Genomic DNA, 115,343 nt, shown 5'->3' with positions numbered 1-115,343 from the left:
GCCGCCCACTCCTCACCCATGAACAGCATCGGGGTGAACGGAGACAGCAGGACCAGCGCCGCCCTGATCGCCAGCTGTCCGCCGTCGAGGTAGGCGCTCGGGCGGTCGCCGATCGCCCGATTGCCGATCTGATCGTGGTTGCAGGTATAGGCGAGGAGGGCCGACGCGGGCAGCCGGTCGGTCGGGATCGGCCGTCCGTGACGGCGTTTCCGGAACGACGAATAGGTGCCGTCGTGGAAGAACCCGCCGGTGAGAACCTTCTTCAGGCAGCCGTAGCTTCCGAAGTCGCGGTAGTAACCCTGCCGTTCGCCCGACACCAGCGTGTGGATCGCGTGGTGGATGTCGTCGTCCCACTGCGCGGCGAGTCCGAGTCCGTTGACGCTGCGCGGGGAGATCATGCGGGGATCGTTGAGGTCGCTCTCGGCGATCAGCGACAGCGGCCGTCCGAGTTCGACGGCGAGATCGTCGGTCGCGGCGGCGAGTTCTTCCAGGATGTGCACGGCGCGGTGGTCGGCCAGCGCGTGCACCGCGTCGAGGCGCAGGGCGTCGACATGGAACTCGGTGAACCACCGCAGGGCCGTACCGGCGATGAACGCACGGACCTCGTCGGAGTCCGGATCGGACAGGTTGACCGACGATCCCCAGGATGTGACGCCCGCGGAGAGGTAGGGCCCGAAGTCGGGTAGGTAGTTGCCGGACGGACCCAGATGGTTGTAGACGACGTCGAGGACGACACCGAGTCCCCGGGCGTGACAGGCGTCGACGAACCGGGCCAGCGCTGCCGGTCCGCCGTAGGTCTCCTGCACCGCGTACCAGCCGACGCCGTCGTAGCCCCAGTTGTGAACCCCGTTGAACGCGTTGACCGGCATCAGCTCGACGAAGTCGACCCCCAGGTCGACGAGATGGTCGAGCCGGCCGATGGCGGAGTCGAGCGTGCCCTCCGGGGTGAAGGTGCCGAGATGGAGCTCATAGACCACCGCTCCCCGGATGTCGCGACCGGTCCAGTCGGCGTCGGTCCATCCGGCGTCGTCGACGGTGAACAATGCCGACAGTTCGTGCACCCCGTCCGGCAGGCGCACGGCCCGCGGATCAGGACGCACCGGTCCGCCGTCGATCGAGAATCCGTAGCGCAGTTCTCCGACGGGTTCGGTTCCCGGTGTGGTGTCCACCTGCCACCACCCGCCCGCGCCTGCCGTCATGGTGATCCGGTCCGCGGCCGGGTCCTGCGCGGACGACCCGATCACCAGCTCTACGACCTGCGCGTTCGGTGCCCAGACCCGGAGTTCGCCCAGTGATCGCGGTGGTCGGAAGGGCTCCACATTGGAACGAAGTGGTAGGTTTTGTTCCCGCTGGTCGTCCGACCAAGTTATTGTGCTCTGGGCAACAGCGGCAGCGGTCGGGGGATTCGTCACATCATGCAAGGTATGTCGGACCTCGGACAGGTGCAGTCGGGCGCTAGTGTGAGGCCGGACACATTCGGAAGAGGAGAATGGGGTATGTTACCCGCGGCGCTCATGCCCACGGGGGGCACGCGGAGGGGTTCTGCGGAAACGAGGACGCGCGTCGGCCACGACGCGCGCGATCGCGACCTGACGGCCGGTGAACGGGTAAGCCGAGACGCAAGGGCAGGGATTGAGCACTAACGCAGTCACCTCGGACGACGAGGAGGTGGGTCGCAAGAGACCGGGGGCGGTTCGGTCGTGGTACAACGGCCACATCGTGGCGTCGTTCGACACCTTCGGACGCCAGCTCGGCATGTTCGTCGAGGTGTTCCGGACCCTGTTCGTCGACCTATTCAAGCGGCGGTTCCCGTTCGGCGAGTTCGTCCGGCAGTGCGCCTTCATGGCCAGTACCTCGGTCTTCCCGACGCTCCTGGTCGCGATCCCGATCGGCGTCATCGTGTCGATCCAGGTGTCCAACATCGCCGGTCAGGTCGGTGCCACGTCGTTCTCCGGCGCGGCAACGGGTCTCGGTGTGATCCGGCAGGGCGCCCCGCTGGTGACGTCGCTGCTCCTGGCGGGCGCGGTCGGCTCGGCCATCGCCGCCGACCTGGGCTCGCGCACGATCCGCGACGAGATCGACGCGATGCGCGTCATGGGCGTCAACCCGATCGAGCGCCTCATCTCCCCGCGACTCCTCGCGACGATGGTCGTCAGCTTCCTGCTCTGCGGGTTCGTCTGCTTCGTCGGGTTCATCACCGGCTACGTCTTCAACGTCTACTTCCAGGGCGGCACACCGGGTAGCTACACCGGCACCTTCGCGTCCTTCGCCACCACCGCCGACCTCATGTTCGCGTTGGCCAAAGCCGTCATATTCGGCGCGATCGTGGCCATCGTCGCCTGCGATCGCGGCCTCTCGACGAAGGGCGGGTCCGCGGGTGTGGCCAACTCGGTGAACGCCGCTGTCGTCAACTCGGTCCTGCTGCTGTTCACGGTGAACGTGATCCTCACGCAGCTGTTCGCGATCCTGTTCCCGTCGAGGGTGGTGTGAGATGACCGCGTCTCGGTATGTACCTCCGGCCCTGCGGCCGCTCGAGGCCGCCAAGGCGGTGTACCGCGGTCCGCGCGATGCGCTCGCCGCGATGGGCCATCTGATCACCTTCCTGGTCCGCTCGATCGCCGCGGTGCCGCTGGCGTTTCGTCACTACAGCAAAGAGGTGTGGCGCCTCCTCGCCGACGTGGCCTGGGGCAACGGCGCCATCGTCGTCGGTGGCGGCACCGTGGGTGTCATGGTGATCCTCGGCATCATGGGCGGCGCGACCGTGGGTATCGAGGGCTACACCGCCCTCAATCTGCTCGGCATGTCCCCGGTGACCGGCGGGCTGTCCGCCTTCGCGACGACCCGCGAGATCGCACCGCTGCTCGCCGCGACCGCGTTCACCGCCCAGTCGGGTTGCCGGTTCACCGCACAGTTGGGCTCGATGCGCATCGCCGAGGAGATCGACGCCCTCGAGGCGATCGCGATCCGGCCGCTGCCGTATCTCGTCACCACGCGGATGTGTGCGGCCGTCCTGGCGATCATCCCGCTCTACTCGGTGTCGCTGGCCGCCAACTACCTCGCCTGCCAATTCATGTTCATGCTGCAGAGCGGTCAGGGCGAGGGCACCTATCTCTACTACTTCAACCAGTTCCTCGTCTCGTGGGACATGTTGTTCTCGTTCTTCAAGGTGATCGTCTTCGTCCTACTGACGACGTTCATCCAGTGCTACTACGGCTACTTCGCCTCAGGTGGTCCCGAAGGAGTGGGAGTTGCTGCCGGACATGCCATCCGACTCGCGATCATCGTCATCGTGTTCGCGAACCTGGTCATGACACTCGTGTTCTGGGGCACGTCGCCCGGGATCAAGATCTCGGGATGAGGGGGAGACCGTGAACATCGCGACCGACGGGCGCAATCCCTCGCTGCTGCAATACGTGCTGCGCGGAGTCGCCTTCCTGCTCGTCCTGCTGGTGATCTTCGTGCTGCTGTTCATGCGGTATCAGGGCACGTTCAGCAAGACGGTGGCCGTGACCGCCGACCTCGTCGATGTCGGCGACGGGCTGTCCACCGGTGCCGACGTCCGCTACAACGGGCTGATCGTCGGCACGGTCAAGTCGATCAGCGTCGAGGACTCCGCACAGGCCGACGCGTCCCGGTTGATCAAGAACGTCGCCATCGACATCGAGCCGGCGCAGGCCGAGGGCATTCCCGCCTCGGTGACCGCGCGCACGGTTCCGTCGAACCTTTTCGGCGTCAACTCCGTCGAGCTGGTGCCGCCCGCCGAGTTGGGAGCCGACCGGCTGTCCGCCGGCGACGTGATCCCGGCCGACGACTCGCTCGAGACGATCAAGCTGCAGGACGCCCAGAACGAGCTGAAGCAGATCCTCGACGCGGTGCCGCCGGAGGAACTGGCGCAGGTGCTCGGCGTCATCGCCGACGCGTTCAAGGGCGGCGGCTCGGTGTTCGGGTCGTTCGTCCCCGTGCTGCGGAACTACTTCGACTCGATCAACGCCCAGTTCCCGCCGGGCGCGCCCCCGGGCTTCGACAACTTCGACGCCGCGCTCACCGGCCTCGCGCAATCGGCGCCGCAACTGCTCGACACCTTGGGCCGCAGCGTGATCCCGGCGATCACCATCGCGGAGAAGCAGCGTGACCTGACCGCGGTGCTGACGGCGAGTCAGGGCCTGCTCGACCAGACCCAGTTGCTGTTCGCGCGCAATGGCAACAGCGGTCAGCGTCTGGTGACCGATCTGAACCGGATGCTTGGAGCGCTCGTCCTCGAGCCGAACTCGTTGCCGCAGGGCGTGATCGCGCTGAACAACCTGGCCGCCCGGGTGCTGACGGTGTTCACCGGCACCAACGGCCATGTGCAGCTCAACATCGGTGTCAGCTTCGGCGCCTTCCAGCGCTACACCCGGCAGAACTGCCCGGTGTACGACGGCGGTCCGTACGGCACCCTGCGCGGCCCGGGCTGCGTGGGGCCCGGCACCGGCACGGGACCGACGATGTCTGGTCCGCTGGCGATCTATCCCTCCGACGGGATGCGCCGGAACAAGCCGGTCGGCAACGTCACCACCGATGCCGACAACAAGACGCTCGGCACCGTCCTGCGCCGTACCCCGTCGGCAGCGGACACGATCATGCTGGGACCGCTGGTCCAGACGCTCGAGGTGCGCAACGCCGCCGAGGCGGGCCGGGGCGGCGAAGGTCAAGGAGGAGGACGATGAGCGCGGCTTCGGAATCGATCCGCAAACCGCTGATCGGTTTCACCATCTTCGGGATCGCCGCGTTGCTGGTCACCTACGTGATCTTCTCGACGTTGGAGCGCTCGGTGCCGGGGACCACCAACAGCTACACGACCTACTTCGGTGATGCCTCGGGTCTCGCCACGGGCGACGACGTCCGCATGGCCGGTGTCCGCGTCGGTCGTGTGGACCAGATCGAACTCGCCGACGGCCGTGCCCGGGTCACCTTCGAGGTGCAGGACAACCAGCAGGTCTACACCAACACGCGGGGGGCGATCCGCTACCAGAACCTCATCGGGCAGCGATATCTGAACCTGACGCTGGTCCCGGACCGGGAGAGTCGGCCCCTCGATCCGGGGTCGACGCTCGAGCTCCCCTCCGAGGACTCCTTCGACGTCACCACATTGCTCGCCGGGTTCCAGCCGGTCTTCGAGACCCTCACCCCGGAACAGGTCAACGCCCTGTCCGAGGGCTTGATCCAGGCGTTCCAGGGCAATTCGGTGTCCTTGAGCTACACGGTCGCCGAGGTCGGCCGCCTCGCGGAGGACACGGCCAACCGGGACGTCGTGCTCGGCGCGATCATCAACAACCTGAGCGCGGTCATGCGCGACCTGTCGCGCCAGGGCGGCCAGCTGGGCACCGTCATCGAGTCGATGTCGGCGCTGATCGCCAACCTCAACTCGAACTCGGCGGCGTTCGGCAGTGCGGTGACCGACATCGGGCGCACCGCAAGCGGATTCGCCGACGTGCTGAGTGAGAGCCGACAGAGTCTGGCCGAGGCCGCCACGGACGGCCGGATCGCGACCAACACGCTGATCAGCAATGGCGCCAAACTCGATCGGATGGCGGTCGACGCGCCGATCTTCCTCGGTCATTTCCCGCTCGTGCTCGGTGAGGGCGCTTACTTGAACATCTATGCATGTGATCTCGACGTCGCGATCGGCGACGTCCTGCTACCGCCCGGGATCTTCAACAAGATCGGCGGCACGAATCACTCGGTGGTGTGCCGATGAGCTGGTTCCGCAGGAGTTTCCGTGACAACCGGCGCGTGTGGTTCGGCGTGATCGGCGCCGTGGTCATCGTCGCCCTGTTGCTCGGCGTGACCGCTCTCGCGACCGCGCATCTGGGCAAGAAGACCCTCACCGGCGACTTCGCCCAGGCCGGCGGTATCCGGCCGGGGGACAAGGTCCGCGTCGCCGGTATCGACGTCGGTGAGGTCACCGACACCGAACTCGCCGGACAGCACGTGGCCATCACCATGAAGGTCGACAGCGACGTCCGGGTGACGTCCAACGGTTCTGCCGAGATCAAGATGTCGACGTTGCTGGGTCAGCGCTACATCGATGTGTCGCTGGGGGATTCGCCGGAGGATGCACCCGACGGACACATCGCGAAGACCGCCGTGCCCTACGATCTCCAGCGCACCATCGAGGCGGGCGCGCCGATCCTGACCGGGATCGACGACCGGACGCTCTCCGAGAGCATCCGCACCCTCAACCGGCAACTCGCCGGCGTGCCGGCGATCACCGAGCCGACCTTCGAGGCGCTCACCCAGATGTCGAAGGTCATCACCAATCGCAAGGACCAGATCAACCAATTGATCGCCGACACCAAGACGATCACCAACATCGTCAACGACAATCAGGCCCAGCTCGCCGTGATCGTGGGTCAGGGACGCGACCTGACCCAGAAGATCGTCGCGCGTGAAGAGCTGGTCACCCGGATGCTCGACGGCATCGCCGAACTCACCGAGCAGGCGACCGCGGTGGCCGGCGAGAACGCCAACCAGTTCGCGCCCATCATGGCGAACCTGAACACGATCACCCAGGGCCTGGAGAAAAACCGCAACAACCTCCGCAAGTTGCTGGAGATCCTCCCGGTCACCGCGCGCCTGACCAACAACGTCATCGGCGACGGGCCCTACGCGAACGGCTATCTGCCGTGGGGCATCTTCCCCGACAACTGGCTGTGCCTGGCCCGGGTGGTGGACGGATGCTGAGCGCGGAAACGATGAGCCCGGACACGACGGCAGGTACGACGATGCACGCCCACGGACTCCGCCGCCCGATCCTGCTGGTCGGGGTCGCGCTGCTCGGCATCCTCGGGCTCTCCGGCTGTTCGATGATCCCGGGGAGCTGGAAGGCGGCGATCGGCCAGGCCATCGAGGTGACCGCCTACTTCGACAACGTCGCCGGGCTCTACGTGAGCAACGACGTCGCGGTCCTCGGCATGCCGGTCGGTCAGGTCACCGCGGTGGAACCGCAGGGCGAGCGCGTCAAGGTGACCATGACGATCGACAGCGACGTCCCCGTCCCGGCCGACGCCACGGCGGCGATCGTCAACACCTCGATCGTCACCACCCGCCACGTCGAGCTGTCACCCGCCTACGACGGCGGGCCGAAGCTCGAGGACGGGTCGGTCCTGAAGGAGACGAAGGCCCCGGTGTCGGTCGGCGAACTGTTCGACGCCATCGACGGTCTGGTGGTGGCACTCAAGGGTGAGGGAGAAGGACCCGGCCCGCTCGCGGAGATGATCGACATCACCTCCGGCATCGCCACCGGCAACGGCGAGGAGATCCGGGCGGCGCTCGACGAACTCGGCGGGGCGTCCGATGTGGTGGCGGGCAACAGCGATGCCCTCGTCGACATCCTCGAGACCATCGAGGGTCTGACCACCACCCTGGTGCAGAACTATCCGAAGATGACGGCGTTCTCCGAGTCGGTCAACCAGGTGTCGCAGCTGCTGGGAGACCAGGCGCCCGGTCTGCTCGCCACCCTGGCCAACCTGAATCAGACGCTGCAGAACACCACCGTGTTCCTGCAGAACAACACCAACACCATGTCGGTGTCGTTCGACCGGCTCGCCGCGCTGACCGCCAATCTCGGGGACTACTCGCGGCAGGTCGTCGAGACGGTCGACGTCGGCCCGCTGCTCTTCCAGAACCTGAGCAACTCGATCTCGGCCGAACAGGGAGCGTGGCGAACGCAGGTGCTGCTCGACAAGACGCTCCTCGACAACGAACTCCTCGCCGAGTTCTGTGAGGCGATCAACCTGCAGAAGGACGGTTGCCGAACGGGCAAGCTCAAGGACTTCGGTCCCGACCTCGGTATCTACTCGGCGATGCTGGAGCTGACGAAATGAGAACGGCGACAATGGATTCGCTGAACCGTTCGGACGGTCCCGGGTGCCCTGTGCGATCCCCCGGCCGGGTCCGCCGAGGCGGGGTCATGGCGGTGCTGCTCGCGGCGCTCATGGGGCTCACCGGTTGCGGACTCCTCCCGAGTCTCACGGTGGAGCAGATCCCGCTGCCCGCACCGGGCGGCATCGGTGACTCGATCACGATCACCGCGAACTTCGCCAACGCGCTCAACCTGCCGGCGAAGGCGAAGGTGAAGCTGAACGGAACCGATGTCGGACAGGTCACCGACCTCGTCGCCAAGGACTACACCGCCGTGGTGACCATGCAGGTCAGCAAGAAGACCAAGCTCCCGGTCGGGACCGGCGCCGAACTCCGCCAGGCCACACCGCTGGGCGACGTCTTCGTCGCCCTGCTGCCGCCGATCGAGGCGCGCGACGGTCTGATGGTGGACGGGGACACGCTCACCGGTCCGACGTCGGCCGCGGCGACGGTCGAGGATCTGCTGATCAGCATGAGCGGGGTCGTGGACAGCGGTTCGCTGAACTCGTTGACGATCATCCTCACCGAGCTGAGCAGCGCGGTCGCGACGAACCCGTCGGATCTCAACGGCGCGATCCGGGGCCTGACCACCGGTATCCGGAAGCTGAACCAGAGTTCGGCGGCGGTCGATCGGTCGCTGGCCGCCACGCGGGTGCTCAGCGGACAGCTCGCCGACGGGCGTGCGCAGATCATGGCGTCGATCAACAAACTGGGTCCGGCGCTCGAGTCGCTGAACGGGCAGATCGCCACGATCCTGACCACGCTGGACAAGACCCAGCAGGTCACAACGGCCACCAACGACTTCCTCGACAGCGATCAAGACAACCTGGTCGAGATGCTGGGCCATCTGTCGACGGTGCTGGCCGGCCTCCGGCAGGCTGCCGGCCCACTCGGATCGCTGGCCGACAACCTGCACGAGCTCACACCGAAGTGGGTCAAGTCCACACCGGGTAGCGCGGCGGCGGTGTCGTCGAAGGTCTACTGGCTCAGCCCGGGTGTCGGCTTCGACTCGGCGAGCAGACTGCCCGAGATCCAGGACGTGGACGAGGGTTCGGCGGCGTTGCAGCAGACACTGACCCGTCTGCTGGCGCGGATCACGGGGACGAGGGGGTGTTGCGGATGAGCGGCATATTCGGTGTCCTACGCCGGAATTCGGTACTCGTGGGCAACATCGCCCTGGTACTGGTCATGGTCGTCGGACTCAGCTATCTCGCCCTGGGCATCCTGCGGTGGCAACCGTTCGCCGACAAGTACAAGCTCACCATCCAGTTCCCGATCTCCGGCGGTCTGCAGGAGACGTCTGGGGTCACGCTGCGCGGCGCGCGCATCGGCGACGTCGACACCGTTCGGGTGCAACCGGATTCGGTGGAGGTCGTCGTCACGGTCGAGGACCGGTACAAGATCAACCGCGACACCACTGTTGCGGCACTGGGTCTGTCGGCTGCGGGCGAGCAGTACGTCGACTTCCAGCCGGACACCTCCGATGGCCCCTACCTGGAGGACGGGGACGTCATCCGGGCCGACCAGACCGAGGTCACCGTGCCGTTCTCGCAGTTGCTCGAGTCCTCGCTGGAACTGATCAACCAGATCGATCCGGCGAAACTCCGTTCCGCCGTGGACAATCTGAAGATCGCCCTCTACGACGAGGACGGCATGAACGACCTGTCCGTCATCTTCGACTCCGGTGGCACGATCTTCGCGAAGCTGTACACCGCGCTGCCGGAGACCACCAAGTTCATCCAGAACGCGGGGACCATCTTCAAGACGACGGCGCAGATCCAGCCCGACCTCGGCACGACGGTGGCGGGGTTGAGTTCGCTGGTCAACTCGGCGGCTGCCTCCGACAGGGAACTCCGCGAGCTCCTCGACCGGGGTCCCTCACAGTTCACGAGCCTGGCCGGGTCGATCAACCAGTTGACGGATCCGATCACCGATGTGACGAAGCAATTCGTCGACATCGCCGAGCAGGGTGCGTTGCGTGCACCGGCGCTTGCGACGCTGTTCCCCGCGATCCGCGATGCCAGTGTCAAGAGCCTCACCATGTTCCACGACGGTGCGTGGTGGGCCTTCGGGTCGGTGTACCCGCGTCCGAGCTGCAACTACCCGGTGACGCCGCGGCGGCCGACGCAGATCCTCGAGCTGACCATCCCGACCAATCTGTACTGTGTGACCGAGGATCCGCGTCAGCAGATCCGTGGCTCGGCCAATGCGCCGCGGCCACCGGGCGACGACACCGCGGGACCGCCGCCGGGTTACGACCCGAACGCCCGTACCGTTCCGCTCGACAAGTGATGGGCCGCTCGACGACTGACGGCCACTCGACGACGACAGACAAGTTGTGTGACCTGTAGATGACTGACCGGAATGACCCAGATCGTACTGATACCGACGTGAATCCGACGGACGAGAAGGCCGACAGCACGTCGCCCGAGAGCGGGGCTGTCGCAGCCGATCACATCGATGGGGCGACGAGCGCGGAGGACACGAATGACGCCGGGACCGCGGCGACGCCGCGGGGGAAGTCGGCTCGACGGAGCGGAACCGGCACGGCGGCGAGCACGTCCAAGACCGACGGTGCCGACGCCTCCGGTGCCGCGGGTGACCCGTCGCCGGCAGCATCATCGAAGGCGGGTTCGGATCGCCGCGAGATCTCGTTCACGGTCACCGGCGGCGGGATCAAGAAGGTTCTCGCCGCCATCGTCGCGGTTGCTCTCATCGCGCTGGTGGCGTTCTTCGGCTGGCGCGCCTACGACCTCCAGCAGGAGGCCGACGCCTTCGCCGATTCCAAGGCGGCTTCGGCCGACTTCGTCACGAAGCTCGTGACGACGCTCAACGCCGACAACGCGGGCAACTCGAAGGAACTGCTGGGTCCGCTGTCGACGGGGGAGTTGCGCAACCGCCTCGAGCAGGAACGGGCCGACACCGAGGCCAATGTGGAGTCCCTCAACATCGAGGTGTCCTCGACGATCAGTGTGGTCGCCGTCGAGACCGTCGATGCCGACACCGCCAAGACCGTGGTGATGGCGGAGGTGACCGGCCGCAGCGTCAAGTTGCCCAGCGGCGGTACCAGCCTGATGGTCTTCCGCTTGGACCTCAGCAAGGAAGACGGCAAGTGGCTGGTGTCCGAGGTCGACGGTCCGCCGGGGAGCCCCAGCGGTCAGATCGATCCGTCGCAGTCGCTGCCCGGCGCCGCAGGTGCGCCGGCACCCCAGCCGTCGCCGGCACCGCAGCCCGCGCCGGGCGGCTGATCCGGGCCGACACACTCACCGGCAATGGACGAGCGCGCCACCGATTCGGGGGCGCGCTCGTCTATCAGTGGTGGGTGGGCGTCACGTTCGGACGAGTATCGCCACGGGGTGTTCGGCACGGGCCGAGGCGAGGTCGACCGATCCCTCGTACACCGACCCTGTTCGGTCGTCGCGCCACCGGAACCCCGGGGGCAGGGCGATCGACGTCGCGGCCGCGGCATCGTGGTCGAGGCTGTGGGTGAACCGGGCGGTCACCACGACGACCGAGGGGGCCTCGCCGGTGCCGCGCACGAACGCCACGGTGTGGTCGGCGGCCGGACCGTCGGCGGTCAGTCGCTGATAGGTGCCCGCAACGCCGAACGCATCGGGATGCGCGGTTCGGACACGGAGAGCCTCCTGGACGAGTCGGGTCTTCGGGTGCTCGGTCGACCGGCCGAAGTCGACCGGTCGTCGATTGTCGGGATCGACGAGGGAGTCCTCCCACCACTCGGTGCCCTGATAGATGTCGGGGACCCCGGGCCCGAGGATCGCGATCGCCTTGCGCGCCAGCGCTTCCTGCTCCCACGCCGGTCCGATGCGGTCGACGAGTTCGGCGACCGAGGATGCGACGTCCCCGCTGGTGACCTGGCCGATCCAGGTCTCGACCGCGGTCTCGAACTCCTCGTTCACCTCGGTCCACGTGGTGCGTAATCCGGCCTCGCGAGTCGCCTTCCGGGCGTACTCGATCAACCGGCCCCGCAACTCGTCGGTGACCGGCGCGCCGGTGGGCCAGACCCCGACGATGTTCTGCAGCAGGAAGTAGCCGGTCAGGTCATCCGGCACGTCGGTCTCGCGCCAGACCTTCTCGACGAGCTGGGACCAGCGGTCGGGGATCTGGGCGAGCACCGCGATCCGCGCGCGCACGTCCTCACCGCGTTTGGTGTCATGCGTCGACGTGGCCGTCATGGCCAGCGGCCATTGTGCCGCGCGCTCGGTGTTGTGGTGATGGAAGTCGGCCAGCGACAGCACCGGATTCGCGGGATCGCCACCCACCTCCTGGGAGGAGACGAGCCGGGCCGTCCGGTAGAACAAACTGTCCTCGACGCTCTTCGCGGTCACCGCCCCGCAGGTCTGCGCCAGCCTCGATGTCGCCTCGCCGGGCACCGCCGTCTCCCGCACGATGAGGTCGAGCGCGGTACGCAGTTCGGGCTTCGCCTCGGCGATCTCGGCGGCGACGGCGAGCAGGCGTGGACGCAACGACGGGTAGTCCGCCCGGTAGACCCCGAGCGCGGCGATCAGTTCGGCGCAGGCGGTGGCGATCACGTCCGGATCCGAGGCCGGTGATCCCTCGACGCGCGCGGTGACGGCGCGTACGAGACGTCTGAGCTCCGCAGGGAACGACTCCCGCACGGTGCGGAGTTTGCGATCGTGCTCGGCGGCCTCCACCCACCGCGCGTCACCGCTCTCGCCGGTGATCCGTTCGTGTAGCTCGGTGAGCTGGGCGACGCCGGCCGGCGCCACGAACACGGCATCGATCACGCGCATGTGGTCGTACCCGGTGGTGCCCTCGACCGGCAGGGTCGGTTCGAGGGGCTCGTCCGGCGCCAGGATCTTCTCGATGTACAGGAGACGATCGTCCCCGACGTCCGCGCGCAGCCGGCGCAGATAGTCCTGGGGGTCCCACAGACCGTCCGGATGATCCACGCGCACACCATCGATGAGGTCGGCGTCGAGTAGCTCACGCAGCCACTGGTGCGTCGCGTCGTAGACCTCCGGGTCCTCCTGGCGCAGACCGGCGAGTTCGTTGACCGTGAAGAAGCGCCGGTAGCCGATGAGGCCGCTGTCCCACGGCACGAGCCGATAGTGCTGGCGGGAGTGGACCTCTTGCGGTGTGCCGCCGGCGCCAGGAGCGGAGCGAGCGGGCCGAGTGTCCCCGGCGCCGGGAGCGGAGCGAGCGGGCCGAGTGTCCCCGGCGCCGGGAGCGGAGCGAGCGGGCCGAGTGTCCCCGGCGCCGGGAGCGGAGCGAGCGGGCCGAGTGTCTCCCGCGGTGCCGGGGGCGATCGGGAACGCGTGATCGTAGTACCGCAGATTCCCGTGCTCGTCGATCTCGAGTGGGCTCAGGTCCCCATCGGCGGCGACGATCGGCAGGGCCAGCTTCCCGTCGGCACCGTTGTCGTCGCTGAAGTCGGCGTCGAAATAGTGTGCGTAGTCCGATGCGGGCCCGTGGCGGAGCAGGTCGGCGAACCACGGGTTGGCGAGCGCATCGGCGACTCCGGTGTGGTTCGGGACGATGTCGATGATCAGACCCAGACCGCGTTCGGCGGCGGCGGAACGCAGTGTCCGCAACCCGTCGATCCCACCCAGCACGGCGGAGACCGCCGGCGGCGGCAACCAGTCGTAGCCGTGCGTCGACCCGGCCGACGCCGTGCCGATCGGGGAGAGGTAGACGTGGCTGATCCCCAACTCGGCGAGGTGGTCGAGATGTGCTGCGGCATCGGCGAATCCGAAGTCGCCGTGTAGTTGGAGCCGGTACGTTGCGCGCGGGGTCGGACGATTGCCCATAGGAGTCACGAGGTCTTTCGCAGGACCAGGACGGAGCGGGCGCCGACGGTCACCGACTCGCCGGCGGAGGCCGTCAGTTCGGTCTCACCGACGGGATGCGTCGTGTCCAGTTCGCCGACCCACTCGTTGCCGTACCACGTCGGCGGGAGCGTGAAGTCCAGGTCCTCGTAGTGGGCGTTGAAGCAGATGAAGAAGGAGTCGTCGACGACCAGCTCGCCGCGTTCGTCCTTTTCGCCCAGTCCGTTTCCGTTGAGGAACACGGCAAGGCTCTTGCCGAACCCACTGTCCCAGTCCTCGGAGGTCATCTCCTGGCCGGCCGGCGTGAGCCAGGCGATGTCGAGTGCCTGGTCGCCCCACCTGATCGGCTTCCCGCCGAAGAACTTTCGGCGCCGGAACACCGGATGCCGGGTGCGCAGCGCGATGGCCTTGCGGGTGAACTCCAGCAGGTCGGCGTTCTCCTCGGCGAGAGTCCAGTCCATCCAGGACAACTCGGAGTCCTGGCAGTAGACGTTGTTGTTGCCCTGTTGGGTACGCCCGATCTCGTCGCCGTGCGCCAGCATCGGCGTCCCCTGCGACAGGAACAGCGTCGCCAGGATGTTCCGCTGCTGCCGCGCGCGGAGGGCGTTGATCTCGGGATCGTCGGTGGGTCCCTCGACTCCGCAGTTCCACGACCGGTTGTGGCTCTCGCCGTCCCGGTTGTCCTCACCGTTGGCCATGTTGTGCTTCTCGTTGTAGGACACCAGGTCCCGCAGCGTGAAACCGTCGTGCGCGATGACGAAGTTGATGCTCGCGAGCGGCCGTCGGCCGGTCGCCTCGTACAGATCCGACGATCCGGTGAGCCGGGAGGCGAACTCGCCCAGGGTGGACGGCTCGCCGCGCCAGTAGTCGCGGACGGTGTCGCGGTACTTGCCGTTCCATTCGGTCCAGAGCGGCGGGAAGTTGCCCACTTGGTAACCACCCTCGCCGATGTCCCAGGGCTCGGCGATCAGTTTCACCTGACTGACCACCGGGTCCTGCTGCACCAGATCGAAGAACGCGGACAGCCGATCGACGTCGTGCAGTTCGCGGGCCAGCGTGGACGCGAGGTCGAAACGGAAGCCGTCCACGTGCATCTCGAGGATCCAGTACCGCAGCGAATCCATGATGAGCTGCAGCGTGTGCGGATGACGACCGTTGAGGCTGTTGCCGGTTCCGGTGTAGTCCATGTACATCTCGGGATCGCCGTCGACGAGCCGGTAGTAGGCGGCGTTGTCGATGCCCCGGAACGACACGGTGGGTCCGAGGTGGTTGCCCTCGGCGGTGTGGTTGTAGACGACGTCGAGGATGACCTCGATGCCGGCGTTGTGGAACTCACGCACCATCGCCTTGAACTCGGTCACCGCGCTGGCCGGCTGGTCGGGGTTCGACGAGTACTCGATGTGCGGTGCCAGGAATCCGAAGGTGTTGTAGCCCCAGTAGTTTCGGAGACCCTGATCGCGCAGGACGAAGTCCTGCATGAACTGGTGCACGGGCATCAGTTCGATGGCGGTGATGCCCAACTCCTTGAGGTGGTCGATGATCACCGGATGGCACAGCCCCGCGTACGTGCCGCGCAGGTACTCGGGGATGTCGGGATGGGTCGCGGTCATGCCCTTGACGTGCGCCTCGTAGATGACCGTCTGGTGGTACGGACGATTGGGCGACCGGTCGTTCTGCCAGTCGAAGTAGGGGTTGATCACCACCGAGACCATGGTGTGCCCGAGTGAGTCCAACTGCGGCATCGGATTGACCGGCTCGGGATCGGGGATGTCCTCGTGCTCCGCGGGCGCGGCATCGCCGTCGGACTCGCCTGCCTCATCGGCGGGATCGGCCGCATCGCCCGCCTCGGCGGTCGGCTCGTCGGCATCGTCGACCGCGCCCTCGTCGACCGCGCCCTCGTCGGTCCCGCCACCGCCGGTCCCGGTGTCGGCGGCCCCGGTCTCGGGGGTTGCGGGTGCGTCGTCGTCGACCGCCGATTCGTCGGTGTCCTCGGGCGGCGTCGGGAGCGGGTAGGAGAACAGCGATGCGTCGCCGTCGAAGTCGCCGTGGAAGGCCTTGCCGTACGGATCGAGCAGGAGTTTGCTCGGGTCGCAACGCAATCCCCGCGACGGGTCGTACGGGCCGTAGACGCGGAAGCCGTAGAACTGGCCGGGACCGACGTTGGGCAGATAGCAGTGCCAGCAGTAACCGTCGACCTCTTCGAGCCGGATCCGACGCTCGTGGCCCTCGCGGTCGATCAGGCACAGCTCGACGGCTTCGGCCACCTCGGAGAACAGCGAGAAATTCGTTCCCACACCGTCATAGGTGGCGCCGAGGGGGTATGGAGTACCCGGCCACACCGGGATCGGGGCCGGTTCCGGTTGGACCAGCGCCTCGGCCTGGATCGGGTCGGACGGCATCGGTACGGGGTCGGCGATGGTCTTGCCGCCGCTCGGAGGTGCTGCCGTCGTCGAGGTGGTGTCGGACTCCGGTGCGCGGGGCTCCGAGGGGGAGCCGGGATCGGCAGTGGAATCTGAATCGGGAGTGGAGTCGGGATCACCCGGCTGTTCACCGGGGGCCGGCGGTCCGGTCTTACCCGCCTTCGACGACGTCATGGGTCGACCCTAGTCGCGTTGCCGCGGACGGTCATCTCAGGACGCGGCCGGTCGGGTCAGATGTGGGCTGCCCCACCCGCCGCTTCCCGAGGAAGCCCGCGACTTCCGCCGACCGTCACGGCACCGCGGGACCAGCCCACGGCAGTTGCGCCTCCATCTGGCGCCCCAGCTCGTCGGTGAGGCTGCGGACATAGGTCGCACTCAGGTGGTGCGGGTCTTTGTAGACGGTGATGTTGCCGACGATCGCCGGGCACCGCTCGGCATCGCAGATCCCGTCGGACATGTCGAGGGGGTGGAAGTCGGGTCGCGTGGCGGCCAGCTCCGCCGCCGGGTCCTCGGGTGAGAGGACAGCACTGCGGCGCGACCCGCAGCTCTCGGCGTCGCCGCCGTCGGCGAGGCAGATCGGGGTGTCGATGGTGCCCTTCGCGTTCTTCGGCCACGGGGTGTCCCGCATGCCCAACACCGGCACCCCGGCGTCGAGGAAACGGTCGAAGATCGGCACGTAATCCGGTGGCACCCAGTCGCCGGGTTCGTAGTCCCGCGGTCGCGTCGAATTCGTCAGCACCGCGTCCGGCTTGTCCGCGATGACGCGGTCGATGACGCGCTGTCCCCAGTCGTAGCACTCCGGGTAGGGCACGCCGCGCTGTTTGGGTACCCGGTTCGTCGACAGCGGGCACCCCATCTTGAGGTAGGTCTTCACCTTGAAACCGTTGCGCTTGCCGAGGGTGTCCAGCGCCGAGATCCACATCTCGGCATGCGATCCGCCGGCGAGCGCGATGGTGCGCGTCGCGGTCGGATCGCCGTAGGTGCCGACGTGGATCTCGTTGTCGGTGAAGTCGCTCATGTACCCGTCGGTGGAGGTCTCGGGGAAGTCCTTGATGACCTCCAGCGCCGACGGTTGTGGGTCGAGGGCGGGCACCGGCCAGCCGTCGAGCAGTGCTCGGGCCCCCGGGTACGACCTCGGGTCGAGGTTCTTGGTGTCGACGACGATGTTCGCGACGTGCCGCTCCCACACGGTGATGCCGACGCCGGTGACGAGCGTCGCCACCACGAGGATCGAGGTGACGACCGACGTGTACGACAGCCACCGCGACCGTCCGTCGCGGCGGCCGCGGCTCAGCGCCGAACGATCGCCGCCGCGCAGCGGGTCCTCGATGTAGCGCTTGGTGAGCCACGCGAGCCCGACCGACGCCGCGAGGATGAGCACGCCCTCGACGAAGTTGGCATGGTTCTTGTCGCGCCAGGTCAGGTAGAAGATCAGCAGCGGCCAGTGCCACAGGTACAGCGAATACGCGATCGTCCCGAGCCAGACCGGCCACCTGCTCGCGAGCCAGCGGTTCGTGACGGGCATCTCGGTGGCCGCGGCATGGGACCCCCGAGGTGGCTTCTGCAACGCCGTCGCGCCCGCCCAGATGATCAGCAGTGTCGCGCCGACCGGCACCAGCGCCATCGGACCGGGGTAGGCGTTGACACCCTCGATCCAGAACCCGCAGCTGACGATCAGCGCGAGCGCGAAGACGGTCGCGATGTTGCGCAGCCAGTTCGGGATTCGCAGGGACGGCAACCAGATCGCGAGCAGGCCGCCGGCCAGCGGTTCCCACAGACGGGAGATCGTGTCGTAGTAGTTGTACGGCTGGTTGATCGCCAGGCCGCGGTGCGCCCAGTAGAACGAGGCGAGCGCGACGACCAACACCGCGCCGCCGACGAGGAACCTGATGACCCGCGGGTCGGCGAACGGCCGGGCGACGCGGGCACCGACCTTGAGCAACGCCGCGAACGCGAGGGCGACGAGCAGGGTCAGGACGAAGAACTGGCCCTGCACCGACATCGACCAGATGTGCTGCAGGGGGCTGTTCGCCGAACTCGCGGCGAGGTAGTCCTGGGAGTTCTGCGCGAGATACCAGTTCTGGTAGTACAGCGCGCTCGCGATGACCTCGCGGCCGACATTGGCCCACCGGGTCTGCGGGAGGATCAGCAGGGTCAGCACCGTGACCGCGATCAGGACGGTGAGCAGCGCCGGCAGCAGCCGTTTGAGGAGACGTTTGAGCCGTGGCCACGGGTTGAGCGTGTCGCGGAAGGAGACGTGCGGAGCCTGGCTCGTGATCGCGTGCCGCAGCAGCGACCCGACGAAGAAATATCCCGAGAGGGTGAGGAAGACGTCGACGCCGCCGGAGACCTTGCCGAACCACACGTGGAAGCAGGCGACGAGGGCGATGGCGATACCGCGCAGGCCGTCGAGGTCGGTGCGGTATGCGGGCGTCGTCGGCGTCGAGGGGGACGACTCCGGCGCCACTACTCGCGTCGTCGATGCCACAGGGCGTGTTCTTTCCGGTGGGGGACAGATCGGTCTCGGGGCCGGGATGACCGGCTAGCAATGTACTCGCCGAAGCTGTGAAACACCGATTCGGACGACCGCGACACTCGCGCACCGGTCTGCGGGGCCGCGCGGGGTTCACCGCGAGCGGCGCGTCCGGGCTCCGTCGAGGATGATGGCCAGCCCGTCGCGGAACTCGCCCGCGAAGTCGCGACCCGACGGCCCGGTGACACCCAGACGCTCCATCTGCGCGCGCGTCTGTTCCTCGATGGTGAGCCCGATGACCAGCTGACACAGTGCGGTGCTGACCGCCTCGGCGTCGCGGACGGACAAACCGCCGGCCGTGCCGGCGGCGATGATGTCGGCGGTGATGGCCTTCGACGACAGGCCGCTGGCCCAGCTCGACGACACGACCTCGGCACTGTCGGGAACTCCGAGGAGCGCGCTGCGCATGTCGGTCGCGAGCAGATCGAGGCGCTCGTCCCAGGCCAGCGAGGTGTCGGGGATGGCGACCGCGCCGAGGATGTCGTCGGCGAGTGCGGCCAGCAAGGTCTGCTTGTTGGGAAAGTGCCAGTACAGCGCGTTGGGACGGACGCCGAGTTCGGTGGCGAGGCGTCGCATCGACAGGTCGGCCAGGCTGTGCTCGCCCAGGATGTCGCGGGCGGCGCGCAGAACGTCGGTGCGACTGTTGCTCACCCGCGTCAGCGTAATGACCCGGCAGTGGGCATCGAACCCCGGGCCTGTACAGCGTTCAGGATTCCCTGTACGGTGTTCAGGGCCCTGGACGGTGTTCAGGACTGCCTAACGACAGGCCGGGAGGTGCCTCATGGATCACGACGCGATCAGTCGCATCGATGCCGACCACATCTGGCACCCCTACGGTGCGCTGCCGGCGGCCACCCGGCCGTTGGTCGTGGCCTCGGCCTCGGGTGTCCGCTTCGAACTCGCGGACGGCCGATCGGTGGTCGACGGGATGAGCTCCTGGTGGGCGGCGATCCACGGTTATGGACACCCCCGACTCGACGCCGCCGCGGCGGCTCAGCTCGGTCGGATGTCGCACGTCATGTTCGGCGGTCTGACCCACGAACCGGCCGCCCGGCTGGCGCAGCTCCTCGTCGAGATCACCCCGGCCGGCCTGGAGAAGGTGTTCTTCTGCGACTCGGGGTCGGTGTCGGTCGAGGTGGCGGTCAAGATGGCGCTGCAGTATTGGCGCAGCCGCGGTCGGTCCGGCCGCACGCGTCTGCTCACCTGGCGTGGCGGCTACCACGGCGACACCTTCACCCCGATGAGCGTCTGCGATCCCGACGGCGGCATGCACGCGATGTGGAAGGGTGTCCTCGCACAACAGATCTTCGTCGACGCCCCGCCGGCCGAGTTCCGGACCGAGTACGTCGCCGAGTTCGAGCGCACCGTGCGCGCGCATCGCGACGAGCTCGCCGCGGTCATCGTCGAACCCGTGGTCCAGGGCGCGGGCGGCATGCGATTCCACGACGCGGCATATCTGCGTGCGCTCCGGGAGATCTGTGACCGCCACGACGTCCTGCTGATTTTCGACGAGATCGCGACCGGATTCGGCCGTACCGGAACGTTGTTCGCGGCCGACGCCGCCCCGGGGGCCGAGGCGGCGCCGGGCGCCGGCGTCGCGCCCGACATCATGTGTGTCGGCAAGGCGCTCACCGGTGGCTACCTCACGCTCGCCGCGACCCTGTGCACGTCCGAGATCGCTCAGGTGATCAGTGCGGGGGAGGCGGGCGGACTCGCGCACGGCCCGACCTTCATGGCCAACCCGCTGGCCTGCGCGGTGGCCGTCGCAGCGATCGAACTGCTGCTGGAAACGCCCTGGGCCGAGCGGGTCTCGGCGATCGAGCGAGGGCTCCGCGACGGACTCGAACCGCTGCGTGATCGCCACGGCGTCGTCGATGTGCGGGTCCTCGGCGCTATCGGCGTCGTCGAACTCGATCGCCCGGTCGACATGGTGGCGGCCACCGACGCGGCCGTCGAGGCCGGGGCATGGCTGCGGCCGTTCCGCAATCTCGTCTACACGATGCCGCCGTTCATCTGCACACCCGAGGACATCGGGGTGATCGTGCGCGGAGTGTCCGCTGCCGTGCATGCCACGGTCGGCGATCGCGAGCCGGCAGTGGTGCGGTCATGACTTCGATTCAGGTGCAGCCGGATTCGAGGGTCGACGGCGATGCGCGGGTCAGCGGCGGGGGAGAGATCGGTCTGGCGTGGCTGGCCGGCGCCGCCCGTGCGCGCGCCGAGGCCGGCCTGCATCGCAGCCCACACGTCCGCAGGGCGGCCGGAGACGAGATCAACCTCGGTTCCAACGACTACCTCGGGTTGTCGACCCACCCCGCAGTGATCGCGGGTGCGCGGGCCGCCGCGGAACGGTGGGGAGGTGGCTCGACGGCGTCGCGCCTCGTCGTCGGCACCACCCAGGCACACGTCGATCTCGAGCACGATCTCGCCGACTTCCTCGGATTCGATGCGGCACTGGTCTTCTCGTCCGGTTACCTGGCGAATGTCGGTGCGATCACCGCGCTGGCGACACGCGGCGACCTGATCGTCAGCGACACCGGCACCCATGCGTCGCTGATCGACGGCTGCCGGTTGTCGCGTGCCCGGGTGGTGGTCGTCGACCGCGGCGATCACGAGGCGGTCCGGCGGGCCCTCGCCGAACGTACCGAGGCCCGGGCGCTCGTCGTCACCGATTCGGTGTACAGCATCGACGGTCAACCGGCGCCGGTCGCGGATCTGTATGCCGCGGCACGCGCGCACGGGGCCGTCCTGCTCGTGGACGAGGCCCACGCTCTCGGGGTACGTGGTCCGGGTGGTCGCGGACTCGTCGCCGAACAGGGACTTTCGGGTGCTCCCGATCTCGTCGTCACGACCGTGCTGTCGAAATCGCTCGGCGCGCAGGGCGGTGTGGTCCTCGGGTCGGAGCTGCTGCGCTCGCACCTCGTCGACTGCGCCCGCACCTTCATCTTCGACACCGGCCTGAACCCGGCCGCGGTCGGCGCCGCGCATGCCGCCCTGACGATCCTGCGGGCGCAACCCGGGTTGCCGGACCGACTGCGCGACAACGCCCGTCGCCTGGCGCTCGCGTGTGGCGTCGAAGAGCCCGCCGCGGCGGTCATCGCGATCGTCGTCGGGGATCCGCAACGCGCGGTGGCAGCTGCTGCCGCGTGCCGGGACCGTGGCGTCCTCGTCGGGTGTTTCCGTCCGCCCTCGGTCCCGGTCGGGACGTCGAGGCTGCGGATCACGGTGCGCGCCGACCTCGATGCCGCTGCCCTCGACCACGTGGCCGCCGTCGTCGACGCCGCGCTCCGCGAAGTCGGTGCGCGGTGACCGCCGCACGCCGCGGCAGGGTCCTCGCCGTCACCGGGACCTCGACCGACGTCGGGAAGACCGTCGTGACCGCCGCACTCGCCGCTGCCTGCCTGCCCCACGAGGTGGCCGACCCTCTGCTCCCTGAGGTGGCCGACCCCCTGCTCCCTGAGGTGCGAGGAGCGTTAGCGTCTGCCCACCCTCTGCTCCCTGAGGTGCGAGGAGCGCAAGCGTCTGCCCACCCTCTGCTCCCTGAGGTGCGAGGAGCGCAAGCGTCTGCCCATCCTCTGCTCCCTGAGGTGCGAGGAGCGATAGCGACGAGCCACGAAGGGCGCGTCGCCGTATGCAAACCCGTCCAGACCGGCGTCGGTCCCGACGAACCCGGCGACCTCGCCGAGGTGCAACGCCTGGTTGGCGACGTCACCGCGGTCGAGCTCTTCCGCTACCCGGAACCCCTCGCGCCCGACACCGCCGCGCGCCGTGCCGGGATGCGATTGGCCGATCCGGCGGTGATCGTCCGCGCTGTGGACGATCTGGCCGCGTCACACGACCTGACCCTCGTCGAGGGTGCCGGCGGAGTGCTGGTGCGGCTGGGGGAGTCGGCCACGATCCTCGACATCGCCGCGGCGACCCTCGTTCCCGACACCGTCGACGGTGTGGTGGTCGTGGTGGCGCCGGGGCTGGGCGCGCTCAATCACGCCGAGCTCACCGTGAACGCGGTGCGGGCGCGCGGTCTGCGTCCCGCCGGACTCGTGATCGGTTGGTGGCCGGACGATCCCGACCTCGCGATGCGGTGCAACCGCACCGACCTGCCGCGGGTGACCGGCGTGCCGGTCGTCGGGGTCCTGCCCGCCGGCGCCGCGCACCTCGAACCCGACGAGTTCCGCCGCCACGCAGCGTCGTGGTTCGACGACGAGTGGCTCGCGACCCTTTCTCCCAGCCATCCGGAACAGCTCGTCCGGACGCCGTAACACGTTCCCGCAGCGGAACAATCATCCAAGGAGTATCACCAGTGACCCAGGCAACAGTCGACGCCGCCACCTCGGCACCGGCGTCGGACGACATCCTCGCCATCGCCCGTGACCAGGTGCTCGACCGCGGCGAGCCGCTCGATCAGGAGCAGGTTCTCCGGGTTCTGCGGTTGCCCGACGACCGGCTGACCGAACTGCTCCAGCTCGCCCACGATGTGCGGATGCGCTGGTGCGGGCCCGAGGTCGAGGTCGAGGGCATCATCTCGCTGAAGACCGGCGGGTGCCCGGAAGACTGCCACTTCTGTTCCCAGTCCGGACTTTTCGCCTCGCCGGTGCGCAGTGCATGGATCGACATCCCCTCCCTGGTCGAGGCGGCCAAGCAGACCGCGAAGACCGGTGCGACCGAGTTCTGCATCGTCGCGGCGGTCCGCGGTCCCGACAAGCGGCTGCTCAGTCAGGTCGCGGCGGGAATCGAGGCCATCCGCAACGAGGTCGACATCCAGATCGCGTGCAGCCTGGGCATGCTCACCCAGGATCAGGTCGACCAGCTCCGCGACATGGGCGTGCACCGTTACAACCACAATCTCGAGACCGCGCGCAGCCACTTCCCGAACGTGGTGACGACCCACACGTGGGAGGAGCGCTGGGACACCCTGCGCATGGTCCGGGAGGCGGGCATGGAGGTCTGCTGCGGCGGCATCCTCGGTATGGGCGAGTCCCTGGAGCAACGGGCCGAGTTCGCCGCCGAACTGGCGACGCTCGAGCCCGACGAGGTGCCGCTGAACTTCCTGAACCCGCGCCCCGGCACCCCGTTCGGCGATCTCGACGTGCTGCCGGCCGCGGAGGCCCTCAAGTCGGTGGCTGCCTTCCGTCTGGCGCTGCCGCGCACCATCCTGCGCTTCGCCGGCGGTCGTGAGATCACACTCGGCGACCTGGGGGCCAAGCAGGGCATCCTCGGCGGCATCAACGCCGTCATCGTCGGCAACTACCTGACGACCCTCGGCCGGCCCGCCGAGGACGATCTCGATCTCCTCAGTGATCTGTCCATGCCGATCAAGTCGTTGAACGACACGATCTGACGGGTTCGTCGCAGTGATGGGTAGCGTGTTCTCATGATCGACACCGTCCCGGGTCCTCTCGCCGAGCCGTGCCGGTTCGGTGTGTTCACCGGACTCGAACTGGAACTGCAGGCTCCCGACGCCGTGCCGCCGGCTGCCCGGTTGGGTCTCGAACCCCCTCGCTTCTGTGGCCAGTGCGGGCGCCGGATGGTGGTCCAGGTGCGGCCCGACGGATGGGATGCCCGCTGCTCGAGGCACGGGACGGTCGACTCGTCGGAGCTGGGTCGCCGGTGAAACCGCCGGTCCGCACGGTCTCGCGACTGGCCGCGGTCACCGTCGGCGTGGCCCTCATCGGCGTCGTCGCCGGGGCGGTCTGGGCGCTCCTCACCCCGCCGACCACCGGCGTCGTGTTCGAGGGTCTCCGTCGCGAGGACATCCCCGCCGACTTCGCCGGCGTGGGCGCCTTCGCCCTGACGATGTTCGCCTACGGCGCGGTCACGGCCATCGTCGTGTGGTTTGCGGCCCGGACGTGGCGCGGGGTCGCCGGATTCGTGTGGCCCGCCCTCGCGACGGTGGCAGGTTCGGCGCTTGCGGCGTCGGTCGGGATGTGGGTCGCGGGCCTGCGGTTCGACGACGATCCGACCGCACTGCCGGTCGACGCCGTCTACCGGGTCGCGCCGGAGCTGTGGCTCGACGGCGCGACGCGGTCCGGCTCGAGCGAGCCGTGGACGCTGCTCATCTGTGCCCCGTTCGCGTTCGCCGTGGTGTACCTCGTCTGCGTGTTGTCCTCGCGGACAGCCGATCTGGGCGTCGGAGATCTCGAGTCCGACGAGCCGCCGGCGGACGTGTTCACATCGGTGGGCGCAGCGTCGCGAACTCATCCGTGACGCGTAGCTCCTTCTCCGCGAAGGCGTAGAGCGCCGGCGGGCGACCCCCGTTACGGCCGGTCTTGCCGACGGTCCCGGTGGCGACCACCACCGCGCGCCGGCTCAGGATGCGGAGCAGGTTGGTCGTGTCCACGGGATAACCCAGTGCGGCGCAGTAGATCTCCGACAATGCCGACATCGGGAACCGGGCGGGGGCCAGCGCGAACGCGATGTTGGTGTAGGAGAGTTTGGCCGCAAGTCGATGCCGGGCGGCCTCGACGATCCCGGCGTGATCGAAGGCCAGGGGCGGTAATCCGTCGACGGCGAACCAGCCCGCGGCGTGGGGGGGTGTCGCGTCGGCGTCGGAGGGCACGAGGCCCATGTAGGTCGACGCGATGGTGCGGACCGTGGGCACCCGGTGCGGGTCGGAGAAGACCGACAGTTGTTCCAGGTGCGCGATCTCACGGACGTCGAGCGCGTCCGCGACGAGCCGGCGTGCGCTCGCCGACAACGTCTCCTCGGCGCCGACCCCGCCGCCGGGAAGTGTCCACACGCCGTCGGCGGACCGCGACAGCAGGACACACAGCGACGGGTCGTCGGTGTCCGGCGTGTTCCGGGTCTGGGGTACGCGGATCTGGAAGACGACGCTCAGGACTTCCACCCGGAGGGTCGCACCGTCGGCGATGGGTGGCTCGGACCCGGCGGATGGCATGCGCCCGATTGTAGGGTGCGCCCTGCTGCTGACCCCCGCTGGTTGAGTTGGAGCCCCCGGCTGGCGCCCCTGCTGGTTGAGTCGACGCCTCCCTGCTAATTGAGCCAGTGCCCCACCTGCTAATTGAGCCGGTGCCCCCCGCTGGTTGTGCTGGTGACCCCCGGCTGGTTGTGCTGGTGACCCCCGGCTGGTTGTGCTGGTGACCCCCGGCTGGTTGTGCTGGTGACCCCCGGCTGGTTGTGCTGGTGACCCCCGGCTGGTTGTGCTGGTGACCCCCGGCTGGTTGTGCTGGTGACCCCCGCTGGAGGAGTCGGCGACCCCCTGCTGGTTGAGCCGGCTCCGAGCGAAGCCGCCGGGCCGAGCAAGCGACGAAGGAGCGCGTCGAGGTCGAGGCGCCGTGTCGAAGCCACCTGGTGACCTCGACTACCCGCCCCCGTGCGAGGTGAGGACCAGCGCCTCGCCATCGGTGACGGCGATCGTGTGTTCGCTGTGCGCGCCGCGGGAGCCGTCGAACGACCGGATGGTCCACCCGTCGGCGTCGAACTTGATGCGCTCGGAACCGAGCGTGAACCACGGTTCGAGCGCGAGGGTCAGGCCGGGGCGTAGTTTCATGCCGCGTCCGGCCCGGCCCACGTTGGCGACGTGGGGATCCTCGTGCATGGTGCGGCCGAGTCCGTGTCCGCCGAACTCGGTGTTGACCCGATACCCGTGTGCGGCGGCGACCGCTCCGATCGCGGCCGAGATGTCGCCGAGCCGACCGCCCGGACGAGCGGCGTCGATGGCTGCGGCCAGTGCTTCTTCCGTGGCCGCGACGAGGCGCTGATCGTCGGGCTGTGGGGTGCCGACGATGACGCTGCGCGCGGAGTCGGCCACCCAGCCGTCGATGGCGACGGCGATGTCCATCGAGAGCAGGTCTCCGTCGGCGAGGACGTAATCGTGCGGGAGTCCGTGCAGGACAGCGTCGTTCACCGACAGGCAGATCACATTGCGGAACGGGCCGCGGCCAAAGGACGGCGAGTAGTCCCAGTAGCAGGACTGAGCACCGCGGTCGTTGACGAGCTTCCGCGCGCGTTCCTCGAGCTCGAGGAGGTTGACCCCGACGTCGGCGCGTCCGGCGAGGTCGTCGAGGAGATCTGCGATGAACGCCCCCGTCACTCCCATGGCGGCCACCTCGGCAGGCGACTTCAGTTCGACCATTCCCGTCCTCTCGTGGTCATTGCGTTCTTTCGGATCGCTGGTCGGTATACAAATACCACCGCGTCTCGGTATTTGTATACCGGACCCGCTAGGATCGCCACATGGTGCGTAACCCCCTGACCCCGGAACAGATCGCGGCCGGCCGCCGGCTCGGCGCCCGTCTCCGCGAGTTGCGCGGCGACCGTCCGCTGGGCGATGTGGCGTCGGGCGCGGGTATCTCGCCGGAGACCCTGCGCAAGATCGAGACCGGACGCATGCCGACGCCCGCTTTCGCCACGATCGCGGCGCTTGCTCGCGCGCTGGGTACCTCACTCGACGATCTGGCGCTCGTGCTCGACGCCGAGGTGGCACGAGTCGGGTGACCGCGAACCGATCGGATCTCACCTATCCCGAGGTCGGCGCGACGGCCGGGACGCTCCCGCCCGGTTACCACCATCTGCGCCGGTCACGGGTCATCGGCTCGGGATCTGCCTGCTTCGCCACGGCCGGCCGGCGAATCATGAACTGGGACATGCATCGTCATGCCGGCTTCGGTGTCGACGAATCGACCCCCGCGGCCACTGTCGGCACCGACGTCGACCTGCGCGCCGGTCTCGGCCCCCTCGCGATCACCGCACGGTGCCGGGTCGTCGAGGTGATCGACGCCCCGCGCGAGCGCGGCTTCGCGTACGGCACGCTGCCCGGCCATCCCGAGATCGGCGAAGAGCGCTTCTGGGTGGAATGGCTCGACGACGGCACCGTGATCGGGCATGTCGTCGCGTTCTCGCGTCCGGGGCGTTGGTTCACGCGTCTGGGCGGGCCGATCGGGCGGGTTGCGCAGTCGCGATTCACCGAGCGCTACCTCGACGCTCTGATGTGTGGCTGAACTCGTCGTCCGCCTGGATCGCGGGCCGAGAACGCCGGCGACGAGGTCATGGGAATGCCGTGAGTGTGGCGAATGTTACGATGCATAGCGTTTTCGACCATGAGTCGAAAACCTGCCTCGGACACACGGCCCGTGATCTGGGGAACCAGCGTCCCGGGGACGGAACTCGTCGCCGGGTAGCCAGAGGAGTGGCACATGAGCATCACCAGTGATCGCCTCACGTCGATGACCGCGCCCGCAGTCGAGGACTCGGCGCTCGTCGATGCGACGTGGTACGACGCGCCGGGCGGTTACACCGGCGTGGAGCCGACGCAGGAGTGGGCGGACGAGGTCCGCCGCCTCGCCAAGGCGCGCAACGCGACGCTGCTCGCGCACAACTACCAGCTCCCAGCCATCCAGGATGTTGCCGACCATGTCGGCGACTCTCTTGCCCTCTCGCGGATCGCCGCCGAGGTCGACTCCGACGAGATCATCTTCTGCGGCGTCCACTTCATGGCCGAGACCGCCAAGATCCTGAGCCCCGAGAAGCGGGTCCTGATCCCCGACGAGCGCGCCGGATGCTCGCTCGCCGACTCGATCACCGCGGACGAACTCCGGGCCTGGAAGGCCGAGTTCCCCGATGCGCTGGTGGTGTCCTACGTGAACACCACCGCCGAGGTGAAGGGCCTCACCGACATCTGCTGCACGTCGTCGAACGCGGTCGACGTGGTCGCGTCGATCGATCCCGACCGCGACGTCCTGTTCCTGCCGGACCAGTTCCTCGGCGCGCACGTCAAGCGCGAGACCGGCCGCGACAACATCCACATCTGGGCGGGCGAATGCCACGTGCACGCCGGCATCAACGGTGACGAGTTGACCGCGCAGGCGAACTCGCACCCGGACGCCGACCTGTTCATCCACCCCGAATGCGGTTGCGCGACCTCGGCGCTGTATCTGGCCGGCGAGGGTTTCGTTCCCGAGGAGAAGGTGAAGATCCTGTCGACGGGCGGCATGCTCGACGCCGCGCGCGAGACCGGCGCGAAGCAGGTGCTCGTCGCCACCGAGGTCGGGATGCTGCACCAGTTGCGCAAGGCCGCACCGGGCGTCGACTTCCAGGCGGTCAACGACCGGGCATCGTGCCCCTACATGAAGATGATCACCCCGGCGGCCATGCTCCGGTGCCTGCGGGAGGGTCGCGACGAGGTGTTCGTCGACGCCGACGTCGCCGAGAAGGCGCGCAAGAGCGTCGAGCGCATGATCGCGATCGGCAACCCCGGATCGGGCGAGTGAGCAGCTCCACCCCCTCGACGACGGCCCCGGCCGGCGGCTTCGTCGGCCAGGCCGCGGGCGGTGAACTCGGCGCCGCGGTCACCGACGAGGTCCGCGCGTTGATCCGCACCGCGCTCGACGAGGATCTGCGATACGGCCCCGACGTCACGAGCACGTCCACGGTCCCCGCCGACGCGGTCGTCGACGCGGCGATCATCAGCCGCGCGCATGGTGTGATCGCCGGCGTGCCGGTGGTCGAGGCGGTCTTCGACGAGGTGATCGGGGCGGGCGAGTACACGATCACGTCGCGCGTCGACGACGGAACCCGCGTCGAACCCGGCACCGTCGTACTCGCCGTCCACGCTCCGACGCGAGCGCTGCTGACCGCGGAACGCACGGCGCTCAACCTGATCTCGCACCTGTCGGGGATCGCCACGACCACCGCGGCCTGGGTGGCGGCGGTGGAGGGTACGGACGCCCGAATCCGCGACTCGCGCAAGACACTTCCGGGTCTTCGGCATCTGCAGAAGTACGCGGTTCGTGCCGGCGGGGGAGTCAATCACCGGATGGGGCTCGGCGACGCCGCCCTCGTCAAGGACAACCACGTCGTCGCCGCGGGTTCGGTCGCCGCGGCACTGGAGGCGGTCCGGGCGGCGGCGCCGGGCCTACCGGTCGAGGTCGAGGTCGACTCGCTGGCCCAGCTCGACGAGGTCCTCGGACTCGAACCGCAGTTGGTCCTGCTGGACAACTTCGAGCCGTGGGAGACCCAGATGGCCGTCCAGCGCCGCAACACCCGGTCGCCGGGCACCAAGCTGGAGAGCTCGGGAGGCCTGTCGCTCGACGTCGCGGCCGACTATGCCCGCACCGGCGTCGACTACCTGGCCGTGGGCGCGCTGACTCACTCTGTCACCGTCCTGGACCTCGGTCTGGACATCCCGGCCCCCTAGGTCGCTCGGCTACCCGGTGTGAGTGCGGACGTCGGCGTCGAACAACTCGGTTCTGGCCACCGGCCGCGTGAAGGACGGGGCAGATTCGTCCGCATACCGGATCGAAATGCCCCGACGTTCTCGGTGACAACCCGCACCAGAAACCCGCTGGCACCCGACACGTATCCTTGTTGGGTAAATCAGCAGCCACCAGGAGAGATCATGCTCGCCCGAATTGACCTGCGCGGTAGCACGCCGACACTCGCCGAGTTGCGTCGCGCGCTGCCCCGCGGGGGTACCGATGTCAATGCCGTCCTCGACACGGTGACACCGGTCGTGCATTCGGTGGCGGAGAACGGGAGCAGCTCTGCGCTCGACTATGGCGAGAAGTTCGACGGTGTCCGCCCCGCGTCGGTGCGGGTGCCCGCCCAGGTCATCGCCGATGCTCTGGCCGGGCTCGACCCGCAGGTTGCCGAGGCGCTGCGCGAGTCGATCACCCGCGCCCGCAAGGTGCACGCCGACCAGCGCCGGGAGACCACCCGCACCCAGGTCGTCGACGGCGGCGTCGTCAGCGAGAAGTGGATTCCGGTGCGCCGCGTCGGCCTGTACGTCCCGGGCGGAAACGCCGTCTATCCGTCGTCGGTCATCATGAACGTCGTCCCCGCCCAGGAGGCCGGCGTCGGCTCGCTGGTCGTCGCCTCGCCTCCGCAGAAGGACTTCGGCGGGTGGCCGCACCCGACCATCCTCGCCGCCTGCGCGCTCCTCGGCGTCGACGAGGTGTGGGCGGTCGGCGGTGCCCAGGGAGTGGCCCTGCTCGCCTACGGTGGCGCCGACACGGATTCCGCGGACGAGCCGAATGCCGTTCTCGACCCCGTCGACCTCATCACCGGCCCGGGCAACATCTACGTCACAGCGGCCAAGCGTCTGTGCCGCAGCGTGGTCGGCATCGACTCCGAGGCCGGACCCACCGAGATCGCGATCCTCGCCGACGACTCGGCGGACGCGGGCATCCTCGCCTCCGACCTCATCAGCCAGGCCGAGCACGACGTCCTCGCGGCGTCGGTGCTCGTGACCGACAGCGCCGAACTCGCAGACGCCGTCGACGAAGCTCTCGAGCAGCAGGTCGCGGCCACCAAGCACCGCGAACGCGTGACCACCGCGCTGTCGGGGGAGCAGTCGGGCGTCGTCCTCGTCGACGATCTCGACGCGGGGCTCGCCGTCGTCGATGCCTATGCGGCCGAACACCTCGAGATCCAGACCCGGGACGCGGCCGCGGTCGCCGACCGGGTGCACAACGCGGGCGCGATCTTCGTCGGGCCCTATGCGCCGGTCAGCCTCGGTGACTACTGTGCGGGCTCCAATCACGTTCTGCCCACCTCGGGTTCGGCGCGCTTCGCCTCCGGGTTGTCGGTGCAGACCTTCCTCAAGGGCGTCCACGTCATCGACTACGACGAGGCCGCGCTGCGCGAGGTCGCCGACAAGGTGGTGACCCTCGCCGACGCCGAGGACCTGCCCGGTCACGGTGATGCGGTGAAGCAGCGCTTCGTCGGGAGCGCGGGCCGGTGACGGCCGCCGATCCGGTGACGGCAACCCCGGGCAGCTCGATCACCGTCGACGACCTGCCGCTACGTGAGAACCTCCGTGGCAAGAGCGCTTATGGCGCACCGCAACTCAGGGTTCCGGTGATCCTCAACACCAACGAGAACCCGCACGCGCCGTCGCCGGCCCTGATCGACGATGTCGCCGCGTCGGTGCGCGAGGCCGCCGCTGTGCTGCACCGCTATCCCGACCGCGATGCCGTCGCTCTCCGTGCCGACCTCGCCGCCTACCTGACACGGGCCACCGGTGTGCAGCTCGGCGTCGAAAACCTCTGGGCGGCAAACGGTTCCAACGAGGTCCTGCAGCAGTTGCTGCAGGCGTTCGGCGGTCCCGGTCGCAGCGCGCTCGGCTTCGTCCCGTCCTACTCGATGCACCCGATCATCTCCGACGGCACCGACACCACCTGGCTGGTCGCGGCGCGGGCGGGCGACTTCTCGCTCGACACCGACCACGCGGTCGCCGAAGTCGCGAACCGCGAGCCGGACGTCGTCTTCGTGACCTCGCCGAACAACCCGACCGGCGGTTCGATCCCGCTCGCGGACCTGCGTCGCATCGTCGAGGCGGCTCCGGGCATCGTGATCGTCGACGAGGCCTACGCCGAGTTCTCGGCGGCTCCGAGCGCCGTCGAGCTCATCGACGAGTTCCCGGCCAAGGTCGTCGTCAGCCGGACGATGAGCAAGGCCTTCGCCTTCGCCGGTGGCCGGCTCGGTTACCTCGCCGCAGCACCCGCCGTCGTCGACGCGATCCAGCTGGTGCGGCTCCCGTACCACCTGTCCGTGCTGACCCAGGCCGCCGCGCGAGCAGCATTGCGCCACAGCGACGACACCCTCGCCGGCGTCGCCGCGATCCGGTCCGAACGCGAGCGCGTGGTCGCGGCCCTGACCGGCTTCGGGTACCGCGTCATCGACTCCGACGCCAACTTCGTGCTGTTCGGACGGTTCCGGGATGCTGCGGCGTCGTGGCAGCGTTACCTCGACCAGGGCGTCCTCATCCGGGACGTCGGCATCGCCGGTCACCTCCGGGTGACCATCGGTCTCGCGCATGAGAACGACGCCTTCCTCGACGTCAGCCGCACGCTCGCCACCACAGATCTGGAGAACCCTCAGTGAGCACCCCCTCTGCGACCAACCCCGCGCCCCGTGTCGCGAAGGTCGAACGGAGCACCAGGGAGTCGTCGATCTCCGTCGAATTGAATCTCGACGGCACCGGCGTGACGAACATCTCGACCGGCATCGCGTTCTTCGATCACATGCTCACCGCCTTCGGTCAGCACGGCAGCTTCGATCTCACCGTCGAGGCGAAGGGCGACATCGAGGTCGAGGGCCACCACACCATCGAGGACACCGCGATCGTGCTCGGCCAGGCTCTCGGCCAGGCGCTCGGCGACAAGAAGGGCATCCGTCGCTTCGGCGATTCCTGGATCCCGATGGACGAGACCCTCGCCCAGGCCGTCGTCGACGTGTCGGGCCGCCCCTACTGCGTCCACACCGGCGAGCCCGAGCACATGCTCACCGCCGTGATCGGTGGCTACCCGGGTGTCCCGTACTCGACCGTCATCAACCGGCACGTGTTCGAGTCGATCGCGCTCAACGCTCGCATCGCGCTGCACGTGCGGGTCCTCTACGGCCGCGACCAGCACCACATCACCGAGGCGGAGTTCAAGGCCGTGGCCCGCGCGTTGCGCGCGGCGACCGAATACGACGCCCGCGTGACCGGTGTGCCGTCGACGAAGGGCGCGCTGTGAGCGTCGCCGACGTCACGATCCTCGACTACGGCTCGGGCAACCTGCGGTCCGCGCAGCGTGCGCTCGAGCGGACCGGGGCACAGGTGACGGTCACCTCCGACTTCGACACGGCCCTGAACGCCACCGGCCTCGTCGTGCCCGGTGTCGGTGCGTTCGCCGCCTGCATGGAAGGTCTGCGCGCGGTCAAGGGCGACCGGATCGTCGGGCGACGATTGGCCGGCGGCCGTCCGGTGCTGGGCATCTGCGTGGGCATGCAGATCCTGTTCGAGCGCGGCGTCGAGTTCGGCGTCGAGGCGGAGGGCTGCGGGGAGTGGCCGGGCAGCGTGACCCAGTTGCCCGCACCCGTCCTGCCGCACATGGGCTGGAACACGGTCGACGCACCTGAGGGCGCCGTGCTCTTCGACGGGCTCGACGCCGACACCCGCTTCTACTTCGTGCACTCCTACGCCGCGCAGACCTGGGAGATGGACAACGAGGGTTCGCCGCTGACCGCGCCCAAGCTGACCTGGGCCGAACATGGTGGACCGTTCCTCGCCGCGGTGGAGAACGGGCCGCTGTCGGCGACCCAGTTCCATCCCGAGAAGTCCGGCGACGCCGGTGCGCACCTGCTGGAGAACTGGGTTCGGGGACTCTCGTGACCGACGGCACGCCGCGCCCGGACGACGCCGGGTACGGCGACGGACCCGTCGGGCGACCGTCCGGGTCCGACGCGGCGGGCGCGTCCTCGGCGTCCTCCGGTTTCTCGATCGCCAAGCTCGCCTTCTACGCTCTCGGTGCGGGAGTGCTGGTTCTGATCGTGTCCGTCCCGATCATCGCGCTGTGTGCGCACTGGTCGCCGATCGCCGGACTGGTCGCCGCGCTGGTGGCGGTGGCGGCGATGATCGCCGCGATCGGTACCGTTGCCAACCGCATGGTCGACCGCGCCCGGACAGACCTGATCGCGGCGCGCGACGGTCACCACACCGCCTGACCCGACCCCGATCACGTCCACCGCCGACTCGCCCGATCAAGAACCGCGCTCGATCCAGAACAGACAGGACAGATTCACCCATGGGTAGCACCCTCGAACTCCTTCCCGCCGTCGACGTCGCCGACGGGCAGGCGGTCCGCCTGGTCCAGGGCGCGGCCGGCACCGAGACGTCGTATGGTTCGCCGCGCGACGCGGCGCTGGCGTGGCAGCGGGACGGTGCGGAGTGGATCCATCTCGTCGACCTCGACGCCGCGTTCGGCCGCGGCGACAATCGCGAGCTGCTGGCCGGCGTGGTCGGTGAACTCGACGTGAAGGTCGAACTGTCCGGCGGTATCCGCGACGACGATTCGTTGGCCGCCGCCCTCGCCACCGGGTGCACGCGCGTGAACCTCGGTACCGCCGCCCTGGAGAACCCGGAGTGGTGTGCCCGCGCGATCGCCGAGCACGGGGACCGCATCGCGGTCGGTCTGGACGTGATCCGCGACGGCAGTTCCTACCGGTTGCGCGGGCGGGGCTGGGTCACCGACGGAGGCGATCTCTGGGAGGTCCTCGAGCGGTTGAATCGCGACGGATGCGCCCGCTATGTGGTCACCGACGTCTCCAAGGACGGCACGCTGCAGGGCCCGAACCTCGATCTCCTCGCCGAGGTCGCCGCGGCCACCGACGCCCCCCTCGTGGCCTCGGGCGGCGTCTCGGTCATCGACGATCTGGTCGCGATCGCCGGCCTCACCGGCCAGGGTGTGGAGGGCGCCATCGTCGGCAAGGCACTCTATGCGGGTCGATTCACGCTGCCGGAGGCGTTGACCGCGGTCGCCGGGGTCTGATGAGCGCGGCGGACTCCACCCTCGACCTGCCCCGGCTGCTCGACACCGCCGGGTCGATCCTCGACGCCGCCGTCGATCGCTTCGTCGACGGTCAGGGTGCGCCGAGTGCGATCAACAAGGGCGGCACCGACTTCGCCACGCAGGTGGACCTCGACCTCGAGCGCCACATCGGGGCCGAGCTCGCCGACCGGACCCAGATCCCGGTCCACGGCGAGGAATTCGGCGGCGCCGACGTCGTCGACGGTCCGGTGTGGGTGCTCGACCCGATCGACGGCACCTTCAACTACTCCGCGGGGATGCCGCTCACCGGGATCCTCCTCGGTCTGGTGGTCGACGGCGAGGCCACGCTCGGGATGACCTGGCTGCCGCTCGTGGGACGCCGGTACGCCGCACACGCCGACGGTCCGCTGCTGCTGAACGGTGTAGCCGTCCCGCCGGCCCCCGACATGGAACTCGCCGAGGCAGCCATCGCCTTCGGCCCGTTCGATGCCCGCGGCGGTGGCCGCTACCCGGGCGCGCGCCGGGCCGACCTCCTGCGCGAACTCAGCACGCGTGCCGCCCGGATCCGGATGACCGGGTCGACGGGTGTGGACATGGCGTTCACCGCGGCCGGCGTGTTCGGCGGGGCGATCGCCTTCGGCCGGCACCCCTGGGACAACGCGGCGGGAGCGGCGCTGGTCCGGGCCGCCGGCGGTGTGGCGACCGACATCGCCGGCCGTCCGTGGACCGTGGCGTCGCCGTCGCTGGTCGCCGGTACCCCGACCGTGCACGCCGGTCTGATGCGTGTCATCGGCGAGACGATCCCGGAATGGACGGCAGACGTCATCACCCCAGAATCCACCACCCCGAAGGAGACCCGACGATGACGCTGGCGACCCGGGTCATCCCGTGCCTCGACGTCGACGACGGCCGCGTGGTCAAGGGCGTCAACTTCGCCAACCTGCGCGACGCCGGCGACCCGGTCGAGCTGGCTGAGCGCTACGACCGCGAAGGCGCGGACGAACTGACCTTCCTCGACGTGACCGCGTCGAGTTCGGGGCGCTCGACGATGATCGACGTGGTGAAGCGCACCGCCGATCAGGTGTTCATCCCGCTCACCGTCGGCGGCGGCATCCGGACCGTCGACGACGTCGACACCATGCTGCGCGCCGGGGCCGACAAGGTCAGCGTCAACACCGCGGCCATCGCCCGGCCGGAGGTGCTCGCCGAGATGAGTCGGCGCTTCGGTTCGCAGTGCATCGTGCTGTCCGTCGACGCCCGGACCGTTCCCGAAGGTGCGGAACCCACGCCGTCGGGCTGGGAGGTCACCACCCACGGCGGCCGCACGGGCACCGGGATCGACGCGGTCGAGTGGGCGGTCCGCGGCCAGGACCTCGGTGTCGGCGAGATCCTGCTCAACTCGATGGACGCCGACGGCACCAAACAGGGCTTCGACCTGCGCATGCTGACGGCCGTACGCGCCGCGGTGTCGGTGCCGGTCATCGCCAGCGGTGGCGCCGGCCGCATCGACGATTTCGCGCCGGCGGTGCAGGCGGGCGCCGACGCCGTTCTCGCGGCCTCGGTCTTCCACTTCGGCGAACTCACCGTGGCCCAGGTGAAGACGGCCATGCGCGACGCCGGGATCACCGTCCGATGACACGCCGCGTCCCCTCCCGCACCGACCCGGAAGGTCGCTGATGGCACTCGATCCCGATCTCGCCGCACGCCTCAAACGCAACGCCGACGGCCTGTTCACCGCGGTGGCGCAGGAACGCAGCACCGGGACGGTGCTGATGGTCGCTTGGATGGACGACGTCGCGCTCGAGCGCACGCTCGCCACCCGGAAGGGGACCTACTACTCGCGGTCACGCCAGGAGTACTGGGTGAAGGGGGAGACGAGCGGGCACACGCAGTATGTGCACGACGCCCGCATCGACTGCGACGGCGACACCGTGCTGCTGATCGTCGACCAGGTGGGCGCGGCCTGCCACACCGGCAACCACAGCTGTTTCGACACCGAGTCGCTGACGTTCGGGATCGACGCGGCGCCGGGTTCCGGGGCCGAATCCGGGTCGGGCTCGACGGACCCAGCAGAATAGACCCCCGAGACACGAGTCCCGGGTGCGAACTCCGGGACACGCCACAGCTCGAGACCTTCGAAAGGCGGTGCGTCCATGCCCCTCATCCAGATCTCGCAGACGCCGGGACTGTCGGATCGCGTCAAGCGCGAGACGATTGCCGCGGTCACCGAGGCCTATGCCAAGGCAACCGGCAAGAACCCCGACTCGGTCTGGGTGACGATCACGGAGGTTCCGCGTAATCAGTGGGGCGTCGGCGGCGAGCCGCTCGGATGACCGCCACCACCGGCGGGGCCGCCGACACCACGACTCTCGCCGAGTTCCTCGACCTCGCGCGCGATCACCGCGTCGTACCGGTGACGCGTAAGGTCCTCGCCGACTCCGAGACGCCGCTGTCGGCCTATCGCAAACTCGCGGGCGACCGTCCGGGGACCTTCCTGCTGGAGTCCGCCGAGAACGGGCGGTCCTGGTCCCGATGGTCGTTCATCGGCGCGGGCGCACCGTCGGCCCTGACCGTCGTCGACGGACAGGCGCACTGGTGGGGGTCGGTGCCCGTCGGCGCACCCGAGGGCGGCGACGCGCTCGAGGTCCTCGCGGAGTCATTGCGCCTCCTGCAGACCGACCCACTCCCCGGGATGCCCCCGTTGACCGGCGGATTCGTCGGCTTCATGGCCTACGACATGGTCCGCCGGCTCGAGCGTCTGCCCGAGACCACGGTCGACGATCTGGGCCTCCCGGACATGATGATGGTGCTGGCCACCGACCTCGCCGCGGTCGACCATCACGAGGGCACGATCACGCTCATCGCCAACGCGGTCAACTGGGACGGCTCCGACGAGCGGGTCGAGGACGCCTACGCCGACGCACTCGACCGGCTGGACCGGATGACCGAAGCCCTCGCCGCACCCGCGCCGTCGACGGTGTCGACCTTCGACCGCCCGCGGCCCGAGTTCGCCGCGCAGCGATCGCTCGCGGAGTACAGCGAGATCGTCACCGATCTCGTCGGCGAGATCGAGGCCGGCGAGGCCTTCCAGGTCGTGCCGTCGATGCGCTTCGAGATGGACTCCGACGCCGACCCGCTCGACGTCTATCGCGTGCTGCGCGCGTCCAATCCGAGTCCGTACATGTACCTCCTGCGGATGCCCGGCACCGAGGAGCACAGCGACAAAGGCTCGCCCGACGCGATCGCGCGCAAGCCCTTCACCATCGTCGGCAGCAGCCCCGAGGCACTGGTCACCGTGGCCGACGGGGTGGCGACCACGCACCCGATCGCGGGCACCCGCTGGCGCGGCGCGACCGAGGAGGAAGACCAACTGCTCGGCAAGGGCCTGATCGAGGACGAGAAGGAGAACGCCGAGCACCTGATGCTGGTGGACCTCGGGCGCAACGACCTCGGACGTGTCTGCGTACCCGGCACGGTCAAGGTCAGCGACTATCGGCACATCGAGCGCTACAGCCACGTCATGCATCTCGTCTCGACCGTGTCGGGGACCCTCCGCGACGACAAGCATGCCCTCGACGCCGTGACGGCGTGCTTCCCGGCCGGAACCCTGACCGGCGCACCGAAGGTGCGGGCGATGGAACTCATCGACGAACACGAGATGACCCGCCGCGGGCTCTACGGCGGGATCGTCGGCTATCTCGACTTCGCCGGCAACGCCGACACCGCCATCGCCATCCGCACCGCGCTGCTCGCGCGCGGTAAGGCGTTCGTCCAGGCCGGCGGTGGTGTGGTGGCCGACAGCGAGCCCGAGTACGAGTACAACGAGGCGCGTAACAAGGCCACCGCGGTGCTCAACGCGGTCGCGGCCGCCTCGACGATGCGACGGGTGGGTGAGAACTCATGACCTCTGACGAATCCGGAGCCGCGGCAGGTCCTGACGTAGAGGCCATCCGCCGCAAGTCCGTCCGGCGCCGACAGGTCGTCGCGGCACTGCTGATGGCGGCGGCCGCAGCGGCCTTCTGGGGTGCGAGCCGGCTGACCTGGGCCACCGTCTCCGCCGAGGACGGGTTGTCCCCGCAGCGCGCGTTCGAGGTCGACGGCGGGGACTGGAGTCCCTGGCTCACGCCGCTCGCGCTGGTCTACTTGGCGGGCATACTCGCGGCGCTGTCAGTGCGTGGCTGGGCCCTCCGAGTCGTCGCGATCCTGGTCGCCGTCGGCGGGCTCCTGGCCGCTTTCCCGGCGATCTCGCTGATCACCGGGGGCACCGACTCTGCGTACGCCGCCGAGGCGGGCAGCATCCCCGATCGCTACATCGTGCTCTTCGTCGACACCAACCCCCTCGCCGCGGTGGTCGTGCTCGCCGGCACCGTGTGTGCGGTGGGTGCAGCGGTCATGCTGCTGCGCGTCGCGAAGGGGGCCACCCGATCGTCGAAATACACCACTCCGGCCGCTCGCCGCGAGGAGATCGAGACCGAGATCTTCGCCGACTACGAGCGTCGCAAGGCCGCGGAGCAGAACGAGGCCGCGGTCGCGGAGCCAGGCGCGGCCCGATCCGATTCGGCGAAGCCCGGAACGAGCGGTCGGGCGGACGACCCCGACCCGGCAGCGGAGCCGACGCCGCCCGGGGCGAACGAGCGGATGATGTGGGACGCGCTCGACACCGGCATCGACCCGACCGACCCGAACGACCCCGACCGTCGCTGAACCGCAAGCCGATGACGGGTCGGGGACGGCGACGCCCGGTCGCAAACTCCGACGATGGACGCATCAGCGCGATGAGGTCACGGATCGGCCAACCCGGACGCAACCGGCCCGAACGGCCCGTCTACCCTGAGAACACATGTCGAGGGAGAAGGGAGCAAGTCGCTGTGAGCGTGCCCAACGTTCTCGAATCGATCATCGAGGGAGTGAAAGCCGACGTCGCGGCACGTGAGGCCGTCGTCGACTTCGCCTCGGTCAAAGCGGCCTCCGCCAAGGCTCCCGCCCCCAAGGATGCGCTGGCCGCCCTGCGTCAGCCCGGAATCGGTGTCATCGCCGAGGTCAAGCGCGCCAGTCCGTCGAAAGGCGAACTCGCCAGCATCGGGGACCCCGCCGAACTCGCCCGCGCATACGAAGACGGCGGCGCGCGCATCATCAGCGTGCTCACCGAGGAACGCCGGTTCCGCGGCTCGCTCGCCGACCTCGACGCCGTCCGCGCCGCGGTCGACATCCCGGTGTTGCGCAAGGACTTCATCGTCGGCACGTACCAGATCCATGAGGCCCGCGCCCATGGCGCCGACGTCATCCTGTTGATCGTCGCCGCCCTCGAGCAGAACGTGCTCGCCTCACTCCTCGACCGCACCGAGAGCCTGGGCATGACCGCGCTCGTCGAGGTGCACACCGAGGAGGAGGCCAGCCGCGCCCTCGAAGCCGGCGCCTCGGTCGTCGGCGTGAACGCACGCAACCTCAAGACCCTGCAGGTCGAGCGGGACACCTTCTCGCGCATCGCACCCGGTCTGCCCACGGAGACCATCCGGATCGCCGAGTCGGGTGTGCGCGGCACCGCCGATCTGCTGGCCTACGCCGGTGCCGGCGCCGATGCGGTTCTCGTCGGCGAAGGTCTCGTCACGAGTGGCGACCCGCGTGCCGCGGTCCGTGAGCTCGTCACCGCGGGCACACACCCGTCGTGCCCGAAACCTGTTCGCTGACAACGCGTCCGGGCCGGTATCGGTCCGCGTGATGCTGTCGGCCCGATCGTCTGTGAGTTGAAGTGACCGCTCATCCTGATTCCGTCCGCACCGACGCCGTCGAGGCGACTCCGCTGCCCACCGCGAGCGTCGGGCTCACCACTCGTACCTCGATCGAACCCGACGAGCACGGGCACTTCGGTGTCTACGGCGGGCGCCATGTACCCGAGGCCCTGATGGCCGTCATCGACGAGGTGACCACGACCTTCCAGAAGGTCCGCGCCGACGACGATTTCCTCGCCGAACTGGACCGCCTGCAGCGCGACTACGCTGGCCGCCCGTCTCCGCTGTACGAGGCGAAGCGCCTGTCCGAGCACGCCGGCGGGGCGCGGATCTTCCTCAAGCGCGAGGACCTCAACCACACGGGCTCGCACAAGATCAACAACGTTCTCGGACAGGCGCTCCTGGCCCAGCGGATGGGCAAGCACCGCGTCATCGCCGAGACCGGCGCCGGACAGCACGGGGTCGCCACCGCGACCGCGTGCGCGCTCCTCGGTCTCGAGTGCGTGATCTACATGGGCCGGGTCGACACGGATCGCCAGGCGCTCAACGTCGCCCGCATGCGACTCCTCGGTGCGGAGGTGATCGCGGTCGACAACGGTTCGGCGACACTGAAGGACGCGATCAACGAGGCCATGCGCGACTGGGTCACCAACGCGCACAACACCTATTACTGCTTCGGCACGGCTGCCGGGCCGCACCCGTTCCCGGTCATGGTCCGCGATCTGCAGCGCATCGTCGGGCTCGAGGCGCGCGTGCAGATCCTGGAGAAGGCCGGACGCCTGCCCGACGCGGTGACCGCCTGCGTCGGCGGTGGTTCCAACGCGATCGGCATCTTCCACCCGTTCATCGACGACGAGGGCGTCCGGCTCGTCGGCTTCGAGGCCGCCGGCGACGGCGTCGAGACCGGCCGCCACGCAGCGACTTTCACCGGTGGGACACCCGGAGCATTCCAGGGCGCGTACTCCTATCTCCTGCAGGACGACGACGGTCAGACCATCGAATCCCATTCGATCTCGGCGGGCCTGGATTATCCGGGGGTCGGACCCGAGCACGCCTATCTCAAGGACACCGGCCGAGCTGAGTACCGGCCGATCACCGACACCGAAGCCATGGATGCACTCGCGCTGCTCAGTCGCCGCGAGGGCATCATCCCCGCCGTCGAGTCGGCCCATGCGGTCGCCGGCGCCCTGAAACTCGGGCAGGAACTGGGGGAGGGTTCGATCATCGTCGTCAGTCTCTCCGGTCGCGGCGACAAGGACGTGGACACCGCCGCACGCTGGTTCGGGCTGTTCGACGCCCCGCCGTCCCAGGACGAGGCCACCCTGTCGGAATCGTCGGACGTCCAGAAGCCCGGAGAGCAGGCATGAGCACACAGTCGATCCCGTCGAAGCTCGGCCCCGTGTTCGCCCGCTGCCGGGACGAGGGTCGCAGTGCGCTGATCGGTTACCTCCCGGTCGGTTTCCCGACCGTCGACGAGTCGCTGACCTCGTTCCGGACGATGGTCGACGCCGGTTGCGACATCATCGAGGTCGGCGTGCCCTACTCCGACCCGGTGATGGACGGCCCGACCATCCAGGACGCCGCCGACCAGGCACTGACCAACGGTGTGCGTGTCCGTGACGTGTTCACCGCCGTCGAGGCCATCACCTCCGCCGGCGGCAACGCGGTGGTCATGAGCTACTGGAACCCGGTCCTCAAGTACGGCGTCGAGAATTTCGCGCGTGATCTTTCGGCGGCCGGCGGTGCCGGACTCATCACCCCGAACCTGATCCCCGAAGAGGGTGCGGAGTGGCACGAGGCGGCCGACCGGCACGGGCTCGACCGCATCTACCTCGTCGCTCCGTCATCGACGACCGAGCGGATCGCCCTCACTGTCGATGCGTCCCGGGGTTTCGTCTACGCGGCCTCCACGATGGGTGTCACCGGTGCGCGAGATGCCGTGTCGGACATGGCTCCTGAGCTGTGCGCGCGGGTTCGCGAGTACTCCGACATCCCGATCGGCGTCGGTCTCGGCGTTCGCAACCGCGAGCAGGCGGCCCAGATCGCCTCGTACGCAGATGGAGTCATCGTGGGTTCGGCGCTGGTGACCGCGGCGAACGCGGGCCAGGACCGGTTGGCCTCGCTCGTCTCCGAACTGGCCGAAGGGGTCCGCTCGCGTCGGGCGTCTGTCTGAACCGGACGCTCTCGTGATCGACGCGGCGGGTCCCGGTCGACAGGTCGAACGTCCCATCCGGTCGGCTAGGGTGACAGCGTGATCGCGCCGACCTCGACGATGCTCGCCTACCTCCCGAGTCCGCCTCAGGGCGTGTGGGAGATCGGACCCTTCCCGCTACGCGCGTATGCGTTGTGCATCATCGTCGGCATCATCGTCGCCGTCTGGTGGGGCAACCGCCGATGGATGGCCCGCGGCGGCCAGGACGGCGAAGTTCTCGACGTCGCGATCTGGGCGGTCCCGTTCGGCCTCATCGGTGGCCGGCTCTACCATCTCATCACCGATTGGAAGACGTACTTCGGTGCCGATGCGCTGAAGGAACCGATCGACGCACTGAAGATCTGGGACGGCGGACTCGGTATCTGGGGCGCGGTCGCGCTCGGTGCGGTGGGCGCGTGGATCGGCGCTCGTCGGCGCGGCATCCGCCTGCCCGCCTTCGGCGACGCCATCGCGCCGCCGATCCTGTTGGCACAGGCGATCGGTCGCCTCGGCAACTACTTCAACCAGGAGCTCTACGGACGCGAGACCACACTCCCGTGGGGCCTGGAGATCTACGAACGCGAGAACGCCGCCGGGTACTCCGACCCCGGACTGATCGACGGCGTGTCCAACGGCGTCGTGGTCGCGGTGGTCCATCCGACCTTCCTCTACGAGCTGCTGTGGAACGTGCTCATCGTCGTGCTCCTGGTGGTCGTCGACCGGTACTTCCGCATCGGGCACGGCCGGTTGTTCGCGCTCTACGTCGCGGGCTACTGCCCCGGCCGGTTCTTCATCGAATTGCTGCGCGACGACCGCGCGGCCGTCGCCAACGACATCGCGGGCATCCGACCGAACCTCTTCACCGCGGCGCTGGTGTTCCTCGCCGCCGTCGTCTATTTCGTGGTCGCGCCCAAGGGACGCGAACAGGGACTGGAGATGTATCACGACGACCGTGCCGCGGAGCTCGCGGAGCAGGGTGTCGCCGGGTACGTCGACGACTGGTACGACGAGGACATCGAACCGGAGCCGAGTCCGGCGGCCGCCGCCGGGGTGGCGACGGGTGCGGCCGGATCATCCCTGTTCGATTCCGACGACCAGGGTCGGAAGGCGGGCGCGGTGGGGGAGCCGTCCACCGACGACACCGCCGGCACGGATGACCCGGTTGCGGCCGCACACCCCGTGGCCGCGGGCAGCGATGCGGAGCCGGGCGTCGAACCGGACACGGACTCGACGACCGAAGCGGAGCCGGGCGCCGAACCGGAGCCGGTTGCCGAACCGGAGCCGGTTGCCGACGGTCCGGTCGAGCCGGGCGAGGACACCGTCGAGGCCGGTGGCGAAAAGCCGGTCGACGAAGCGCTCGACGAGGAAGCGCTCGACGGGGCCGAGTCGGACACCACCTCGCACCCCGAAACTCCGACAGACGAAGCGGTCGACCTCGGGGCCGACGAGGAGACGACCTCAGCGACCGAGGCCGGTACCGAGGCCGGAACGCCCGCTCAGCCGGAGACGGCGACGTCGCCGGGGGACGAACCGGCTGCCGGCGAGACCGTGGACTCCGCAGACCCTGAGGCCGACGACGACATGGACGCGGCCGACAAGGACGACTCGACCACCGGCTCGGTCCCCGACGCAGCCCCGGTTGCCGACGCCGATCCGGTTGCCGACGCCGATCCGGTCGCCGACGCCGATCCGGACATCGACGCCGACGCGGTCACCGACACCGCCGATCCCGCCGAGGAGTCGGATACCGACATCCCGACGGACACCCCCACCGACACCACACCGGGTGCCGGTGCCGGTTCCTCCGACGGAGACAAGTCCTGACGTTCGGTCCTGCCACGAGCTGATCCGTCGGCAGGGTCACAGGTCGCGGGTGACGACGCCTCCCCGGGTGTTCGGATAGGATCGGATCTCACGGTGCGCGATCCTCCGCCCGGTACCGACCGTTCCAGAGCACGCAAGCGCTCAACGGTTCTGACTCAACCCGGTACCGATCTCGGCACGGTCATTCGTACGCCGCGCAATGCTCCACGGGCCAGTGCTGTCCCATTGGACACTCAGCAGCGAGCCGGTTCTCGGTTCGAGTGGAGGTAGTGATGCTGTTTTCTGCGCTGCCGGCCAAGCAGGGTCTGTACGACCCGGAGGCCGAGGTCGATTCGTGTGGTGTGGCCATGGTCACCGACATCCACGGTCGCCGTTCGCATTCGATCGTCGCCGACGGGTTGCTGGCGCTGGAGAACCTCGAACATCGAGGTGCGGCCGGGGCGGAGACCAACAGCGGTGACGGCGCGGGAATCCTGATCCAACTCCCCGACGAGTTGCTGCGCGACACCGTCGACTTCGACCTACCCGAGCCCGCCGCGGACGGGTCGAACAGCTACGCCGCGGGAACGTGCTTCCTGCCCATGGACCCCGACCTGCGCCGCGCGGCGATCGAGCGGGTCGAGGCCCTCGCCGCCGACGAGGGCATCACCGTGCTCGGCTGGCGGGACCTCCCCGTCGACCACGAACACGCCGACGTCGGCGGGACGGCCGTCGCATGCATGCCGTACATGATGCAGCTGTTCGTCACCGTCGACCCGGCGCCCGGCGCCGACCGCATCGCCGGGCTCGCGCTCGACCGCCTCATCTACCCGTTCCGCAAGCAGGCCGAACGGGTGACACCGGAGATCGACGAAGCCGGCACCGGGCTGTACTTCCCATCGCTGTCGAGTCGAACGATGGTCTACAAGGGCATGCTCACCACGATGCAGCTCCCGCTGTACTACGAGGATCTGCGAGATGACCGCTGCCTCAGCGCGATCGCCATCGTCCACTCCCGGTTCTCCACCAACACCTTCCCGTCGTGGCCGCTCGCGCACCCCTTCCGGTTCGTGGCGCACAACGGCGAGATCAACACCGTGCGCGGCAACCGGAACCGGATGCGTGCCCGCGAGGCGCTCCTCGAGACCGACCTCATCCCCGGCGATCTCAAGCGCGCATTCCCGATCTGCACGCCCGAGGCCTCCGACTCGGCGTCGCTCGACGAGGTCCTCGAACTCCTGCACCTCGGCGGTCGGGACGTCCACCACGCGGTGATGATGATGGTGCCCGAGGCGTGGGAGAACGTGCCCGACATGGATCCCCGTCGTCGGGCGTTCCTGCAGTTCAACTCCTCGCTCATGGAGGCCTGGGACGGTCCCGCGTGCGTCACGTTCACCGACGGCACGGTCGTCGGCGCGGTCCTCGACCGCAACGGACTGCGTCCGGGCCGGTGGTGGCAGACCCGCGACGGCCGGGTCATCCTCGCCTCCGAGTCCGGTGTGCTCGACGTCCCGGTCGACGACGTGATCAGCAAGGGCCGGCTCGAACCCGGCCGCATGTTCCTCGTCGACACCGAGCAGGGCCGGATCATCCCGGACGAGGAACTCAAGGGCGAGCTCATGAACGCCGAGGCGTACGACGAGTGGTTGCACGCCGGGTTGCTCGACATCGCCACGCTCCCGGACCGGCCGGTCTTCCAGCCCAACCACGACACCGTCGTCCGCCGGCAGATCTCCTTCGGTTACACCGAGGAGGATCTGCGCGTACTCCTGACCCCGATGGCGGCGTCGGGCTACGAACCGCTCGGATCGATGGGCACGGACACCCCGGTCGCGGTGCTGTCGCAGCGTTCGCGCCTGCTCTACGACTACTTCGTCGAGTTGTTCGCCCAGGTCACGAATCCGCCGCTGGATGCGATCCGCGAGGAGATCGTCACGTCGATGAGTCGCGTGATGGGTCCGGAGCAGAACCTGCTGCGGCCGTCCGCGGCGTCGTGTCGCCAGATCATGGTGCACTGGCCGGTGCTGGACAATGCCGAGTTGGCCAAGCTCGTCCACATCAACGACGACGGTGACAATCCTGGTCTGTCGGCGAAGGTGCTGCGGGCGCTGTACGAGGTTTCCGAGGGTGGTGCGGGTCTCGCCGCGGCGCTCGAGGACCTTCGGCTGCGGGCCAGTCAGGCGATCGCGGAGGGCCACACGACGCTGGTGATCTCCGATCGGCTCACCGACGCCGAGCACGCGCCCATCCCGTCGCTGCTGGCTACCTCGGCGGTGCACCACCACCTGGTCCGTACCAAGGAGCGGACGCGGGTCGCCCTCGTCGTGGAGTCCGGCGATGCCCGCGAGGTCCACCACATCGCCACCCTGATCGGATTCGGGGCGGCCGCGGTCAATCCCTACCTGGCGCTCGAGACCATCGAGGATCTGATCGCCGAAGGCGAGCTGACCGGGGTGACCCGGGCCAAGGCGATCGGCAACTATCTGGAGGCGCTGGGCAAGGGTGTGCTGAAGGTGATGAGCAAGATGGGTATCTCGACCATCAGCTCCTACACCGCCGCACAGGCTTTCGAGGCCGTGGGATTGTCGTCGGAGGTGGTGCGCGAGTACTTCACCCGGACGGTGTCGCGGATCGAGGGCGTCGGACTCGACGAACTGGCCGAGGAGGTGCGCATCCGCCACCACCGGGCCTTCCCGGAGAACCCCACCGAACAGGTCTACCGTCGACTCGAGGTCGGCGGCGAGTACCAGTACCGCCGCGAGGGCGAATTGCACCTGTTCTCGCCCGAGACCATCTTCCTGCTGCAGCACGCCACCAAGACCGGCCGGGCCGAGATCTTCCAGAAGTACTCCGACGAGGTCGACCGGCTCTCGCGTGAGGGTGGCACCCTGCGCGGACTGTTCGACTTCGATCTCGATGCGCGCGAACCGATCCCGCTCGACGAGGTGGAGCCGGTCGAGGACATCATGAAGCGCTTCAACACCGGCGCGATGAGTTACGGATCGATCTCCGCGGAGGCCCACGAGACCATCGCGATGGCCATGAACCGGATCGGCGGCCGGTCGAACTCGGGGGAGGGCGGCGAGGACGTCGAGCGTCTCTACGATCCGGAACGCCGCAGCGCGGTCAAGCAGGTCGCGTCGGGCCGGTTCGGCGTGACCAGCGACTACCTCATCAACGCCACCGACATCCAGATCAAGATGGCGCAGGGTGCCAAACCCGGTGAGGGCGGCCAGCTCCCGGCCTACAAGGTGTATCCGTGGATCGCGAAGACCCGGCATTCGACGCCGGGTGTCGCGCTGATCTCGCCGCCGCCGCACCACGACATCTACTCGATCGAGGATCTCGCCCAGTTGATCCACGACCTGAAGAACGCGAATTCGCAGGCACGCATCCATGTGAAGCTGGTCAGTGCGGTCGGCGTGGGGACGGTCGCGACCGGGGTGTCGAAGGCGCACGCCGACGTCGTCCTCATCTCCGGGCACGACGGCGGCACCGGCGCGTCGCCGCTGACCTCGCTCAAACACGCCGGCACGCCGTGGGAGATCGGCCTCGCCGACGCCCAGCAGACGCTGATGTTGAACGGCCTGCGCGACCGCATCACGGTGCAGTGCGACGGGGCGCTGCGCACCGGGCGCGATGTCATCACCGCGGCCTTGCTCGGCGCCGAGGAATACGGGTTCTCCACCGCGCCGCTGATCGTCGCCGGGTGCATCATGATGCGCGTTTGTCACCTCGACACGTGCCCGGTCGGCGTCGCCACCCAGAATCCGCTGTTGCGGTCCCGCTTCACCGGTCAGGTCGACCACCTGGTCAACTTCTTCCGCTTCATCGCCGAGGACGTCCGGAAGTATCTGGCGCAGTTGGGTTATCGCACGCTCGACGACGCCATCGGGCAGTCGCAGCGTCTGCACACCGACGCGGCGGTCGCGCACTGGAAGTCCAAGGGGCTCGACCTCAGCCCGATCTTCCGCAAGGTCGAGGACAAGGGACCGAGTCGTCGGGTGCGGGGCCAGGAACACGGCCTCGAGCGCGCGCTGGACCAGACGCTGATCCAGCTCGCCGAGGGTGCACTCGAGGACGCACACCCGGTGACCCTGGAGTTGCCGGTGCGCAACGTGAACCGGACGGTCGGCACCCTGCTCGGCTCGGAGGTGACCCGGCGGTACGGGGCCGACGGCCTCGCCGACGACACGATCACGGTCAGGCTCGAGGGCTCGGCCGGGCAATCGCTCGGGGCCTTCCTGCCGCCGGGAGTGACGATCCGGTTGACCGGTGACACCAACGACTACGTCGGAAAGGGATTGTGCGGCGGCAAGATCGTCGTCACGCCGAATCCCGACTCGCTGTTCGTCGCCGAGGACCAGGTGATCGCCGGCAACACGATCCTCTACGGGGCGACCTCCGGCGAGGTGTACCTCAGAGGCCGAGTGGGCGAACGCTTCTCGGTACGCAACTCGGGTGCGACGGCGGTCGTCGAAGGAGTGGGCGACCACGCCTGCGAGTACATGACCGGTGGCCGGGTGGTCGTCCTCGGACCAACGGGACGCAATCTCGCGGCCGGCATGTCGGGTGGTATCGCGTTCGTCCACGACCTCGATCCCGCGAAGGTCAACATGGCCATGGTCGAACTCCTGCGTCCCGACCCGGAAGACCTCGCCTGGCTCAAGCACACCATCGCCACGCACACGGAACTGACCGGTTCCGCGATCGGCGCATCGATACTGGCCGACTGGCCTCGACGCTGCCTGGCGTTCACCAAGGTGATGCCCACCGATTACAAGCGTGTCCTCGACGCGGCCCGGATGGCCGAAGCCGAAGGGCGCGACGTCGATTCAGCGATCATGGAGGCGGCACGTGGCTGACCCGCGCGGGTTCCTGGAGGTCCCGAAGAAAGAGGCGAAGTACCGTCCGGTCGCCGAACGCGTCCAGGACTGGGACGACGTCTACGAACACGCCGACAATCCGATCAAGGTCCTCGACGAGGTCAGCGGACAGGCCCGCCGGTGTATGGACTGCGGTATCCCGTTCTGTCACTCCGGAACCGCGGGTTGCCCACTGGGCAATCTCATCCCGGAGTGGAACGACCTCGTCCGGCGCGGCCGGTGGGATGCCGCGAGCAGCAGGCTGCACGCGACCAACAACTTCCCGGAGTTCACCGGGATGGTGTGCCCGGCGCCGTGCGAGTCCGCCTGCGTGCTGTCGATCTCCGAACCGGCGACCGGCGGCAGCGTGACGATCAAGCGCATCGAGAAGACCATCGCCTACGAGTCGTGGGCCGAAGGCATCATCGGGCCCGAGCCGCCCGAGTCCACGACCGGCAAGTCGGTCGGGGTCGTCGGCTCCGGACCCGCGGGACTGGCTGCGGCACAACAGCTCACCCGGGCTGGTCACGACGTCACCGTCTACGAGCGCGACGACCGTCTCGGCGGTTTGCTCCGCTACGGCATCCCGGAGTACAAGCTGCAGAAGTCCGACATCGACCGACGTATCGCCCAGATGCGGGCGGAGGGAACGACCTTCGTCACCAACTGCGACGTGGGGGCCGACCTGTCCGTGGCTGATCTACGCGCGAACCACGACGCGGTGGTCCTGGCCATCGGTGCGATGGAGGCACGCGACAACCCGGTGCCGGGGCGGGAGCTGAACGGCATCCACCTCGCCATGGAGCATCTCGTGCCCGCCAACAAGGAGTGCGAGGGCGACGGGCCGTCACCCATCACCGCCGCGGGCAAGCACGTCGTGATCATCGGCGGTGGTGACACGGGAGCCGACTGCCTGGGTACGGCGCACCGTCAGGGCGCGGCCTCGGTCGTGCAACTCGACTACAACCCGGAACTGCCCGGGCAGCGCGACGACGAACGGTCGCCGTGGCCGACATGGCCGTTGATCATGCGGACCTCGAGCGCACACGACGAGGGCGGCGAACGGCTGCACCAGGTTGCGGTTCAGCGATTCGAGGGTGACGAGGACGGCAACGTCACGACGATGGTGCTCGCCGAGGTGGAGGTGACGCGCGATGCCGACGGGCGCCGCGAGATCACGCCGGTGAGTGAGGAATTCGAGATCCCCTGCGAGCTGGCCCTGTTCGCGATCGGGTTCGCCGGGGTACGGGGTGGGGCGCTGCTCGCCGATCTCGAGATCGAGCCGAACCGGCGCGGCGTCATCTCCTGCGGGAGCGACTGGCAGACCGACGCCCCGGGCGTGTTCGTCTGCGGTGACGCCCACCGCGGCGCGTCGCTCGTGGTGTGGGCGATCGCGGAAGGTCGCTCGACCGCGCGTGCGGTCGACGAGTTCCTGGTCGGCGAGTCCGACCTCCCGTCTCCGGTCCGTCCGGCGTCCCTGCCCCTGTCGGTGCGCTGAGCAGGCCCTCGCCGCCACCCAACGGGCTCGGTCGAACACACGCGGCCGCAACAAGTTAAGTAAATTTCATACTCGGCGGTAGCGGCTCGCCACCAGCGGTAACAGCCGGTGGCGGGCCGGTGACATGTCGTCGGCGACATGGAGATGGACCATGGACGGGACTAAGGTGTTCTTGTGACACGCCGAACCAAAATCGTCTGCACCCTGGGCCCCGCCACCGCGAGCGACGAGCGACTGAAAGAGCTCGTCGAAAGCGGCATGGACGTGGCCCGGATGAACTTCAGCCACGGCACGCATGAGGACCATGCGGCCGTCTATGCGCGCGTCCGCAAGGCCTCGGACACCACGGAGAAAGCCGTCGGCGTCCTCGCCGACCTACAGGGCCCCAAGATCCGGCTCGGCCGTTTCGACGGTTGTGACGGCTCGACCGTCTGGGCGACCGGCGAGCAGGTGCGCATCACCGTCGACGACGTCGTGGGCGACCACGACCGCGTCTCGACCACCTACAAGCAGCTCGCCGAGGACGCCAGCCCCGGCGACCGCCTGCTCGTCGACGACGGCAAGGTCGGCCTCGCCGTGTCCGCGGTCGAGGGCAACGACGTCCTCTGCACCGTGACCGAGGGCGGCCCGGTCAGCAACAACAAAGGGCTGTCGCTGCCCGGGATGAGTGTCTCGGTGCCGGCGATGTCGGAGAAAGACATCGCCGACCTGGAATTCGCCCTCGAACTGGGCGTGGACATGGTGGCGCTCTCCTTCGTGCGCAGCCCCTCCGACATCGAACTGGTCCACGAGGTGATGGACCGCGTCGGCCGCCGGGTGCCGGTCATCGCGAAGCTCGAGAAGCCCGAGGCGATCGAGAACCTCGAGGCCATCGTGCTGGCCTTCGACGCGATCATGGTCGCCCGTGGCGACCTGGGCGTCGAACTGCCGCTCGAGGAAGTGCCGCTGGTGCAGAAGCGGGCCATCCAGATGGCCCGTGAGAACGCGAAGCCGGTGATCGTGGCGACGCAGATGCTCGACTCGATGATCGAGAACTCGCGCCCGACCCGGGCCGAGGCCTCCGACGTGGCCAACGCGGTCCTCGACGGTGCCGACGCGGTCATGCTGTCCGGCGAGACGTCGGTGGGCAAGTACCCGCTCGAGACGGTGCGGACCATGGACCGGATCTGTCGGGCGGTCGAGACCGGCCCCCGTGACGTGCCGCCGCTGTCCCACGTGCCGCGTACCAAGCGCGGTGTCATCTCCTACGCGGCGCGCGACATCGGCGAGCGCCTCGAGGTGAAGGCGCTGGTCGCGTTCACCCAGTCCGGGGACACCGTGCGTCGACTGGCCCGTCTGCACTCGCGCCTCCCGTTGCTGGCGTTCACGCCGACCCAGGCTGTCCGCAGCCAGCTCGCGCTGAGCTGGGGAACCGAGACGTTCATCGTCGACCACGTCGACACGACCGACCACATGATCGACCAGGTCGACCATCAGCTGCTGCGTATCGGCCGACTCAGCGAGGGTGACGTCGTGGTGATCGTGGCCGGGGCCCCGCCCGGGACGGTGGGTTCGACCAACCTGATCCACGTGCACCGGATCGGCGAGCAGGACCACTGACCGCGTCCGCTCCTGCTCGGACCGGTGCACCACGCGGCCGCGTCCGAGTTCTAGGGTGTGAGGCATGACCGTGGACCAGGCCGGGGATCTCGGCAAGCTACTCGCATTGCTCGACGTCGAACGTCAGGGCGATGACCTGTTCATCGGGCACCATCCCGAGCAGGTCACCGCCCGGACGTTCGGCGGTCAGCTGCTCGGCCAGGGGGTCGTCGCGGCGGCCCGGAGTCTGAGTCGGGGAAATCCGCCCATCCACGCCCTGCACGCGCACTTCATCCGTGGTGGTGATGTCACCAAACCGTTGGAGTACCACGTCGACCGGTTCCGCGACGGCAGGTCGTTCGCCAATCGTCAGGTGACGGCCAAGCAGGACGGCGAAGAGATCTTCACGATGCTGGTCGCGTTCCAGGACAACACTTCTGGGCTCGAGCACGCGGTGGAGATCCCCCAGGTGCCCTATCCGGAGGAATTGCCCACTCTCGGTGAGCATTTCAAGGGCTACGAGGACCGTATCGCGGCCTTCGTGAATGCGTTGCACCCCATCGACATCCGTTTTGCGAACGATCCGAGCTGGAAGGCGAAGGAGGCGGGGGCGAAGCTGACCGACAACCGGGTGTGGATGAAGGCCGACGGCACGATGCCCGACGACCCCGTGATGCACGTCGCCGCAATGTGTTACGCCTCCGACACCACGGTGCTGGACTCGATCATCACCACCCACGGCCTCTCCTGGGGCATGGACCGGTTGTTCGCCGCGACCGTCAATCACTCGATGTGGTTCCACCGCGAGTTCCGGTTCGACGACTGGCTGCTGTACGCCACGCGGTCCCCGGTCGCGACGGGGTCACGCGGGATGGGGTCGGGCCGGTTCTGGATGCGCGACGGCACTCTCGCGACGTCGGTCGTGCAAGAAGCGCTCATCAAGTACTTCCCGCCCAAGAAGTGACCGCACGGGTCTGCAGGGGGAGCTGATGGATCGCGGCACGGGCGGGTCGATGACCCCGGGGTACGGCCCCGCACACGAGATGTGGTTGGACCCCGGCCCACCGCTGCCGCGCCGGACATGGCAGCGGCGTACGCGTGTCCCGGTCATCGTCGCGACCGCGGTCGCGGTGATCGTCTTCGCGGTCGTCGTGGGTGTCGCGGTCGTCGCCGGCCTGCTGACCACGCCCACGTTCACCGCCAAGGGCGGGGTCGTTGCGGATTGTCTGACCGAGAACGCCGCGCTCCCAGACGGCGGCACGTTGGCCCGCGGCGCACCGGTCGTCCTCTTCGACGCGGCCGGCGGGGAGGTCGCCCGCACCACGCTGTCGGTGTTCCTCCGCGGCGACGACGGGTGCCAACTCACCTTCGAGGTGAACGGCGTGGACTACACCGACGCGGGCTATCTCGTCAGCGTCGGCGATGCCGACCGTCGCTTCTCGGAGTCGGTCTCGACCGCGGCGCTCCAGCAGGGCGCGGTGCTGCGCCCGCTGGGCTGACGTCACCAGAACCGCTCGGCAAAACCGACATTCCGCGCTCCCGGCGGCCGGTCGGCGCTCCGTCGACGCGGTTGCCCGGACACCGGGTGAACGCCGGGTTAAACTGCGCCGGATCATCGTTGAGGCCCGGACCCGTTGTGGCGACGGGGTCCTCGCTGCGATCGACCGGGGTTTGTCGACCGTGATGCCCGCCGCCGGGCCATCCGACGCGAGGAGTGTGCGTGGAGTACAGCATCGACTGGGGCAACGAGGTGTGGGCCAGTCTGAAGTGGTTGGCGATCGCGTTTGCGATCTCGGCCGTGGCCATCCTGGTGATCGGATATCTGCTGTCGCGGTTCAGCCGGTGGGGCGGCCCGCTGTGGCGGGTGATCGGCGGGTTCTTCACCGACCCGAGAACCCGGGTCTGGGCGTGGGCGCTGGTCGTCGTCCTCACCCTGCTGTCGTTGCTCGGTGTGCGGCTGAGCGTCCTGTTCAGCTACTGGAGCAACGACCTGTACACGTCCCTGCAAACCGCGGCCGAGGGCATCGCGACGGGCGGGCCCCAGGGAGCGGAGATGCTCCAGATCGGCAAAGACGCGTTCTGGCATTCGATCACGATCTTCGGCATCCTCGCCGCCACTCACGTCGTCCGCACCATGGTGGAGATCTATGTCGGTGCGGCTTTCGAGATCCGGCTCCGCTACTGGCTGACCGAAGGGGCGACGGCCGACTGGATGTCCGGCCGTGCCTTCTACCGCAACCGATTCGTCGACCTCAGCGCTGGACTGTTGCGGCGCAGACGATTCGGGCGCGGTAAGTCGGATCCGCAGCGACGGGCCGTCGACATCCACCCCGGCGTCGACAACCCGGACCAGCGTATCGAGGCCGACATCACCAACATCGCCACCGTCGGCTCGTCGTTGTTCTGGGGCGGCGGTGGGGTCTCGACGAACGGTGTGCTCCCGGCGTGTGCGTCGATCGTGTCGTTCTCGGTCGTGCTCTGGGACCTGTCCGGGCCGGTCACGCTGTTCGGCGTCGAGATCCCGCGCATGATGATGTGGCTGGTCCTGGTCTACGTTCTCGTCGCCAGCGTGGTCGCGTTCGCCATCGGACGCCCGCTGATTCGACTGAACTTCTGGCGCGAACGCCTCACCGCGAACTTCCGCTACGCACTCGTCCGCGTCCGTGACAGCGCGGAGAACGTCGCCTTCTACAGCGGCGAGCGCGTCGAACACAACAACCTCATGACCAGATTCCGTGCGGTCGTCAAGAACTTCTGGCAGATCATCCATGTGCAGCTGGCGTTCGTCGGCTGGAACTTCAGCGCGTCGCAGCTCGCGGTGGTGTTCCCACTTCTCGTGCAGGCACCGCGGTTCTTCGACGGTCAGATCAAGCTCGGTGACATGACGCAGACCGCCAGCGCCTTCGGCGAGATGCACGACGCACTCTCGTTCTTCCGGAACGCCTACGACGATTTCACCGCTCTGCGCGCGTCGATCATCCGTCTCGACGGTCTCGCCGACGCCGATGCACGGTCGCGCACCATGGCCCAGGTCACGACCGTGGATCGCGAACGCGCAGTCGCTCTGTCGGACGTCGACGTGAAGACCCCGAGCGGCGACGAACTCATCAGCGCGCTCAACCTGTCCCTGGCACCCGGGGCCGCTCTCGTCGTCAAAGGGCGGTCGGGCTCGGGCAAGACGACACTGCTCCGCGGCCTCGCCGGACTGTGGCCCTTCATCGACGGCGAGTTCACCCGGCCGCCGGGGGAGCACACGCTGTTCCTGTCGCAGATGCCCTACATCCCGCTGGGGGATCTGCGCACGGCGGTCGCCTACCCGGCACTGCCCGACGACGTCGGTGACGAGGCCATCAAGGCGGCGCTCGAGAAGGTCTTCCTCCCGCATCTGGCAGACCGGCTCCACGACGAGGAGGACTGGGTCAAGGTGCTCTCCCCGGGCGAGCAGCAGCGCATCGCCTTCGCGCGCATCCTGTTGACCCGGCCGCAGGCCGTGTTCATGGACGAGGCGACCTCGGCTGTGGACGAGGGGCTGGAGTACTCGCTGTACTCGCTCGTCCGCACGGAGCTGCCGGAGACGATCCTGGTGTCGGTGAGTCACCGCAGCACCACCGACCAGCATCACACCGACCTGCTTGAACTGACCGGTGGCGGCGCCTGGAATCTCGAGTCGCTGACCGAGCGTCCTTCGCTCGACAAACGGTCCTGATCTGGGGTTTTTGTCAACAGTTCACCATTCACCGGAACCGGCCGTGACGCGCGCCCGAACTGGCTAATGTGACGTGCAACACATCACTTCGGCCAGTCGAGGACTGTCATGACCGCTGCAGAGACCATCACCTTCCCCCATCAGACCGGTGTCGCAGTGGCGACGCTGCCCGCCGCGTTCCAGCAGACGGTCACCGTACGGCCCGACGCCGTCGCCATCCGTACGGTCGGTGGGCTGCAGGAGATCACGTGGACGGAGTACGCCGCGCGCGTCGAAGCCATCGCCGGCGGGCTCGCGGCCCTGGGGGTCAAGCGCGGCGACACCGTCGGGATCATGCTGACGAACCGCCCCGAGTTCCACCTCGTCGACGCCGCGGCGCTGCACCTCGGCGCGGTTCCGTTCTCGATCTACAACACGAGTTCGCCCCAACAGATCGAGTACCTCTTCGGCAACGCGGAGAACTCCGTCGTCGTCACCGAGCAGGTGTTCCTGCCCGCGATCACCGCCGCGGCGACCGGGGTGTCCACCACGATCGTCGTCGACGGCGTCGCGACGGGCGCGCTGTCGCTGGCCGATCTCGAACAGTCCCCGCCGCCGGCCGGATTCGACTTCACCGCGGCATGGCAGGCGGTGGAACCCGAGGACCTCGCGACCCTGATCTACACCTCGGGCACCACCGGCCCGCCGAAGGGCGTCGAGATCACCCATCGCAACATCGTCGCCGAGATGACGGCGCTCGCCGAGATCGTTCAGGCGGGCTTCGACGACCGTGCCATCTCGTATCTGCCCGCAGCGCACATCGCCGACCGGGTCTCCTCCCACGCCGCGAACATGATGCGCGGCATCCAGATCACCACGGTGCCCGATCCCCGGGAGATCGCCGCGGCCCTTCCCGACGTGCACCCGACGTTCTTCTTCGGGGTGCCGCGGGTGTGGCAGAAGATCCGAGCGGGGATCGAGGCGAAGTTGGCCGAGGAGTCCAGCCCGGTCAAGAAGGCGCTCGCGGACTGGGCGTTCCGCGCCGGGGCCTCGGCGGCGCAGGCCCAGATCGACGGCAAGGGCTCCGGCGGTCTCTCACACGGTCTCGCCGATCGCCTGGTGCTGCGCAAGGTCCGCTCCGCACTGGGCCTCGACCAGGTCTCCTTCGCCGGATCGGGTGCGGCCGCGATCCCACCGGAGGTGCTGAAGTTCTTCCTGGGACTCGGTATCCCGGTTCTCGAGGTCTGGGGGATGTCGGAGACCACCGGCGTCTCGACGATGACGACCAGCGACAACCTCCGGATCGGAACCGTCGGCAAACCGGTCCGCGGCATGGAGGTGAGACTGGCCGACGACGGAGAGCTCCTCGTCCGCGGACCGGTCGTGATGCGCGGCTACCGCAAACAGCCCGACAAGACGGCCGAGACGATCGATGCCGACGGCTGGCTGTCGACCGGTGACATCGCGACGATCGACGGTGACGGCAACGTGACCATCGTCGACCGCAAGAAGGAACTGATGATCAACGAGTCCGGGAAGAACATGTCGCCCACCAACATCGAGAACGCGATGAAGGCGGCGTCGTCGCTGATCGGTCAGGTCGCGGCGATCGGCGACGGCCGGCCCTATGTGTCCGCGCTCGTGGTTCTCGACCCGGATGCGGCGGCCGCGCGGGCCAAGCGACTCGACCTGTCCGGTGCCGACCTGACCAAGTTGTCCTCGCACCCCGATGTGGTGGACGAGGTGGCGGTGGCAATCCGTGCCGGAAATCGGTCACTGTCCCGCGTGGAGCAGGTCAAACGATTTACCATCGTGCCGACCGCCTGGGATCCCGGCGGCGACGAGCTCACCCCCACGATGAAGTTGCGCCGCAAGCCGATTGCGACCAAGTACGCCAGTGAGATCGGCGAACTGTACGAGGCGCAACCGGGACGTTCGGTGGTGGATCTGAGGTCGTGACCGGGGCCCGCTGCCAGACGGTCACATCGACGGCACGAGACAGGGAGAAGGAATTGGACGACCAAGCAGGTGTCGACCAGACGGCTGACCGCGAACTCGGACCCATCGACTACATCGTGGTCGAGTGGACGGGCAAGCAGCCGACCGGTGAGGCACTTCCACATCTCATCGATCTGATCGACCGCGGGATCGTGCGACTGATCGACATCGTCTTCATCACCAAGGACGCCGACGGTACGGTCGCCCGGCTCGAGATCAACTCGCTCGGCGCTGATTTCGCGATCTTCGACGGCGCGGCGACCTCCCTGCTCGACGACTCCGACCTCGCGGAGGCGGCCACGGTGATCGATCCGGGGTCGAGCGCGGCCGTCCTCGTCTGGGAGAACGCATGGGCTGCTCCGTTCGCCACGGCCGTCCGAAAGGGCGGCGGACAGCTCGTCGCTTCGGGCCGGATACCGGTGAACGCACTGCTCGCCCAACTCGATGCGGCCGACGAGGCGGCGCCGGCCGCTCCGACCGCGTAGCGCACTGCGACCACCGACCTGAAACCTCGAAAGGACAGACCATGCCAGGACTTCTCCGCGGCGTCGCCCGCACCGCCGTCATCTCCGGCACCGCGACGGCGGTGAGCAACCGGGTGTCCCGACGCCAGGCGAGCCGATGGGCTCAGCAGGGTGCCGCTGCCCAGGACCCACGGGCACAACAACAGTACGCACAACCCCAGTACGCCCCGCCGCCTCAGCAGCAGGCGCCCGCATCGACCCCGACGGACACCATCTCGGCGCTGAAGGAGCTCGGAGCCCTGTACCAGCAGGGCATCCTCACCGAGGCCGAGTTCGCCGCACAGAAGGCGAAGATCCTCGGGACCTGACCCCTCCGCTCCCTGATCCGAAAAAAGCACAGACCCAACTGGTCCCTGAGGTGCGAGGAGCGTTAGCGACGAGCCACGAAGGGCCGGGTGAGACACGTATGGAGTCCTTCGAGGCTCGCTTCGCTCGCACCTCAGTAGCTGCACCTGGCGGCCGTCGTGGACTAGAACGAACTCGTTGTGCTCGGAGCGGGCCCAATTACTGCTCCCTGAGGAGGCCGGAGCTTGCGGAGGCCGTCACGAAGGGTCTTGGTGAGATGCGTCGTCAACCCTTCGTGGCTCGTCGCTATCGCTCCTCGCACCTCAGGGAGCAATGGTTATGTCGTCCTTTTGGATAAGGGAGCAGGTTGTGTCGTTCTTCCGGATTGGGGAGTAGAAGGAGGCTCGTTTCGCTCGCACCTCAGGGAGTGAAACGCACTCACGACTCGTGCGGGAGTGCCTCCGCGTCGTCGATCTGCGCGAGGGCGTCCGTGCGCGACATGTCCTTCAGTGCGACACCGGATCGTCCGAGTTTCCGGGCGCCGTCGATGAGCGCGGCAGTCGTCCGCGCGGCGACGTCGTAGTGCAGACCGTCGGGCGGGTGGATGTTCGAGATGCAGTTCCGGTCGGAGTCGGCGCGTCCCGGCCGGGGGAGGTGGGTGAGATAGACGCCCAGGCTGTCGGCGACCGAGAGGCCGGGACGCTCGCCGATGATCACGATGAGCGTGCTGACGCCGAGCGCCTCGCCGATGTGATCACCGAGGGCGACGCGGGCCTCGGTCGCGATGACCGGCGGCGCGATCGAGTACCGGCCGTCGAATTGACGTAACAGTGCCGCGACCAAGCCGCCGCCGTGATCGGTGAGGGCGCGAGGTGACAGTCCGTCGGCCAGCACGATCCCTATCTCGGCGTCGGCGTGCGGGAGCTGCGAGAGATCTTCGGGTAGCCGGCCGAGGTCGGGTCGGCGCAGGTACTCGCTGCGCGTTGCCGCGCGACTCCGGACCACGATCGGGGGATCGAGGTCGAGTTCGCCGATCGCGCGCGTGAGATCCTCGACGTCGAGCGGCTCGTGGACGGCGTCGCGGGCGACTGCGTGAGCGGACTGGAACTCGAGAACTCGTTGCGACGGAAGCGAATTGCCCGCGCGTCCGAGTCCGATCCGGGCCTGTGTGCTCCGGCGCAGCTCGGTCCAGGGGTCCGGGGTCGGCTGATCGTCCGCGGGTGCGGGCTGGGTCGGCGTCATCGCCCGGACGCCAGTGGCAGGAGTGGGGATTCGCCCGGATCGACCGGCAGGATGCGACCGGCGCCGTCGGTCATGCCGAGTCGCGCCAGCCAGGATTCGAACTCCGGCGCGGGCCGCAGTCCGAGTGCCTCACGGACATAGAGGGCGTCGTGAAACGACAGGCTCTGATAACCGAGCATCACGTCGTCCGCCCCGGGCACGGCGATGACGAACGCGGCGCCGGCGACGCCGAGCAGGGTGAGCAGCGTGTCCATGTCGTCCTGGTCGGCCTCGGCGTGATTGGTGTAGCAGACGTCGACACCCATCGGGAGCCCGAGCAGCTTGCCGCAGAAGTGATCTTCGAGTCCCGCGCGGATGATCTGTTTCCCGTCGTAGAGATATTCGGGTCCGATGAAGCCGACGACGGTGTTGATCAACAACGGTTTCAGCATCCGCGCCACCGCGTAGGCCCGCGTCTCCAGGGTCTGCTGGTCGACCGGCTTGCCGCCGGTGCCGAGATGCGCACCGGCCGAGAGGGCCGATCCCTGACCGGTCTCCAGGTACATCACGTTGTCGCCGACGGTTCCGCGGCGCAGCGACCGTCCCGCCTCGTCGGCCTCGCGCAAGATGTCCAGGGTCACGCCGAACCCCTTGTTGGCGCCCTCGGTGCCCGCGATCGACTGGAACACGAGATCGACCGGCACCCCCTGCTCGATGAGGTCGACCGTGGTCGTCACGTGCGACAGCACGCACGACTGCATCGGGATCTCGAAACGCTGCCGGATGTCATCGAGCATGTGGAGCAGGTCGGCGGTCGCCCGCGGCGAATCCGACGCCGGGTTGATCCCGATGACCGCGTCGCCGCAGCCCATGAGCAGGCCGTCGAGGGTCGCCGCGGCGATGCCGCGTGGGTCGTCGGTGGGGTGATTGGGCTGTAGGCGCGTCGCGATCCGGCCGGGCAGTCCGATGGTCGAGCGAAAGGCGGACGTCACCCTGGTCGCCGCCGCCACCAGGATCAGGTCCTGGTTCCTCATGATCTTCGACGCGGCGGCCACCATCTCGGGGGTCAGTCCGGGGCCGACGCGGGCGAGACGTTCACCGGCATCGGATCGGGTGGCGATCTCCAGCAGCCAGTCCCGGAACCCGCCGACGGTCAGGTCGGCGATCTCGGCGAACGCGGTCCGGTCATGGGTGTCGACGATCAGTCGGGTCACCTCGTCGGACTCGTACGGCACCAGCGGCTCGTCGAGAAATCGGCTCAGTGGCACATCGGCGAGTTGCCATGCGGCCGCGGCACGTTCGGCGTCGGAGTCGGCGGCGCAACCGGCCAGTTCATCGCCGGATCGGCGTGGGGTGGCCTTCGCCATGAGTTCGACGAGGCCGTCGAACCCATAGGTGGTGCCGGCGATCGTCTGTGTGTACTTCATCGGATCGACCGGCCGGGGAGGAGCTGAGTGCGCGTCATGATCCCCCGAAGTCTAGGTTCGGACCCGACCGGGCGCATGCCGAACGCGGGCGTCTCCTCGCACCGTCGGGGCCGAGATCGGTGCGTTCCTCACCGCCGCGAACTCACGGCGGTGAGGTCGCGGGTCACTGTGCCGCGTCGGCAGAGGACTCGAGCGTGAAACCGATCTTCAGCGTGACCTGGAAGTGCGCGATCTGACCTTCCTCGATGTGGCCGCGGGTCTCGGTGACCTCGAACCAATCGAGATGCTTGACGGTCTGCGAGGCACGCGCGATCGCGTTACGAATGGCGTCGTCGGTGCCGGTCGATGACGATCCGACCACTTCGATGACTCGATACACATTGTCCGACAAGGTAATCGCTCCAATCGTGAGAACATCAGGGCATAGTCCGCGGTGGGTCCGCCGCCCGGGCGGGCCGCCACTCCTGTCTACCCTACGATCGAGGGGTGAAACGCGGTTCGGAAATGCGGGACGTCCCCGAGAGATGCCCGTGCACGTCCGGCTCGTCGCTCGGCGACTGCTGCGGTCCCGTTCTCGCCGGTGAGCGGGCCGCGCCGACCGCAGAGACGTTGATGCGTTCGCGTTTCACCGCTTTCGCGCTCGGCGATCGGAATCATCTGCTCGCGAGCTGGCATCCCGACACCCGCCCCGCCGCACTCGATCTGGACGAGTCGATGCGTTGGTACCGCCTCGACATCGAGTCGAGTAGTGGCGGTTCACTGTTCGAGGTCGAGGGAGAGGTCACGTTCACGGCCCACTATCGGCGAGGTGCGGAGCGTGGATCGCTGCACGAGCGCAGTCGCTTCCTTCGAGCGAACGGCCGCTGGCTGTACGTCGACGGGATCGTGGGGTGAGCCGAGATCAGGCGTCGGCGTAGTCCCAGAACTGGAGCCACGTCACGTTGGCGAACACCGTCAGACACAGGAGGTAGAGGAGCAGGACCGTAGCCGCTCCCGCGATGTTGCTCCGCCAGTTGCTTCCGTCGACCGGATCGAGCCACCGCCGGAACGGGCGTGAGGCCCATGGCATCAGCCACCACTGCATGAGCGAGACGCTGACCACCTGGCTCAGCCACAGTGCCAGCCACGGCTCCGCACCGAGACGATCGAGTGTCGGGCCGAGGAACCTGGAGAGGGTCATCACGGTCGGGTACAGGACCAGCAGCACCATCATCGCCGACTTCCAATTCGGTGTCTGCAGAATCCGGCCGCGATCGGTGCGCACCGTGGTGCCGAAGGCCGTCGTGCTGGCCATCGTCTCGAAATCATGGGTCAGGCTCGAACGCAGCCCGGCGAGCGCTTCGCTGCGTCGGCTCGACGAGACCCAGGACGCCAGCTGACGGTCCGTGCGGAACCGCAACACCGACAGCGATGTCTCCTGTTGCGCATCGACGAACAGCGCGGTGCCCTCGTAACCACCGAACTCGCTCGCTGCGTCGGTCAGCACGTGTTGTGCCGCAACGAATTCGGGCACCGCTCCGGCGACGATGTCGTGCCGGAACGCGCCGACACCGGGCGGGGGCGACCGCCCGTCGACGAGTTCGAGCACGGGCGTCGCCGGTAGCCAACCGCGCGCTCGTCCGGCATCGAGCGCCGCGCGGTGACCCGAGCTGTCGAGCCAACGGTCCAGGGCGTCCTCGTCGACGAAGGTGGTGGCGACCGCCGGGTCGAAATGTCCGTCGGTCACCGCCGAGATCGCGACACCCAGACAGCCGTCGGAGTCGGTGGCCGACGCGGCGAGTGTCGCGGCCCACTCCGCGAAATCGCCGGTGTCGCCGGCGTGGAAGACCGACACCGCGATGATCGCGGTGCCTGTGGCGTCGTGGGTGGTGACGATCGTCGTGTCCTCGGGTCGCCGATTCATGGGCTGCCGGTCAGACGGTGACCCGACGCCCCTGGACGTAGACCTCGGCGATGGACGACTCGCGCAGGCCCATCAGCAGGCCGAACAGGGTCTGGTCGCGGGCGAGATCGGCATCGTCGGACCGGACGGCGTTCTCCAGCGTGGACTTCAGGGCGTCCACGGGTTCGATGACCAGGAAGTCGGCTTCCTTGCCCTCATCGAAGTTGCCGAAACGGTTCTCCATGTCGAGTGCCCGGGCCCCGCCGACGGTCCCGATGAACAGCATCTCGGCAGGGTGCATCGACACCCCGGCGTCTCCGGGCTCGGTGATGTGCTGTTTGAAGGCATCTCCGAGTACGCGCGGGACGAGCCATTCGTCGCCGCCGCCGAAATCGGTTCCGGCGGAGATGTTCACACCCGCCGCCACGGTGCGCTTCCACGGCATCGTGCCGGATCCGAGGAACAACTGAGACACCGGACAATGCGAGATCGAGGTACCGGTTTCGGCCATGCGCGCGAGTTCGGCGTCCTGGCAGTGCACGCAGTGCGCGAGGATGGTCCGCGGACCGAGCAGGCTCTTGCCGCCGACCTGCGATCCGGGCAGGAACTTCCCGTCATAGGTGTCGAGGTAGGAGTCGACCTGGTAGACCTCCTTGGTGGTGTCCACCTCTCCGGTGCCGGGACGGTTGTTCTCGTTGAGGTGGCTGTGGACGTAGACGCCCTGCTCGCGGTATTCGTCGTAGAGGTCACCGAGGTTCTTCAGCGTCTCGGTGGTCACCGAGAGAGAGAACCGCGGGACGATCGCGACGTGGAGCAGCGCCGTCCGGTAGTCGCCGGTGTCGGCGGCATGCCACTTGTCGATCTCGGCCCGGGTGAGGCGGATCGCCTCCTCCTCCGAGGTCAGCAGCGGCTTGGCGGTGTCACCGCCGACGGTCTGGATGCCGCGGCCGGCCACGATACGCAGCCCGGCCTTCTGGGTCTCGGTGAACAGGGAATCCTGGGCGTGGGGGAAGGCGGAACCGAACACCATCATCGCCGTCGTACCCGCGGCGACCCGTCGCCTGGTGAACTCGACCGCGGCGGCCTGGGCGAATTCGTGGTCGGCGAACTTGGATTCGGACGGGAAGATGCACAGATTGAGCCATTCGAGCAGTTGCCCGCCGCCGTAGGAGTCGCCGGCGTAGGTCTGCGGGAAGTGGATGTGGGTGTCGACGAAGCCCGGGATGAGATACCCGCTCGGGTGCTCGTGCGCCTCCGCGCTCGCGAATTCGGAAGGGAGCTCGGATCTCTCGCCGGCGAACTTGATCGTGCCGTCGTCGCCGACCACCAGAGCTCCGTCGGGTATCGATACCAGCGCGTCCACCGCCTCGGTGATCGCGGGACTGCCGGCGAGATGGAAGATGTGCCCGTAGTGGACGGTGTCGGTCATCGGTGCTCCTCGGGCATCGGGGTCACAAACTCGGATCGTCATCGGAGGTCCACCCGGGTGCCTGTGATCGTCCTCGGATCTCGGACGCGGTCGGCGACCAGTATCACCCGCCTCCCGTTGCACGCGCGCGCCAACCGTCGAAGTCGCCGTCTGATCGTTTCCATGTGGCGCGCGAACCGGTCGGTGCGGGCTCTCAGCTACCGGTGCGGGCCGCGATCCACTCGACGAACGGGACCGTCGCCCGCCAGTCCCGCCGCACCCGATCGACGAGTTCCGCGGAATGGATGATCTCGTCGAATCCGTAGTCCCGACCCACCGACAGCGATCGGTGGCGGAGCAGTTCGATTCGCGGGTGGGCGACGTCGTACCCGCGAGGTGCGGTCTTCAGCCGGTCCCCGGCGATCTCCCAGCCGTCCCCCGTGAGCCGCCGGAGCAGGCTCTCGAGCTTGGGTCCGCTGCGGTCGTGGTCGATGGACTTCCGAATCTCGGCGAGCCGGGCCGGGGTGGCCTCGTAGAAGCCCGCGCCGACGCGAACACCCGGTGCGCCGATCTGCACGTAGTACCCGGTGGCCGGGGCCACGGCGACGAACGCGCCCTGATGGGTCTTGTACGGCGCTTTGTCCTTCGAGAACCGGACATCGCGGTGCGGTCGGAAGATCTTGGCCGGGCCGAACTCGTCGGCCAGCGCGTCGGTCAGGGCGCGGATGGGTTCGGCCACCGCGGCACGGTAGGTGGCCTTGTGGGCCTCCCAGAACACCTTGGAGTTGTCGATCTCCAGATCGTCGTAGAAGTCGAGGGCGGCCTCCGGGAACCCGGTGAAGTCTGTCATCGTCACCCCGGCAATCCGCGGCCGAATCCGACGACACCGCCGTCGGAGCGCCAGTCCAGCGAATGCACCCGGATGCGGCCCATCTCGTTGCCCCCCACGGTGACGGCGGACTCACCATCGACTGCGACGACGATGTTGGTGTGCTGTCCGAATCCCGACGACCGGTCGTAGAGCACGACGTCGCCCACTCGGGGCGGTTGCTCGCCGACCGCGTCGAACCGACCGGCGGCCTCGTAGTATTCCTGCAGCGTGTACACCCCGGGGATGCGCCAGTGACCGGAGTGGGGATTTACCAGCGGATTGCCGGCCGTCCGCATGATCCAGCTCACGAAGTTCGCGCACCACGGTTCGTCGACGCCCTCGGAGTAGAACGTCCCGGGACGCTGAGCGGTGTGTTCGTGGCGCACCGCCTCGACGACGCGTCGCTGGGCCGGCGTGAGTTCCGCGGCGTCGATCTGCGGGAACTCGGCGGTGTCCCAGGGTAACCACCGTTCGGGTACGGCCCGCCATGCGACGAGACCGACGCCCGCGACGACGATCACGACCAGCGCCGCGGCGATCACCGTCCGCCGACCGCGTCGACGCACCGGGCGCATGCCCGCACCGTCTGCGGGTCGGTCGGCAGTCGTGTCGGCGCTCACCTCGACGAGTGTAGGCATCGTCCGTGGCCGCGCCTCGTTCCTCGTCCCCGCCGACGTTCGCCCGGCGCCTCGCCCGCGCGGGCGACATGCGCGCTTGGCACAATGGGCGCCGGTCGGGGGGCCAAGGCGATTCAAGGAGCGAACGCGGTGGACGAGTCAGATCACGAGCCGATCCTGCGTGCCGGGGACACGTGCCGGGAGATCGCGACCGCCGACCGCGTCGCATGCATCGTCGACGCGGCGGACTACTTCCTGCACGCGAAGTCGGCGTTGCTGCAGGCCCGGCGCCGCATCGTCCTCATCGGTTGGGACGTGGACACCCGGATCCGGCTCGATCCGCGGACCGCCGACGACGAGGTCCCCGACGTGCTCGGTGACTTCCTGAGGTGGCTCATCGACAACCGTCCGGAACTGGAGATCCACGTCCTGCGCTGGAGCACCGGCGCGTTCACCGGAATCCTGCGCGGAGTCGCGCCGCCCTTCGTCCAGGATCTGCTCACCGGCCGTCGTCTGCACTACCGGATCGACGCCGCCCACCCCGTCTCCGCCGCGCATCATCAGAAGATCGCGGTGATCGACGACCAGTTCGCGTTCTGTGGCGGCATCGACATGACGGTGAACCGGTGGGACACTTCGGAACATCTGTCGCACAACGAGTTTCGCCGGGATCCCGATGACCGGCCGCATGGGCCCTGGCATGACGTCACGGTCGCCCTCGACGGCGACGCCGCGCGCGTGGTCGCGTCTGTCGCGCTCGACCGGTGGGAGGCCGCCACCGGCGAGAGCCTCAAACCCCTCGTCGACACCGACGGCCCCGACATCTGGCCGACGGATCTCGACGTCACGTTCACCGACTGCGACGTCGCGGTGGCCCGGACGATTCCGCAGTACGACGACCGGCCCCAGGTCGAGGAGATCCGGCGCCTGTACCGTGCGGCCTTCGCCGCGGCCCGCCGCACGATCTACATCGAGAGCCAGTACCTGGCGGCGCGCGAGGTCGCGGACGCGCTGGCGGAACGACTCGCCGAGCCCGACGGGCCCGAGATCGTCCTGGTGCTGCCGAGGCATGCGGACAGTCCGGTGGAACGGCTCGCCATGGACGGTGCGCGGCACAAATTGCTGCAACTCCTGTGGCGCGCCGACAAGTACGACAGATTCCGCGCCTTCTACCCCGTGACGGCCGAGGGGGACCCGATCTACGTGCACGCCAAGGTGCTCATCGTCGACGACGTCCTCCTGCGCATCGGATCCTCGAACCTCAACAACCGGTCGCTCGGATTCGACAGCGAGTGTGACGTCGCCATCGAGGCCGATCCGAACGACCCTGCCGACGGGGACCTGCGCGAGACGATCCTGTCCATGCGCACGCGGTTGTTGTCCGAGCATCTGGGCGTCGACCACGAGGTGTTCGACGATACTGTGGCACAGGAGAACTCACTCGTCGGGGCGGTCGATCGGTTGACCGGCCCGGGCCGGACACTCGAGGCATTCGATCACGAGACGATCGACGGCGAGGAGTCTGTCATCGCGGAGAACGAACTCGTGGACCCGGAGGACGCGCGGATCGGCACGATCGACCGCATCTACCGCGCGGTGATCCGTCGAGGCACGCGGAACCTGCTGCGGCGCTGACGTCACATCCGCGTGCGGGCCGCCTCGATGGCGGGGGCGATGACCTCGGCGAGGTCGGATGCGACGTCGCGATCGCCCTCCGGGGGCATCGCGATGTAACTCAGCGCCATCCTGGTGATCGCGCGCGAGATCCGCACGACGTCGGACTCCGGCATCGACAGCCACTCGGACTCGCGGAAGGCCTCGGCCAGCCGGTCGGCGGCCGTGGTGATGATCGGTGCCGCATCGGTGGTGATCAGCTTCATCAGATCGGGTTTGGCCTCGCCGGACAGCAGCGAGGCGATCAGCGGGTCGGTGGCGACTCCGGCGAAGAATTCACCGAAACCCTTGTGCAGGGCCTCGGTGACGTCGTCGACGGAACTCGCCAAGGAATCTGCGACATGGCCGGCGAAACGGCCCGCCAACCGCACCGCGTAGCCCTGCGCGAGGCCGTACCGGGAACCGAACTCGTTGTAGACGGTCTGGCGGCTGACCCCCGTCGCGGCGGCCACATCGGACATGCGCACCGCCGCCCAGTCCCGGTCCAGCAGCAGGTCGTGCAGTCCGTCGAGCAGCGAGTTGTGCAGCAGGGCTTTGCTGTCCTGCGCATAGTTGCGAGTCGTCATCCGTGCGCACCGACCGGCTGGAGAGATGACTCGATCTCGGCGCGCAGGGATCGTCCCGAGCCGCCCCTGCCCAGGCAGACCGCGCCGACAAGACGACTGCCGGCGAAAGCCCGCACGACAGAGCAGGAGTCGTCCAGGTCGACCTCCACACGATCTCCCGATGTCGGCCACCCGACGATCTGGATGTTGGTCGTGTACTGCATCGTCCAGGCCAGTGGCACACGCGGTACCGCAGTGCTGATGCCGGTGTCCAGCCCGAGGTCGGCGGCGATCGTCATGGCGACCAGTCTGCCGTGCTCGGTCGCGGTGAGCCACTGCTCGGCACGCATCGGTGCGCCCGTCAACGGATGGGGCCGCGCCGCGACGTCGCCGGCCGCGTAGACGCCGGGGACTCGGGTTCGCAGCGAATCGTCGACGACGATCCCGGCCGCATCGACGGGAATGCCTGCGCTGCGCGGCAATTCGAGATCGGGCTCCATTCCGATCGCGCTGATCACCGTTCCGGTCAAGGCCCGTCCGTCGGGCAACGTCACGGACTCGGCGGTGATCGTGGTGGGCACCACGCCGGTGAGGATCTGCACCCCGCGTTCCCGGTGCAGGGTCGCCACCGCCTCGGCCACCGTTGCCGGAACGACCCGTGACAACAGCGACGTCTCGCGCTCGATGACGGTGACGCGCGAACCGTCTCCGGTCGACGCCACGGCTGCGGCGATCTCCAGTCCGATCAGTCCGCCGCCGAGAACGATCACCGGCCCGTCCTGGATCGCGTGCCGGAGCTCCGCCGCGTCGTGCCGGGTGCGCAGGGCGAGCGGGGACGACGTCGTGCCGGGGAGTCGCCGGGCACGCCCTCCGGTGGCCAGGACCAGCGCGTCGTAATCCACCTGGGAGGAGTCGGCGAGGCAGACCCGCCGCGACGAGGTGTCGACGTCGGCGACGCGCGTCGAGGTCACGATCTCGATGCCCCGATCCGACCAGTACCCGGGCGGACGGAGCGTGATCTTGGCGTCCGTCAGGTCGCCGTCGACGAGGTTCTTGCTCAGCGCCGTTCGTCGGTAGGGGAGTTGTGGCTCGTCCCCGAACACGGTGATTGTTCCGTCGAAACCGTTGGAACGCAGCGACTCCGCAGCCGTCATGCCGGCTACGCCGGTGCCGACGATCACCACCGAACCGCCCCGGATGGTGCCGGCGCTCACGGACGGGCCACCTCGACCATCTCGAAATCGGCCTTGGCCGCACCGCAGTCCGGGCAGCTCCAGTCGTCGGGGATGTCGGCCCAGCGGGTGCCCGGCTCGATGCCGTCCTCCGGCCAGCCGAGCTCTTCGTCGTACTCGAAACCGCAAACCTCGCAACGGAAGAGCTTGAAATTCATCGCACAGAGTTCCCTTCGCTGATTTCATCCGGCCCGCTCGCTTCGCCCCCGGCGCCGAGGAAGTCGATCTTCTCCCGCACCCCGCAGTCGGGGCACGGCCAGTCGTCGGGAATGGTGGCCCAGGGCGTGCCGGGCGGGAATCCCTCCCGGGGGGCGCCGACGGTCTCGTCGTAGACGTAATCGCAGACCGGACAACGGAAGGTGCTCATCGCGGCGACACCCCGTGCTCGGCCAGGACGCGTTCGCGGCGGTGCGGTGCGATGTTGATCCGTTCGACGTTTCCGTCGTAGTGGTCGAGCACCCGCTTGTCCATCACCCGCCGCCAGATCGGCGGGAAGTAGGCGAGCGTGATCATGCTCGCGTATCCGCTCGGCAGGTTGGGCGCGCCGTCGAAGCTGCGCAGCGTCTGATACCTCCGGGTGGGGTTCGCATGGTGGTCGCTGTGGCGCTGGAGGTGGTACAGGAAGATGTTGGTGCAGATGTGGTCGGAGTTCCAGCTGTGCTCGGGCGTGCACCGCTCGTAGCGGCCGGTCCGCGTCTTCTGGCGGAGTAGACCGTAGTGCTCGAGGTAGTTCACGGTCTCCAGCAGTGAGAAACCGTAGACGGCCTGGATCACGAGGAAGGGGAGGATCTCCCAGCCGAAGATCGCGGTGAGCGCCCCCCACAGCACGATCGACATCGCCCATGCGTTGAGGACGTCGTTGCTCGGATGCCAGAAGGGCTTGCCCGCCCGCTCGAGGCGTTTGCGTTCGAGTTCGACGGAGGACGTGAGGCTTCCCCAGACGCTACGGGGGAGGAAGCGCCAGAACGACTCTCCGAAACGGGAGCTGGCCGGATCTTCGGGCGTCGCGACCCGCACGTGGTGCCCACGGTTGTGCTCGATGTAGAAGTGACCGTAAAACGTCTGGGCGAGAGTGATCTTCGACAACCAGCGTTCCAGATCGTCCTTCTTGTGCCCCAGTTCGTGAGCGGTGTTGATTCCGATCCCGCCCATAGCGCCGATCGACAGCGCCAGCCCGATCTTCGACGCGAGCCCGAGCCCGCCGTCGATGCCGAGCCAACTGAGGTCGTCGGCCGTCCACAGGTGGCAGGCCATCACGAGACTCGCGAGCTGGAACGGGATGTACACGTACGTGCAGTAGCGGTAGTACTTGTCGTTCTCCAGCTGCTCCATCAGCTCTTCGGGCGGATTCGATCCGTCGGGCCCGAAGAACACGTCGAGGATCGGGAGCAGGACGTAGACGAGTAGCGGCCCGATCCACCACCACACCGGCGACACGACGTCGAAACCATGGCCGATCGCATTGAAGCCGGCGACGAGACCCATTGCGAGAAAGATCGACGTCGGTGGGATCAGGCCGAGCAGCCAAAGATGGCGTTTGCGGTCCTTCCACTCGGCGGCGGAGTCATCCGCGGTGAACGGGGTCGGTGCGGTACTCATACGCGCTCCTGTCTGGGCGGGCTGTGTTCTACGCCACTAGACATTAACTGCGACAATGTCCGTTGTCTAGACATTGACGTCGATTTGTAAAGAAGCAACGCTGCGGGGACGCACGACGAGGACCTGGGCGGCAGGAAGGTTGCTCGCCGACGCGTGCGGCAGTTCTTGTGTTCTGGAGTTCGGCGCGGGTTCGCGCATGCCTACGTGGTCACGAACCGCGCCGTGAGGCTGTTGCCTGTGCGACTGCCGCCGTCATGGTGCTCGACCGAGGTCTGTTCAGTGATCAACGTCGACGTCGGGTTCGGCTGCCCGGAACCCGCTCCCGCTCGAATGGCCGAGTGGGAGCGGGTCGGTCGTGTTCCGCTGTGGAGTTGTCAAAGTACGGATGCGGTCCCGGGTATGGCCCGGGTGCGGAGGGTGCTACGCGAAAGTGGTTGTCGGACGGCCGGTCAGGCGGCGTCGTCGAGGCGCATGGTGCGGCGGTTGTAGGCGGGTAGTGGTCGGCGGTGCGGGTCGATCGAGGTGGGTGGGACGAGCCAGGGGTGCCGGTCGAATCCCATGACGATGTCCCAGCCGTGGTGGTGGACCTGGGTGTGGCAGCGCTGGCACAGCAGACTGAATCACCCTAGGTTCTGTGCCGCCTCCAATGTGGGCTGGTCCTCGGGGCCGAGGCCAGCGTAGTGAAGCGTTTCGAGCTCGGTCGGGGGGATCTGGCCGATACTCGAGTGCAGCCTGCTGTTGTTGTACCAGTCGACCCAACCAGCGGTCGCGAACTCGACGTCGGAGACTGTCTTGTACGGACCGGAGTGGAAGATCGTGGTCCGGATGCACTCGGTCTTGTACAAGCCGTTCACCGACTCGGCCAGCGCGTTGTCGTAGGCGTCCCCGACCGTTCCGATCGACGCGGCGATGTCTTCGAGTCGCAGACGTTCAGTCAGTGTAACCGATGTGTACTGACTTCCCGCATCTGAATGGTGAATCAGCTCAGCAGCTTTCACCGGATGCCCTTCCCGCTTGCGCTGCCACAGCGCCATCCGAAGCGGGACCGTCACCAGCTCGACTGTCTTCGATGTCGATGCGTGCCACGCCACGATTCGACGGGAGAACACGTCGATGATGAACACCACGTACACCCACCCGGCCCATGTCCGGCAGTAGGTGAAATCGGTCACCCAGACCCGGTTGGGTTCGGCGGCACTGAACTGTCGGTTCAGCAAATCCTCCGCGCGTACACCGTCAGCGGAGCGGACGGTCGTGCGGACCCCATTGGATCTTCGAATTCCGTTGTGGCCTAGCATTTTCATTGCTCGATCAACAGCGCCGTAGGACACCCCAGGCAGTGTTGTGCGGTGCAGATGGGCGCGCATCTTCACCCGCCCGTAGAGGCCCTCGGGAGTCATCTTCCGTCGGCCGTCGTCATCGGTGCGCCAGACGACATTGCGCACCGCATCGACGACGTGAGCGTCGGAGACGGTACGAGCAGCAGGCATTCGTGTTCGCCATGCCCGGTAGGTTCGTGCGGCAACCATGCAGCCCTGCTCACGCAGGACCCGGCAGATCGACTCGACCGCAAAACCGTTGCTGCGCACCTGATCTATGAACGCCACGATCATCGGTTGCGGGGGTCGAGTTCCCCCGCGAAGAAAGTTGTCGCCGCCTTCAGAATGGCAACGTCTTCTCGCAACTGCTTGTTCTCCGCCTTGAGACGCTTGATCTCGGCGGACTCCTCCGAGGTGGTCCCGGAGCGGGCGCCGGCATCGACCTGCGCCTGCACTGCCCACCTACGTACCGTCTCCCCGCCGACACCGACCTGCTTAGCGATCGCTTCGGCAGCGGCAGTCAACGACGTGTACTCCCCGCCGTGGGCCTCCAGCAACCGCAGAGCCCTCGAACGGACCTCTGGATCGATCTTTTTAGGCATGAGCTCATCCTTCCTGACTCAGAAGGAAGCGGCATCAAACCAGGGGTGATTCACGTGGGTCGAGAGAGCCCGCACCGACCTCCACCAGTGTGCGCGGCGGTGAACTCGTTGATGGAACGAGCCGTGACGTACATCGATCAACCCATCATTGGGCCCCGGCCGGTCAGGTTCGGCGGGTCATCGAGGGGCTCGGCGACGTGAGAACTCATTGGTTTGCTGCATCTCAGCGGCCAGGTAGCGACGTCGCCACTGGACTGGACACGCGCTCCGCATTGTCGAGAAGCGCGCTTGACCGGGTCGGGCGTTCGGCGCCGATTGCCGACACGGTCACTGGCGGCCGCCGACTTTTACGGCACGGTGCATGCCGGGCCCACCGCCGAACGCGCGTCCGCAAGCTGTAAGAAACAGATAATCCCCAACCCCGCACGCGGAGTTGGGGATTCTGCAGCATCTGGGACTCGAGTAGCGAGGCCCTGCTCGCTGGACTTACGGAGTGTTGATCCAGTTCAGGATCGACTGCCCGGCGCGGGGGTCGCCGTTGTTGATGCCGATGACCGCTCCGATGGCCGCGCCGACGCCCGCACCCCAGACACAGCCGACGATGATGATGCAGCCGATGATGAGGCCGGCGAGAGCGCCGATGGCGGTGGTGACGTTGCCGCCGCGGTTCCACCCGTTGTTGATGTGCCAGATCATCTGCTGGTAGGCGCGGTCCTTCTTCGCCGAGGCCGGGCGGACGCCGGCAGCGATCGCCGCGCGGGCTTCGGGGGTGAGGATCGGGGTGAACGTCGCCTGGGTGCGGTCGGCGGAGACCTTCGCGCGCATCGGGACAGCGGCGCCGTCGAACGGCAGCACCAGTCCGATCCGCTCGATGGTCCGTCCGTGTGAGTCGACGACCCGGAGCTCCTGCTCGCCTGCGACGAACGTCGCGTTGCGGAGCTTGGAAGTGATGGAGGTCCCGTCGGCGGATGCGCTGGAGAAGTGGGACGGCGCCGCGGGCGCGGGAGCGCCGTGTGCGGTGCCGTAGGAGACGGTGAGTGCCGAGATGGCCAGGGCCATGACGGCGAGGAGGCGAATGCGCTTCATCGGTTCTGGATTCCGCTTTCGTCGAATGGGTGGTGTGCCCGCTCCGACAGCCGGTGCTCGCCGTGGCTCGGCGATGTGCGGTATGTCGGATTCGGCGCAGTGATTGTCCCACTGTCGACTGCTGTTGGTCCGGTACGCGGCGCGGCGTGGGCCGGCCGGATGACGTATCGGCTGACAAGCGAGCGCGTCTCGACTGAACCGGACACCTGGGTCGATTCACTCTGAGCATTGAAGACGTCCATATTTGACTTGGACATGTATGGATCGTGGGTTCTACGGTCGGGGCAAGGCCGAGCTCACCGCACAGCCGCGCCGACGGCGACCCGCCATCGAGAGCAGATGACACCTCTCTCGTGGCGCCGCCGCGGCCGGGCTACCTCGGCGGAATGCCAACGCACAACGGATGGGACCACGATGACCATTGCGCAGCACCCCGCACCGCTGACGACGCAGGACCTCACCGGACAACTGATCATCGCGGGTGAGCGGGTGACCGGCGCGGGGAAGGCCGTCCACGGCGTGGACCCGACGACAGGCACTCGTCTCCTGCCCGCGTACACACACGGAACCCCAGCCGACGTCGTCCGTGCCACCGCTGCGGCCGCGGAAGCGTTCGGACCGTATCGCGCCACCTCGTCCGAAGAACGGGCGCGGTTCCTCTCGACGATCGCGGACAACCTCGATGCGGCGACCGAGGTCCTCGTCGAGCGTGCCGTGGCCGAGACCGGACTCCCGGCGGCGCGGATCACCGGTGAGGTGGGACGGACGTCGGGTCAGCTCCGGTTGTTCGCCTCGGTGCTGCGCGAGGGCAGCTGGCACGGCGCCCGTATCGATCCCGCACGGCCGGATCGGACGCCGCTGCCGCGCGCCGACATCCGGCAGCGCAAGGTGCCGCTCGGACCCGTCGCCGTGTTCGGCGCCAGTAACTTCCCGCTCGCGTTCTCGGTCGCCGGCGGCGACACCGCGTCGGCATTGGCCGCCGGATGTCCCGTGGTGGTGAAGGCCCACGACGCCCATCCCGGCACATCAGAACTGGTGGGACGTCTGATCACCGAGGCGGTGGCCGCCACCGGAATGCCTGCCGGCACCTTCTCCCTGCTCTACGGCAGCGGGCCCGACCTGGGTATCGCCCTCGTGACCGACCCGCGCATCAAAGCGGTGGGCTTCACCGGGTCGCGTTCGGGCGGAACGGCTCTCGTCGCCGCTGCGGCGTCGCGAGCCGAACCCGTCCCGGTGTACGCAGAGATGAGCTCGATCAATCCGGTCTACCCGCTGGAGGGGGCGCTGCGTGCCGATGCCGCCGGCCTCGGCCGCGCATTCGTCGGCTCGCTGACGATGGGTTCGGGACAGTTCTGCACCAATCCCGGCCTGGTCATCGCGGTCGACGGTCCCGATCTCGATGCATTCATCGCCGCTGCCGCGGAGGCGATCGCCGCCTCGACGCCGACGCCGATGCTGACCCCGGGGATCGCCGCGAGCTACGCCTCCGGCGTGGAGGAGTTCGGTTCGGCCGCGGAGGTTCTCGCCCGATCGGCGGAAGCGACGGGTCCGAACACCTGCGCCGCCGCGCTCTTCGGCACGCGGGCCGAGACCTTTCTCGCTTCGGAGACGTTGCAGCAGGAGATCTTCGGGTCGTCGAGCCTCGTGGTGCGGTGTCGCGACCTCAAACAGGTGCGGGAGGTGACCGCCGAGCTCGAAGGTCAGCTCACCGCGACCGTTCATGCTGCGGACTCCGACCTCGACGACGCCCGGGTGCTTCTCGAGGCACTCGAACTCAAGGCCGGGCGAATCCTTTTCAACGGGTGGCCCACCGGCGTCGAGGTCGGACACGCGATGGTCCACGGCGGACCCTATCCGTCCACTTCCGACAGCCGTAGCACCAGCGTCGGGTCGCTCGCCATCGAGCGTTTCCTGCGGCCGGTGGCGTATCAGGACGTTCCGACGGCGCTGTTGCCCAACCCCATTGCCGACGGAAACCCCGAACAGATCTGGCGCCGTGTCGACGGCGAACTCATCCGCGACTGATCCTCACCCCATCCAAGGAGTCCCAATGCTCAACGGCGTCTTGTTCTTTCCTGTCACACCCTTCGACAGCACCGGAGAGGTGGACTACCGTCGCCTCGCCGAACACATCGACCGCGGGGTGGCCGCCGGTCCCGGCGGCGTGTTCGTCGCCTGCGGCACCGGCGAATTCCACGCCCTCGGACTCGAGGAGTTCGGGCGGATCGTCCGCTGCGCGGTCGAGACCGTCGCCGGCCGCGTCCCGGTGTTCGCCGGTGCCGGCGGCTCCCTCGTCCAGGCCCGCGAGTTCGCGGTGAGCGCGAAGGCCAATGGGGCCGACGGCATCCTGCTCCTGCCCCCGTACCTGGTGACGATGCCGCCTGCCGGCCTCGCCGAGTACACGCGGTCAGTCGCGGCCTCCACCGATCTGCCGCTCATCGTCTACAACCGCGGCAACGCCGTGTTCGACGAGGCGTCGGCCATCGAGGTCGCCAAGCTGCCGACGGTCATCGGGTTCAAGGACGGCACCGGTGACCTCGACAACGTGTCGCGCATCGTGATCGCGGTCAAGGAAGCACTCGGGGACAGCAAGGAGTTCCTGTTCTTCAACGGCCTGCCCACCGCCGAGATCACCCAGCAGGCCTACCGCGCCATCGGTGTCACGTTGTACTCGTCGGCGACGTTCGCGTTCGCCCCGGAACTGGCCTTGGCCTTCTACAACTCGTTGGAGAACGGCGACGTCGAGCTGACCGAGGCGCTGCTGCGAGAGTTCTTCCACCCCTTGGTCCGTCTGCGCAACAGGGTGCCGGGCTATGCGGTCGCACTCGTGAAGCACGGTGTGACGATGGAGGGCATCGAAGCGGGTCCGGTGCGCGCGCCGCTGGTCCAGCCGACACCGGAGCACCAGGCCGAGCTCGAGCGGATCACCGCCGCCGGGCGCGCCGTCCTCGCGACGACGCTCGCCGCGCAGGCCACGGTCTGAGAACTCATGTCGACGAATACCTTCCAGTCGGTGCCGGTCGGGACGCGAACCGTGGCGAGTCCGCACACCGACACCACGATCACCGAGGTCACGGTCACCCCGGTCGCCTTCGTCGACCCGCCGCTGCTCAACACGGTGGGTGTGCACCAGCCCTACGCACTGCGGGCGATCATCGTGATCGAGACGGCCGGCGGAATCCGCGGGCTCGGCGAGACCTATGCCGACACCGCTCATCTCGCGCGGATGGAGGCCGCCGCCGAGGCGATCATCGGACTCGATGCCTTCGCGCTCCACAACCTGCGCGATGCCATCGACCTGTGGGTCTCGACCCTGTCGGTGACCGGGGGCGACGGAGTGGCCGGCATGATCACCACGGCCAGCACCACCGATCGTGTCTTCTCGCCATTCGAAGTCGCCTGTCTCGACATCCAGGGTAAGGTCCTCGGTCGACCGGTGAGCGATCTGCTCGGCGGCCGCGTGCGGGACCGAGTTCCGTTCAGCGCCTACCTGTTCTACAAGTGGGCGGCCCACCCCGGGGCGGCCGGCACCAACGGACTGCCGGACGAGTGGGGCGAGGCCGTCGATCCGAGCGGACTGATCCGGCAGGCACACCGGATGATCGACCGCTACGGGTTCACCGCGATCAAACTGAAGGGCGGCGTGTTCGCCCCCGACGAAGAGATCGCGGCGATCAAGGCGCTGCACGCGGAGTTCCCCGGAATCCCGTTGCGCCTGGACCCCAATGCGGCGTGGACCGTGGAGACCTCGGTGCGCGTCGCGGCGGAACTCGAGGGCATCGTCGAGTACCTGGAGGACCCGACCCCCGGCCTCGACGGTATGGCGTGCGTCGCTGAGCAGGCGTCCATGCCGCTCGCGACGAACATGTGCGTGGTCGCCTTCGACCACCTCGAACCGGCGGTGCGCAAGCGGTCGGTCTCGGTCGTCCTGTCCGATCACCACTACTGGGGCGGCCTGCAGCGGTCGCGTCTCCTCGGCGGTATCTGTGAGACTTTCGGACTCGGCCTGTCGATGCATTCCAATTCGCACCTGGGCATCAGCCTCGCCGCGATGGTGCATCTCGCGGCTGCGACACCGAACCTCACCTACGCCTGTGACACCCACTGGCCGTGGAAGACCGAGGACGTGGTGAAGCCCGGCGTCCTGGGCATCGTCGACGGCGCGGTGCCGGTCCCGACCGGCCCGGGTCTGGGCGTCGAACTCGACGATGAGTCGCTGGAGGCCCTGCACCAGCAGTACCTCGACTGCGGCATCCGCGACCGGGACGACACCGGCTACATGCAGTCCATCGATCCCGGCTTCGTGAACTCCAGCCCGCGGTGGTGAGCGTATCCACGAGCACCGCCGCGGTGATGGGGTGAACTCCAGCCCGCGGTGGTGACGTGGGCGAACCCTCGACCGTCACCGTGGGAGTGGGTTAGCGTCATCCACACCGCTCCGCAGATCGCGGGGTGACGATGCCGAAAGTGGATCGATGTTCTCTCTCTCGCGCCTCTCCTGCTTCATCGCGGTCGCCGAGGAGCTGCACTTCGGCCGAGCGGCCGAGCGGCTCCACATGACGCAACCCCCGCTCAGCAGGCAGATCCAGCAGCTGGAGCACGAACTGGGCGTCCAGTTGATCGAACGCAGCAGCCGGGCAGTGTCGCTGACGGCGGCCGGCGCGGCCTTCCTACCCGACGCACGACGCATCGTCGCGCTCGCGGAGGGGGCGGCTCTGACGGTCCGCCGCGTGCCTGCGGGTGATCTGGGCACCGTGAACATCGGTTTCACGGGGGCGTCGGCGCGTGCGGTGTTGCCCCGGCTCATGCAGACGGCCCGCGAGAAGCTACCCGACGTTCGGCTCGTCTTGCGGGAGATGGTCACCATCGCGCAGGTCGAGGCGTTGGTCCGCGGTGATCTCGACCTCGGCATCGTCCGCCCGCCGATCTCTCGCCCAGGTGTGAACTCCCGTCCGCTGCACCATGAGCGCCTGGTCGCCGCCCTGCCCGCCGATCATGAGTTCGCCGACGCCGAGCACCTCGCGATCGAGGACTTCGACGGTCAGGCGGTCATCATGTATTCGCCCACGGATGCGCGGTATTTCAATGAGTTGCTGATCAGCACCTTCACCGCGGTCGGGGCGTCGCCCCGCTATGTCCAGTACGTCACCCAGGTGCACACCATGCTCGTCCTGGTGCACTCCGGGCTGGGCATGGCGCTGGTTCCGGAGTCGGCCATGACCATGCATCCCGACGGGGTGGTGTTCAAGGAGGTCACCGCGATCCGCGATCGTCCCGTGCAGATGAACATCGCCTGGCGCGCCGACAATACCAACCCGGCTCTTGCGCGATTGATGAGAGATGTTCTCCCCGAACGCGAATGGATCTGACGACGACCTCGGAACGAGTTCGTCGACTGTGCACCGGATCCCGTTGACGACCTCACCTCGGTGGCCTCGACGGGCGCGGCGGACTCGCTTCGCTCGTTCGACGCTGCTCGACCAGCAGTAGTTGCGGTGGAAAAGCCCGATCAGACCGCGGCGCGCACGGGCGGTTTGACCGCGACCACCGGGCACTGTGCGTCGAGCAGCACACGCTGGACGACGCTGCCGGTCAGCAGTTTTCCGACCGGTGAACGCCTGCGCTGGCCGATCACCAGGAGCTCCGCTGCGTCGTCGTACGATGCGTCGATGAGTTGGTCGGCGTGCGAGAGGCCCGGATCGTTCTCGGCGACACGGTAGTCGACGTCACCGGCCTGAGCCACCTCGCGCGCGTTCTCCAGGTCGACCAGGAACTCCGGCGACGAGGCGTTGTCACCATCGGCGACGATCACGACGCCGGTGCCGCGCATGCGGGCCTCGGCGAAGCCGAACGGGAGTGCGCCGCGCCCCTCGGGTGTCGGTAGGTAGCTGAGGACGACAGACATCAGATGTCCTTTCGCAGAGCGTGATTCGGTGCGACGACCGGTGTCGACAGGTCACCGGTCCGCAGGAAGGTGTCGAGGTTGGCGAGCGTGAGTTCCTCCATGGCGGCACGTGTCTCGACCGTTCCGCTCGCGAGGTGGGGGAGAAGTACGACGTTGTCCATGGACAGCAGCGCCTCGGGCACCTCCGGCTCGTGCGCGAACACGTCGAGCCCGGCGCCGGCCAGTCGGCCGCGCCGCAGCAGGTCGACGAGGGCGTCCTCGTCGACGACGCTGCCGCGCGCCACATTGATGAGGAAGCCGTCGGCGCCCAGCGCCTCGAGGACGTCCCGGTCGACGAGATGGCGCGTGTCGGCACCGCCGGCGGCGGCCACGATCAGCACGTCGACCTGGCTGGCGAGCTCGGCCGGCGACGCCGCGTAGCGATACGGTGAGCCGTCGACCGGGCGGCGGTTGTGGTAGGTGATCCGGCACCCGAAGGCGGTCAGGCGGTGGGCGATCGCCGAGCCGATACGGCCCAGCCCGAGGATGCCGACGTCGGTGCCGGAGACCTTCCGGGTGAGCGGAACGTTGCCTTCCACGGGCCAGCGCCCGGCCCGGACGAACCGATCGGCCGCGGCGAGTCCGCGCATGGTGTCGAGGAGCAGTCCGACTGCGGTGTCGGCGACGCAGTCGGTGAGGACGTCCGGGGTGTTGCTGACGCCGATGCCGAGCTCGGCGGCACGGGCGACGTCGGTGGTGTCGTAACCGACGCCGAAGTGGACGATGGCGCCGAGGTTCGGGAGCTCGGCCATCAAGCCGGCGTCCACCCCGGTCCGTCCCGAGGTCACGACCGCGGTCACCGCGTCGGCGTTTCGCGCGAGGAAGGCCTTCCGCGCCTCCCGGTCATCGGGCAGTCGCTGGGCGCCGTAGGTACCTTCGAGACGCTCCTCGAGCGAGGGCTTCAGCGGGCCGACGCGGAGAACAGAGCCGTGGAACGACGAAAGGTCTTTCAGCCCAATGGTTTCCGTTGCCGTCGCGGTGCCGGCCGAACTGCTCGTCATGCTTGACCTCCAGGAGTGCAGGACACAGACCGGTCCTTCGGTGGATGTGGTCAACGCTAGAAGTGCCGCGGATACCTGTCCAACACGCAAATAACATGGACCGATACTCAAACTGTATTGATACGGGGCTGTCGATTCGTCCAGCGCAAGAGAGCAGCGAAGAACCGTCAGGTCAGCGGTGGTTTCGACTCGCGGAGCACCCGGTTCCGAGGGCTCTCGAAAGACCTCCATACCCGCCGAAATGGCCTTTTGCTGGGCTTTTGCTCTGTTGACGCCGTCATCGCGACGCTCATAGCGTGTGTCTACCGTCACAAATGCGGTCGAGCCCACCGCGAGATCACTCGCAGTCTTTCTTTCATCGGAGGTCCCCATGCAGATCGCAGCTCTGCGATCCCGGAAGCGCCCCGCCGGGTGTCTGCTGGCACTGTCCGCGGTGGCCGTGCTCGCGGCCAGTGGTTGCAGCGTCGCGAACACGACCGCGAGCGAGAGCGCCTCTCCGGACACCCTGCGCATCGTCCTGCCCCAGGAGCCGCCGACGCTGGAACCCTGCGACGCCTCCCTCACGGCCACCGGTGTCGTGGTCCGGTCCAACATCACCGAACCGCTCATCGAACGGGATCCGAACAGTGGCGAACTGCAGCCCGGTCTCGCTACGGCGTGGACCCAGGTGGAGCCGAACGTCTGGCGTTTCACCACGGCCTCGGGCATTCGATTCAGCAATGGCCAGCCGTTCGACGCCGAGGACGCCGCGTTCTCCATCCGCCGCACGTTCAACGGGGCGATCGGCTGCGACGTCAACGGCTACGTCTTCGACGACAGCACCCGCGAGGTGACTGTGGTCGACCCCGGCACCATCGAGGTCCGCACGGAGACCCCCGACCCGATTCTCCCGCTGCGCCTGTCGTTCATCGAGATCGTTCCGCGCACCACCGTCGCCGACGACAAGGTGCGCGTGCCGATCGGGACCGGCCCCTACATGGTCGACTTCTGGGATTCGGGCCAGCGCGTGGCGTTGACAGCCAATCCGAACTATCACGGCGACGCCCCTGCATTCACCCGCGCCGTCTACCAATGGCGCTCCGAGGGCAGTGTCCGTGCCGCGATGGTCTCCAACGACGAAGCGGACATCGCCACCTCACTCGGCCCCGAAGACGGAGCGGGTGATCTCGGCATCGCCTACACCAACAACGAGACGACCGCCCTGCGCATGCAGGCCACCGATGCGCCCCTGACCGACTACCGGGTGCGCGAGGCCATCGATCTCTCCGTCAACCGCGTCGGCATCGTCGACGCACTGTTCCAGGGTCTCGGTACACCCGCGGCCCAGCTGGTCGCGGAGGGCATCGTCGGCTACAACGACCAGCTGACCCCGACGCCGTACGACCTCGACCGCGCCAAGCGCCTGGTCGACGAAGCCCGTGCGGACGGGGTGCCGGTCGACCGGACCATCCGCCTCATCGGCCGTACCGGTCAGTTCCCGAAGATCAACGAGACCATCGAGAACCTGCAGTTCACGCTCAGCAAGATCGGGCTGGACGTCAAGATCGAGATGATGGACACCTCCGGTCAGATGCAGTATCAGACACGGCCTTTCGTGCCCGGGTCGGGGCCGGTGCTGCTGATGATCATGCACGGCAACCAGGCCGGTGACACCCAGTTCACCCTCGACCAGTACATGCTGTCCGACGGCTACCAGAGCACTTACGGCACAGCCGCGTACGACGAACAGATCCGTGCCGCCGAGGCCCTCACCGGTCCGGCCCGTCAGAACGCACTCGCCGCGGTCCTGGCCGCCGAGCCGCGCGAGATCCGCCAATACGCGTATATCGCACACATGCAAGCAGTTCTCGCGAAAGCGAATCGTGTTGCCTACCGGCCCAATTCGGCCACCGGTGACGAGATGCGTCTCGCCGAGATGACCCACGCGCCAGCCCAGAACGACTGAAACAGAGGCGATGACCGATGCTCACCTTCCTCCGGCGCCGGATGTTCACCAGCCTGATCCCGCTGATCATCGTCTTGTTCGGCGTGTTCTTCATGGCCCGGCTCACCGGCGACCCCACCTATCTCTACCTCCCGGTCTCCGCGACCCCGGAGCAGCGCGCCGAGTTCGCCGCCGCGAACGGGCTCGACAAACCGATCTGGCAACAGATGACCGACTACCTCGCCGGCGTCTTCCACCTCGACTTCGGTGAGTCACTGAAGACCGGTCAGCAGGCGGCGAGCATGGCGCTCGCAGCGTTCCCGGCGACTCTGCAGCTCGCCTTCGTCACGCTCGTGCTGTCGGTCCTCGGCTCGATCATGATCGGTTGCTGGGCGGCCTACCGACCGAACTCACTCGCCGACCGCTTCTCGAGCCTGCTGTCGATGACCGCGGCCAGCGTCCCCGACTTCTGGTTCGCGATCACCGGTATCTGGATCTTCGCGGTTGTCTTCGGCTGGCTGCCGACGTCCGGGACCGGCGGGGTGCTGGCCTGGGTCCTGCCGATCGCGACACTGATGATCCGACCGCTGGGCGTTCTCACCCAGGTGGTGCGCGGCGCCATGGTCTCGGCCCTGTCGGCCCCCTACGTCAAGGTGGCGAGAAGCAAAGGGGCCGGAGACTTCCGGATCGTCACCCACCACGCACTGCGCAATGCGGCCGCCCCCGCCCTCACCGTCGCCGGCGATCTCGCGGTCGGCCTGATCAACGGCGCGGTCATCGTCGAAGCCATCTTCGGCTGGCCCGGCATCGGCAAGCTGATGATCGATTCGATCCTGCAACGCGACTTCGCGGTCCTGCAGGCCGCGGTGCTCCTCACCGCTCTCAGCATCTTCATCCTGAACATCGTCATCGACGCGGGTCTCGCCCTCCTGGACCCACGCGTTCGTGACAAGGCCACGGTCTAGTCGCCGGACACATCGAGGAGTACTGACACATGTCCATCGTCACCGATCCCGTCGACACGACGAGTCCCGTCGCCTCGACCGACATCACCGGCGACTCCGTCGCCGCCAAGAAGGTGCCCGGCGGGCAACTGCCGCTGTGGCGGCTGCTGCTCCGCGACAAGTTCGCGACCGTCGCCGCCGGCATCCTGACCTTCATCCTGCTCACCGCGATCTTCGGTCCGTGGCTGGTCGGGGACGCCGCCACCGACCAGAACCTGGACGAGTCGAACCTCCCGCCGTTCGACCTCGACACGGGCTGGATGAACGTGCTGGGCACCGACCCGCTGGGTCGCAGCATGCTCGCCCGGCTCATCGTCGCCTGCCAGACCACGCTCATGGTCTCCCTGCCCGCGGTGATCATCTCGTGCGTCGTGGGCTCGGCGATCGGCATGTGGGCGGGATACCACCGCGGCTGGCGTGAGACCACCGCGATGCGCATCGCCGACGTCATCATGAGCTTCCCGTCGCTGCTGCTCGCAGTCGTGATCCTGTACGTGTTCTCGCCGAGCGCCGCCAACATCATCGCGGTGCTGGCGATCACCCGGATCCCGATCTACCTACGGACCGCGCGGGCCGAATCCGCCGAGTTGCAGAGTCGCGTGTTCGTGGACGCGGCACGGACCTTCGGTGCGAGCAGCGGTGCGATACTCCGCGGGCACGTCCTGCCGATCCTGCTCCCCACGCTGCTCACCGTGGCCACCCTCGACTTCTGCTACGTGATGCTCGCGGAGTCGTCGCTGTCGTTCCTCGGCATCGGTATCCAGCCGCCCGACGTCAGCTGGGGCCTGATGGTGTCGCAAGGCCGGACCTACCTGCAGACCGCATGGTGGCTGTCGTTCTTCCCGGGCCTGGCGATCGTCATCACGACCGTGTCGGCCACGATGCTGGCCGCGTGGGCGCGCATCGCGACCGACCCCGGTCAGCGGTGGCGACTGACCACCCCGAACGCCCGGAAGCGGTTCTTCTCCTCACGAAAGGCGCTGCGATGAGTGCTCCTGCCCTCGACCGGCCCGACGCCGGCACCGACGATCGGGTCGCACTCGACGTCGTCGACCTGACCGTGGATCTGCGAACGCCCACCGGTACCGTGCGGGCGGTCGACCACGTGTCGTTCCGCGCCCGTCGTGGCGAAACGCTGGCGCTGCTCGGCGAATCCGGGTGTGGCAAGTCGATGACCGCACAGGCGCTCGTCGGGTTGCTCGACCCGATCGCCTCGGTCTCGGACGGATCGATCGTCCTGGACTCCGTCGACCTCGTCTCCGCCTCGGAGTCGAAGCGACGCGAGATGGCCGGCACCGAACTCGCGATCGTGTTCCAGGACGCGCTGACCGCGCTCAATCCGGTGTACCCGGTCGGGACCCAGCTCGCCGAACCGTTCCGCATCCATCGTGGGATGTCGAAGAAGAAGGCCCGTCTCGAGGCGATCGAACTGATGCGGCACGTGGGCATCCCGGAACCGGAGTCACGGGTCGACTCCTACCCGCACCAGTTCTCCGGCGGGATGCGGCAACGTCTGCTGATCGCGATGGCGGTGGCGTTGAGCCCCAAGGTGCTGCTCGCCGACGAACCCACCACCGCGCTCGACGTGACGGTGCAGGCTCAGATCATGGCGCTGCTGGGGCGCCTCCGGGCCGAACACGACATGGCGGTCGTCCTGATCACCCACGACCTCGCGCTCGTCGCCGAGCAGGCCGACCGCGTCGCGATCATGTACGCGGGCAACGTCGTCGAGACCGGGCCGGTGGCCGAGGTCTTCCGCAGTCCGAGGCATCCGTACACCAAAGGACTGCTCGATTCCGTTCCCGTCAGCGCCGAACGCGGGGCCGATCTCAAGTCGATCGGCGGTACGCCGCCCGACCTGCACTCGATCCCGACTGGCTGTGTGTACCAGGCGCGGTGTCCGCTGGCCCGCGCGCAGTGCGTGCAGCAACGGCCGACGCTGACGACCACCGGCACCAACCGGGCCGCGGCCTGCCACTTCTCGGAGGAGATCGACAATGCCTGAGACGACCAGCCTCGCCACGACGCCCGGCCGCGACAAGGCGCGCGGTGCCGCGGCCCCGCTCGACTCGAGCCGGGTCCTCGAAGTACGCGACGTCGGTAAGACCTTCGCGGTGTCCGGGAAGGGCGGCCGCAAACAACTCCGGGCGCTCGACGGGATCGATCTCGATCTCCGCCGCGGCGAGACACTCGGTCTGGTCGGCGAATCCGGCTGCGGCAAGTCCACTCTCGCCCGAACGCTGATGATGCTCGAGCGGCCCGACACCGGCACCGTCCGCTGGGACGGCACCGACCCGTACCGGCTCAAGGGCAAGGACCTGCTCGCCCTGCGTCGCAAGGTGCAGATGGTCTTTCAGGATCCGTATGCCTCGCTGAACAATCGGATGACCGCGGCCGAGATCATCGGCGAGCCGTGGCGTACCCACAAGGACCTGTACCCGCGCAAGCGTGACCGGGCCGCCCGCGTCCGTGAACTGCTGCATCTCGTCGGGTTGCGGCCGAGCGACGAACACCGCAGCCCGCAGGAGTTCTCGGGCGGTCAGCGTCAGCGCCTGGGAATCGCCCGTGCGCTCGCGCTCGATCCCGAGGTGATCATCTGCGACGAGCCGGTGTCGGCGCTGGACCTCTCGGTACAGGCGCAGGTGCTGAACCTGCTGAACGAACTCCAGCAGGAGCTCGACATCTCCTACATCTTCATCTCGCACGATCTGTCGGTGGTGCGTCATGTGGCCGACCGGGTCGCGGTGATGTACCTGGGCCGGATCGTCGAAACAGGCAGTACCGAAGCCGTGTTCGACCATCCTGCGCATCCGTACACCGAGGCGCTGATGTCCGCGGCACCGACGCTCGACGCCGACAACCGCCGCGAGCGAATCCTGTTGAGCGGCGAGGTGCCCTCGCCTCTCAATCCGCCGTCGGGCTGCCGGTTCCGGACGCGCTGCGCACACGCCACCGACGTCTGCGCGACCGCGCTGCCGCCGGCCGTCACCGATCGGCAGGAGGCCGGACACATCGCCGAGTGCTATCACCCCCGCGGACGGGTCGGCCTGGGCATGCCCGCCCCGGCGGCGTGAACACGCCCGGCGGTACGAAGGCCGTACTGGCGTGAGCGTCGTGGCATGCGTGACCATCGCGGTGGCCGTGTTCCTCGCGTCCTGCATGCAGGCATCCATCGGTTTCGGGATGGGCATGCTCGCCGCGCCGGTGGTCGCCCTGGTGGCGCCGACACTGCTTCCCGGCATGCTGATCGCTTCAGCGACGACAGTCACGCTGCTGGTGGTGATCCGCGAGCGGGGAAGCCTGGACTTCCGCGGTACCGGGTGGGCTCTGGCCGGTCGGGTCCCCGGGACCATCGCCGGGGCCCTGCTGCTGGTCTGGTTGCCCACCCGCGGTCTGTCATTGCTGTTGGCGGCGGTCGTGCTCGGCGGTGTCGTGATCGCCTCCGTCGGCTGGCGGCCTGCACCGGTACGCCGCAACCTGGCGACCGCGGGCGCGGCCTCCGGATTGCTCGGCACGGCCACGTCGATCGGCGGCCCACCGATGGCGCTGGTGTACTCCGGCGAGGAGAACGCGCACGTGCGTAGCAACATGAGTGCGTTCTTCCTCGTCGGCAGCCTGATGTCGATGGCAGCGCTCGCCGCGACCGGCAGCGTGAGCGCCGAGATCCTCTGGGCGTTCCTCGCCCTGACACCGGTCGTCGTCCTCGGCTTCATCGCCTCCCGCGCCGTCAACCGGGTACTCGACCGGGATCGGCTCCGCACCGTGTCGATCACGGTGTCGGCCGTCGGCGCGGCACTGCTCATCGGCCAGCAGATCTTCTTCTGACACTTCTGAAAGGACCTCACCATGACGACAGCCACATCGACGTCCACGACGACCCCGGTGGTCACCGAGATGCGGGTGATCCCCGTCGCGGGACGAGACAGCATGCTGCTCAACCTGTCCGGCGCACACGCCCCGTTCTTCACCCGGAACCTGGTCGTGCTGACCGACTCCGAAGGCAACCAGGGGGTCGGTGAGGTCCCGGGCGGCGAACCGATCCGCACCACGCTCGACGATGCGCGGCCGATCGTCGAAGGACGCGGTATCGGCGAGTACAACGCGGTCCTGCAGGACATCCGGCGCACGTTCGCCGATCGTGACCGTGGTGGCCGCGGGGATCAGACTTTCGATCAACGCATCACGATCCACGCGGTGACCGCCGTCGAATCGGCACTGTTGGATCTCCTCGGCCAGCACCTCCGTGTGCCGGTGACGGCGCTGCTCGGCGAGGGACAGCAGCGTGATCGGGTTGCTGCGCTCGGTTATCTGTTCTTCGTGGGGGATCGCACCAGGACAACGCTGGACTACGCCGACGGTGCCGGCGAGACCGATGACTGGATGCGTTTGCGCCATCAGGAGGCCCTTGATGCCGACGGTGTCGTCGCACTCGCCGAGGCGGCCCAGAAGCGTTACGGCTTCGCCGATTTCAAGCTGAAGGGCGGGGTTCTGTCGCCCGACGAGGAGGCCGACGTCGTCACCGCGCTGGCGGAACGCTTCCCGACGGCCCGGGTGACGCTTGATCCCAACGGCGGCTGGTTGCTCGAGGAGGCGATTCGGATCGGCGGACGCTTGCGCGATGTCGTCGCCTACGCCGAGGACCCGGTGGGACCGGAGGGCCGGTTCTCCGGCCGTGAGGTGATGGCCGAATTCAAGCGCGCGACCGGGTTGCCTACCGCGACCAACATGATCGCGACCGACTGGCGCGAGCTCGGGCACACGATCCGCACGAATGCGGTCGACATCCCGCTGGCCGACCCACACTTCTGGACCATGGCCGGCTCGGTGCGCGTCGCGCAACTGTGTGATGCCTGGGGGCTCACCTGGGGATCGCACTCCAACAACCACTTCGACGTGTCTCTGGCCATGTTCACGCACGTCGCGGCCGCTGCGCCGGGCGAGATCACCGCGATCGACACGCACTGGATCTGGCAGGACGGACAACGTCTCACCACCGAGCCGTACGAGATCGTCGACGGTCACCTCACGGTTCCCGACCGGCCGGGTCTCGGCGTCGAACTCGACATGGAGCAGGTGGAAGCCGCCCATCAGCTGTACCGCTCCGAAGGGCTCGGGGCGCGGGACGACGCGGTCGGAATGCAATTCCTCATCCCGGACTGGACGTTCGACAGCAAACGACCCGCGCTCGTGCGGAGCTGAGGTCGTGGCGGAAACGCGCGGCGACGATCTGAAAGTCGTGGTGGGTGAACGGAACTTCGTACCGCACCGCGAGTTGTTCGAGAGCCTGTTGCCCGCGAGTGTGGACACGTCCTGGCACGCGGCCTTCGACGAGGCCGCGCTCGTGGCCGATCTGGCCGACGCCGACGTCTACGTGGGCGGTCGGGTGACCCCGGCGATGGCTCGCGCGGGATCCGGTCTGCGGCTGGTGCTGACCGGTGGCGCCGGCACCGACAAGGTCAGTTTCGGTGACCTCGCGGCGAACACCGAGGTGGCCAACACCTTTCACCACGAGGATTCGATCGCCGAGTACATCGCCGCCGCGGTGGTCACGGTGCGCCGAGGTCTCCTCGGCCAGGACGCCGCGCTACGCCAGGGGTTGTGGGCCTCGGCGGTGTACCGCGACGGGGTGGAACAGCCGCGGACGCTGCGTGGCGCGATGATCGGCTACGTGGGTTTCGGCCACATCGGTCGACGAACCGCAGACCTGATGGGTGCCTTCGGCGCGCGGGCCTGTGCGGTGACCGGGTCCGGCCGGGTCGCCGACGACACCGGGCTCGAATGGTACGGCGACACCACTGATCTCGATCGTCTGATGGACGAATCCGATGTCGTGGTGGTCTCCGCGCCGCTGACCGCGAGTACCACCGGGATGATCGACGCCGGCCACCTGCGGCGGCTCGGGCCCGTGGGTGTGCTGGTCAACGTGGGCCGCGGCCCGCTCGTCGTCGAGCAGGATCTATACGAGTCCCTCCGAGACGGGTTGGTCGGCGGAGCAGCGCTCGACGTCTGGTATCGCTATCCGACGGGCAGCGATCGAGCGGACCCGTCGGGCCTGCCGTTCGGCGAACTGCCCAACGTGCTGATGACCCCGCACATCTCGGGGGTCACACGTGACACGTTCGTCGGGCGGGTGCGCGACATCACCGACAACATCTCCCGGCTGCACTCGGGGCGAGAGATCCTGCGGGTCGTCGCGCCGTCCTGATCGCGACGCGCGGCATGCTCCTACTCCGAAAGGAGCGCCTCTCAATGCTTTTCGAGGCGCGCCCGGAGCTTGCGGAGGGACCCCGGTCCCCGATCCGAAAGATCGACACACCATTTGCTCCCTAATCCGAAAGAGCCTCAACACCGCTGGTCTGTGGGGTGCAAGCGATGCCCTCCCTCTGCTCCCTGAGGTGCGAGGAGCGCCAGCGACGAGCCACGAAGGGCCTGGTGTGACAGGTTGCGGAGCCCTTCGTGGCTCGCTTCGCTCGCACCTCAGGGAGCAGAGATGGGGACGCTCAAGAGTGTTCTTTCGTAGTCCACGACGGCCGCCAGGCCGCAGGTACTGAGGTGCGAGGAGCGTTAGCCGCCGGGGCCGAGCAAGCGACGAAGGAGCGCGTCGAGGTCGACGAGCCTCGAAGGGTTTGCGACGCATCTCACCAGGACCCTTCGTGACGGCCTCCGCAAGCTCCGGCCTCCTCAGGGAGCAGTAGTTGGGCCCGCTCCGAGCACAACGAGTTCTTTCGTGGTCCTCCGTCGGCCGCGAGACCGCGTCCTACTCTGACTGATGAACCCCAACTCGACTGATGGACTTCGATCGAAGTCCATCAGTCGAGTTCGGGTTCACCAGTCGCACGGCATGTCCGTCCTCGATCCGGCCCATCGCCACGATCAGGCGTCGGCGGTCTCGGTCCGTGCCGGCTCGGCTGCTGCGCGCTTCCCGTTCTGGAACAGCAGCGGGTAGAGGAGACCGCCGATCAGTCCGCCGATCAGCGGCGCCAGCCAGAAGGCCCACAACTGACCGGGTGCGCCGTTGCCGTTGAAGAAGGCGACCGCCGTCGAACGCGCCGGGTTGACCGATGTGTTGCTGATCGGGATCGAGATCAGGTGGATGAGCGTGAGGCACAAGCCGATGGCGAGCGGACCGAAGCCCGCGGGAGCGCGTCCGTCGGTCGCGCCGAGGACCACGATGAGGAAGAACGCCGTCAGCAGGATCTCCGCGATGAGGACCGCGGGGAGGGAGTAGTTGCTGGGGGAGTGTTCGCCGAATCCGTTGGCGGCCATGTTGCCCTCGGCCTCGAACCCGGGTTGGCCCTTGGCGATGAGGAAGAGCATGAGGCCGGCCAACAGGCCACCCACGACCTGCGCGACCCAATAGGTGGGCAGCTCTTTCCAGGAGAGCCGGCCGCTGACGGCGGCGCCCAGCGTGATCGCGGGATTGAAGTGTGCGCCGGAGACGTGCCCCACCGCGTAGGCCATCGTCACGACGGTGAGACCGAAAGCCAGAGAGACACCGAGGAACCCGATTCCGACCTGGAAGGTGTCCTGGCCGTCCTCGGACTGGGCGATCTGCTTGGCGGCGTAGATCGCGCTGCCGCATCCGCCGAAGACCAACCAGAATGTCCCGAAGAACTCAGCCGCGAGTCGTGCTGCGGGCGACGGGGAAGGCATGAACGTCCTTTCGCTCGGTGACCTGACCGGCGAGGCGCGCGAAGTGCCTCGCCCTTCGAGTGGCTCACACAGTAGCCGTGCCGCCGGACACCGGCAGCGTTATGGCAAATCGTGTGCAGGTCAGTGAAGAAGGAGTGAGCACGGCCTGAACCGGTGCCGGTCAACGGCGAAACGTCGTGTGCATCTCCCAGAACAGGATCTCGGCCTCAGACCTCGCGGACACGGTGACCTCGCCCTGATCGATGGTGCGCAGCGCATCGCCCTCGACCAGTCGCGCGCCGTCATCGAGGTCGACTTCGCCGCGCGCCACGTAGAGATGTCCGTACGGTGCCGGGGGAAGGGCGACCGAGTGCCCGGAACCGATCCGGGCCACGTGCAGTGCCGCGAACGCGTTGCCGATCGAGATCGCATCGGTGCCCGCGTGTTCGGGCCTGCCGGAGACCACCGTGACCAGCCCGCCGGTTGCGAGATCGGCGCTGAAGTCGCGTTCGGCGTAGCCGGGTTCACCTCCGCCGTGCTCGGGCGCCACCCACATCTGCACGACGCGCAGGTCCCGGTTCTCGCTGCGCGGTGAAGCATTCGCCTCGGTGTGGGTGATCCCGCGGCCCGCGCTCATCCGCTGCGCGACGCCCGGCGTGATCACGCCGGTGTTGCCGAACGAATCACGATGAGCGACAGCACCTTCGAGTACCCACGTGACGATTTCGGCATCCCGGTGGAAGTGGGCGTCGAAACCTTCACCGGCGTCGACGCGATCGTCGTTGTGCACCAGCAGGACTCCGTGGGCGTTCGCCGCGAGATCGAAGTTGCCCGTGACGGGGAAGGACTGGCGGGAATCGAGCCACTCGCTTCGGAAGATGTGCCGCTCGGTACCCGGAATGACCTGCCGCGACGGCACGGTCCTGATAGATGGCTCGCTCACCGTGACTCCGATCTGGTCCTCCGGACCCCGCCGGCACAACCGTCACGTCGCCGACCCTATTCCGGTGTGCGATCGTGCCGCGGTCGTCAATCGAGAAGGTTGACCGCGTTGGCCACCACCAGGCTGAGGATGACGATCGACAACAGCGACTGCGACGCCATCGCCAGCTTCGCACGACGCGACAGCGGCATCACGTCGGTGGGGCTGAAGGCAGTCGCGTTGGTCAGGGCCAGATAGAGGTAGTCGAAGAACACGGGACGCCATCCCGGCGGTGCCAGTCGGGGCTCGAGGTGTTGCGGAAAGGCGAGGTCCGGGTATGCGGCCGGACGCAGGTGCCGGTTGACCGGACCGCCGCCGTCGAGCTCCCAGTAGAGGAATGCGAACGCGATGACGGTCTGCAGCCAGACGAGAGCCCCGGCGACCAGCAACTGGTTCGCCGCCGCGGTCTGCGGATCTCCGTGCAGCAGGTCCCACACGAGTCGTCCCGCTCCCCACGCCGCACCTGCGGCGATGGCGACGACCAGCCCCACGGAGAGGCTGCGGACCCACCGGCCGGGCCGGTCGATGCGACCGGGGTCTACCACGATCAGTGTCAGCAGGACCAGCCCCTCGATCGCGGGTAGCAGCCAAGCGGTACCGGCGGCGTAACGCGCGGGCAAGAGGAACGGGATCGCCATCGCGACCAGTACGAACGCCGATGCGGTCCAACGCTGCTCAGCTCGGGGCAGGTTCTGCGCGGGAACGTGGTCGTCGTCGTTCATCTGGCGGCCTCCGGTCGGGGGAGCCGACACGTTCCGCCAACATCGTTGACTCAGCGGGCCCGGCCGGTACTGTGTTCTTCATCACATAGGCAGGAAGGGATGTGCCATGATACCGACCGAGATAAAGGAGCTGCATCGGAGTATAGGTGCGCTACGGCATCACATGACCACGCTGCAGACGCAGTACGGCGATGTAGACGCGGTTCGGCGAATGTCCAACGATCTGGATCGGCTGGAGATCGACCTTCACGACTTCGAGCACGCACCGCCACCGCTGCTGCAGACGAAAGTCGGACGAGACCAGGTTATCTATGTGCCTGACTGCAAGTCGGACGAGTCGGCCTGGCTGGGTGCGCAGGACGAAGGGCTGGGCTTTCATTCGCGTGAGCGCACGAAGTGAGCGCCCCCGCGACTGAGCGGGACACAGTCGGGGTCTTCTCTCCGGGCCGCGCGCGAATCCTGGCCCGAACTCTCCGCCAGGACAGGTGGTGGCTGTCGCCGCTGCTGACAGTCGTGGGTCTCGCGGCCTTCGTCATCTACGCGACGATCCGGTCCTTCGTGCGCACCGCCTACTACGCCGCGGACTATCACTACCTCTCGCCGTTCTATTCGCCGTGCCTCAGCGAGTCGTGCGTGCCCGGGGCGAGTCATTTCGGTACCCCCTTCCCCGAACTCCCCATGTGGATTCCGCTGGCATTCCTCTCGCTGCCGTTCCTGCTCGGGTTCCGACTGACCTGCTACTACTACCGCAAGGCCTATTACCGGTCGGTCTGGCTGTCGCCGCCTGCCTGCGCCGTCGCCGAACCCCACAGTCGGTACACCGGCGAGACGCGACTGCCGCTCATCATCCAGAATTCGCACCGGTACTTCTTCTACGTGGCCGTGGTCATCTCGGTGATCAACACCTACGACGCGATCGTCGCCTTCCACGGTGAAGGCGGCGGTTTCGGCTTCGGGCTGGGCAACGTGATCCTCGTCGTCAACGTGCTCCTGCTCTGGACCTACACGGTGTCGTGCCACTCGTGTCGCCACGTGACCGGCGGCCGGCTCAAGCACTTCTCGAAACATCCGGTGCGGTACTGGGTCTGGAGTCAGGTGTCCAAGCTCAACACCCGGCACATGCAATTCGCCTGGATCACGCTCGGCACGTTGGTGCTCACCGACTTCTACATCATGCTGGTGGCCAGCAACACCATCTCGGACCTGAGGTTCGTGGGTTGACCGATTGACAACACACGCCTGTGGTGCAGCCGTTCTCAACGTTGGGAGTCCCGCTAGATGACCGAGCCGGAACGCTACGAGTACGACGTCGTTGTCATCGGTGCGGGGGGTGCCGGCCTGCGAGCGGTCATCGAGGCCCGCGAGCGCGGCTACTCGGTGGCCGTGGTGTGCAAGTCGCTGTTCGGCAAGGCCCACACGGTCATGGCCGAAGGCGGATGTGCCGCCTCGATGGGCAACGCCAACTCGAAAGACAACTGGCAGACACACTTCCAGGACACGATGCGAGGCGGCAAGTTCCTGAACAACTGGCGCATGGCCGAGTTGCACGCCAAAGAGGCCCCGGATCGTGTCTGGGAACTCGAAACCTATGGCGCCCTGTTCGATCGAACCGCGGACGGGCGGATTTCGCAGCGCAACTTCGGCGGCCACACCTATCCTCGACTCGCTCATGTCGGCGACCGCACCGGGCTGGAGCTCATCCGGACGATGCAACAGAAGATCGTCTCGCTGCAGCAGGAGGACTACGCCGCCACCGGTGACTACGAGTCGCGCATCAAGGTGTTCGCCGAATGCACGATCACCGAACTGCTGAAGGACGGCGACGCGATCGCCGGTGCATTCGGGTATTGGCGCGAGTCCGGCCGCTTCATCGTGTTCGAGGCGCCCGCGGTGGTCGTCGCCACCGGCGGGATCGGCAAGTCGTTCAAGGTGACGTCGAATTCGTGGGAATACACCGGCGACGGGCACGCTTTGGCACTGCGAGCCGGCGCGAGCCTGATCAACATGGAGTTCGTCCAGTTCCATCCGACCGGGATGGTGTGGCCGCCCAGCGTCAAGGGCATCCTCGTGACCGAGGGCGTTCGCGGCGACGGTGGAGTTCTCAAGAACACCGAGGGCAAGCGCTTCATGTTCGATTACATCCCACCGGTCTTCAAAGGTCAGTACGCCGAGACCGAAGAGGAAGCCGACGAATGGCTGGCGGACAACGACAGCGCCCGGCGAACGCCGGACCTGCTGCCGCGCGATGAGGTCGCGCGGGCGATCAACGAGGAAGTCAAGGCCGGACGCGGCACCGAGCACGGCGGCGTCTACCTCGACATCGCGTCCCGCATGCCCGCCGAGGAGATCATGCGCAGGCTGCCGTCGATGCACCACCAGTTCAAGGAGCTCGCCGACGTCGACATCACCGCCGAACCGATGGAGGTGGGGCCGACCTGTCACTACGTGATGGGCGGGATCGAGGTGGATCCGGACACGGCCGCGTCACGGGTTCCGGGCCTGTTCGCGGCCGGCGAGTGTTCCGGCGGGATGCACGGTTCGAACCGGTTGGGCGGCAACTCGTTGTCGGACCTGCTGGTCTTCGGGCGTCGTGCCGGCCTCGGGGCGGCGGCGTACGTCGAATCGCTGGCGACCCGTCCCGCGGTCTCCGCCGACGACATCGACCGGGCGGCGGCGTCCGTGCTTGCGCCCTTCGATCCGCCGGCCGAGGGCAAACCGGAGAACCCCTACACCCTGCACACCGACCTCCAGCAGGCCATGAACGATCTGGTCGGGATCATCCGGAAAGAGGACGAGATGCAGGAGGCGATCGGCGTGCTCGCGGACCTGCGAAAGCGCCTGGGCGGCATGCAGGTCGAGGGACATCGTCAGTTCAATCCGGGCTGGCATCTCGCAGTCGACCTACGCAACATGCTGCTGGTCTGCGAGTGCGTCGCGAAGGCCGCACTCATGCGCACCGAGAGCCGCGGTGGTCACACCCGCGATGACCATCCGTCCATGGACTCGAACTGGCGCAATGCGCTGCTGGTGTGCACCGCGGACCTCGACGGGGACGACGCCGCGGTGCCGGATGTCAGCGTCGTGCGCACCGAACAGACGCCGATGCGGCCGGACCTCCTGGAGCTGTTCGAGTTCCCCGAGATCGAGAAGTACTACACGGCGGCCGAGATAGCCGGTCATCCCGGCGCCGGTGGCGAGCGAGCCGAGGGGCATTCGGAGGACTGACATGGGATACGACGCAAAGTTCCGGATCTGGCGCGGCGACACCGACGCCGGCGGTCTCGAGGACTACACGGTGACCGTCAACGAGGGCGAGGTGGTGCTGGACATCATCCACCGCCTACAGGCGACGCAGGCCCCGGATCTCGCGGTGCGCTGGAACTGCAAGGCGGGCAAGTGCGGATCGTGTTCGGCGGAGGTGAACGGGCGTCCCAAACTGCTGTGCATGACCAGGATGTCGACGTTCACCGAGGACGAGGTCGTGACGGTGACCCCGATGCGCACGTTCCCGGTGATCCGCGACCTGGTCACCGATGTCTCGTTCAACTACGCCAAAGCCCGTGAAGTGCAATCGTTCACACCGCCACCGGGTCTGGCGCCGGGGGAGTACCGGATGAAGCAGGTCGACGTGCAGCGTTCGCAGGAGTTCCGCAAGTGCATCGAGTGCTTCCTGTGCCAGGACACCTGCCATGTCGTGCGCGATCACGAGGACAACAAACAGAACTTCTCCGGGCCGCGTTTCCTGATGCGCGTCGCCGAACTCGACATGCACCCCCTGGACGTGGCCGAACGCCGCGACTCGGCGCGCACCGAGCACGGACTGGGCCTCTGCAACATCACCAAGTGCTGTACCGACGTCTGTCCCGAGCAGATCAAGATCACCGACAACGCGTTGATCCCCATGAAGGAGCGAGTTGTCGACCGCACCTACGACCCGCTGGTGTGGTTGGGCAACAAGCTCTTCCGACGTTAACGGACCCATACGCAGTATCGTCTTCGACGAACTCCCGTTCCCCGGTGCGCGGCGCGCGCGGGCCACCCGCTCGAGGCCAGATGTCGCACAACGTTGCGCCCAGAGCAACGACTCACTACATCTACAGGGGTGACCGCACCGCCGTCATCGACGGTGCGCTCCGCCTCACCTACGCCGACCTGTATCGGCGGGTCGGGCACGTCACCGCCGCGCTGGAGGCGCTCGGCGTCAGGCCGGGTGACCGCGTGGCCGCCCTCTGTGCGAACAGTGCGGTCATGCTCGAACTGCACAGCGCCGTGCCCGCGCACGGTTTCGCCGACGAGTGCCTGCAGCTGTTCGGCGGGTACGGCTACATGAACGAGTACCCGATCGCGCGTCTGTGGGCCGACAACCGCGTCCAGAAGATCTACGCGGGCACCAACGAGATCATGAAGGAGATCATCGCCCGGACGTTGTGACGCCACCTCCCGTACGGCAGAGACGGCCCCGGTGATCTGATCACCGGGGCCGTCGCTCACCCGTCCGGTTTCCGGTGCGTTCCGAATGTCTGGGGAACCGAGGCAGTGTGACCAAGCCGATGATTCGTCAGCGAGCCGAACGGTTATACGAGGAGCTGGGGTCGGCCGGTTGTCCGCGAGGGGAGTCGATACACACGATGACAGCACACCACCAGGTCGCTCGACCACAGCGAAGCGCGTATACGTCGAGTGACACCGTGCTGGTGGACGGGCGGACCCGACACTACGGCGAGTTCTACGGCGTCACCGAGGCGCCGATGAACGATGACGAGCCGCTGCTCGTCGTCTGGGGAAACTGCCAGGCCGAAGCGATGCGGATCGTGCTGTCCAGCTCCCCGGACCTTCCGTTCCGTACCATTCGAGTCCCACCGGTCCACGAACTCGAGTCCACTGACATCGCCCATGTCGAACGCCTCGTCAGCCGGGCCGCGGTCATCGTCTCTCAGCCGGTTCGTGCCCGATACCGGGGGCTCCCGATCGGTGGACCCGACCTCGCGGAGATGGCGCCGGCCGCGGCCGTCGTGGTGTGGCCGGTCATCCGCTACGGCGGATTGTTCCCGTTTCAGGTCATCGCCCGACATCCCGCGCAACCGTCCGCGGTACCCGCTGCTGTTCCCTACCACGATCTCCGGACCGTCCTTGCGGTCAGAGCCGGCCGGACCCGCTTCGACGAATGGGATGTCGAGGTCTCCGCCGACCGCTTCCGGCACGCCGCACAGTGGAGTGTGGCCCAGCTCGAGGTCCGCGAGCGGCGGCACTGCGACGTCGGGATCTCCGACATCCTGCTCGACGTCGGGGCCGATGCCGCACACACGATCAACCATCCCGGCAACCGCGTACTTCTGACCCTCGGCGGTCGGATTCTCGAGGCGCTAGGGGCATCGGCGCCGGTCCCGCCGTCACGCGACCTGCTCGGCAACATCCGGGCGCCGCTGGAACGACGGGTGATCGACGCGCTCGGTATCCAGGCGACCCCGCGGACGTCCTGGGACGTCGACGGTGCGGAGCTGACCGAGGAAGAGGTGCACCGCAGTCAGATGCAGTGGTACGCAGAGCATCCCGAGTTCATCGACGCCGTGCTGGACCGGTACGGCGATCTCGTCGAGATCCTGGGAATGTCATGACGAGCCCAGTGGGGCACCTCCTCGTCGGACCCCGCTCGCACGGTGTGGTGCGGTATGCCCAGTCTGTCTTCGACGCGGTGACGGCCCAGGGTGGCGATCATCGACTGGTACACCTCCGCACGCGCTGTGCCGGCGTGTCCTCGGTTCTGGCCGAGTGCGCACACGTGCACATGCACGTGACCGACCGTCTGTTCGGACACACTCCGTTGCGAGCGCGCGACAACCTGCTCGCCATGATTGCGGGGCTCCGACGCCCGGTCTCGGTGACGTTGCACGATCTGCCGCAGCCCTCGGATGGACGGGCGATGCCGGCCCGCATCGAGTTCTTCCGGGCGGTGGCCCGATCCGCCGCGGGCGTGATCGTGTCCAGCCGACACGAGGCGTCGCTCTTCGCCGAGTATGTCGACGCGTCGATCGAGGTGGAGGTCGTGCCGCTGATGTTCGACGCCGTCCGTGCCCACAAGCCCTCGGACTCAGACGAATTGACCGTCGGTGTGCTCGGCTACCTGTATCCGGGGAAGGGTCACATCGAGACGCTCCGAGCGATGGCCGGTCTCGATCCGTCGGTCGGTTTCGTGGCGCTCGGAACTCCGTCGCCCGGCCACGACGATCTCGCCGACGACCTCGCGAAGCTCGCCGCGGACACGGGGAGGCGATGCACGATCACCGGCTACCTGACCGACGACGAACTCCGCCGGGCGTCGGCCGACGTCACGGTTCCGGTCGCATACCACCGGCACATGTCGGCATCCGGCTCCATCAATTCCTGGATCTCGGCCGGACGTCGTCCACTGGTTCCGCGGACCGCCTACACCGAGGAACTCGCCGCTCGGTCGCCGGGCGTGCTCACGATGCACGACAACAACGACGCGGCGCTTCGGGCCGCCATCGAGAAAGCGTTCGCGCATCCGGAAGCCACGTGGATCGATGCGGCGGTGTCGCCGTCGCCGACCGCCGCCGACGTCGGTCGAAGCCACGAGATGTTGCTGCGGCGGTGGAGTGCGTGACGGTCGTCGGACTCGACGATGGCCGGACCATCGTGCCCGACAATCGCTGGGACCTGGTCGGGAATCCTTCGTCGAGACCATTGGTGAGCGTCGTGATCCCGTATTACGAGCAGCCACATCAACTCTCATTGGTCCTCGAGGCGTTGACGGCGCAGACCTACCCGCCGGATCGACTGGAGGTGGTGGTCGCCGACGACGGATCGAGAGTTCCCCCGGATGTGAGCGCGTGGACCTCCCGGTTGACCATCACCGTGGTCAGGCAGGAGGACAGGGGATTTCGGGCCGCCGCCGCCCGCAACCTGGGAGTCGCGGCGTCGAACGGCTCGGTTCTGTGTTTCCTCGACGCGGACACGGTTCCGACCGCCGGCTACATCTCTCACATGGTCCGACTGGCCGCCGCGGTGCCGGACGCGCTCGTGGTCGGCCGACGCAAGCACGGGGACCTGAACCAGGTCGAGCCGCGGACGGTGGTCGAATGGCTGTCCGCCCAGCGGCATCTCGAGGTCGCGCACGACCATGAACCCGAGTGGCTGGTCAACGCCTATGACCGCACAGCCAACCTCCTGCTCCCGGGCTGGGACGGCTACAAGTACATGATCAGCGCGGTGATGAGCTGTAGCCGGGAGCTGTTCGACGATGTAGGAGGATTCGACCCGTCCTTCGTCGGGTACGGGGGAGAGGACTGGGAATTCGCGAACCGGGCTTTCATGATGGGTGCGGTGTTCGTTCACGAACCCGACGCCGTCGCCTGGCACGACGGATCCGACTGGGCCGAGCGTGCGGTGCCCGAACGGGTCTCGGCGAAGAATGCCGAAGCGTTGGCCCTCGCCCCGCTCATCACCGACCCGGCCGCCCGGACCGTCGGGCTGCTGTACGAGATCCCGGACGTCGTCGTGGTGGTGTCGACGGACTGTCACACCGCGGCTTCGCTGCTGCACACCGTCGGCAGCGCCCTGCGCGGGTCCGATGCCGCCGCCTGGCTTGTCGGGGACGACGCCGAAACGCTGGTTGCTCAGCTCGGAGTCCGTGATTCGCGAATCCGGATCGGTGGCCCGGACGCGTCGACGCTGTCGCGGTGCAGGTTCGTCGTCGAGGTTGCCGGGCCCGTGGTCTTCTCCGCTGATTCGCTCGCGCTCCTCGCGACGCGCGTCGCACCGGGGGAGGGTGGCCAGGTGACGGTGGACTTCGGCGGGTTGCGGCCGGCGTCGGTCACGCTCACGGCGTCGCGTGCACGACACCGTGTCCGACGCTGGGCGGAGCACACCGACCTGGGTGCCGATGAGCTCCTGAGGCGTCTGTTCGGGGTCCGGACAGTGCGTTGCGACGATGTCGGGATCGGCGTCGGCGGCTGCGAACCGGCGTTGGCCTGGTGAGTGTGCCGAGCCGCCGCAAAGCGGGCGGTGATCAGGTCGTTTCTGGTGCCCCCGGTCAGACTCGAACTGACACTGGACGGGTTTTGAATCCGTTGCCTCTGCCAATTGGGCTACGGGGGCCAGTGCGCGGGTTGCCCGCGCCGGGAACCAACTCTAGATGATCGGCCGAGCGGCCTGCCAACCGGTACTCTGCGTGCACACAGACGTGGCGTCAGCGACGCGGAGGAGGGGATGGTGACGGTGACCGACAGTGCGACGACCGCAGCCGGTGAGACCACGACAACACACCGCGTGCTGGTGGCCGAGGACGATTCGTTGATCCGGATGGATCTGACCGAGATGCTGCGTGAAGAGGGCTACGACGTCGTCGGCGAGGCGCCGAACGGGCAGGTCGCCGTGGAGTTGACCGAGTCGCTGGCCCCCGACCTCGTGATCATGGACATCAAGATGCCCGTGCGCGACGGTATCGATGCCGCGACCGAGATCGCCGAGAAGCGCCTCGCGCCGGTCGTCATGCTGACCGCATTCAGCCAACGCGACTTCATCGACAAGGCGCGCGACGCCGGTGCCATGGCCTACCTCGTCAAGCCGTTCACGAAGGCCGATCTGGTGCCGGCCATCGAGGTGGCGGTGAGTCGCTACCAGGAGCTCAAACAGCTCGAGCGTGAGGTCGCGACCATGAACGAGCGGCTGGAGACCCGCAAGCTCGTGGAGCGGGCCAAGGGCCTGCTGATGGAGAAGCAGGCTCTGTCCGAACCAGAGGCCTTCAAATGGATACAGCGCGCGGCCATGGACCGCCGGACCACCATGAAAGCCGTTGCGCAGGTTGTCGTCGAGACGCTCGGCAGCGACTGACCCAGAACCCCTCGACGACGCAATGCCTCTGCGCGCAAACCAGTTTCACTGTCTTTACGCAGCCGCAACAAGATCGCGCTAGCTTTTCTCCTGCGAGGCGCGGTTCGCCCTACGGCGATGCGCCGCCTTCGTGACAAACGCCGAACGCACCGGCCGACCGCCGAACGCAGAGGCCAGACGCAAGGAGAGCATCGATGTCCGTACGCTTTTTGAGGAGCGGGGCAGTGGTCGTGACCGCGGCGGCGACGCTGGTGGTCGCGGGCTGTAGCAGCTCAGATTCGGGTTCCGACGGCGGTTCCGAGGCGTCGTCGAGTGCCGCCGTCGAGTCCACCCCCGCACCTCCGGGCCTCGGCCTCGCACAGAAGCTGGCGTGCAACCCGCCCAAGGCTGTCCCCGGCCCGGCGAGCACGGCCGCACTCAAGGTCGGCACCCTGCTTCCGGCGACCGGTTCGCTGGCCTTCCTCGGACCGCCCATGGAGGCGGGCGTGGAGCTCGCGATCAAGGACATCAATGCCGCCGGCGGGGTCCTCGACCAACCCGTCGAGCTCGTCACCGGTGACTCCGGAGACACCACGACAGACACGGCCAATGCCACCGTCGACCGCGAACTCAGCGCCGGAACGCAGGTGATCATCGGTGCCGCGTCGTCCTCGGTGTCGTTGAAGGTGATCGACAAGGTCGCCAACGCGGGTGCGGTCATGTTCTCGCCCGCCAACACCTCCGACGAATTCACCTGCTATGAGGACAAGGGGCAGTACTTCCGCACCGCACCGGCGGATACCCTCCAGGCGCAGGCGCTCTCGCAGACGATGGCCGAAGACGGCGTGCAGCGCGTGTCGATCCTCGCACTCAACGACCCGTACGGAACCGGACTGGCCGACAACACCGTTCGCGATCTCGAGGCCGCGGGTGTTCCGGCCGACCAGATCCAGAAGATCATCTACGACCCGAACGCCCAGTCGTTCAACGCCGAGGTCGATCAGGTGAAGAACTTCAACCCGGACGGCATCGCGGTCATCGGTTTCGAGGAAAGCGCCAAGATCATCACCCGTATGCACGAGGTGGGCATCGGCCCGAGCGACGGAAAGCTCGTCTACGGTGTCGACGGCAACATGGGCAACGCCCTCGGTGAGGCCGTCGGTCCGGGCCTGCTCGCCGGTATGAAGGGCACCACGCCACTCACCCAGACCAGCGGTGACTTCCAGGCGGCCCTGAAGGAGGTCGACGGCGACCTCATCGACTTCAACTACTCGGGTGAGAGTTACGACGCCACGGTGCTGAGTGCACTCGCCGCCACCGCGGCCAAGTCGACCGACGGCCGCGCGATCGCGGCCAACATCATCGGGGTGACCAACGGCGAGGAGAACTGCGACTCCTACCAGGCCTGCCTGGACCTGCTGAACGGTGGCAAGACGGTCGCCTACGTCGGCAAGACCGGCAACCTGGCGTTCAACGCAGCCGGTGAGCCGAGTGTCGGCTCGTACGGTGTGTTGGAGTTCGACGACGCCAACAAGCTGCTCACCCCGACGCGCAAGTACGTCTCGGTCGCGGCGCAGTAAGACCCGCACACGACGAGACCCCCGGCTTCGGCCGGGGGTCTCGTCGTCGGTGCGGTCGGCGGGGGAAGTGCCGTCGTGACGGCCTCATGACCTCAGTTCTTCTCGGAGCTGCCCGCGAGCGTGCCGAGGTAGAGCTCGATGATCTTGGGGTCGGTGGCCAGGTTGCGGCCGGTGTCGGTGTAGGCGTTGCGGCCCTGGTCGAGGACATACCCGCGGTCGCAGATCTGCAGGCACCGCCGGGCGTTCTGCTCGACCATGATGATCGAGACGCCGGTGGCGTTGATCGCCTTGCAGCGGATGAACACCTCGTCCTGGAACATCGGGGACAGGCCGGCCGACGGCTCGTCGAGTAGCAGTACCGCCGGGTCCATCATCAGCGCACGGCCCATCGCGACCATCTGCCGTTCGCCGCCGGACAGCGCACCCGCCTTGATCTTTCGCCGTTCCGAGAGCAGCGGGAAGAGTTCGGACACGAAGTCGAACCGCTTGGCGAAGGTCTTGGGCCGCAGATAGACGCCCATCTCGAGATTCTCCTCGATCGTCAACGCGGGGAACACATTCTGTGTCTGCGGGACGTAACCGACACCTTTGTCGACGAGAACGTGGGCCTTGGCCGAGGTGATGTCGTCGCCACGGAGGGTCACCGAACCCTTGCGCACCGGGATCAGTCCGAACAGGGTCTTCAACAGCGTCGACTTCCCGGCACCGTTGGGACCGATGATCCCGACGATCTCCCCGTCACCGAGGTAGAAGTTGCATTCCTCGAGGATGTTGATGCCGGGCAGGTAGCCGGCGGTGATGTCGTCGGCCCGCATCAGAGCGTCGCCGGCCAGCTTGCGGTGCTCCTCGGCGGTGGCCGCGAGTTGCGCGGGCGTCAGCTGTCCGGGACCGGGGTCGGTGCTCATCGTCCGTCCTTCTTCGTGTCCGGGGTCGTGGGGGGCAGTTCGGTGACCTCCGAGAGATCCCCGCCGTCCTCCAGCGTCGCCTCGATGGCCGCCTCGACCTTCTCCGCGAGTACGGCGGTGGCGCCCACCGGCCGACCCTGATCGTCGAACTCCAGGGCCTGGTCGTGATGCCCGCCGAGGTACGCGTCCACGACGGCGTCGTTGTCGCCCAAGCGATCCGGGAGCGACTCGGCGATGATCTGACCCTGGGCCATCACGACCACCCAGTCGCTGATGTCGCGGATGACGTCCATGTCGTGTTCGACGAAGACGACCGTGACCCCTTCGTCCCGCAACGACTTGATGTGTTCGAGCAGACTCTGGGTGAGGGCCGGGTTGACGCCGGCCATGGGCTCGTCGAGCATCACGATCTCGGGGTCGGTCATCAGCGCGCGCGCCATCTCCAGCAGCTTGCGCTGCCCGCCCGACAGGGAGCCGGCGAAGTCGTCGGCCTTGGCGTCGAGCTTGAAGCGCCGGAGCAACTCGTGTGCGCGTTCGGTGACCTCGGCCTCCTGTCTGCGCCACACCCAGGGTGCGAGTGCGGCGAGGAAATGCTCACCCCGCTGCCCGGTCGCGCCGAGCCGGACATTGTCCAGCACAGTCAGTTTCGCGAGCGCCTTGGTGAGCTGGAAGGTACGCACCATGCCGCGGCGTGCCACCTGATGCGGAACCATCCGGCCCAGGGAGTCGCCGTTGAGCGACCACGTGCCGGAATCGGGCTTGTCGAAGCCGGTGATCAGGTTGAAGAAGGTGGTCTTGCCCGCGCCGTTGGGGCCGATCAGGCCGGTGATGGCGCCGCGCTGCACCTCGAGATGATCGACCTGCACCGCCTTGATGCCGCCGAAAGTACGGGAGATGTTGTCCACCACGATGATCGGATCGGGTTTGGGCGAACCCGACTCGGCGGCAACGCCGGCGAACAGCTGGGCACGCTCCGCGGCCGACAACGCGGTGAGGTCCCGGCGCGTCGCCCGGATGGCCGCAGTACCCGTGTAGGTGGGGTCGTCAGGCATCGAGCTGCACCTCCCTCTTGTTCCCGAGCAGGCCCTGAGGTCTGAACACCATCATCAGGATGATCGCCAGACCGAGCAGAACGTAGCGGAATGCGCCGACCTGCTGCGCGGACAGATTCAACAGCGGGTCGTCGCCGGACGTGGCCTGCCGCAGCAGTGCGTCGGGGACCGCGAGGAGGAACCAGAACAGCATGGCACCGAGCACCGGACCGAACACCGTCGCCGCCCCGCCGAGGATCAGCGCGCCGTAGGCGAAGAAGGTCTGTGCGGTCGAATAGAAGTCGGGATTGATCGACTGCGTCGCAAAGGCATTGAAGACACCCGCGAGGCCGCCGATGCAACCGCCGAGTACCAGGGCCTGCATCTTGTAGAAGTAGGCGTTCTTACCCAGCGAGCGGGCGGCGTCCTCGTCTTCGCGCACCGCCTTGAGGACGCGGCCCCACGGACTGCGGACGAGCAGGTACACCATCACACACAGCAAGCCGACGACGATCCAGCCGACCACCATCGACCACAGGTCGCCGCCGAGGAACTTGACCCCGAGGAACGAGTACTGCTTGCCGTTGTCGAACGGGCTGATGGAGAAGAAGCTGCCCGCGTATCCGTAGATGCCGTTGGTGGACCGGGTGAAATCGTCGGTCGACGTCGAACGGAAGACCAGGCGCAGGATCTCCGATGCCGCGATGGTGACGATCGCCAGATAGTCGGCGCGCAGACGCAGGGTCGGCAGGCCGAGCACCACGGCCAGCATCCCGGCCGCGGCGATGCCGATGATGGCGCCGAGCCACAAGGGCTGGTCGTAGTTCACCGCCATGATGCCGACGCCGTAGCCACCGAGCAGTGCGAAGGCGATCTGGCCGAAGTTGAGCAGGCCGGCGTAGCCGAAGTGCAGGTTCAGGCCGATGGCCAGCAGGGCGTAGAAGATCGCCGACGGGCCGATCAGCTGGGCGATCGCTATCTGGAGCGCTGAGATGATGTCCATGGGTCAGCCGATCCTCGCTCGAGATCCGAGAATGCCCTGGGGCCGGATGGTCAGGATGATGATCAGGATCAGCAGCCCGCCGATGTATTTCAGGTCGGGACTGAGGATGTAGGTCGACAACTGGACGAGCAGACCGACGATGACACACCCGAGGAGTGCGCCGTAGGCCGTGCCGAGTCCGCCGAGTGTGATGCCGGCGAACATCAGCAGGAGCAGTTTGAAGCCCATCTCCCACTGCACCCGGCCGCCGAGTTCGGAGAGCGCGAACATCACGCCGCCGAGTGTCGCCAGACCGCCGGCCAGGGCCCACACGAACAAGATGACCCGGTCGACGTCGATACCCGACGACTCGGCGAGATCCTTGTTGTCGGCGACCGCTCGCATGGCCTTGCCGATCCTGGTGCGCTGCAACAGCAGTGCGACGCCGAGCAGGACCACGATGCTGATGATGATGCAGGCCAGGTTGACCGGTGTGATCGCGAACGGACCCGAACCGATCTGGGTCTGCGCCTGATAGTCGTCGAACGGTTCGGCGCGATCGGAGAAGAAGATCAGGATCAGGTAGCGAAGCACCAGCGACAGGCCGATCGACACGACGAGCATGGCGATCAGCCCGGTTCGTCGTCTTCGCAACGGTCTCCACAGACCGAGCTCGTTGAGGATGCCGATACCGATACCGACGATCACCGCCAGGATCGTCGCCGGAATCAGCTGGACGCCGAGCTTGACGTTGATCACCCATGCGATCACCGCGCCGAGTGTCACCAACTCGCCGTGCGCGAAGTTCGTCAGTCCGGTCGTGCCGAAGATGAGGCTGAGACCGACGCCGGTGATCGCGATGATCAAGCCGAACCGTATGCCGTCGATGGCCAGCCGTGTCAGCTCGGAGACTGCCGACACCTCGGTGCCGGTGCGGACGTCGCCGAAGGAGAAGATGACCGGTCGCGCGGTGCCACCGCTGACGTCGACGGGCAGCTCCGCCTTCTGCACCTCGACGCCGTCGGGGAGTGAGTCGGTGTTGATGACGATCGTGTACTGGCCGGGTGGCACGTTGATGGACCACGCACCCGTGGCCGACGAGGTCGCGGTGCCGACAACGGTTCCGGATGCGTCCTTGGCCTCGAGTTCGACGCCGGCGACCTTGTCCGTACCGTTGCGCAGCACGCCGAAGACGCGGACCGAGTCGCCGGGCGCGGCCGCGGCCGGGGAGGCGCCGAACAGCCCGAACAGCATCGACGCGGCGAGAAACACCAGCATCGCGATCGCCGACCGGCGCATCGGTGGAAGGTGGCCAGACGGATGGCTCTCGCGATCGGGACGGTCGTCGAGAGCGCATCGTGGCGGCGTCTGCGGCGCGGTGCCGGCGCGTTGCGATGTCACCCTGCGGGACATTAGCGCCAGCGTCGTCACCACGTGGCGACAACGACGTTTCCCGGAGGTAACTTCTCCTCGACGCTGCCCAGTCGGGAAGTCGCGATGTGCTGTCGGAGACCCGATCCGGGTCGTACGCTGATCCGATGGTCCCGGTCAGCGTGTCCACCACCACAGACGTCGAACTCGCCGCTTCGTTACTGGCACAGGCCTTCGCCGACGACCCGGTGACGGTCTGGATGCAGCCCGACACGGCGCGGCACCTCATCATGTTCCGCACCCTGCTCAAGTACAGCCACGGCCCGAATTCGGCGCTCGATCTCGCGATGCGTGACGGGCAACCGGTCGGTGCCGCCGCCTGGGATCCCCCGGGCCACAAGGTCTCGGCCCTGTCGCAGATGGTGTCGATGGTCGGTTTCTTCCGGGCGATGGGCTCGCGGATGAGCCGCGGGATGAAGCTCGAGGAGGAGTTCGGCAAACGACGTCCCAAGGAGCCGCACTGGTACCTCGGTCAGATCGGGGCGCCGGTGCACGGGGTCGGGGTGGGCACGTCTCTCCTGGGGCATCGACTCGAGCAGATCGACGGACCCGCCTACCTCGAGTGCTCGAACGTCCGCAACGTGCCGCTCTACGAGCGTTTCGGGTTCAGCGTGACCGAGGAGTTCGAACTGCCGCTCGACGGCCCCAAGGTGTGGTCCATGTACCGGCCCCTCCCGTGAGAGGCCGAGTGTGAGGAGTCCGGCAGGCTGTGTCGGGGGCGGTCACTAGACTCGGCGATTGTGAGTCCAGCGCAGAGTTCCCCGGCAACGACCCCAGCCAAGGCCACCGGATCGACGGGCAAGGCGGCACCCGGCGCCAAGGGCAAGACCAAGCAGCCGGTGTTGATGCTGCTCGACGGGCACTCCCTGGCGTACCGGGCGTTCTTCGCGCTCCCGGCGGAGAACTTCAAAACCCATTCGGGGCAGACGACCAACGCCGTCTACGGCTTCACCTCGATGCTGATCAACCTGCTGCGCGATGAGGAGCCCACGCACATCGCCGCGGCCTTCGACGTCTCACGCAAGACGTTCCGGTCGGAGATGTATCCGGAGTACAAGGCGCAGCGGTCCAAATCCCCGGACGAGTTCAACGGCCAGGTCGATCTCACCAAAGAGGTCCTGGACGCGCTGGGTGTCTCGGTGCTGGCCATCGAGGGTTACGAGGCCGACGACATCATCGCGACCTTGGCGACGCGGGCCCGGGAGGACGGATACAAGGTCCTGATCGTCACCGGCGACCGCGACTCGCTGCAGCTCGTCGACGCCTCCACCACGGTGCTCTATCCGCGCAAAGGCGTGTCGGACCTCACGCGGTTCACGCCCGAGGAGGTCGAGAAGAAGTACGGTCTCACTCCCACCCAGTACCCCGATTACGCCGCGCTGCGCGGTGACCCCAGCGACAACCTGCCGGGTATACCCGGAGTCGGGGAGAAGACCGCCTCGAAGTGGATCCGCGAGTACGGGTCGCTCGCGGCCCTCGTCGATCACGTCGACGAGGTCAAGGGCAAGGTCGGCGACGCATTGCGCGCTCATCTGGCGTCGGTACAGACCAACCGACAGCTCACCGAGCTCGTCCGGGACATGCAGCTGCCGACGTCCCCCGACGACCTGGCCATGGTCGGGTGGGACCGGGACCGTATCCACCAGCTGTTCGACGACCTGGAATTCCGGGTGTTGCGGGACCGTCTCTTCTCGACGTTGAGTTCGGTCGAACCCGAGGCGGAAGCAGGTTTCGATCTCGACGGCGCGGTCCTGGGTGCCGGTGAGGTCGCCGGATGGCTGACCGAGCATGCGCGCACCGGTCGCGTCGGTCTCGCCGTCACCGCCCCGCATGTCGTGGTCGGGGCGGACCCGACCGGGGTGGCGATCGCGGCCGCCGATGGGACCTCCGCCTATGTCGATGTGACCGCGCTGAATCCCGAAGACGAGGCGGCACTGGGGGATTGGTTCGCCGACCCGTCCGCGCCGAAGGCGGTTCACGAGGCGAAGTGGGCCGTACACGCGCTGCGCTCACGCGGCTGGAAGCTCGACGGTGTCACCAGCGACACCTCGCTCGCGGCCTACCTGGTCCGACCGGGACAACGGACGTTCAACCTCGACGACCTCGCGCTGCGCTACCTGCGTCGTGAACTGCGCGCCGACGGCGGCCCGGGCGACGGCCAGATGTCGTTGCTCGACGACGATTCGGACGGGCGGGTGGCCGAACAGCACATGCTCGAGGCGCGGGCGGTCCAGGAACTCGCCGACACGCTCGACACGGAACTGGACCGGATCGACTCCAAACCGCTGCTCACCGAGATGGAACTGCCGCTGTCGTTCGTGCTCGCCGATGCCGAGGCCGCGGGCATCGCCGTCGACGTCGACCATTTCGGTGCCCTCGAGCGGATGTTCGCCGACCGGATCCGCGCCGCGGCCGAGGCGGCCTACGAGGTCATCGGAGAACAGATCAACCTCGGTTCGCCGAAGCAGTTGCAGACCATTCTCTTCGACAAGCTGGACATGCCGAAGACGAAGAAGACCAAGACCGGCTACACCACCGACGCCGACGCGTTGCAGTCGTTGTACGAGAAGACCGAGCATCCCTTTCTCGCACACCTCCTCGAGCACCGCGACGCGACGCGGCTGAAGGTCACTGTCGACGGGCTGCTGAAGTCGGTCGCGGACGACGGACGTATTCACACGACGTTCAATCAGACGATCGCCGCGACGGGACGCCTCTCGTCCACCGAACCGAATCTGCAGAACATCCCGGTGCGTACCGAGGCGGGCCGCGAGATCAGGCGGGGCTTCATCGTCGGCGCCGACACCGCGACCGGTGTGCCCTACGACTGCCTCATGACCGCCGACTACAGCCAGATCGAGATGCGGATCATGGCCCACCTGTCGGAGGACGCCGGCCTCATCGAGGCCTTCAACACCGGGGAAGACCTCCACAACTTCGTCGGGTCACGGGCCTTCGGGGTGCCGATCGACGAGGTCACCACCGAGATGCGCCACCGGGTGAAGGCCATGTCGTACGGACTCGCTTACGGGCTCAGCGCATTCGGGCTCGCCGCCCAGCTCAAGATCAGCCGCGACGAGGCCAAGGAGCAGATGGAGGCGTACTTCGCGCGGTTCGGCGGGGTGCGCGATTATCTGCACGACGTGGTCGCCGAGGCCCGCCGAAACGAGTACACCGCAACACTGTTCGGTCGCCGGCGGTATCTGCCCGATCTGAACAGCGACAACTGGCAGCGCCGGCAGTCCGCGGAACGGATGGCGCTCAACGCTCCCATCCAGGGCACCGCCGCCGACATCATCAAGGTCGCGATGATCAACGTCCACAAGCGCCTCGCAGCTGAAGGGCTCACGTCGCGAACACTTCTCCAGGTCCACGACGAACTCGTGATCGAGGTCGCCTCGGGCGAGCGGGAGGCCGTCGAGGTCGTTGTCCGGGAAGAGATGGGTAATGCCATCACCTTGTCCGTCCCGCTGGAGGTGTCGGTCGGGTTCGGACGCTCCTGGGACGACGCAGCTCACTGATGGGTGACCGGGACAGAGAGTTCGGAGTCCTCGTCGGGGACGGGATCGGACCCGAGATCGTGCCGGCGGCGGTGACGATCGCCGAGGCTGCCGCTCGTGCGGAATCGATCGAGATCAGTTGGCAGCACCTACCTTTCGGGCTGTCTGCGATCACCTCGCACGGCGATCCGGTGCCGGCGGAGACGCTGACGGCCCTCGACGAGCTCGGCTTCTGGATCGTCGGCCCCCACGACTCGGCGGCGTACCCGCCGGGTCATGGGGACCGCACGCCGGGAGCGGTCCTGCGAACCCGGTACGACCTGTTCGCCAATCTCCGTCCCGCCCGGGCATTTCCGGGTGTTCCGGCGCTCCGGCCGGACATGGACGTCCTGGTCGTGCGGGAGAATTCCGAGGGCTTCTACGCCGATCGCAACATGGCGGTCGGCAGCGGCGAATTCATGCCGACACCCGACGTGGCACTGGCGGTCGGGCTCGTCACACGCGCGGCGTCGGAGCGAATCGCGCGAGTCGCATGCGCCGCCGCGATCGAGCGTGCGGGTTCCGACCGGCAGCCGCGGTTGACCATCGTGCACAAGGCGAACGTCCTGCGCATGACCACCGGCCTGTTCCGGGATGCGTGCCGCGACATCGCCGCCGGGTTCCCCGAGATCGAGGTGTCCGAGCAACACGTCGATGCCATGGCGGCCCTGCTGGTTCGGCGTCCCGCGGACTTCGACGTCCTCGTCACCGAGAACCTCTTCGGCGACGTCCTGTCCGACCTCGCCGGCGAGCTCGCCGGTTCGCTGGGCATCGCCGGTTCGGTCAACAGCTCGGAGTCCCGCGTGATGGCGCAGGCGTCGCACGGTGCCGCACCCGACATCGCCGGGCGCGGCATCGCGAACCCGGTCGCGATGATCGCCTCTGTGGCAATGGGTTTTCAGAGGTACGGGCAGATGACCGACGACGCGGCCCTCGTCGCGGCCGGTGCCCGGATCGACGCCGCTGTCGCCGACACGCTCGCGCACACCGCGACCCGCGACCTGGGCGGCGAGGCGAGCACCGCCGAGTTCGCCGACGCGGTGGTCCGGCGGATAGTCGAGGGGTGAGCTCTGCGAGCGGACTGGGAAATAATCCGTTGTGCTCGGAGCGCGCCCGATTACTGCTCCCTGAGGAGGCCGGAGCTTGCGGAGGCCGTCACGAAGGGTCTTGGTGAGATGCGTCGCCAACCCTTCGTGGCTCGTCGCTTGCGCTCCTCGCACCTCAGGGAGCAGAGGAGGGCATCGCTTGCACAACATAGACCAGCGGTTTGTTGTTCTTTCGTTTTGGGGAGCAATGGTTTGCGGGACTCTCGGATTGAGGGAGCGGAAACAGGCGCGCACACGCGTGAACGGTGGGTGGCGAGCCGGGGTGCGGCGGGCGAACTACAGTGAGTTGGTGCGATCGGCCGGACGAAGGGTAGTGGTGTGACGCGGGTGGCTCGTTGGCTCGGCGTCCTGCTCGCCGTCCTGGTCGTCGTGACCGGATGCGTGGACAACGAGGCGCGGGAGCGCGCCGGTCAGGTCGTGCCGATCGACGTCGACGTCGCGACGGTGCCGGAGATCGCCGCGCTGGTCCCACCGGAGATCGCGCGCACCGGACGCCTCATCGTCGGGGTCAACATCCCGTACCAGCCGAATGAGTTCAAGGATGCATCGGGAAAGATCATCGGCTACGACGTCGACCTGATGAACGCCGTCGGCAAGGTGCTCGGACTCGTAGCCGATTACAAGGAGTCCCAGTTCGACACCATCATCCCCTCGGTGCAGGCCGGGACCTACCAGCTGGGGATGTCGTCGTTCACCGACACCCTCGAGCGCGAGAAGCAGGTCGACTTCGTGACCTACTACAGCGCGGGCGTGCAGTGGGCGCAGGCGAGCGACAACGACGACGAGATCGACCCCGACAACGCCTGCGGCCTCCGGGTCGCGGTGCAGACCACCACCTACGAGGACACCGACGAGGTTCCCGCCAAGAGCGCGGCGTGCGTCGCTGCGGGCAAACCGGCGATCGACAAGGTCCGGTTCGACAGCCAGGACGAGGCCGTCAACGCACTGATCCTGGGCCGGGTGGACGCGATGTCGGCCGACTCGCCGGTCACGGCCTATGCGATCAAACGCACCGACGACCGTCTGAAGCCCGCCGGTGGGGTCTTCGACTCCGCGCCGTACGGGTGGCCGGTGCGGAAGGGCTCACCGCTCGCGCCCGCACTGCAGCGGGCCGTGCAGTACCTGATGGACAACGGACAGTACGAAGAGATCGCGGCCAACTGGGGCCTCGAGGAGGGCATGATCGATGTCTCCGTCATCAACGGCGCGGTGAGCTGACATGACCTCACCGCACAGCACCGCCGCGTCACCGCCGGGCGAACCCGAACCGATCCAGGCGGTTCCGCTCCGTCGTCCCGGACAGTGGGTCGCGGCGGTGATCATCATCGTGTTGGGCGCACTGTTCGTCTACGGTGCCGCCACCAACGAGGCCTACAGCTGGGGCACGTACGGCAACTATCTCTTCGACTCGCGCATCTTGTCGGGGGTCGGTTACACGCTCGCTTTGACCCTGCTGTCGATGACCATCGCCATCGTGCTCGGCGTCGTCCTCGCGATCATGCGGTTGAGCCCGAACCCGGTGTTGCGCGGCACATCGTGGGTGTATCTGTGGATCTTCCGCGGCACCCCCGTGTATGTGCAGCTGGTCTTCTGGGGCCTGTTCCCGGCGATCTACAAGCAGATCGACCTCGGCATACCGTTCGTGCACCAGTTCGTGTCGCTCGACATCCAGACGCTCAACGCCGCGTTCCTCTTCGCGGTCATCGGACTCGGCCTGAACGAGGCCGCGTACATGGCCGAGATCGTCCGCGCGGGTGTGTCCTCGGTCGGTGAGGGGCAGACCGAGGCGTCGGTGGCACTGGGTATGTCGTGGGCGCAGACCATGCGACGAACGGTGCTGCCCCAGGCCATGCGGGTGATCATCCCGCCCACCGGCAACGAGCTGATCAGCATGCTCAAGACCACGAGCCTGGTGGCGGCGGTGCCGCTCACCCTCGACCTCTACGGACGACAGCGGGACATCTCGGGCGTGATCTTCGAGCCGATCCCGCTGCTTCTCGTCGCGTCCACGTGGTACCTCGTCATCACCAGTGTCCTGATGGTGGGCCAGTACTACGTGGAGCGCTACTACGCGAAGGGCGCGACCCGGCAGCTCACGGCGCGGCAACTCAAGACGATGGCCGACGGCGCGGCCACGGCGCCCGGCGGCGCCGCCGGGCCGGCAG

103 protein-coding genes, 1 tRNA gene and 1 pseudogene (2 of these 105 cut by a window edge) are annotated in these 115,343 nt (G+C 67.7%); 73 read left to right on the top strand and 32 right to left on the bottom strand.

Annotated features, from left to right (window positions below; translation table 11 throughout):
* Positions 1-1,292, bottom strand: the 5' portion of a protein-coding gene (gene treZ / locus LEL84_RS05670) for a malto-oligosyltrehalose trehalohydrolase (RefSeq protein ID WP_413466969.1). The gene continues 472 nt to the left of window position 1, outside the view; only the first 1,292 of its 1,764 coding nucleotides appear in the window; the start codon lies at positions 1,290-1,292; its stop codon lies beyond the left edge, outside the window.
* A 340-nt stretch (positions 1,293-1,632) separates the two neighbouring features.
* On the opposite strand from treZ, the gene LEL84_RS05665 reads away from it, so the two are divergent.
* Genes LEL84_RS05665 through LEL84_RS05625 form a run of 9 tightly spaced genes read left to right on the top strand, consistent with a single transcriptional unit; the run spans position 1,633 to position 11,150 of the window.
* On the top strand, positions 1,633-2,490 hold the full coding sequence (locus LEL84_RS05665; RefSeq protein WP_226513532.1) for an MlaE family ABC transporter permease: 858 nt from the start codon (positions 1,633-1,635) through the stop codon (positions 2,488-2,490).
* 1 nt (position 2,491) lies between these two features.
* On the top strand, positions 2,492-3,358 hold the full coding sequence (locus LEL84_RS05660; RefSeq protein ID WP_055476553.1) for an MlaE family ABC transporter permease: 867 nt from the start codon (positions 2,492-2,494) through the stop codon (positions 3,356-3,358).
* A 10-nt stretch (positions 3,359-3,368) separates the two neighbouring features.
* Positions 3,369-4,706 (top strand): MlaD family protein, encoded by a 1,338-nt coding sequence (locus tag LEL84_RS05655; RefSeq protein ID WP_226513531.1) that lies wholly within the window; start codon positions 3,369-3,371, stop codon positions 4,704-4,706.
* Positions 4,703-5,737 carry an MCE family protein gene (locus tag LEL84_RS05650; protein ID WP_065632321.1) on the top strand — a complete coding sequence of 345 codons (1,035 nt, stop codon included), beginning with the start codon at positions 4,703-4,705 and terminating at the stop codon, positions 5,735-5,737. The genes LEL84_RS05655 and LEL84_RS05650 overlap by 4 nt, the downstream gene beginning before the upstream one ends.
* Positions 5,734-6,723 carry an MCE family protein gene (locus tag LEL84_RS05645; protein WP_055476590.1) on the top strand — a complete coding sequence of 330 codons (990 nt, stop codon included), beginning with the start codon at positions 5,734-5,736 and terminating at the stop codon, positions 6,721-6,723. Before LEL84_RS05650 ends, LEL84_RS05645 begins: the two co-directional genes overlap by 4 nt.
* Before the next feature lie 41 nt (positions 6,724-6,764).
* A complete protein-coding gene (locus LEL84_RS05640; RefSeq protein ID WP_226514253.1) occupies positions 6,765-7,865 on the top strand; it encodes an MCE family protein in 1,101 nt (366 codons plus the stop codon).
* The gene (locus tag LEL84_RS05635; protein ID WP_413466943.1) at positions 7,862-9,025 is read left to right on the top strand and encodes an MlaD family protein; all 1,164 of its coding nucleotides are present in this window, start codon (positions 7,862-7,864) and stop codon (positions 9,023-9,025) included. Before LEL84_RS05640 ends, LEL84_RS05635 begins: the two co-directional genes overlap by 4 nt.
* Entirely contained in the window at positions 9,022-10,194 is a 1,173-nt protein-coding gene (locus tag LEL84_RS05630; RefSeq protein ID WP_065632323.1) for an MlaD family protein, read from the top strand. The genes LEL84_RS05635 and LEL84_RS05630 overlap by 4 nt, the downstream gene beginning before the upstream one ends.
* A gap of 59 nt (positions 10,195-10,253) precedes the next feature.
* Positions 10,254-11,150, top strand: coding sequence for a hypothetical protein (locus LEL84_RS05625; protein ID WP_226513529.1), 897 nt, complete (start codon positions 10,254-10,256; stop codon positions 11,148-11,150).
* Positions 11,151-11,231: 81 nt separating this feature from the next.
* On the opposite strand, the gene treY is transcribed toward LEL84_RS05625, so the two are convergent.
* From treY to LEL84_RS05605, 4 genes are all read right to left on the bottom strand, one after another.
* Positions 11,232-13,691, bottom strand: a complete 2,460-nt coding sequence (gene treY, locus LEL84_RS05620) for a malto-oligosyltrehalose synthase (RefSeq protein ID WP_226513528.1) — start codon at positions 13,689-13,691, stop codon at positions 11,232-11,234.
* 5 nt (positions 13,692-13,696) lie between these two features.
* Positions 13,697-16,303, bottom strand: a complete 2,607-nt coding sequence (gene glgX / locus LEL84_RS05615; RefSeq protein ID WP_413466942.1) for a glycogen debranching protein GlgX — start codon at positions 16,301-16,303, stop codon at positions 13,697-13,699.
* A 115-nt stretch (positions 16,304-16,418) separates the two neighbouring features.
* Positions 16,419-18,596, bottom strand: coding sequence for an acyltransferase family protein (locus tag LEL84_RS05610; RefSeq protein WP_159371021.1), 2,178 nt, complete (start codon positions 18,594-18,596; stop codon positions 16,419-16,421).
* A gap of 159 nt (positions 18,597-18,755) precedes the next feature.
* Complete coding sequence (locus LEL84_RS05605) at positions 18,756-19,313, bottom strand: TetR family transcriptional regulator (RefSeq protein ID WP_055476563.1); 558 nt, start codon at positions 19,311-19,313, stop codon at positions 18,756-18,758.
* Between the two features lie 130 nt (positions 19,314-19,443).
* Here LEL84_RS05605 and LEL84_RS05600 point away from each other — a divergent pair, with 130 nt between their 5' ends.
* The 6 genes from LEL84_RS05600 (at position 19,444) to LEL84_RS05575 (ending at position 24,863) form a co-directional block, all read left to right on the top strand.
* The gene (locus tag LEL84_RS05600; protein ID WP_226513527.1) at positions 19,444-20,772 is read left to right on the top strand and encodes an adenosylmethionine--8-amino-7-oxononanoate transaminase; all 1,329 of its coding nucleotides are present in this window, start codon (positions 19,444-19,446) and stop codon (positions 20,770-20,772) included.
* Complete coding sequence (locus tag LEL84_RS05595) at positions 20,769-21,968, top strand: 8-amino-7-oxononanoate synthase (protein WP_226513526.1); 1,200 nt, start codon at positions 20,769-20,771, stop codon at positions 21,966-21,968. The genes LEL84_RS05600 and LEL84_RS05595 overlap by 4 nt, the downstream gene beginning before the upstream one ends.
* Positions 21,969-22,234: 266 nt before the next feature.
* The gene (bioD, locus tag LEL84_RS05590) at positions 22,235-22,918 is read left to right on the top strand and encodes an ATP-dependent dethiobiotin synthetase BioD (RefSeq protein WP_226514251.1); all 684 of its coding nucleotides are present in this window, start codon (positions 22,235-22,237) and stop codon (positions 22,916-22,918) included.
* 41 nt (positions 22,919-22,959) lie between these two features.
* Positions 22,960-23,997 carry a biotin synthase BioB gene (gene bioB / locus LEL84_RS05585; RefSeq protein WP_226513525.1) on the top strand — a complete coding sequence of 346 codons (1,038 nt, stop codon included), beginning with the start codon at positions 22,960-22,962 and terminating at the stop codon, positions 23,995-23,997.
* A gap of 33 nt (positions 23,998-24,030) precedes the next feature.
* The gene (locus LEL84_RS05580; protein ID WP_055476568.1) at positions 24,031-24,270 is read left to right on the top strand and encodes a hypothetical protein; all 240 of its coding nucleotides are present in this window, start codon (positions 24,031-24,033) and stop codon (positions 24,268-24,270) included.
* Positions 24,267-24,863, top strand: coding sequence for a DUF2567 domain-containing protein (locus LEL84_RS05575; protein WP_226513524.1), 597 nt, complete (start codon positions 24,267-24,269; stop codon positions 24,861-24,863). Before LEL84_RS05580 ends, LEL84_RS05575 begins: the two co-directional genes overlap by 4 nt.
* On the opposite strand, the gene LEL84_RS05570 is transcribed toward LEL84_RS05575, so the two are convergent.
* Together LEL84_RS05570 and map are read right to left on the bottom strand one after the other, a co-directional pair.
* Entirely contained in the window at positions 24,826-25,554 is a 729-nt protein-coding gene (locus LEL84_RS05570) for an NUDIX hydrolase (RefSeq protein WP_226513523.1), read from the bottom strand. The genes LEL84_RS05575 and LEL84_RS05570 overlap by 38 nt on opposite strands.
* 423 nt (positions 25,555-25,977) lie before the next feature.
* Entirely contained in the window at positions 25,978-26,751 is a 774-nt protein-coding gene (gene map / locus LEL84_RS05565; protein WP_165629925.1) for a type I methionyl aminopeptidase, read from the bottom strand.
* A gap of 101 nt (positions 26,752-26,852) precedes the next feature.
* On the opposite strand from map, the gene LEL84_RS05560 reads away from it, so the two are divergent.
* The 29 genes from LEL84_RS05560 to LEL84_RS05420 all read left to right on the top strand — a co-directional run bounded on the left by LEL84_RS05560 (position 26,853) and on the right by LEL84_RS05420 (position 59,106).
* Entirely contained in the window at positions 26,853-27,113 is a 261-nt protein-coding gene (locus LEL84_RS05560) for a helix-turn-helix domain-containing protein (protein ID WP_055476572.1), read from the top strand.
* Entirely contained in the window at positions 27,110-27,616 is a 507-nt protein-coding gene (locus tag LEL84_RS05555; RefSeq protein WP_159371014.1) for a DUF1990 family protein, read from the top strand. Before LEL84_RS05560 ends, LEL84_RS05555 begins: the two co-directional genes overlap by 4 nt.
* 195 nt (positions 27,617-27,811) lie before the next feature.
* Positions 27,812-28,885, top strand: a complete 1,074-nt coding sequence (gene nadA, locus LEL84_RS05550) for a quinolinate synthase NadA (RefSeq protein WP_055476574.1) — start codon at positions 27,812-27,814, stop codon at positions 28,883-28,885.
* A complete protein-coding gene (nadC, locus tag LEL84_RS05545; RefSeq protein ID WP_055476575.1) occupies positions 28,882-29,811 on the top strand; it encodes a carboxylating nicotinate-nucleotide diphosphorylase in 930 nt (309 codons plus the stop codon). The genes nadA and nadC overlap by 4 nt, the downstream gene beginning before the upstream one ends.
* 201 nt (positions 29,812-30,012) lie before the next feature.
* Entirely contained in the window at positions 30,013-31,356 is a 1,344-nt protein-coding gene (hisD, locus tag LEL84_RS05540; protein ID WP_226513522.1) for a histidinol dehydrogenase, read from the top strand.
* Positions 31,353-32,498 carry a histidinol-phosphate transaminase gene (locus LEL84_RS05535; RefSeq protein WP_226513521.1) on the top strand — a complete coding sequence of 382 codons (1,146 nt, stop codon included), beginning with the start codon at positions 31,353-31,355 and terminating at the stop codon, positions 32,496-32,498. Before hisD ends, LEL84_RS05535 begins: the two co-directional genes overlap by 4 nt.
* A complete protein-coding gene (gene hisB, locus LEL84_RS05530) occupies positions 32,495-33,133 on the top strand; it encodes an imidazoleglycerol-phosphate dehydratase HisB (RefSeq protein ID WP_055476578.1) in 639 nt (212 codons plus the stop codon). Before LEL84_RS05535 ends, hisB begins: the two co-directional genes overlap by 4 nt.
* Entirely contained in the window at positions 33,130-33,771 is a 642-nt protein-coding gene (gene hisH, locus LEL84_RS05525) for an imidazole glycerol phosphate synthase subunit HisH (protein ID WP_226513520.1), read from the top strand. The genes hisB and hisH overlap by 4 nt, the downstream gene beginning before the upstream one ends.
* Positions 33,768-34,103 carry a hypothetical protein gene (locus LEL84_RS05520; protein WP_226513519.1) on the top strand — a complete coding sequence of 112 codons (336 nt, stop codon included), beginning with the start codon at positions 33,768-33,770 and terminating at the stop codon, positions 34,101-34,103. The genes hisH and LEL84_RS05520 overlap by 4 nt, the downstream gene beginning before the upstream one ends.
* 80 nt (positions 34,104-34,183) lie before the next feature.
* Positions 34,184-34,927: a bifunctional 1-(5-phosphoribosyl)-5-((5-phosphoribosylamino)methylideneamino)imidazole-4-carboxamide isomerase/phosphoribosylanthranilate isomerase PriA gene (gene priA / locus LEL84_RS05515; protein WP_226513518.1), complete on the top strand. Its 744-nt coding sequence runs from the start codon at positions 34,184-34,186 to the stop codon at positions 34,925-34,927.
* Complete coding sequence (locus LEL84_RS05510; protein WP_068970344.1) at positions 34,927-35,793, top strand: inositol monophosphatase family protein; 867 nt, start codon at positions 34,927-34,929, stop codon at positions 35,791-35,793. Before priA ends, LEL84_RS05510 begins: the two co-directional genes overlap by 1 nt.
* Positions 35,790-36,563 carry an imidazole glycerol phosphate synthase subunit HisF gene (hisF, locus tag LEL84_RS05505; protein ID WP_065632344.1) on the top strand — a complete coding sequence of 258 codons (774 nt, stop codon included), beginning with the start codon at positions 35,790-35,792 and terminating at the stop codon, positions 36,561-36,563. The genes LEL84_RS05510 and hisF overlap by 4 nt, the downstream gene beginning before the upstream one ends.
* Positions 36,564-36,603: 40 nt before the next feature.
* A complete protein-coding gene (gene hisI / locus LEL84_RS05500; protein WP_058251762.1) occupies positions 36,604-37,005 on the top strand; it encodes a phosphoribosyl-AMP cyclohydrolase in 402 nt (133 codons plus the stop codon).
* Positions 37,006-37,080: 75 nt separating this feature from the next.
* Positions 37,081-37,260 (top strand): tautomerase family protein, encoded by a 180-nt coding sequence (locus LEL84_RS05495; protein WP_004021167.1) that lies wholly within the window; start codon positions 37,081-37,083, stop codon positions 37,258-37,260.
* On the top strand, positions 37,257-38,831 hold the full coding sequence (locus tag LEL84_RS05490) for an anthranilate synthase component I (RefSeq protein WP_065632345.1): 1,575 nt from the start codon (positions 37,257-37,259) through the stop codon (positions 38,829-38,831). Before LEL84_RS05495 ends, LEL84_RS05490 begins: the two co-directional genes overlap by 4 nt.
* Positions 38,828-39,631: a TIGR02234 family membrane protein gene (locus LEL84_RS05485; RefSeq protein ID WP_065632346.1), complete on the top strand. Its 804-nt coding sequence runs from the start codon at positions 38,828-38,830 to the stop codon at positions 39,629-39,631. The genes LEL84_RS05490 and LEL84_RS05485 overlap by 4 nt, the downstream gene beginning before the upstream one ends.
* Positions 39,632-39,795: 164 nt before the next feature.
* Complete coding sequence (gene trpC / locus LEL84_RS05480; RefSeq protein WP_065632347.1) at positions 39,796-40,614, top strand: indole-3-glycerol phosphate synthase TrpC; 819 nt, start codon at positions 39,796-39,798, stop codon at positions 40,612-40,614.
* Positions 40,615-40,676: 62 nt separating this feature from the next.
* Positions 40,677-42,023: a tryptophan synthase subunit beta gene (gene trpB / locus LEL84_RS05475; protein ID WP_065632348.1), complete on the top strand. Its 1,347-nt coding sequence runs from the start codon at positions 40,677-40,679 to the stop codon at positions 42,021-42,023.
* Positions 42,020-42,829, top strand: a complete 810-nt coding sequence (gene trpA / locus LEL84_RS05470) for a tryptophan synthase subunit alpha (protein WP_068970347.1) — start codon at positions 42,020-42,022, stop codon at positions 42,827-42,829. Before trpB ends, trpA begins: the two co-directional genes overlap by 4 nt.
* A gap of 78 nt (positions 42,830-42,907) precedes the next feature.
* Positions 42,908-44,671, top strand: coding sequence for a prolipoprotein diacylglyceryl transferase (lgt, locus tag LEL84_RS05465; protein WP_226513517.1), 1,764 nt, complete (start codon positions 42,908-42,910; stop codon positions 44,669-44,671).
* Between the two features lie 272 nt (positions 44,672-44,943).
* Entirely contained in the window at positions 44,944-49,515 is a 4,572-nt protein-coding gene (gene gltB, locus LEL84_RS05460; RefSeq protein ID WP_226513516.1) for a glutamate synthase large subunit, read from the top strand.
* A complete protein-coding gene (locus LEL84_RS05455; RefSeq protein ID WP_137808510.1) occupies positions 49,508-51,013 on the top strand; it encodes a glutamate synthase subunit beta in 1,506 nt (501 codons plus the stop codon). The genes gltB and LEL84_RS05455 overlap by 8 nt, the downstream gene beginning before the upstream one ends.
* Positions 51,014-51,187: 174 nt before the next feature.
* Entirely contained in the window at positions 51,188-52,612 is a 1,425-nt protein-coding gene (pyk, locus tag LEL84_RS05450) for a pyruvate kinase (RefSeq protein WP_137808511.1), read from the top strand.
* A gap of 64 nt (positions 52,613-52,676) precedes the next feature.
* Positions 52,677-53,555, top strand: a complete 879-nt coding sequence (locus LEL84_RS05445; protein WP_205332994.1) for an acyl-CoA thioesterase — start codon at positions 52,677-52,679, stop codon at positions 53,553-53,555.
* A gap of 25 nt (positions 53,556-53,580) precedes the next feature.
* Positions 53,581-54,090, top strand: coding sequence for a hypothetical protein (locus LEL84_RS05440; RefSeq protein WP_226513515.1), 510 nt, complete (start codon positions 53,581-53,583; stop codon positions 54,088-54,090).
* Between the two features lie 221 nt (positions 54,091-54,311).
* Positions 54,312-56,297: an ABC transporter ATP-binding protein/permease gene (locus tag LEL84_RS05435; protein ID WP_065632355.1), complete on the top strand. Its 1,986-nt coding sequence runs from the start codon at positions 54,312-54,314 to the stop codon at positions 56,295-56,297.
* 108 nt (positions 56,298-56,405) lie between these two features.
* Positions 56,406-58,235 (top strand): AMP-dependent synthetase/ligase, encoded by a 1,830-nt coding sequence (locus LEL84_RS05430; protein ID WP_226513514.1) that lies wholly within the window; start codon positions 56,406-56,408, stop codon positions 58,233-58,235.
* A gap of 53 nt (positions 58,236-58,288) precedes the next feature.
* On the top strand, positions 58,289-58,759 hold the full coding sequence (locus LEL84_RS05425) for a DUF6325 family protein (RefSeq protein WP_065632357.1): 471 nt from the start codon (positions 58,289-58,291) through the stop codon (positions 58,757-58,759).
* Positions 58,760-58,800: 41 nt separating this feature from the next.
* Complete coding sequence (locus LEL84_RS05420) at positions 58,801-59,106, top strand: SHOCT domain-containing protein (RefSeq protein WP_065632358.1); 306 nt, start codon at positions 58,801-58,803, stop codon at positions 59,104-59,106.
* Between the two features lie 415 nt (positions 59,107-59,521).
* On the opposite strand, the gene eutC is transcribed toward LEL84_RS05420, so the two are convergent.
* The 3 genes from eutC to LEL84_RS05405 form a co-directional block, all read right to left on the bottom strand.
* Positions 59,522-60,325, bottom strand: coding sequence for an ethanolamine ammonia-lyase subunit EutC (gene eutC, locus LEL84_RS05415; protein WP_065632359.1), 804 nt, complete (start codon positions 60,323-60,325; stop codon positions 59,522-59,524).
* Entirely contained in the window at positions 60,322-61,731 is a 1,410-nt protein-coding gene (locus tag LEL84_RS05410) for an ethanolamine ammonia-lyase subunit EutB (RefSeq protein ID WP_226513513.1), read from the bottom strand. The genes eutC and LEL84_RS05410 overlap by 4 nt, the downstream gene beginning before the upstream one ends.
* Before the next feature lie 163 nt (positions 61,732-61,894).
* The gene (locus LEL84_RS05405) at positions 61,895-62,122 is read right to left on the bottom strand and encodes a dodecin (RefSeq protein ID WP_065632361.1); all 228 of its coding nucleotides are present in this window, start codon (positions 62,120-62,122) and stop codon (positions 61,895-61,897) included.
* A 113-nt stretch (positions 62,123-62,235) separates the two neighbouring features.
* Here LEL84_RS05405 and LEL84_RS05400 point away from each other — a divergent pair, with 113 nt between their 5' ends.
* Positions 62,236-62,625, top strand: coding sequence for a YchJ family protein (locus LEL84_RS05400; protein WP_226514250.1), 390 nt, complete (start codon positions 62,236-62,238; stop codon positions 62,623-62,625).
* A 7-nt stretch (positions 62,626-62,632) separates the two neighbouring features.
* On the opposite strand, the gene LEL84_RS05395 is transcribed toward LEL84_RS05400, so the two are convergent.
* From LEL84_RS05395 to LEL84_RS05380, 4 genes are all read right to left on the bottom strand, one after another.
* Complete coding sequence (locus tag LEL84_RS05395; protein WP_226514249.1) at positions 62,633-63,565, bottom strand: antibiotic biosynthesis monooxygenase; 933 nt, start codon at positions 63,563-63,565, stop codon at positions 62,633-62,635.
* Positions 63,566-63,644: 79 nt separating this feature from the next.
* Positions 63,645-65,042 (bottom strand): amidohydrolase family protein, encoded by a 1,398-nt coding sequence (locus LEL84_RS05390; protein ID WP_159371003.1) that lies wholly within the window; start codon positions 65,040-65,042, stop codon positions 63,645-63,647.
* Between the two features lie 193 nt (positions 65,043-65,235).
* A complete protein-coding gene (locus LEL84_RS05385; protein WP_159371002.1) occupies positions 65,236-65,871 on the bottom strand; it encodes a DUF2461 domain-containing protein in 636 nt (211 codons plus the stop codon).
* A gap of 2 nt (positions 65,872-65,873) precedes the next feature.
* Entirely contained in the window at positions 65,874-66,467 is a 594-nt protein-coding gene (locus tag LEL84_RS05380) for a CHAP domain-containing protein (protein WP_065632408.1), read from the bottom strand.
* Between the two features lie 147 nt (positions 66,468-66,614).
* On the opposite strand from LEL84_RS05380, the gene LEL84_RS05375 reads away from it, so the two are divergent.
* The gene (locus LEL84_RS05375) at positions 66,615-68,144 is read left to right on the top strand and encodes a phospholipase D-like domain-containing protein (RefSeq protein ID WP_413466941.1); all 1,530 of its coding nucleotides are present in this window, start codon (positions 66,615-66,617) and stop codon (positions 68,142-68,144) included.
* A 2-nt stretch (positions 68,145-68,146) separates the two neighbouring features.
* On the opposite strand, the gene LEL84_RS05370 is transcribed toward LEL84_RS05375, so the two are convergent.
* From LEL84_RS05370 to LEL84_RS05335, 8 genes and pseudogenes are all read right to left on the bottom strand, one after another.
* Positions 68,147-68,749 carry a TetR family transcriptional regulator gene (locus tag LEL84_RS05370; protein WP_226513511.1) on the bottom strand — a complete coding sequence of 201 codons (603 nt, stop codon included), beginning with the start codon at positions 68,747-68,749 and terminating at the stop codon, positions 68,147-68,149.
* On the bottom strand, positions 68,746-69,942 hold the full coding sequence (locus tag LEL84_RS05365) for an NAD(P)/FAD-dependent oxidoreductase (RefSeq protein WP_226513510.1): 1,197 nt from the start codon (positions 69,940-69,942) through the stop codon (positions 68,746-68,748). The genes LEL84_RS05370 and LEL84_RS05365 overlap by 4 nt, the downstream gene beginning before the upstream one ends.
* Positions 69,939-70,118: a rubredoxin gene (locus tag LEL84_RS05360; RefSeq protein WP_058251790.1), complete on the bottom strand. Its 180-nt coding sequence runs from the start codon at positions 70,116-70,118 to the stop codon at positions 69,939-69,941. The genes LEL84_RS05365 and LEL84_RS05360 overlap by 4 nt, the downstream gene beginning before the upstream one ends.
* Entirely contained in the window at positions 70,115-70,327 is a 213-nt protein-coding gene (locus LEL84_RS05355; protein WP_065632367.1) for a rubredoxin, read from the bottom strand. Before LEL84_RS05355 ends, LEL84_RS05360 begins: the two co-directional genes overlap by 4 nt.
* Positions 70,324-71,559 (bottom strand): alkane 1-monooxygenase, encoded by a 1,236-nt coding sequence (locus LEL84_RS05350; protein ID WP_065632368.1) that lies wholly within the window; start codon positions 71,557-71,559, stop codon positions 70,324-70,326. The genes LEL84_RS05355 and LEL84_RS05350 overlap by 4 nt, the downstream gene beginning before the upstream one ends.
* 449 nt (positions 71,560-72,008) lie before the next feature.
* A pseudogene (locus tag LEL84_RS05345) lies at positions 72,009-72,173 on the bottom strand (HNH endonuclease); the annotation flags it as partial.
* 6 nt (positions 72,174-72,179) lie between these two features.
* A protein-coding gene (locus tag LEL84_RS05340; RefSeq protein WP_226513509.1) for an IS3 family transposase occupies positions 72,180-73,480 on the bottom strand; the annotation gives its coding sequence in 2 pieces (ribosomal slippage) (positions 72,180-73,207 and positions 73,207-73,480; 1,302 coding nt in all).
* A 486-nt stretch (positions 73,481-73,966) separates the two neighbouring features.
* Complete coding sequence (locus tag LEL84_RS05335; protein WP_065632371.1) at positions 73,967-74,566, bottom strand: hypothetical protein; 600 nt, start codon at positions 74,564-74,566, stop codon at positions 73,967-73,969.
* Positions 74,567-74,980: 414 nt separating this feature from the next.
* Here LEL84_RS05335 and LEL84_RS05330 point away from each other — a divergent pair, with 414 nt between their 5' ends.
* The 4 genes from LEL84_RS05330 to LEL84_RS05315 all read left to right on the top strand — a co-directional run bounded on the left by LEL84_RS05330 (position 74,981) and on the right by LEL84_RS05315 (position 79,935).
* Positions 74,981-76,591: an aldehyde dehydrogenase (NADP(+)) gene (locus tag LEL84_RS05330; RefSeq protein ID WP_226513508.1), complete on the top strand. Its 1,611-nt coding sequence runs from the start codon at positions 74,981-74,983 to the stop codon at positions 76,589-76,591.
* Positions 76,592-76,616: 25 nt separating this feature from the next.
* Complete coding sequence (locus tag LEL84_RS05325; protein WP_137808525.1) at positions 76,617-77,549, top strand: 5-dehydro-4-deoxyglucarate dehydratase; 933 nt, start codon at positions 76,617-76,619, stop codon at positions 77,547-77,549.
* Positions 77,550-77,555: 6 nt separating this feature from the next.
* Positions 77,556-78,893, top strand: coding sequence for a glucarate dehydratase family protein (locus LEL84_RS05320; RefSeq protein ID WP_226513507.1), 1,338 nt, complete (start codon positions 77,556-77,558; stop codon positions 78,891-78,893).
* A 148-nt stretch (positions 78,894-79,041) separates the two neighbouring features.
* Positions 79,042-79,935, top strand: a complete 894-nt coding sequence (locus tag LEL84_RS05315; protein ID WP_137808526.1) for a LysR substrate-binding domain-containing protein — start codon at positions 79,042-79,044, stop codon at positions 79,933-79,935.
* A 140-nt stretch (positions 79,936-80,075) separates the two neighbouring features.
* Here LEL84_RS05315 and LEL84_RS05310 read toward each other — a convergent pair whose 3' ends face one another.
* Both LEL84_RS05310 and LEL84_RS05305 read right to left on the bottom strand, forming a co-directional pair.
* Positions 80,076-80,471, bottom strand: a complete 396-nt coding sequence (locus tag LEL84_RS05310) for a universal stress protein (RefSeq protein ID WP_058251799.1) — start codon at positions 80,469-80,471, stop codon at positions 80,076-80,078.
* On the bottom strand, positions 80,471-81,511 hold the full coding sequence (locus LEL84_RS05305; RefSeq protein WP_226513506.1) for a 2-hydroxyacid dehydrogenase: 1,041 nt from the start codon (positions 81,509-81,511) through the stop codon (positions 80,471-80,473). The genes LEL84_RS05310 and LEL84_RS05305 overlap by 1 nt, the downstream gene beginning before the upstream one ends.
* Before the next feature lie 370 nt (positions 81,512-81,881).
* Here LEL84_RS05305 and LEL84_RS05300 point away from each other — a divergent pair, with 370 nt between their 5' ends.
* The 8 genes from LEL84_RS05300 to LEL84_RS05265 are packed head-to-tail and all read left to right on the top strand — an operon-like array spanning position 81,882 to position 90,644.
* Positions 81,882-83,456, top strand: coding sequence for an ABC transporter substrate-binding protein (locus LEL84_RS05300; protein WP_226513505.1), 1,575 nt, complete (start codon positions 81,882-81,884; stop codon positions 83,454-83,456).
* A 17-nt stretch (positions 83,457-83,473) separates the two neighbouring features.
* Positions 83,474-84,400, top strand: a complete 927-nt coding sequence (locus LEL84_RS05295; RefSeq protein ID WP_226513504.1) for an ABC transporter permease — start codon at positions 83,474-83,476, stop codon at positions 84,398-84,400.
* Positions 84,401-84,429: 29 nt separating this feature from the next.
* Complete coding sequence (locus tag LEL84_RS05290; protein WP_226513503.1) at positions 84,430-85,428, top strand: ABC transporter permease; 999 nt, start codon at positions 84,430-84,432, stop codon at positions 85,426-85,428.
* Entirely contained in the window at positions 85,425-86,444 is a 1,020-nt protein-coding gene (locus tag LEL84_RS05285; protein ID WP_226513502.1) for an ABC transporter ATP-binding protein, read from the top strand. The genes LEL84_RS05290 and LEL84_RS05285 overlap by 4 nt, the downstream gene beginning before the upstream one ends.
* Positions 86,437-87,513: an ABC transporter ATP-binding protein gene (locus tag LEL84_RS05280; RefSeq protein ID WP_159370988.1), complete on the top strand. Its 1,077-nt coding sequence runs from the start codon at positions 86,437-86,439 to the stop codon at positions 87,511-87,513. The genes LEL84_RS05285 and LEL84_RS05280 overlap by 8 nt, the downstream gene beginning before the upstream one ends.
* Positions 87,514-87,544: 31 nt before the next feature.
* Entirely contained in the window at positions 87,545-88,264 is a 720-nt protein-coding gene (locus tag LEL84_RS05275; RefSeq protein WP_159370987.1) for a sulfite exporter TauE/SafE family protein, read from the top strand.
* A gap of 21 nt (positions 88,265-88,285) precedes the next feature.
* Positions 88,286-89,638, top strand: coding sequence for an enolase C-terminal domain-like protein (locus LEL84_RS05270; protein ID WP_159370986.1), 1,353 nt, complete (start codon positions 88,286-88,288; stop codon positions 89,636-89,638).
* Between the two features lie 4 nt (positions 89,639-89,642).
* On the top strand, positions 89,643-90,644 hold the full coding sequence (locus LEL84_RS05265; RefSeq protein ID WP_226513501.1) for a 2-hydroxyacid dehydrogenase: 1,002 nt from the start codon (positions 89,643-89,645) through the stop codon (positions 90,642-90,644).
* 668 nt (positions 90,645-91,312) lie between these two features.
* On the opposite strand, the gene aqpZ is transcribed toward LEL84_RS05265, so the two are convergent.
* From aqpZ to LEL84_RS05250, 3 genes are all read right to left on the bottom strand, one after another.
* Positions 91,313-92,092: an aquaporin Z gene (gene aqpZ, locus LEL84_RS05260; protein ID WP_226513500.1), complete on the bottom strand. Its 780-nt coding sequence runs from the start codon at positions 92,090-92,092 to the stop codon at positions 91,313-91,315.
* 160 nt (positions 92,093-92,252) lie between these two features.
* The gene (locus LEL84_RS05255; RefSeq protein ID WP_226513499.1) at positions 92,253-93,014 is read right to left on the bottom strand and encodes a pirin family protein; all 762 of its coding nucleotides are present in this window, start codon (positions 93,012-93,014) and stop codon (positions 92,253-92,255) included.
* A gap of 86 nt (positions 93,015-93,100) precedes the next feature.
* Positions 93,101-93,775, bottom strand: a complete 675-nt coding sequence (locus LEL84_RS05250) for a DUF1345 domain-containing protein (protein WP_165629943.1) — start codon at positions 93,773-93,775, stop codon at positions 93,101-93,103.
* 106 nt (positions 93,776-93,881) lie between these two features.
* Between LEL84_RS05250 and LEL84_RS05245 the strand changes: the two genes are divergently transcribed.
* The 8 genes from LEL84_RS05245 (at position 93,882) to LEL84_RS05210 (ending at position 101,770) form a co-directional block, all read left to right on the top strand.
* A complete protein-coding gene (locus tag LEL84_RS05245; RefSeq protein WP_065632375.1) occupies positions 93,882-94,175 on the top strand; it encodes a hypothetical protein in 294 nt (97 codons plus the stop codon).
* A complete protein-coding gene (locus LEL84_RS05240; RefSeq protein ID WP_165629944.1) occupies positions 94,172-94,996 on the top strand; it encodes a hypothetical protein in 825 nt (274 codons plus the stop codon). Before LEL84_RS05245 ends, LEL84_RS05240 begins: the two co-directional genes overlap by 4 nt.
* 57 nt (positions 94,997-95,053) lie before the next feature.
* Complete coding sequence (locus LEL84_RS05235; protein ID WP_226513498.1) at positions 95,054-97,000, top strand: fumarate reductase/succinate dehydrogenase flavoprotein subunit; 1,947 nt, start codon at positions 95,054-95,056, stop codon at positions 96,998-97,000.
* 1 nt (position 97,001) lies between these two features.
* Positions 97,002-97,748 (top strand): succinate dehydrogenase/fumarate reductase iron-sulfur subunit, encoded by a 747-nt coding sequence (locus LEL84_RS05230; protein ID WP_065632377.1) that lies wholly within the window; start codon positions 97,002-97,004, stop codon positions 97,746-97,748.
* Positions 97,749-97,828: 80 nt separating this feature from the next.
* The gene (locus LEL84_RS24890) at positions 97,829-98,206 is read left to right on the top strand and encodes an acyl-CoA dehydrogenase family protein (RefSeq protein ID WP_226513497.1); all 378 of its coding nucleotides are present in this window, start codon (positions 97,829-97,831) and stop codon (positions 98,204-98,206) included.
* A 197-nt stretch (positions 98,207-98,403) separates the two neighbouring features.
* Positions 98,404-99,390: a WcbI family polysaccharide biosynthesis putative acetyltransferase gene (locus tag LEL84_RS05220; RefSeq protein ID WP_226513496.1), complete on the top strand. Its 987-nt coding sequence runs from the start codon at positions 98,404-98,406 to the stop codon at positions 99,388-99,390.
* On the top strand, positions 99,387-100,397 hold the full coding sequence (locus tag LEL84_RS05215) for a hypothetical protein (RefSeq protein WP_065632380.1): 1,011 nt from the start codon (positions 99,387-99,389) through the stop codon (positions 100,395-100,397). The genes LEL84_RS05220 and LEL84_RS05215 overlap by 4 nt, the downstream gene beginning before the upstream one ends.
* Complete coding sequence (locus LEL84_RS05210; RefSeq protein WP_226513495.1) at positions 100,394-101,770, top strand: glycosyltransferase family 2 protein; 1,377 nt, start codon at positions 100,394-100,396, stop codon at positions 101,768-101,770. Before LEL84_RS05215 ends, LEL84_RS05210 begins: the two co-directional genes overlap by 4 nt.
* A 43-nt stretch (positions 101,771-101,813) precedes the next feature.
* Here the strand turns inward: LEL84_RS05210 and LEL84_RS05205 are convergent.
* Positions 101,814-101,890 (bottom strand) — tRNA-Leu (locus tag LEL84_RS05205).
* A gap of 111 nt (positions 101,891-102,001) precedes the next feature.
* Between LEL84_RS05205 and LEL84_RS05200 the strand changes: the two genes are divergently transcribed.
* Positions 102,002-102,625, top strand: a complete 624-nt coding sequence (locus tag LEL84_RS05200) for an ANTAR domain-containing response regulator (RefSeq protein WP_068972546.1) — start codon at positions 102,002-102,004, stop codon at positions 102,623-102,625.
* A gap of 194 nt (positions 102,626-102,819) precedes the next feature.
* Positions 102,820-104,184, top strand: coding sequence for an ABC transporter substrate-binding protein (locus tag LEL84_RS05195; RefSeq protein WP_068972537.1), 1,365 nt, complete (start codon positions 102,820-102,822; stop codon positions 104,182-104,184).
* Between the two features lie 92 nt (positions 104,185-104,276).
* Here LEL84_RS05195 and LEL84_RS05190 read toward each other — a convergent pair whose 3' ends face one another.
* From LEL84_RS05190 to LEL84_RS05175, 4 genes are read right to left on the bottom strand one after another with little or no spacing between them, the layout of a single operon-like run.
* The gene (locus LEL84_RS05190; RefSeq protein ID WP_226513494.1) at positions 104,277-105,089 is read right to left on the bottom strand and encodes an ABC transporter ATP-binding protein; all 813 of its coding nucleotides are present in this window, start codon (positions 105,087-105,089) and stop codon (positions 104,277-104,279) included.
* Complete coding sequence (locus LEL84_RS05185) at positions 105,086-106,141, bottom strand: ABC transporter ATP-binding protein (protein ID WP_226513493.1); 1,056 nt, start codon at positions 106,139-106,141, stop codon at positions 105,086-105,088. Before LEL84_RS05185 ends, LEL84_RS05190 begins: the two co-directional genes overlap by 4 nt.
* Entirely contained in the window at positions 106,134-107,123 is a 990-nt protein-coding gene (locus tag LEL84_RS05180; protein ID WP_058251842.1) for a branched-chain amino acid ABC transporter permease, read from the bottom strand. The genes LEL84_RS05185 and LEL84_RS05180 overlap by 8 nt, the downstream gene beginning before the upstream one ends.
* Before the next feature lie 3 nt (positions 107,124-107,126).
* The gene (locus tag LEL84_RS05175; protein ID WP_058251876.1) at positions 107,127-108,380 is read right to left on the bottom strand and encodes a branched-chain amino acid ABC transporter permease; all 1,254 of its coding nucleotides are present in this window, start codon (positions 108,378-108,380) and stop codon (positions 107,127-107,129) included.
* A gap of 260 nt (positions 108,381-108,640) precedes the next feature.
* Between LEL84_RS05175 and LEL84_RS05170 the strand changes: the two genes are divergently transcribed.
* The 5 genes from LEL84_RS05170 to LEL84_RS05150 all read left to right on the top strand — a co-directional run.
* Positions 108,641-109,213: a GNAT family N-acetyltransferase gene (locus tag LEL84_RS05170; RefSeq protein WP_226513492.1), complete on the top strand. Its 573-nt coding sequence runs from the start codon at positions 108,641-108,643 to the stop codon at positions 109,211-109,213.
* A 60-nt stretch (positions 109,214-109,273) separates the two neighbouring features.
* Positions 109,274-112,054, top strand: coding sequence for a DNA polymerase I (polA, locus tag LEL84_RS05165; RefSeq protein WP_226513491.1), 2,781 nt, complete (start codon positions 109,274-109,276; stop codon positions 112,052-112,054).
* Entirely contained in the window at positions 112,054-113,139 is a 1,086-nt protein-coding gene (locus LEL84_RS05160; RefSeq protein ID WP_226513490.1) for an isocitrate/isopropylmalate dehydrogenase family protein, read from the top strand. The genes polA and LEL84_RS05160 overlap by 1 nt, the downstream gene beginning before the upstream one ends.
* A gap of 357 nt (positions 113,140-113,496) precedes the next feature.
* Positions 113,497-114,396, top strand: coding sequence for an ABC transporter substrate-binding protein (locus LEL84_RS05155; protein WP_226513489.1), 900 nt, complete (start codon positions 113,497-113,499; stop codon positions 114,394-114,396).
* A gap of 1 nt (position 114,397) precedes the next feature.
* Positions 114,398-115,343, top strand: partial view of an amino acid ABC transporter permease gene (locus LEL84_RS05150; RefSeq protein ID WP_226513488.1) — the 5' portion only. Its footprint extends 17 nt past the window's final position; the window shows 946 of its 963 coding nt (coding positions 1-946); its start codon is at positions 114,398-114,400; the stop codon falls past the right edge of the window.

The organism is Gordonia sp. WA4-43 (assembly GCF_020520305.1).
Lineage (GTDB): Bacteria > Actinomycetota > Actinomycetes > Mycobacteriales > Mycobacteriaceae > Gordonia > Gordonia hongkongensis.
The sequence above is the reverse complement of the archived record's forward strand: the minus strand, read 5'-3'. Positions and strand labels throughout refer to the sequence as shown.

Excerpts from the sequence above, each read along its gene's own strand:
- LEL84_RS05660 (WP_055476553.1), top strand. The coding sequence starts at position 2,492 with ATGACCGCGTCTCGGTATGTACCTCCGGCCCTGCGGCCGCTCGAGGCC.
- LEL84_RS05650 (WP_065632321.1), top strand. The coding sequence starts at position 4,703 with ATGAGCGCGGCTTCGGAATCGATCCGCAAACCGCTGATCGGTTTCACC.
- LEL84_RS05645 (WP_055476590.1), top strand. The coding sequence starts at position 5,734 with ATGAGCTGGTTCCGCAGGAGTTTCCGTGACAACCGGCGCGTGTGGTTC.
- LEL84_RS05640 (WP_226514253.1), top strand. The coding sequence starts at position 6,765 with ATGCACGCCCACGGACTCCGCCGCCCGATCCTGCTGGTCGGGGTCGCG.
- LEL84_RS05635 (WP_413466943.1), top strand. The coding sequence starts at position 7,862 with ATGAGAACGGCGACAATGGATTCGCTGAACCGTTCGGACGGTCCCGGG.
- LEL84_RS05630 (WP_065632323.1), top strand. The coding sequence starts at position 9,022 with ATGAGCGGCATATTCGGTGTCCTACGCCGGAATTCGGTACTCGTGGGC.
- LEL84_RS05625 (WP_226513529.1), top strand. The coding sequence starts at position 10,254 with ATGACTGACCGGAATGACCCAGATCGTACTGATACCGACGTGAATCCG.
- treY (WP_226513528.1), bottom strand. The coding sequence starts at position 13,691 with ATGGGCAATCGTCCGACCCCGCGCGCAACGTACCGGCTCCAACTACAC.
- glgX (WP_413466942.1), bottom strand. The coding sequence starts at position 16,303 with ATGACGTCGTCGAAGGCGGGTAAGACCGGACCGCCGGCCCCCGGTGAA.
- LEL84_RS05600 (WP_226513527.1), top strand. The coding sequence starts at position 19,444 with ATGGATCACGACGCGATCAGTCGCATCGATGCCGACCACATCTGGCAC.
- LEL84_RS05595 (WP_226513526.1), top strand. The coding sequence starts at position 20,769 with ATGACTTCGATTCAGGTGCAGCCGGATTCGAGGGTCGACGGCGATGCG.
- LEL84_RS05580 (WP_055476568.1), top strand. The coding sequence starts at position 24,031 with ATGATCGACACCGTCCCGGGTCCTCTCGCCGAGCCGTGCCGGTTCGGT.
- LEL84_RS05570 (WP_226513523.1), bottom strand. The coding sequence starts at position 25,554 with ATGCCATCCGCCGGGTCCGAGCCACCCATCGCCGACGGTGCGACCCTC.
- map (WP_165629925.1), bottom strand. The coding sequence starts at position 26,751 with ATGGTCGAACTGAAGTCGCCTGCCGAGGTGGCCGCCATGGGAGTGACG.
- LEL84_RS05560 (WP_055476572.1), top strand. The coding sequence starts at position 26,853 with ATGGTGCGTAACCCCCTGACCCCGGAACAGATCGCGGCCGGCCGCCGG.
- nadA (WP_055476574.1), top strand. The coding sequence starts at position 27,812 with ATGAGCATCACCAGTGATCGCCTCACGTCGATGACCGCGCCCGCAGTC.
- hisD (WP_226513522.1), top strand. The coding sequence starts at position 30,013 with ATGCTCGCCCGAATTGACCTGCGCGGTAGCACGCCGACACTCGCCGAG.
- priA (WP_226513518.1), top strand. The coding sequence starts at position 34,184 with ATGGGTAGCACCCTCGAACTCCTTCCCGCCGTCGACGTCGCCGACGGG.
- LEL84_RS05510 (WP_068970344.1), top strand. The coding sequence starts at position 34,927 with ATGAGCGCGGCGGACTCCACCCTCGACCTGCCCCGGCTGCTCGACACC.
- hisF (WP_065632344.1), top strand. The coding sequence starts at position 35,790 with ATGACGCTGGCGACCCGGGTCATCCCGTGCCTCGACGTCGACGACGGC.
- hisI (WP_058251762.1), top strand. The coding sequence starts at position 36,604 with ATGGCACTCGATCCCGATCTCGCCGCACGCCTCAAACGCAACGCCGAC.
- LEL84_RS05495 (WP_004021167.1), top strand. The coding sequence starts at position 37,081 with ATGCCCCTCATCCAGATCTCGCAGACGCCGGGACTGTCGGATCGCGTC.
- LEL84_RS05490 (WP_065632345.1), top strand. The coding sequence starts at position 37,257 with ATGACCGCCACCACCGGCGGGGCCGCCGACACCACGACTCTCGCCGAG.
- LEL84_RS05485 (WP_065632346.1), top strand. The coding sequence starts at position 38,828 with ATGACCTCTGACGAATCCGGAGCCGCGGCAGGTCCTGACGTAGAGGCC.
- trpA (WP_068970347.1), top strand. The coding sequence starts at position 42,020 with ATGAGCACACAGTCGATCCCGTCGAAGCTCGGCCCCGTGTTCGCCCGC.
- gltB (WP_226513516.1), top strand. The coding sequence starts at position 44,944 with ATGCTGTTTTCTGCGCTGCCGGCCAAGCAGGGTCTGTACGACCCGGAG.
- LEL84_RS05445 (WP_205332994.1), top strand. The coding sequence starts at position 52,677 with ATGACCGTGGACCAGGCCGGGGATCTCGGCAAGCTACTCGCATTGCTC.
- LEL84_RS05440 (WP_226513515.1), top strand. The coding sequence starts at position 53,581 with ATGGATCGCGGCACGGGCGGGTCGATGACCCCGGGGTACGGCCCCGCA.
- LEL84_RS05430 (WP_226513514.1), top strand. The coding sequence starts at position 56,406 with ATGACCGCTGCAGAGACCATCACCTTCCCCCATCAGACCGGTGTCGCA.
- LEL84_RS05420 (WP_065632358.1), top strand. The coding sequence starts at position 58,801 with ATGCCAGGACTTCTCCGCGGCGTCGCCCGCACCGCCGTCATCTCCGGC.
- eutC (WP_065632359.1), bottom strand. The coding sequence starts at position 60,325 with ATGACGCCGACCCAGCCCGCACCCGCGGACGATCAGCCGACCCCGGAC.
- LEL84_RS05410 (WP_226513513.1), bottom strand. The coding sequence starts at position 61,731 with ATGAAGTACACACAGACGATCGCCGGCACCACCTATGGGTTCGACGGC.
- LEL84_RS05400 (WP_226514250.1), top strand. The coding sequence starts at position 62,236 with ATGCGGGACGTCCCCGAGAGATGCCCGTGCACGTCCGGCTCGTCGCTC.
- LEL84_RS05390 (WP_159371003.1), bottom strand. The coding sequence starts at position 65,042 with ATGACCGACACCGTCCACTACGGGCACATCTTCCATCTCGCCGGCAGT.
- LEL84_RS05385 (WP_159371002.1), bottom strand. The coding sequence starts at position 65,871 with ATGACAGACTTCACCGGGTTCCCGGAGGCCGCCCTCGACTTCTACGAC.
- LEL84_RS05380 (WP_065632408.1), bottom strand. The coding sequence starts at position 66,467 with ATGCGCCCGGTGCGTCGACGCGGTCGGCGGACGGTGATCGCCGCGGCG.
- LEL84_RS05375 (WP_413466941.1), top strand. The coding sequence starts at position 66,615 with ATGGGCGCCGGTCGGGGGGCCAAGGCGATTCAAGGAGCGAACGCGGTG.
- LEL84_RS05370 (WP_226513511.1), bottom strand. The coding sequence starts at position 68,749 with ATGACGACTCGCAACTATGCGCAGGACAGCAAAGCCCTGCTGCACAAC.
- LEL84_RS05360 (WP_058251790.1), bottom strand. The coding sequence starts at position 70,118 with ATGAATTTCAAGCTCTTCCGTTGCGAGGTTTGCGGTTTCGAGTACGAC.
- LEL84_RS05355 (WP_065632367.1), bottom strand. The coding sequence starts at position 70,327 with ATGAGCACCTTCCGTTGTCCGGTCTGCGATTACGTCTACGACGAGACC.
- LEL84_RS05350 (WP_065632368.1), bottom strand. The coding sequence starts at position 71,559 with ATGAGTACCGCACCGACCCCGTTCACCGCGGATGACTCCGCCGCCGAG.
- LEL84_RS05335 (WP_065632371.1), bottom strand. The coding sequence starts at position 74,566 with ATGAAGCGCATTCGCCTCCTCGCCGTCATGGCCCTGGCCATCTCGGCA.
- LEL84_RS05330 (WP_226513508.1), top strand. The coding sequence starts at position 74,981 with ATGACCATTGCGCAGCACCCCGCACCGCTGACGACGCAGGACCTCACC.
- LEL84_RS05325 (WP_137808525.1), top strand. The coding sequence starts at position 76,617 with ATGCTCAACGGCGTCTTGTTCTTTCCTGTCACACCCTTCGACAGCACC.
- LEL84_RS05320 (WP_226513507.1), top strand. The coding sequence starts at position 77,556 with ATGTCGACGAATACCTTCCAGTCGGTGCCGGTCGGGACGCGAACCGTG.
- LEL84_RS05315 (WP_137808526.1), top strand. The coding sequence starts at position 79,042 with ATGTTCTCTCTCTCGCGCCTCTCCTGCTTCATCGCGGTCGCCGAGGAG.
- LEL84_RS05310 (WP_058251799.1), bottom strand. The coding sequence starts at position 80,471 with ATGTCTGTCGTCCTCAGCTACCTACCGACACCCGAGGGGCGCGGCGCA.
- LEL84_RS05305 (WP_226513506.1), bottom strand. The coding sequence starts at position 81,511 with ATGACGAGCAGTTCGGCCGGCACCGCGACGGCAACGGAAACCATTGGG.
- LEL84_RS05300 (WP_226513505.1), top strand. The coding sequence starts at position 81,882 with ATGCAGATCGCAGCTCTGCGATCCCGGAAGCGCCCCGCCGGGTGTCTG.
- LEL84_RS05295 (WP_226513504.1), top strand. The coding sequence starts at position 83,474 with ATGCTCACCTTCCTCCGGCGCCGGATGTTCACCAGCCTGATCCCGCTG.
- LEL84_RS05290 (WP_226513503.1), top strand. The coding sequence starts at position 84,430 with ATGTCCATCGTCACCGATCCCGTCGACACGACGAGTCCCGTCGCCTCG.
- LEL84_RS05285 (WP_226513502.1), top strand. The coding sequence starts at position 85,425 with ATGAGTGCTCCTGCCCTCGACCGGCCCGACGCCGGCACCGACGATCGG.
- LEL84_RS05280 (WP_159370988.1), top strand. The coding sequence starts at position 86,437 with ATGCCTGAGACGACCAGCCTCGCCACGACGCCCGGCCGCGACAAGGCG.
- LEL84_RS05270 (WP_159370986.1), top strand. The coding sequence starts at position 88,286 with ATGACGACAGCCACATCGACGTCCACGACGACCCCGGTGGTCACCGAG.
- aqpZ (WP_226513500.1), bottom strand. The coding sequence starts at position 92,092 with ATGCCTTCCCCGTCGCCCGCAGCACGACTCGCGGCTGAGTTCTTCGGG.
- LEL84_RS05250 (WP_165629943.1), bottom strand. The coding sequence starts at position 93,775 with ATGAACGACGACGACCACGTTCCCGCGCAGAACCTGCCCCGAGCTGAG.
- LEL84_RS05245 (WP_065632375.1), top strand. The coding sequence starts at position 93,882 with ATGATACCGACCGAGATAAAGGAGCTGCATCGGAGTATAGGTGCGCTA.
- LEL84_RS05235 (WP_226513498.1), top strand. The coding sequence starts at position 95,054 with ATGACCGAGCCGGAACGCTACGAGTACGACGTCGTTGTCATCGGTGCG.
- LEL84_RS05230 (WP_065632377.1), top strand. The coding sequence starts at position 97,002 with ATGGGATACGACGCAAAGTTCCGGATCTGGCGCGGCGACACCGACGCC.
- LEL84_RS24890 (WP_226513497.1), top strand. The coding sequence starts at position 97,829 with ATGTCGCACAACGTTGCGCCCAGAGCAACGACTCACTACATCTACAGG.
- LEL84_RS05220 (WP_226513496.1), top strand. The coding sequence starts at position 98,404 with ATGACAGCACACCACCAGGTCGCTCGACCACAGCGAAGCGCGTATACG.
- LEL84_RS05215 (WP_065632380.1), top strand. The coding sequence starts at position 99,387 with ATGACGAGCCCAGTGGGGCACCTCCTCGTCGGACCCCGCTCGCACGGT.
- LEL84_RS05200 (WP_068972546.1), top strand. The coding sequence starts at position 102,002 with ATGGTGACGGTGACCGACAGTGCGACGACCGCAGCCGGTGAGACCACG.
- LEL84_RS05195 (WP_068972537.1), top strand. The coding sequence starts at position 102,820 with ATGTCCGTACGCTTTTTGAGGAGCGGGGCAGTGGTCGTGACCGCGGCG.
- LEL84_RS05190 (WP_226513494.1), bottom strand. The coding sequence starts at position 105,089 with ATGAGCACCGACCCCGGTCCCGGACAGCTGACGCCCGCGCAACTCGCG.
- LEL84_RS05185 (WP_226513493.1), bottom strand. The coding sequence starts at position 106,141 with ATGCCTGACGACCCCACCTACACGGGTACTGCGGCCATCCGGGCGACG.
- LEL84_RS05180 (WP_058251842.1), bottom strand. The coding sequence starts at position 107,123 with ATGGACATCATCTCAGCGCTCCAGATAGCGATCGCCCAGCTGATCGGC.
- LEL84_RS05175 (WP_058251876.1), bottom strand. The coding sequence starts at position 108,380 with ATGCTGGTGTTTCTCGCCGCGTCGATGCTGTTCGGGCTGTTCGGCGCC.
- LEL84_RS05170 (WP_226513492.1), top strand. The coding sequence starts at position 108,641 with ATGGTCCCGGTCAGCGTGTCCACCACCACAGACGTCGAACTCGCCGCT.
- LEL84_RS05160 (WP_226513490.1), top strand. The coding sequence starts at position 112,054 with ATGGGTGACCGGGACAGAGAGTTCGGAGTCCTCGTCGGGGACGGGATC.